The 109709-nt window shown below is 62.1% G+C and carries 113 protein-coding genes, 3 tRNA genes and 4 pseudogenes (1 of these 120 running past the window's edge); 63 read left to right on the top strand and 57 right to left on the bottom strand.

All coding sequences use genetic code 11. From position 1 onward, the window contains the following. Positions 1-246: helix-turn-helix domain-containing protein (locus tag NKJ13_RS21635; RefSeq protein ID WP_352778282.1), on the bottom strand; the 246-nt coding region annotated here is incomplete at its 3' end. A gap of 695 nt (positions 247-941) precedes the next feature. Between NKJ13_RS21635 and NKJ13_RS21640 the strand changes: the two genes are divergently transcribed. The 6 genes from NKJ13_RS21640 to ggt all read left to right on the top strand — a co-directional run bounded on the left by NKJ13_RS21640 (position 942) and on the right by ggt (position 6553). Next, the gene (locus tag NKJ13_RS21640; protein WP_352506216.1) at positions 942-1292 is read left to right on the top strand and encodes a VanZ family protein; all 351 of its coding nucleotides are present in this window, start codon (positions 942-944) and stop codon (positions 1290-1292) included. A 547-nt stretch (positions 1293-1839) separates the two neighbouring features. Further along, complete coding sequence (locus NKJ13_RS21645; protein WP_352506217.1) at positions 1840-2511, top strand: GntR family transcriptional regulator; 672 nt, start codon at positions 1840-1842, stop codon at positions 2509-2511. 83 nt (positions 2512-2594) lie between these two features. Continuing rightward, positions 2595-3440 carry a transporter substrate-binding domain-containing protein gene (locus NKJ13_RS21650; protein ID WP_352506234.1) on the top strand — a complete coding sequence of 282 codons (846 nt, stop codon included), beginning with the start codon at positions 2595-2597 and terminating at the stop codon, positions 3438-3440. A 69-nt stretch (positions 3441-3509) separates the two neighbouring features. Next, complete coding sequence (locus NKJ13_RS21655; protein ID WP_352506218.1) at positions 3510-4223, top strand: ABC transporter permease; 714 nt, start codon at positions 3510-3512, stop codon at positions 4221-4223. Beyond that, complete coding sequence (locus NKJ13_RS21660) at positions 4220-4939, top strand: ABC transporter permease (RefSeq protein ID WP_352506235.1); 720 nt, start codon at positions 4220-4222, stop codon at positions 4937-4939. The genes NKJ13_RS21655 and NKJ13_RS21660 overlap by 4 nt, the downstream gene beginning before the upstream one ends. 21 nt (positions 4940-4960) lie before the next feature. Continuing rightward, positions 4961-6553 (top strand): gamma-glutamyltransferase, encoded by a 1593-nt coding sequence (gene ggt, locus NKJ13_RS21665; protein ID WP_352738469.1) that lies wholly within the window; start codon positions 4961-4963, stop codon positions 6551-6553. Positions 6554-6702: 149 nt separating this feature from the next. Here the strand turns inward: ggt and NKJ13_RS21670 are convergent, their stop codons facing one another. Further along, on the bottom strand, positions 6703-7587 hold the full coding sequence (locus NKJ13_RS21670) for a sigma-70 family RNA polymerase sigma factor (protein WP_352506220.1): 885 nt from the start codon (positions 7585-7587) through the stop codon (positions 6703-6705). Positions 7588-7693: 106 nt separating this feature from the next. Between NKJ13_RS21670 and NKJ13_RS21675 the strand changes: the two genes are divergently transcribed. Further along, on the top strand, positions 7694-8167 hold the full coding sequence (locus tag NKJ13_RS21675) for a hypothetical protein (RefSeq protein ID WP_352686687.1): 474 nt from the start codon (positions 7694-7696) through the stop codon (positions 8165-8167). Between the two features lie 76 nt (positions 8168-8243). Here the strand turns inward: NKJ13_RS21675 and NKJ13_RS21680 are convergent, their stop codons facing one another. Then, a complete protein-coding gene (locus NKJ13_RS21680; protein ID WP_352506221.1) occupies positions 8244-8609 on the bottom strand; it encodes a VOC family protein in 366 nt (121 codons plus the stop codon). 126 nt (positions 8610-8735) lie between these two features. On the opposite strand from NKJ13_RS21680, the pseudogene NKJ13_RS31620 reads away from it, so the two are divergent. The 11 genes and pseudogenes from NKJ13_RS31620 to NKJ13_RS21730 form a co-directional block, all read left to right on the top strand. Then, a pseudogene (locus NKJ13_RS31620) lies at positions 8736-8917 on the top strand (transposase); the annotation flags it as partial. 1296 nt (positions 8918-10213) lie between these two features. Further along, entirely contained in the window at positions 10214-10555 is a 342-nt protein-coding gene (locus tag NKJ13_RS21685) for a hypothetical protein (RefSeq protein ID WP_352778285.1), read from the top strand. A 106-nt stretch (positions 10556-10661) separates the two neighbouring features. Continuing rightward, positions 10662-12452, top strand: a complete 1791-nt coding sequence (locus tag NKJ13_RS21690) for a phage tail tape measure protein (RefSeq protein ID WP_352778287.1) — start codon at positions 10662-10664, stop codon at positions 12450-12452. Continuing rightward, positions 12452-12670, top strand: coding sequence for a hypothetical protein (locus NKJ13_RS21695; RefSeq protein ID WP_352778289.1), 219 nt, complete (start codon positions 12452-12454; stop codon positions 12668-12670). Before NKJ13_RS21690 ends, NKJ13_RS21695 begins: the two co-directional genes overlap by 1 nt. A gap of 166 nt (positions 12671-12836) precedes the next feature. Beyond that, positions 12837-13037: a hypothetical protein gene (locus tag NKJ13_RS21700; RefSeq protein ID WP_352778290.1), complete on the top strand. Its 201-nt coding sequence runs from the start codon at positions 12837-12839 to the stop codon at positions 13035-13037. A gap of 81 nt (positions 13038-13118) precedes the next feature. After that, positions 13119-13532 carry a hypothetical protein gene (locus tag NKJ13_RS21705; RefSeq protein WP_352778293.1) on the top strand — a complete coding sequence of 138 codons (414 nt, stop codon included), beginning with the start codon at positions 13119-13121 and terminating at the stop codon, positions 13530-13532. 74 nt (positions 13533-13606) lie between these two features. Then, a complete protein-coding gene (locus NKJ13_RS21710) occupies positions 13607-14038 on the top strand; it encodes a hypothetical protein (protein WP_352778295.1) in 432 nt (143 codons plus the stop codon). Beyond that, the gene (locus NKJ13_RS21715; RefSeq protein ID WP_352778298.1) at positions 14035-14589 is read left to right on the top strand and encodes a hypothetical protein; all 555 of its coding nucleotides are present in this window, start codon (positions 14035-14037) and stop codon (positions 14587-14589) included. Before NKJ13_RS21710 ends, NKJ13_RS21715 begins: the two co-directional genes overlap by 4 nt. Before the next feature lie 46 nt (positions 14590-14635). After that, a complete protein-coding gene (locus NKJ13_RS21720; RefSeq protein ID WP_352778301.1) occupies positions 14636-16963 on the top strand; it encodes a TolB-like translocation protein in 2328 nt (775 codons plus the stop codon). A gap of 1 nt (position 16964) precedes the next feature. Beyond that, the gene (locus NKJ13_RS21725; protein ID WP_352778303.1) at positions 16965-17147 is read left to right on the top strand and encodes a hypothetical protein; all 183 of its coding nucleotides are present in this window, start codon (positions 16965-16967) and stop codon (positions 17145-17147) included. A 15-nt stretch (positions 17148-17162) separates the two neighbouring features. Further along, positions 17163-17978: a hypothetical protein gene (locus NKJ13_RS21730; protein ID WP_352778306.1), complete on the top strand. Its 816-nt coding sequence runs from the start codon at positions 17163-17165 to the stop codon at positions 17976-17978. Here the strand turns inward: NKJ13_RS21730 and NKJ13_RS21735 are convergent. From NKJ13_RS21735 to NKJ13_RS21745, 3 genes are all read right to left on the bottom strand, one after another. After that, the gene (locus NKJ13_RS21735; RefSeq protein WP_352778308.1) at positions 17945-18637 is read right to left on the bottom strand and encodes an SGNH/GDSL hydrolase family protein; all 693 of its coding nucleotides are present in this window, start codon (positions 18635-18637) and stop codon (positions 17945-17947) included. The two genes, NKJ13_RS21730 and NKJ13_RS21735, sit on opposite strands and share 34 nt — an antisense overlap. Before the next feature lie 114 nt (positions 18638-18751). Next, positions 18752-19264 (bottom strand): hypothetical protein, encoded by a 513-nt coding sequence (locus tag NKJ13_RS21740; protein ID WP_352778311.1) that lies wholly within the window; start codon positions 19262-19264, stop codon positions 18752-18754. Further along, entirely contained in the window at positions 19261-19497 is a 237-nt protein-coding gene (locus tag NKJ13_RS21745; RefSeq protein ID WP_352650590.1) for a helix-turn-helix domain-containing protein, read from the bottom strand. Before NKJ13_RS21745 ends, NKJ13_RS21740 begins: the two co-directional genes overlap by 4 nt. A 94-nt stretch (positions 19498-19591) precedes the next feature. On the opposite strand from NKJ13_RS21745, the gene NKJ13_RS21750 reads away from it, so the two are divergent. Together NKJ13_RS21750 and NKJ13_RS21755 are read left to right on the top strand one after the other, a co-directional pair. Next, positions 19592-20266, top strand: a complete 675-nt coding sequence (locus NKJ13_RS21750; protein ID WP_352778314.1) for a hypothetical protein — start codon at positions 19592-19594, stop codon at positions 20264-20266. Continuing rightward, complete coding sequence (locus tag NKJ13_RS21755) at positions 20266-20604, top strand: hypothetical protein (protein ID WP_352778316.1); 339 nt, start codon at positions 20266-20268, stop codon at positions 20602-20604. The genes NKJ13_RS21750 and NKJ13_RS21755 overlap by 1 nt, the downstream gene beginning before the upstream one ends. Positions 20605-20736: 132 nt before the next feature. Here NKJ13_RS21755 and NKJ13_RS21760 read toward each other — a convergent pair whose 3' ends face one another. Then, positions 20737-21051: an Arc family DNA-binding protein gene (locus NKJ13_RS21760; RefSeq protein WP_352640429.1), complete on the bottom strand. Its 315-nt coding sequence runs from the start codon at positions 21049-21051 to the stop codon at positions 20737-20739. A gap of 126 nt (positions 21052-21177) precedes the next feature. Here NKJ13_RS21760 and NKJ13_RS21765 point away from each other — a divergent pair, with 126 nt between their 5' ends. The 3 genes from NKJ13_RS21765 to NKJ13_RS21775 are packed head-to-tail and all read left to right on the top strand — an operon-like array spanning position 21178 to position 22650. Next, positions 21178-21363, top strand: coding sequence for an Arc family DNA-binding protein (locus tag NKJ13_RS21765; protein WP_352702199.1), 186 nt, complete (start codon positions 21178-21180; stop codon positions 21361-21363). Next, positions 21344-21574: a hypothetical protein gene (locus tag NKJ13_RS21770; protein ID WP_352640430.1), complete on the top strand. Its 231-nt coding sequence runs from the start codon at positions 21344-21346 to the stop codon at positions 21572-21574. Before NKJ13_RS21765 ends, NKJ13_RS21770 begins: the two co-directional genes overlap by 20 nt. Continuing rightward, positions 21574-22650, top strand: a complete 1077-nt coding sequence (locus tag NKJ13_RS21775; RefSeq protein ID WP_352778319.1) for a tyrosine-type recombinase/integrase — start codon at positions 21574-21576, stop codon at positions 22648-22650. Before NKJ13_RS21770 ends, NKJ13_RS21775 begins: the two co-directional genes overlap by 1 nt. 73 nt (positions 22651-22723) lie before the next feature. On the opposite strand, the gene NKJ13_RS21780 is transcribed toward NKJ13_RS21775, so the two are convergent. Beyond that, positions 22724-22799, bottom strand: a tRNA-Phe gene (locus NKJ13_RS21780). A 372-nt stretch (positions 22800-23171) separates the two neighbouring features. Here NKJ13_RS21780 and tnpA point away from each other — a divergent pair. The 4 genes from tnpA (at position 23172) to NKJ13_RS21800 (ending at position 26147) form a co-directional block, all read left to right on the top strand. Then, positions 23172-23525, top strand: a complete 354-nt coding sequence (tnpA, locus tag NKJ13_RS21785) for an IS66-like element accessory protein TnpA (protein ID WP_352506222.1) — start codon at positions 23172-23174, stop codon at positions 23523-23525. Next, the gene (gene tnpB / locus NKJ13_RS21790; protein ID WP_352738471.1) at positions 23522-23842 is read left to right on the top strand and encodes an IS66 family insertion sequence element accessory protein TnpB; all 321 of its coding nucleotides are present in this window, start codon (positions 23522-23524) and stop codon (positions 23840-23842) included. Before tnpA ends, tnpB begins: the two co-directional genes overlap by 4 nt. A 66-nt stretch (positions 23843-23908) precedes the next feature. Beyond that, positions 23909-25569, top strand: a protein-coding gene (gene tnpC / locus NKJ13_RS21795; protein WP_352738473.1) for an IS66 family transposase whose coding sequence is annotated in 2 segments (ribosomal slippage) — positions 23909-25259 and positions 25259-25569 — 1662 coding nt in all. Because the reading frame shifts where the segments join, the coding sequence is not laid out codon by codon here. A gap of 23 nt (positions 25570-25592) precedes the next feature. Then, positions 25593-26147 (top strand): DUF6000 family protein, encoded by a 555-nt coding sequence (locus NKJ13_RS21800; protein ID WP_352688427.1) that lies wholly within the window; start codon positions 25593-25595, stop codon positions 26145-26147. A 227-nt stretch (positions 26148-26374) separates the two neighbouring features. Here NKJ13_RS21800 and yacG read toward each other — a convergent pair whose 3' ends face one another. The 9 genes from yacG to NKJ13_RS21845 form a co-directional block, all read right to left on the bottom strand. Further along, on the bottom strand, positions 26375-26566 hold the full coding sequence (yacG, locus tag NKJ13_RS21805) for a DNA gyrase inhibitor YacG (protein WP_352702195.1): 192 nt from the start codon (positions 26564-26566) through the stop codon (positions 26375-26377). Continuing rightward, a complete protein-coding gene (locus tag NKJ13_RS21810; protein ID WP_352702192.1) occupies positions 26563-27192 on the bottom strand; it encodes a Maf-like protein in 630 nt (209 codons plus the stop codon). Before NKJ13_RS21810 ends, yacG begins: the two co-directional genes overlap by 4 nt. Positions 27193-27217: 25 nt before the next feature. Further along, entirely contained in the window at positions 27218-27436 is a 219-nt protein-coding gene (gene infA, locus NKJ13_RS21815; RefSeq protein ID WP_006200926.1) for a translation initiation factor IF-1, read from the bottom strand. An 89-nt stretch (positions 27437-27525) separates the two neighbouring features. Next, positions 27526-27993 carry an arsenate-mycothiol transferase ArsC gene (locus tag NKJ13_RS21820; protein ID WP_292663983.1) on the bottom strand — a complete coding sequence of 156 codons (468 nt, stop codon included), beginning with the start codon at positions 27991-27993 and terminating at the stop codon, positions 27526-27528. A 1-nt stretch (position 27994) separates the two neighbouring features. Then, positions 27995-28480: a UPF0262 family protein gene (locus NKJ13_RS21825; protein WP_352475885.1), complete on the bottom strand. Its 486-nt coding sequence runs from the start codon at positions 28478-28480 to the stop codon at positions 27995-27997. 2 nt (positions 28481-28482) lie between these two features. Continuing rightward, a complete protein-coding gene (gene hisD, locus NKJ13_RS21830; protein ID WP_352778322.1) occupies positions 28483-29775 on the bottom strand; it encodes a histidinol dehydrogenase in 1293 nt (430 codons plus the stop codon). A gap of 4 nt (positions 29776-29779) precedes the next feature. After that, entirely contained in the window at positions 29780-30211 is a 432-nt protein-coding gene (locus NKJ13_RS21835) for a DUF2948 family protein (RefSeq protein ID WP_254820565.1), read from the bottom strand. 93 nt (positions 30212-30304) lie between these two features. Beyond that, a complete protein-coding gene (murA, locus tag NKJ13_RS21840) occupies positions 30305-31597 on the bottom strand; it encodes a UDP-N-acetylglucosamine 1-carboxyvinyltransferase (protein WP_352740016.1) in 1293 nt (430 codons plus the stop codon). 158 nt (positions 31598-31755) lie between these two features. Then, positions 31756-31956, bottom strand: coding sequence for a hypothetical protein (locus NKJ13_RS21845; RefSeq protein ID WP_352475882.1), 201 nt, complete (start codon positions 31954-31956; stop codon positions 31756-31758). 174 nt (positions 31957-32130) lie between these two features. On the opposite strand from NKJ13_RS21845, the gene NKJ13_RS21850 reads away from it, so the two are divergent. Continuing rightward, positions 32131-32205 (top strand) — tRNA-Thr (locus NKJ13_RS21850). A gap of 144 nt (positions 32206-32349) precedes the next feature. Here NKJ13_RS21850 and NKJ13_RS21855 read toward each other — a convergent pair. The 4 genes from NKJ13_RS21855 to NKJ13_RS21870 form a co-directional block, all read right to left on the bottom strand. Continuing rightward, positions 32350-33705: a tetratricopeptide repeat protein gene (locus tag NKJ13_RS21855; RefSeq protein WP_352740014.1), complete on the bottom strand. Its 1356-nt coding sequence runs from the start codon at positions 33703-33705 to the stop codon at positions 32350-32352. 57 nt (positions 33706-33762) lie between these two features. Next, the gene (locus tag NKJ13_RS21860) at positions 33763-34146 is read right to left on the bottom strand and encodes a hypothetical protein (RefSeq protein WP_352644254.1); all 384 of its coding nucleotides are present in this window, start codon (positions 34144-34146) and stop codon (positions 33763-33765) included. Positions 34147-35042: 896 nt separating this feature from the next. Further along, positions 35043-35660, bottom strand: coding sequence for a cupin domain-containing protein (locus NKJ13_RS21865; RefSeq protein WP_352740012.1), 618 nt, complete (start codon positions 35658-35660; stop codon positions 35043-35045). Positions 35661-35948: 288 nt separating this feature from the next. Beyond that, on the bottom strand, positions 35949-36356 hold the full coding sequence (locus NKJ13_RS21870) for a hypothetical protein (protein WP_352740010.1): 408 nt from the start codon (positions 36354-36356) through the stop codon (positions 35949-35951). A 258-nt stretch (positions 36357-36614) separates the two neighbouring features. On the opposite strand from NKJ13_RS21870, the gene NKJ13_RS21875 reads away from it, so the two are divergent. Continuing rightward, on the top strand, positions 36615-36923 hold the full coding sequence (locus NKJ13_RS21875) for a hypothetical protein (protein ID WP_352740008.1): 309 nt from the start codon (positions 36615-36617) through the stop codon (positions 36921-36923). Positions 36924-37112: 189 nt separating this feature from the next. After that, positions 37113-37658: a group I truncated hemoglobin gene (locus tag NKJ13_RS21880; RefSeq protein WP_352508632.1), complete on the top strand. Its 546-nt coding sequence runs from the start codon at positions 37113-37115 to the stop codon at positions 37656-37658. A 92-nt stretch (positions 37659-37750) separates the two neighbouring features. Here the strand turns inward: NKJ13_RS21880 and NKJ13_RS21885 are convergent, their stop codons facing one another. From NKJ13_RS21885 to NKJ13_RS21905, 5 genes are all read right to left on the bottom strand, one after another. Next, complete coding sequence (locus tag NKJ13_RS21885; RefSeq protein ID WP_352740006.1) at positions 37751-38344, bottom strand: SOS response-associated peptidase; 594 nt, start codon at positions 38342-38344, stop codon at positions 37751-37753. Between the two features lie 83 nt (positions 38345-38427). Then, a complete protein-coding gene (locus tag NKJ13_RS21890) occupies positions 38428-38685 on the bottom strand; it encodes a hypothetical protein (RefSeq protein WP_352508634.1) in 258 nt (85 codons plus the stop codon). Between the two features lie 269 nt (positions 38686-38954). Beyond that, entirely contained in the window at positions 38955-39482 is a 528-nt protein-coding gene (locus NKJ13_RS21895; RefSeq protein WP_352740004.1) for a hypothetical protein, read from the bottom strand. Positions 39483-39992: 510 nt separating this feature from the next. After that, complete coding sequence (locus NKJ13_RS21900) at positions 39993-40193, bottom strand: CsbD family protein (protein ID WP_023677416.1); 201 nt, start codon at positions 40191-40193, stop codon at positions 39993-39995. A gap of 191 nt (positions 40194-40384) precedes the next feature. Then, positions 40385-41668: an ROK family transcriptional regulator gene (locus tag NKJ13_RS21905; protein WP_352740002.1), complete on the bottom strand. Its 1284-nt coding sequence runs from the start codon at positions 41666-41668 to the stop codon at positions 40385-40387. Positions 41669-41864: 196 nt separating this feature from the next. Between NKJ13_RS21905 and NKJ13_RS21910 the strand changes: the two genes are divergently transcribed. From NKJ13_RS21910 to NKJ13_RS21925, 4 genes are all read left to right on the top strand, one after another. Then, positions 41865-44423 (top strand): ATP-binding cassette domain-containing protein, encoded by a 2559-nt coding sequence (locus tag NKJ13_RS21910; protein ID WP_352740000.1) that lies wholly within the window; start codon positions 41865-41867, stop codon positions 44421-44423. Further along, complete coding sequence (locus tag NKJ13_RS21915; RefSeq protein ID WP_352702172.1) at positions 44420-45409, top strand: ABC transporter permease; 990 nt, start codon at positions 44420-44422, stop codon at positions 45407-45409. The genes NKJ13_RS21910 and NKJ13_RS21915 overlap by 4 nt, the downstream gene beginning before the upstream one ends. 46 nt (positions 45410-45455) lie before the next feature. Further along, positions 45456-46457, top strand: a complete 1002-nt coding sequence (locus NKJ13_RS21920) for a rhamnose ABC transporter substrate-binding protein (RefSeq protein WP_352508640.1) — start codon at positions 45456-45458, stop codon at positions 46455-46457. Positions 46458-46543: 86 nt separating this feature from the next. Further along, positions 46544-47305: a glutamine amidotransferase gene (locus NKJ13_RS21925; RefSeq protein ID WP_352739998.1), complete on the top strand. Its 762-nt coding sequence runs from the start codon at positions 46544-46546 to the stop codon at positions 47303-47305. Positions 47306-47374: 69 nt separating this feature from the next. Here NKJ13_RS21925 and NKJ13_RS21930 read toward each other — a convergent pair whose 3' ends face one another. The 7 genes and pseudogenes from NKJ13_RS21930 to NKJ13_RS21960 all read right to left on the bottom strand — a co-directional run bounded on the left by NKJ13_RS21930 (position 47375) and on the right by NKJ13_RS21960 (position 51382). Further along, positions 47375-47878, bottom strand: coding sequence for a DUF2314 domain-containing protein (locus NKJ13_RS21930; protein ID WP_352644236.1), 504 nt, complete (start codon positions 47876-47878; stop codon positions 47375-47377). Positions 47879-47996: 118 nt separating this feature from the next. Beyond that, positions 47997-48137, bottom strand: a pseudogene (locus NKJ13_RS21935) (SDR family oxidoreductase); the annotation flags it as partial. After that, on the bottom strand, positions 48104-48235 hold the full coding sequence (locus tag NKJ13_RS21940) for a hypothetical protein (protein ID WP_352739997.1): 132 nt from the start codon (positions 48233-48235) through the stop codon (positions 48104-48106). The gene NKJ13_RS21940 and the pseudogene NKJ13_RS21935, both read right to left, overlap by 34 nt. Further along, the gene (locus tag NKJ13_RS21945) at positions 48225-49106 is read right to left on the bottom strand and encodes a YihY/virulence factor BrkB family protein (protein WP_352739995.1); all 882 of its coding nucleotides are present in this window, start codon (positions 49104-49106) and stop codon (positions 48225-48227) included. Before NKJ13_RS21945 ends, NKJ13_RS21940 begins: the two co-directional genes overlap by 11 nt. Positions 49107-49309: 203 nt before the next feature. Further along, the gene (locus tag NKJ13_RS21950) at positions 49310-49663 is read right to left on the bottom strand and encodes a TadE/TadG family type IV pilus assembly protein (RefSeq protein ID WP_352475868.1); all 354 of its coding nucleotides are present in this window, start codon (positions 49661-49663) and stop codon (positions 49310-49312) included. A gap of 40 nt (positions 49664-49703) precedes the next feature. Beyond that, a complete protein-coding gene (locus NKJ13_RS21955; protein WP_352702162.1) occupies positions 49704-50123 on the bottom strand; it encodes a TadE/TadG family type IV pilus assembly protein in 420 nt (139 codons plus the stop codon). Positions 50124-50149: 26 nt separating this feature from the next. Then, complete coding sequence (locus tag NKJ13_RS21960; RefSeq protein WP_352739993.1) at positions 50150-51382, bottom strand: pilus assembly protein TadG-related protein; 1233 nt, start codon at positions 51380-51382, stop codon at positions 50150-50152. 382 nt (positions 51383-51764) lie between these two features. Here NKJ13_RS21960 and NKJ13_RS21965 point away from each other — a divergent pair, with 382 nt between their 5' ends. The 3 genes from NKJ13_RS21965 (at position 51765) to NKJ13_RS21975 (ending at position 53815) form a co-directional block, all read left to right on the top strand. Next, positions 51765-53078, top strand: coding sequence for an NAD(P)H-dependent oxidoreductase (locus NKJ13_RS21965; protein WP_352739991.1), 1314 nt, complete (start codon positions 51765-51767; stop codon positions 53076-53078). A 102-nt stretch (positions 53079-53180) separates the two neighbouring features. Further along, a complete protein-coding gene (locus NKJ13_RS21970; RefSeq protein WP_352508648.1) occupies positions 53181-53423 on the top strand; it encodes a type II toxin-antitoxin system VapB family antitoxin in 243 nt (80 codons plus the stop codon). After that, entirely contained in the window at positions 53423-53815 is a 393-nt protein-coding gene (locus NKJ13_RS21975) for a type II toxin-antitoxin system VapC family toxin (protein ID WP_352508649.1), read from the top strand. The genes NKJ13_RS21970 and NKJ13_RS21975 overlap by 1 nt, the downstream gene beginning before the upstream one ends. 14 nt (positions 53816-53829) lie before the next feature. On the opposite strand, the gene proC is transcribed toward NKJ13_RS21975, so the two are convergent. Then, positions 53830-54645 (bottom strand): pyrroline-5-carboxylate reductase, encoded by an 816-nt coding sequence (gene proC / locus NKJ13_RS21980; RefSeq protein WP_352508650.1) that lies wholly within the window; start codon positions 54643-54645, stop codon positions 53830-53832. A gap of 225 nt (positions 54646-54870) precedes the next feature. Between proC and NKJ13_RS21985 the strand changes: the two genes are divergently transcribed. From NKJ13_RS21985 to NKJ13_RS22000, 4 genes are all read left to right on the top strand, one after another. Then, positions 54871-55605: a hypothetical protein gene (locus NKJ13_RS21985; RefSeq protein WP_352688444.1), complete on the top strand. Its 735-nt coding sequence runs from the start codon at positions 54871-54873 to the stop codon at positions 55603-55605. Positions 55606-55806: 201 nt separating this feature from the next. After that, positions 55807-56706 carry a bifunctional methylenetetrahydrofolate dehydrogenase/methenyltetrahydrofolate cyclohydrolase FolD gene (gene folD / locus NKJ13_RS21990; protein WP_352475861.1) on the top strand — a complete coding sequence of 300 codons (900 nt, stop codon included), beginning with the start codon at positions 55807-55809 and terminating at the stop codon, positions 56704-56706. Positions 56707-56722: 16 nt separating this feature from the next. Then, a complete protein-coding gene (locus tag NKJ13_RS21995; RefSeq protein ID WP_352508652.1) occupies positions 56723-57721 on the top strand; it encodes a GlxA family transcriptional regulator in 999 nt (332 codons plus the stop codon). Between the two features lie 112 nt (positions 57722-57833). Continuing rightward, on the top strand, positions 57834-59501 hold the full coding sequence (locus NKJ13_RS22000) for a vWA domain-containing protein (protein WP_352778328.1): 1668 nt from the start codon (positions 57834-57836) through the stop codon (positions 59499-59501). Between the two features lie 45 nt (positions 59502-59546). Here the strand turns inward: NKJ13_RS22000 and edd are convergent, their stop codons facing one another. The 3 genes from edd to zwf all read right to left on the bottom strand — a co-directional run bounded on the left by edd (position 59547) and on the right by zwf (position 63607). Next, positions 59547-61370, bottom strand: coding sequence for a phosphogluconate dehydratase (gene edd, locus NKJ13_RS22005; RefSeq protein ID WP_352508654.1), 1824 nt, complete (start codon positions 61368-61370; stop codon positions 59547-59549). A gap of 72 nt (positions 61371-61442) precedes the next feature. Then, positions 61443-62156, bottom strand: coding sequence for a 6-phosphogluconolactonase (pgl, locus tag NKJ13_RS22010; RefSeq protein ID WP_352508655.1), 714 nt, complete (start codon positions 62154-62156; stop codon positions 61443-61445). After that, positions 62138-63607, bottom strand: a complete 1470-nt coding sequence (gene zwf / locus NKJ13_RS22015) for a glucose-6-phosphate dehydrogenase (protein WP_352508656.1) — start codon at positions 63605-63607, stop codon at positions 62138-62140. Before zwf ends, pgl begins: the two co-directional genes overlap by 19 nt. 272 nt (positions 63608-63879) lie before the next feature. Between zwf and NKJ13_RS22020 the strand changes: the two genes are divergently transcribed. Further along, positions 63880-64626 carry an SDR family oxidoreductase gene (locus NKJ13_RS22020; RefSeq protein WP_352508657.1) on the top strand — a complete coding sequence of 249 codons (747 nt, stop codon included), beginning with the start codon at positions 63880-63882 and terminating at the stop codon, positions 64624-64626. A 63-nt stretch (positions 64627-64689) separates the two neighbouring features. On the opposite strand, the gene NKJ13_RS22025 is transcribed toward NKJ13_RS22020, so the two are convergent. The 3 genes from NKJ13_RS22025 to NKJ13_RS22035 form a co-directional block, all read right to left on the bottom strand. After that, a complete protein-coding gene (locus NKJ13_RS22025; RefSeq protein ID WP_352508658.1) occupies positions 64690-65541 on the bottom strand; it encodes an SH3 domain-containing protein in 852 nt (283 codons plus the stop codon). A 211-nt stretch (positions 65542-65752) separates the two neighbouring features. Further along, complete coding sequence (locus tag NKJ13_RS22030; protein WP_352508659.1) at positions 65753-67039, bottom strand: NAD(P)/FAD-dependent oxidoreductase; 1287 nt, start codon at positions 67037-67039, stop codon at positions 65753-65755. Between the two features lie 140 nt (positions 67040-67179). After that, positions 67180-68613 (bottom strand): glutamine synthetase family protein, encoded by a 1434-nt coding sequence (locus NKJ13_RS22035; RefSeq protein WP_352475854.1) that lies wholly within the window; start codon positions 68611-68613, stop codon positions 67180-67182. A gap of 167 nt (positions 68614-68780) precedes the next feature. Here NKJ13_RS22035 and NKJ13_RS22040 point away from each other — a divergent pair, with 167 nt between their 5' ends. Beyond that, entirely contained in the window at positions 68781-69497 is a 717-nt protein-coding gene (locus tag NKJ13_RS22040) for an HAD family hydrolase (protein WP_352508660.1), read from the top strand. A 32-nt stretch (positions 69498-69529) separates the two neighbouring features. On the opposite strand, the gene NKJ13_RS22045 is transcribed toward NKJ13_RS22040, so the two are convergent. Next, complete coding sequence (locus tag NKJ13_RS22045) at positions 69530-69919, bottom strand: ANTAR domain-containing protein (protein ID WP_352508661.1); 390 nt, start codon at positions 69917-69919, stop codon at positions 69530-69532. Between the two features lie 431 nt (positions 69920-70350). Here NKJ13_RS22045 and NKJ13_RS22050 point away from each other — a divergent pair, with 431 nt between their 5' ends. Continuing rightward, entirely contained in the window at positions 70351-70812 is a 462-nt protein-coding gene (locus NKJ13_RS22050) for a RidA family protein (RefSeq protein ID WP_352739984.1), read from the top strand. Between the two features lie 65 nt (positions 70813-70877). On the opposite strand, the gene NKJ13_RS22055 is transcribed toward NKJ13_RS22050, so the two are convergent. After that, positions 70878-71120 carry an SMc00767 family acetate metabolism repressor gene (locus NKJ13_RS22055; protein ID WP_352778332.1) on the bottom strand — a complete coding sequence of 81 codons (243 nt, stop codon included), beginning with the start codon at positions 71118-71120 and terminating at the stop codon, positions 70878-70880. A gap of 70 nt (positions 71121-71190) precedes the next feature. Continuing rightward, a complete protein-coding gene (gene aceA, locus NKJ13_RS22060) occupies positions 71191-72480 on the bottom strand; it encodes an isocitrate lyase (RefSeq protein ID WP_352739982.1) in 1290 nt (429 codons plus the stop codon). Between the two features lie 238 nt (positions 72481-72718). Between aceA and NKJ13_RS22065 the strand changes: the two genes are divergently transcribed. From NKJ13_RS22065 to NKJ13_RS22095, 7 genes are all read left to right on the top strand, one after another. Continuing rightward, positions 72719-74170, top strand: a complete 1452-nt coding sequence (locus tag NKJ13_RS22065; RefSeq protein WP_352739980.1) for a helix-turn-helix domain-containing protein — start codon at positions 72719-72721, stop codon at positions 74168-74170. A gap of 196 nt (positions 74171-74366) precedes the next feature. Continuing rightward, complete coding sequence (locus NKJ13_RS22070; protein ID WP_352778335.1) at positions 74367-75269, top strand: DUF2167 domain-containing protein; 903 nt, start codon at positions 74367-74369, stop codon at positions 75267-75269. Between the two features lie 182 nt (positions 75270-75451). After that, positions 75452-76405 carry a DMT family transporter gene (locus NKJ13_RS22075; RefSeq protein WP_352739978.1) on the top strand — a complete coding sequence of 318 codons (954 nt, stop codon included), beginning with the start codon at positions 75452-75454 and terminating at the stop codon, positions 76403-76405. A 351-nt stretch (positions 76406-76756) separates the two neighbouring features. Beyond that, positions 76757-77854 (top strand): polyamine ABC transporter substrate-binding protein, encoded by a 1098-nt coding sequence (locus NKJ13_RS22080; RefSeq protein WP_254819291.1) that lies wholly within the window; start codon positions 76757-76759, stop codon positions 77852-77854. Positions 77855-77928: 74 nt separating this feature from the next. Next, the gene (locus NKJ13_RS22085) at positions 77929-79068 is read left to right on the top strand and encodes an ABC transporter ATP-binding protein (RefSeq protein ID WP_352739976.1); all 1140 of its coding nucleotides are present in this window, start codon (positions 77929-77931) and stop codon (positions 79066-79068) included. Between the two features lie 3 nt (positions 79069-79071). Next, on the top strand, positions 79072-80046 hold the full coding sequence (locus NKJ13_RS22090) for an ABC transporter permease subunit (protein WP_502899812.1): 975 nt from the start codon (positions 79072-79074) through the stop codon (positions 80044-80046). Beyond that, positions 80043-80861 carry an ABC transporter permease gene (locus tag NKJ13_RS22095; RefSeq protein WP_254819294.1) on the top strand — a complete coding sequence of 273 codons (819 nt, stop codon included), beginning with the start codon at positions 80043-80045 and terminating at the stop codon, positions 80859-80861. The genes NKJ13_RS22090 and NKJ13_RS22095 overlap by 4 nt, the downstream gene beginning before the upstream one ends. Positions 80862-80879: 18 nt before the next feature. Here the strand turns inward: NKJ13_RS22095 and NKJ13_RS22100 are convergent, their stop codons facing one another. After that, the gene (locus tag NKJ13_RS22100; RefSeq protein ID WP_352508669.1) at positions 80880-82730 is read right to left on the bottom strand and encodes an AsmA family protein; all 1851 of its coding nucleotides are present in this window, start codon (positions 82728-82730) and stop codon (positions 80880-80882) included. A 183-nt stretch (positions 82731-82913) separates the two neighbouring features. On the opposite strand from NKJ13_RS22100, the gene NKJ13_RS22105 reads away from it, so the two are divergent. After that, a complete protein-coding gene (locus NKJ13_RS22105; RefSeq protein WP_352688463.1) occupies positions 82914-84872 on the top strand; it encodes an acetoacetate--CoA ligase in 1959 nt (652 codons plus the stop codon). A gap of 281 nt (positions 84873-85153) precedes the next feature. On the opposite strand, the gene NKJ13_RS22110 is transcribed toward NKJ13_RS22105, so the two are convergent. Then, entirely contained in the window at positions 85154-88900 is a 3747-nt protein-coding gene (locus tag NKJ13_RS22110; RefSeq protein WP_352739974.1) for a PAS domain S-box protein, read from the bottom strand. 252 nt (positions 88901-89152) lie between these two features. On the opposite strand from NKJ13_RS22110, the gene NKJ13_RS22115 reads away from it, so the two are divergent. Next, positions 89153-89611 (top strand): phasin, encoded by a 459-nt coding sequence (locus NKJ13_RS22115; protein WP_254819298.1) that lies wholly within the window; start codon positions 89153-89155, stop codon positions 89609-89611. Positions 89612-89949: 338 nt separating this feature from the next. Continuing rightward, a tRNA-His gene (locus NKJ13_RS22120) sits at positions 89950-90026 on the top strand. 63 nt (positions 90027-90089) lie between these two features. Here the strand turns inward: NKJ13_RS22120 and NKJ13_RS22125 are convergent. Next, positions 90090-90998, bottom strand: a complete 909-nt coding sequence (locus tag NKJ13_RS22125; RefSeq protein WP_352739972.1) for a LysR family transcriptional regulator — start codon at positions 90996-90998, stop codon at positions 90090-90092. A gap of 136 nt (positions 90999-91134) precedes the next feature. Here NKJ13_RS22125 and NKJ13_RS22130 point away from each other — a divergent pair, with 136 nt between their 5' ends. From NKJ13_RS22130 to NKJ13_RS22145, 4 genes are all read left to right on the top strand, one after another. Then, complete coding sequence (locus NKJ13_RS22130) at positions 91135-91887, top strand: SDR family NAD(P)-dependent oxidoreductase (RefSeq protein WP_352778337.1); 753 nt, start codon at positions 91135-91137, stop codon at positions 91885-91887. A 91-nt stretch (positions 91888-91978) separates the two neighbouring features. Further along, on the top strand, positions 91979-92707 hold the full coding sequence (locus NKJ13_RS22135) for an SDR family oxidoreductase (RefSeq protein ID WP_352702126.1): 729 nt from the start codon (positions 91979-91981) through the stop codon (positions 92705-92707). Further along, positions 92707-93048 (top strand): Atu4866 domain-containing protein, encoded by a 342-nt coding sequence (locus tag NKJ13_RS22140; RefSeq protein ID WP_352702124.1) that lies wholly within the window; start codon positions 92707-92709, stop codon positions 93046-93048. Before NKJ13_RS22135 ends, NKJ13_RS22140 begins: the two co-directional genes overlap by 1 nt. A 510-nt stretch (positions 93049-93558) precedes the next feature. Continuing rightward, on the top strand, positions 93559-93813 hold the full coding sequence (locus NKJ13_RS22145; RefSeq protein ID WP_352475839.1) for a hypothetical protein: 255 nt from the start codon (positions 93559-93561) through the stop codon (positions 93811-93813). Positions 93814-93926: 113 nt separating this feature from the next. On the opposite strand, the gene NKJ13_RS22150 is transcribed toward NKJ13_RS22145, so the two are convergent. From NKJ13_RS22150 to NKJ13_RS22165, 4 genes and pseudogenes are all read right to left on the bottom strand, one after another. Next, the gene (locus NKJ13_RS22150; RefSeq protein ID WP_352475838.1) at positions 93927-94409 is read right to left on the bottom strand and encodes an ankyrin repeat domain-containing protein; all 483 of its coding nucleotides are present in this window, start codon (positions 94407-94409) and stop codon (positions 93927-93929) included. A 135-nt stretch (positions 94410-94544) separates the two neighbouring features. After that, positions 94545-95680 (bottom strand): annotated as a pseudogene (locus NKJ13_RS22155) (DmpA family aminopeptidase). A 30-nt stretch (positions 95681-95710) separates the two neighbouring features. After that, positions 95711-97276, bottom strand: a complete 1566-nt coding sequence (gene xseA, locus NKJ13_RS22160) for an exodeoxyribonuclease VII large subunit (RefSeq protein WP_352506904.1) — start codon at positions 97274-97276, stop codon at positions 95711-95713. Positions 97277-97346: 70 nt separating this feature from the next. After that, complete coding sequence (locus NKJ13_RS22165) at positions 97347-98303, bottom strand: LysR substrate-binding domain-containing protein (protein ID WP_352506903.1); 957 nt, start codon at positions 98301-98303, stop codon at positions 97347-97349. Positions 98304-98481: 178 nt separating this feature from the next. On the opposite strand from NKJ13_RS22165, the gene NKJ13_RS22170 reads away from it, so the two are divergent. Beyond that, the gene (locus NKJ13_RS22170; RefSeq protein ID WP_352778340.1) at positions 98482-98772 is read left to right on the top strand and encodes a DUF1127 domain-containing protein; all 291 of its coding nucleotides are present in this window, start codon (positions 98482-98484) and stop codon (positions 98770-98772) included. A gap of 177 nt (positions 98773-98949) precedes the next feature. Here the strand turns inward: NKJ13_RS22170 and NKJ13_RS22175 are convergent, their stop codons facing one another. From NKJ13_RS22175 to NKJ13_RS22190, 4 genes and pseudogenes are all read right to left on the bottom strand, one after another. Then, entirely contained in the window at positions 98950-99927 is a 978-nt protein-coding gene (locus tag NKJ13_RS22175) for a DUF937 domain-containing protein (RefSeq protein ID WP_352506902.1), read from the bottom strand. Between the two features lie 102 nt (positions 99928-100029). Continuing rightward, positions 100030-101403, bottom strand: coding sequence for a glutamate--cysteine ligase (locus NKJ13_RS22180; RefSeq protein WP_352506901.1), 1374 nt, complete (start codon positions 101401-101403; stop codon positions 100030-100032). A gap of 185 nt (positions 101404-101588) precedes the next feature. Next, on the bottom strand, positions 101589-102323 hold the full coding sequence (locus tag NKJ13_RS22185; RefSeq protein ID WP_352688549.1) for a 16S rRNA (uracil(1498)-N(3))-methyltransferase: 735 nt from the start codon (positions 102321-102323) through the stop codon (positions 101589-101591). A gap of 31 nt (positions 102324-102354) precedes the next feature. After that, positions 102355-103016 (bottom strand): annotated as a pseudogene (locus NKJ13_RS22190) (hypothetical protein). 74 nt (positions 103017-103090) lie between these two features. On the opposite strand from NKJ13_RS22190, the gene NKJ13_RS22195 reads away from it, so the two are divergent. Continuing rightward, positions 103091-103789 (top strand): type 1 glutamine amidotransferase, encoded by a 699-nt coding sequence (locus tag NKJ13_RS22195; protein WP_352778343.1) that lies wholly within the window; start codon positions 103091-103093, stop codon positions 103787-103789. 296 nt (positions 103790-104085) lie between these two features. Then, positions 104086-104217 carry a hypothetical protein gene (locus tag NKJ13_RS22200; RefSeq protein ID WP_280952144.1) on the top strand — a complete coding sequence of 44 codons (132 nt, stop codon included), beginning with the start codon at positions 104086-104088 and terminating at the stop codon, positions 104215-104217. Positions 104218-104245: 28 nt separating this feature from the next. Here NKJ13_RS22200 and NKJ13_RS22205 read toward each other — a convergent pair whose 3' ends face one another. From NKJ13_RS22205 to NKJ13_RS22215, 3 genes are read right to left on the bottom strand one after another with little or no spacing between them, the layout of a single operon-like run. Further along, entirely contained in the window at positions 104246-105016 is a 771-nt protein-coding gene (locus NKJ13_RS22205; protein WP_352688551.1) for a metallophosphoesterase family protein, read from the bottom strand. A 38-nt stretch (positions 105017-105054) separates the two neighbouring features. Continuing rightward, positions 105055-106191 (bottom strand): alpha-hydroxy acid oxidase, encoded by a 1137-nt coding sequence (locus NKJ13_RS22210; RefSeq protein WP_352475830.1) that lies wholly within the window; start codon positions 106189-106191, stop codon positions 105055-105057. A gap of 55 nt (positions 106192-106246) precedes the next feature. Then, positions 106247-107050, bottom strand: a complete 804-nt coding sequence (locus tag NKJ13_RS22215) for a FadR/GntR family transcriptional regulator (RefSeq protein ID WP_352688475.1) — start codon at positions 107048-107050, stop codon at positions 106247-106249. 301 nt (positions 107051-107351) lie between these two features. Between NKJ13_RS22215 and NKJ13_RS22220 the strand changes: the two genes are divergently transcribed. Continuing rightward, positions 107352-108686 (top strand): DUF3422 family protein, encoded by a 1335-nt coding sequence (locus tag NKJ13_RS22220; RefSeq protein ID WP_352778345.1) that lies wholly within the window; start codon positions 107352-107354, stop codon positions 108684-108686. Between the two features lie 136 nt (positions 108687-108822). Further along, positions 108823-109709: the 5' portion of an FAD-linked oxidase C-terminal domain-containing protein gene (locus NKJ13_RS22225; RefSeq protein WP_352688479.1), read on the top strand. Its footprint extends 610 nt past the window's final position; only the first 887 of its 1497 coding nucleotides appear in the window; its start codon is at positions 108823-108825; its stop codon lies off the right edge, out of view.

Here is a 109709-nt window from a genome sequence, read left to right on the forward strand (position 1 = left end):
CATGGTGATGTCGTCCTTCTCGGCCACACAACCAATCAGGAACGCACGATGCGGGTCGAGCTTGGAATGGCGGCGGCCTCCGCTCGGCTTGGGCACCAGGCTCTCGGTCTTTCGATAGTTCCTCATCAGGATCACGACGAACGAAACCGACACCCCAAAATGTGCCGCCGCCGCACGCCGCGAATGGCCAGCCTCGACAAACCGCACAACGCGTTCACGCAAATCGAGCGAATAGGGCTTGGGCATGGCAAATCACCTCCTTAAGGAAGTGAATCACAAACCCGACGTTAGCGGAATCCTTCGCGATTCAACCTGAATGTCCGACGCTCTAGACTGGAACATTAGAAGTCTCTAATTGTTATCCTAAGCAGCGGGAACCTCCCGGGTTTCTGCTGCAGATCGGGGTGCAAACCCGGTCGGCCCGCGCCCTCCGCCAGAGGCGCGGGCTTCGTTTGTTTAGCCGATGCGCAACGCCGTTCGGCAGCAGCATATTGGAGACCTGCGGGAGCATTCGTAGCATCAGTCGCTACCGCGGCGCCCTGGCGCCCAGGCAACGGAGCCCGTCGTCCGACAGGGCGGCGGGCTTTTGACCCCTTTGCGCAATCGGTGGAATTCTGGCCGGCGCCGATTCGTGTGGCATGGGTAAGGTGCCCCGACGCAGCGCCGGCCAAGCGGAAAATCAGGTCCGCCGCAGCCAGATAGTAGCCGGGTCAGCGCGGCAGGGAATTGCGTGATCGCGGAAGCTACCGCTGGCCTATTGCACTCGCCACGGGCCCGGCCTGTGCAGCGGCTGACCCGAGGCATTCATTCATTCTGACGATGCACCGGACGCCCCGACGGCGGAAATTGGACGCCGCGCTCGCTCTGGCCGGTGGTGTTCCCCCGCAGATTTCGGACGAAAGGCCATTTTATCCTTGTTGCGCCTGGATTCCTATCAGATCGTGGCAAGGATTGCCTTTCCGGCCGCGTTTGCCGGCGTTCTGCTGTTCGCCCTTTTGCCGGAGCAGCTCCTGCTGGGTCTTGGCCTGGCTTTCACGTTTGATCACGACAAGCTCAATCACGCCGCCGCCTTCGTCGTCCTGGCGGCTCTCGGAAGTCTCGGCTGGCCGGAACGCAAGGCGAAGCTGATCGTACTGCTCGTTCTCACGGGCGCAGCGATCGAGGGGCTTCAGGCCGTGCAACTGATAGGGCGCGACCCGGATCTGTTCGACTGGGTTGCCGACTGCGTGGGAATTGCGTGCGGACTGATGGTTGCAGGCTGGACAAAGCGGCTCGCTGGCGGATTGCCATAGGTGCTGAGAGCCTAACGTCGCCGGCGCACCCGCGCTCCAGGGTTGTGAAAATGGCCGGCGCCACTTGGGGGGCGCGTTGGGGTAAGTTGCCTGATCGGGCGCCGGCCAGGCGGAAAAATCAGATCCGCCGCAAAGTAACGTAGCAGGAATGGCAATGCGCGGCAGTAGCGTGATCGCGGAATATCCGCGCTCGCGCCTCCGGTGCGGTGACCCGTTTTGGGTCAACAATTCTGGCACCTGAATTGCACTGTAAGCAATGCCGGGGAACACTCCGGCGATCGTCCCCGAATATGGGGCCTCGCCGCTTCGCAAATGGAGCGGCGGGCCTTTTTTTGAAAGTTCGGTGGCGTCGAAGGTTTCCGACGCGTGGGCGTCGAAAAGCGGCCGATCAGCGGCTTAGCTGACCACGGTGCGCTTGCCCGATTTCCCCGATCAAGTGCTTATTCTCACAAGAGAAATTCTAACGCGCGCAAGCTTCTGTGCTTGACACAGGTCTCGACAATTGGATAAGTGGATACACAGATACGCTTTTGACCGGACCAAGGACGTGGCAGCAGACGCAATCGAGCCGTTGGGTATCACGACCGCCGAGGAGGAGGCTTATCGCCACATTCAGCGGGCTCTGAGGATGGGGCGTTACCGGGCCGGGGACCGGCTGATCCCGGAAGAGATCGCGACGGAAATCGGCATGAGCCGCATGCCGGTTCGCGAAGCATTCCGCCAACTGGCTGCGGAAGGTCTTGTGGTCATTCGCCCGAACCGTGGCTGCATCGTCGCCGGGCTTACCCTCGATGAGATCTACGAAACCTTTGAAATACGCTCCGTGCTCGAAGGGTTGGCGGTGAGGCTTGCCATGCCGCACATCGATGTCGAAGTGCTTGAAGAACTGGAACGCCAGCTCGACCGGATGGAGCGCGCCAGCCAGACCGGCAGCAGCGACTGGGTCGTGCGCCATCAGGCCTTCCATCTGCAGATTTGCCAATTGAGCAACAGAGCCAAGCTGGTCCGGCAGATTGCCAGCCTGCACGTCGTGATCGAGCCCTACCTGCGCATCTGGTTCGACTATGTCGACAAACCGGCCAGCGCGCGCGCCGAGCACGAGATCCTGATCGAGGTGTTGCGGTCAGGTGATGCCGGCAAGGCAGAGATCGTCATGCGGGATCATATCGTCGAGACAGCGCCGCTTCTGGCTAGCTTTGCAAGTCCCGGCCGCCGCTAGGAATACCATCTAAATCGTTGAAGCCGGAAGATAATCCGGCACGACGGAAGGGAACTGCCATACCGGCAAAAGAGGAGATTGACATGAAAATTAGCCGCATCGCAGCCATTGCGTCGGTCCTGTTCGGCCTGGTCCACGCCGCTGTCGCACAAGAAACGCCAAAGGCAATTACCATTGCCACCGAAGGAGCCTACGCGCCTTGGAACTTCACAACGGCCGACGGCAAACTGGACGGCTTCGAGGTCGATCTCGCCAATGATCTGTGCGGGCGAATGAAGATCGAGTGCAAGATAGTCGCACAGGACTGGGACGGCATGATCCCCGCGCTGACCGTCGGCAAGTTCGACGTGATCATGGCGAGCATGTTCATCACCGAAAAACGTCTGAAGGTCATCGATTTTACCCAGCCATATGCGGTGGATCCCTCAGGTTTCGCGGTCGCCAAGGATAGCGAACTGGGCAAGCTCGGCATTTCCAACGAGCGGTTCAAGCTGGACAATGAAGCCTCTGCGCAAGCGGCAATCGACAGGCTCAAGCCATTGCTGAAGGGAAAGATCATTGGAGTTCAGGCTGCGACGGCAAACCTGGAATTTGTAAGAAAATACTTCTCGGACGTCGCCGAGATTCGCGAATACAAGACCACCGAGCAACACGATCTCGATCTCGCCGCGGGTCGCATCGACGCGCTCTTCGCACAGCAGACAGCGCTGGCTGCCACGCTGAGCAAACCGGAGTTCAGCGACTATACGCTTGCAGGACCAGGATTTGTCGGGGGTCTCTTCGGTCTTGGCTCCGGGGCCGGTATCCGCAAAGAGGACACCAAGCTGAAAGACATGCTCAACGGCGCCATCGACGCCGCGACCGCCGACGGCACGATCAAAACCCTGTCGCTTAAATGGCTCAAGAGCGACGTCACTCCAGTCAAGTAGGCGCTTGCCGGCGAACGGCCATTCCTGACCCGTTTCGGAGCTGAGCCGTTCGTCCTGCCGGGGATATCAATGGTTGACGCATTCCGGCTGCTTGGTTTCCAGAACGGAGGTTGGGGGGCTGCTCTTCTCATGGCGGCCTCGATCACAGTGCTCCTGTCTGTGCTGGGCTTTGCGCTTGGCGCTGTATTTGGCGGGCTGGCAGCGGCCGGGCGTCTCCACAACTCCCAACTGCTAAGGTTCTTGGCCCTTGGCTATTGCACGGTTTTCAGGGGCGTGCCCGACCTTCTGACCATTTATCTGCTTTACTATGGAGGTAGTGTCGCCCTGACCTCGCTTGGTCATAGCCTGGGCGGGTCCGGATTCGTTGGCGTTCCGGCCTTTGCCACTGGAACCTTGGCTATCGCAATCATCTCGGGCGCCTATCAAGCCGAGGTCTATCGAGGGGCTTACGTCGCCATCGACCAGGGACAGCACGATGCCGCTTGCGCGCTTGGTCTCAACCGGCTGCAGCGGCTGCGCCAGATTATTTTTCCCCAGCTCCTGAGATACGCGCTGCCAGGCCTCGGCAATGTGTGGCAATTGGTTCTGAAGGACTCGTCGCTGATATCGGTAATCGGCCTCGTTGAACTGATGCGCCAGGCACAGATCGCCGCAGGTTCGACCCGTGAACCGTTCATCTTCTACATTGCTGCAGCCTTGCTCTATCTGGCTATCGCTTCCGTCACGGGCAATGCCTTTTACCGTCTGGAACGAAAGGCGCCGTGGCGCGTCCGGTCGGCATGATAGATTTCAGGTTTTTCCTCGAAATCCTGCCGAAACTACTCGCCGGCCTGCCGCTTACGATGGAACTGGCCCTGACTTCCATCGTTGCCGGCTTCGTTCTTGCCGTCACATTGGCGCTTGCCCAGCAATCGGAATCGCCCTTCGTCGTCCTACCGATCCGTGGCTTCGTTGCCGTGTTCAGGGGGACGCCCCTGCTGGTGCAGATTTTTCTGACCTATTATGGCCTTGGTCAGTTCCGGCACCAACTGTCGGCAATTGGATTATGGGCCGTTTTCCGCGAACCCTACTGGTGCGCAATCATCGCGCTGACACTCAACACCACCGCCTATGGCAGCGAAATCCTGCGCGGCGCGATTCAATCGGTGCCACACGGCCTTGTCGAAGCGGCCCGGTCTGTCGGCCTGTCCACCTGTTTGACCTATCGGCACGTTATCCTGCCGCTGGCCTTTCGCCAGGCGCTGCCGAGTTACGGCAATGAAATCATCCTGATGATCAAGGGCACGTCTCTGGCTTCCATCGTAACCTTGATGGAGGTGACTGGAATTGCCCAGGGATTGATCTCCCAGACCTACCGCGCCTTTGAAGTCTTCATCTGCGCGGGCGCCATTTATCTCACTTTGAACTTCGCGATCATCCGTGCCTTGGCGGCACTCGAATACTGGATGTCGCGGCATCTGCGGCACCGCCCCTCGACGATGAGCGACGCCGCCTCTTGAGCACGACCAGAAGGGCATAGCATGCGAAATTTTGAGAAACCAACGCGCTCGGTTGTCGTTTCACGCGAGGCCATGGCCGCCACCTCTCATCCGTCGGCGACCCTGACGGCGGTGGAGATCATGGCGGCCGGCGGCAACGCCATGGATGCCGCCATCGCAGCCTGCGCGGTGCAATGTGTCGTCGAGCCAGCCTCGACCGGCATTGGAGGCGACTGCTTCGCTCTTCTGTCGCGAAACGGATCCGGCGAGGTCATCGCCTACAACGGATCGGGCAGGACACCCGCCGCCCTGACAATTGACTGGTTCCTTGAACGTGGCATGGCGGAGGTGGCCCGTAATTCTCCTGGCTCCGTCACCATCCCGGGGGCGATCGATGCCTGGACCAGATTGCACGCTGATCACGGGCATATGCCCTTCGATCAAATCCTGGCCCCCGCTATACGTTTCGCCGAGGAAGGCTACGCCATTTCACCGCGGGTCCATCGTGATTGGGCGTTGGAAGAAGAACTTCTGGCCTCTGATGTTACGGCGAAACGGATTTTCCTGCCAAACGGCCGCGCGCCAGACGTTGGCGAAGTGCATCGCCAGCCTGAGTTGGCTGCAACGCTGCGGCTGATCGCCAAGAAGGGACGAGAGGCCTTCTACACTGGCCCTGTGGCCGAAGACATGGTCGCCTATCTTCGTGGGCTCGGCGGATTGCACACACTCGAAGATTTCGCCGCGGCAACAGGCGAGTACGTGACCCCGATCAGCGCGGCGTTTCGAGGCTGCGATGTGTTCGAATGTCCGCCGAATGGCCAGGGTGTGATCGCCCTGCTGATTCTAAACATCCTCTCGCGCTTCGAAGCCCACGGCGATCCGCAATCCGCGGACCGGCTTCACCTGGAAATTGAAGCAACGCGCCTCGCTTACGCCGCGCGTGACCTGCTCGTCGCCGATCCCGACATGTCCGAGGTCCCGGTGGCCGACATGTTGTCGAATGCCTGGGCCGATCGTCTGGCCGGCATGATTGACCTAAAGCGCGCCCGCGCGGATCTGCCGGCGTTCGATATGCCGCTGCACAGCGACACGGTCTATATTTCGGTTGTCGACAAGGATCGCAATGCGGTCAGTTTCATCAACTCGGTCTTCGACAGCTTTGGCTCGGGCCTGGTCTCGCCACGCTCCGGTGTCGTCCTGCACAATCGCGGGCAAAGCTTTTCGCTTGACCCCAGGCACCCCAATGCGGTGGCACCGAACAAGCGACCTTTGCATACCATCATACCCGGGATGCTTGCGAGAGGCGGCCGGGCAGAAATGCCTTTTGGTGTCATGGGTGGCTACTACCAGGCAATGGGCCATGCGCACCTGCTGACGAAAGTGCTCGACTTCGGGATGGATCTGCAGGAGGCGATCGATCTTCCGCGGATCGCCCCCGTCAGCGGCACGATGAAGGTCCAGGCCGAACACGGGCTTGCTGGCGAAACCCTAGCTGAACTTAGCCGACGCGGTTTCGAAATCATTCCCGCCACGGACCCGATCGGCGGTGCGCAGGCCATTCGCATCGATTGGGCAAACGGGACCCTGCTGGGCGGTTCTGAACCGCGCAAGGACGGCTGCGCCCTCGGTCTGTAGGTTGTGGCCAGAGCGGGATCCGAGATGCCGAAGACGTTTTCATCGACATTTGACCGGCGTCGCTGGCGCCATGGTCCAGATAATTCTCGCACGCCATCGACAACGGCAGGCAGCTGGATGTAGCGACAAATCATAAGTCGCGACTTGGGCTAATCTGGTGAATTGAGCGTGGCAAAATCGATCTGACTCAGGCGAGCGGGATCGCCGATCACTTCAATGGCTCGGATTTTCTCCCCTGCCGCGTCTATCGTCAGTGCATATCGCGCACGTCCGGTCGGCGCCACAACAATCCCTGGCGCCCCGTTCAGAAGCATTGGCGTCGCGAATTGCGTACGTGCCGCGAAGGCAAGAGCCCCCCTCGCAACTGTTGTGGACCCATGTGCTTCCACCGCTCTTCCGTCAGGAGCCGCAGACGAATCAACACGGATAACGACGTCCGGGTCGAGGAGGGCCACGATCGCATCAATGTTGCCGGAACGAACTGCGTTAAGAAACTCATCCACAAGCCGCCGCCGCCCGTTCAATTCAGCAGCGGAAACAGTGGGCTGACCCCGTATGCGACGACGAGCTCGGCTTGCCAGTTGCCGCGCCATGACCGGGGTGCGGCCGACGATAGGGGCAATCTCTTCGAAGGGCACATCAAAGACGTCGTGCAGCACGAAGGCGACACGTTCGGCAGGAGCAAGCTTTTCGAGTACGACACTCAACGCAAGGCCGACCGAATCGGCAATCGCTAATTCCTTGTCGAGGTCCGCGGCGTCTCCCGAATCCGCGCCCCACGCGGAGAGCGCCTGCAGAGTCTCCGCGCGTGATTTGCGCGCCCGCAGCATGTCGAGGCAGACGCGCGCAACGACAGTAGTGAGCCAAGCGGTAAGATTGTCGACGCTCCGGGCATCTGAGCGGCTGAGGCGCAGCCACGCTTCTTGCACTGCATCGTCGGCCTCTGTCGATGAACCGAGCAGGCGGTATGCAACCTTCCGCAGACGCGTGCGGTCAGCTTCGAAGCGCTCTGCCAGCCATTCATCCGGTTCCATCTGTCACATTTTCCCATCGCTGTCCGTCACAGTGATGACGGAGGAGGCTCATCCGATGTGACAACTCCCTTTCAACGGCCTGGGGTGAGACAAAGGAGATATCATCATGGAACCGACCAACCCACTGATTCCGATCTTTGTTGCCTTGCTCGGGACTTGGTTCGGCGCAGCCGTGTTTTATGTGGTGGTCATAGCCCCCGCCGTCGTTCAAGCGGGGCCGTCCGGCGTCGGATTCCTGCAGACGCTCGCGCGACGCTACGGCACCGGCCCCTTCTATGCCGTCTTGGCCTTTCTGACGGTTGCGACCGGCATGTGGATGTACGTGGCCGGTGCCCGCGGCGTGTGGACAACGCTGAGCGTAGGCTTGGCAACACTGGCGCTGTTTCTCGGTGCATCGGCCAATCGGATCGCCGAGAGGAAGTGGGTCCACCTGGTCGGGACCATCCGGGGCTCTGCAACAGGAGACCAAGGCAGCGACGTGGCGACAGCAATCGCCAAAGCCGAAAGGGTCAACGTCGTGACAACGGTCGTGCTTGGGCTCGCGCTCCTCTGCGTGGTTCTGAGTCGAACTATGGCGTAACAACTCGCAAACGCGCGGCAATCCACATTGATCGCGGGAATTCGTATTCCCTCAACCACCGGCTATTTGTTCAAGCTCAGTCCTTCTTGAACTCGAATAGCTCGATGACGTTGCCCGATGGATCTTCGAGCAAGATGGCGCGACCGGCACCGCCGTCGCTGATGTCGCCGCGGAATCTTGCATCAGCCCGGCGCAACCGCTCAATGAGCACATCGAGTCCCTTCGTAACGATCATAAATCGGTTCCACCCGCCCGGCTTCGGATCGCCGCCCGCCTGACCACCGCTCCCCGCACCTGGGGCGCTGAGATACAGCGTCAAGTCGTCACGCAGCAGCGCGGCGAACTTGCCCGGATTGTGCATTTCGATCTTGAAATCGAGATAGTCTCGATAGAATGCGACCGCCTCATCGACGTCCGCAACGATGTATCGGACGGAAGCCATTCAACCTTCTCCTCTGTCTTGGAGCTACAACAGTCAACTTCGGCAAAGGTTTCCCTGTCGGTCGAGCTGAGTGCAGAAGCGGGCCTTCTGGATGCCAGCCGAAAAAGTCGGATGAGGTTTTTGGACAAAAAGATCAACCTCAGCAGGTCTTCGCTGACCAGACCGTCGGCATCAAACAGGGCGAGGACCATATCTGGCTGGTCAGTTTCGTGGACTATGATCTGGGATATATCGACCTGGAACAGAGAACGTTGCAGACCATCGACAACCCGTTCGGCACGAGGTTGTCACCCATGTCTCCGGTATAAACCGTAACCTATGTGTCCAGAATGGACCGGAGGTGGATGGTGCCCAGAGGCGGATTCGAACCACCGACACGCGGATTTTCAGTCAAACGTTGAGCGGCCTATATCAAAGGCTTGCGGCGAAACAATCGTCAAACCCACGATCGAAGATCAATCACTTAGCGCCGATTTGTCAAACCCGGCGACGTTCCCAAATGTACCGGAAAATTGGCAACTCCTAGCCGCCAAAGCGAGCGTCGTCGACGCTGCATGTCGCGTGTTCGGACAGAAGGCAGCCAAACAGCTTTGGCATGAGCTGGGCCTCCCGCTGGTCGCCGGCAGGGCCGCCCCCGGAAGCCCGGATTTAAGGTTGCTGCAGCATGTCGCCGCATTCGTCGACGCGCGCCTGGTGGCCGATAGTCGGGTCGGCATTGCCGCGCGGCAGCTATACAGAGCCTACAGCAATTGGGCCGTCGAGGCATGTGCGCCCCAGCTATCCCTCACACGATTTGGCTTGCTGATGCAGCAGACAGGCATTCGACGTGTGGCGGGCCGCACCGTTACCTATGAGGCGAGGTTCAAATGACCAAAACCCCGCACCCCCGTTTTGGGTTGGCGCGCGGCCGAAGACTAGCGCTTTCGTTGTTTTCATTAGCTTTTTCGCCGCGACACTTGCGGCAGTTTGCGACACTTCGCGACAGTTCATGCAGCGACGAAAGGACAATAAAATCAAATGGTTGCGACAGTATGCGACAGTTTTTCCGGGTCTATACGTAGAGAAAACAGGGTGCGGGATTTATTTTCTCAAATCTATAGCGACTAAAAAGTATCGCGACTATCGAACCTATTGATATATAACAATAAAACTATCGCTAAACTATCGCTAAACTATCGCTAAGTGGTGTAGGGAATGGACAAGCTTAATACTAGACAGATCGGGACGCGGAAGCTTCGACAGCTGCTTTGGCTCCGCTTGCCATTCTTTGAAGAGCAACCGGAGCGAATTCGCCTGTTGCCGTTCGACCTGCAGGCGGAGGCTTGCCGGCTACTGTTAGAGCGAGGCTGGAGCATCGATGAAGTTTCATCTGCCACCGGTTTCAAAACCAAGCAGGTCCGGCGGTTAGTCGGCACCTTCCCAAAACATCAGGCTGCTGCCCGACCGACCCCCACCCCCGGTGTAGGGACCGTATCAGCGTTTCCGCCCCATACGGGCCCGGGGGAGCCCGGGATTTTTCTAGTAAGCGACTTCGCAAGCGGTACACGCAAACACGCGTTCCCACGCGTGCAGCACAGATCATGCAACCTGAAGGAGAATGCGAAATGATGACTGAGAAGACCGTCACCCTGTCCCGCCGCTATGAGGCGCATGGCGCTGTTTTTGAAACAGTGAAGGTGCGCGAGCCGCGGTTCAACGATCTCATGCAGCTGGGCGAGCCCTACGAGCTGCAGCGCGCTGCGGGCAACAACGTCGTCATTGAGAACGTCGAAACGGTCGCCGCCTATGTCCGCCGTTGCGTCGTCGAGCCCGGCTTCGACATGCTCGGCGAGCTCGGCATCAAAGACGCCAGGGCGGTTCGGGTCGCTGTGCTCGATTTTTTTACGTATGGCGAGCCAGCCACCGCCTCGCCTGCCTCGAAGTCGGAACCCGCGCCGACGAGCTGATCTTCCGGTTTGGTATGCGAGCGGGGGATGTCGCCTGCATGCCGATGTCGGAGATCCTCGCCTGGTTCGCACGAGCCGTCGAATACTACAATCGTAGGAGCCAAAAATGAGCAACCGTACTGTCGAAGCCGTGATGCGGCTTTCCGCCAAGCTGGGCCCGATGGGCGCCTTCGATAAGATGGGCGCCAAGCTGAACCAGGTCAATCAGAAGTCGATCGCGTTCAACAGGACGCAAGGCCTGCTCAATCGCACGATGTCGGCCATGCCGATCGGGCGCTTTATTGGACCTGCCGTCGCGGGGTACGCCCTCACGCAATCGATCAAGGAATTTGCCTCTGTCGAGCGCCAGCTCACGCGCATCGGCCTGACGCTTGGCGCGTCGCGCGACGACATGCAGGGCCTGTATCAGGACGTGAACCACTATGCCAAAGCCTACGCCCTGCAGTCTGACCAGGTCATGGAAACGGTTGGCGCCTATGCGGCCGCCGGCGCCAGCCTGACGGACATACGCAACGATCTGGACCTGCTCACCAAGTCGCAACAGGCGCTCGGGGCATCGGGCGAGGATGTCGTGAACAGCTGGAACACGGCGCGCCTGTCGCTCGGTTTGACCACCAAGGACGCCGAGAAGTTCTTCTCGATCATCGCCGCCGGCAGTTCGGCCGGCAAATTCGAAGCGCCCGACATGGCGCGCTTCCTTCCTTCACTGCTGCCGTCGGCGGCCAAGCAGGGGTTTCAGGGGATCGAGGGCGCGCAGCGCATGGTCGGATTCCTCGAGGTGATGGCGAACTATACCGGCACTGTCGGCGAGGCCGCGACGTCGGTCGGCGATTTCCTCGAAAAGCTTTCCAGTCCGGACGTCGAGAAGCGGCTCTCAAAAATCAGCGGAAGCTTTCTGAAGCGCATGTCGGCCGCTCGCGAAAATGGCGAGGACATGCTCAAGGTGACGCATGATATTTTGATGGAGGCCACCGGCGGCAAGGCGGACCGGCTTGGCCAGATTTTCGGCGACAAGGAAGCCCGCCAGGCCGCAACCGTGATCCTCACCAAATATGACGAGATCGTCGCCGCCCAAAAGGAGATCGCGGCGAATGCGCCTGGCGTCCTCGATCGCAACAACGCGCAGCTGCTGAAGAACACGCAAGCCGGTCTTGACCGGATCAAGGAAACGCTTAGCGAGCTGCAGATTCAGGCCGGCGATTTCGCCGCATCGCTCGGCGTCGTCGACGGGCTGAAATACATCGTCGACACACTCGGCTATGCCAACTCGGTCAATGCCGGTCTCGAAAAAAGCGGCGTTCACGGGTTTGCCGCCCGCACGGCCTGGGGCATCACGCACGGCGACGAGGACAAGGACATGATGGCCCGGCGCGGCGGCTATCGCTCCGATGAAGAGCTTCGCGCGGCCGCCGCATATAAGCAATATGGAGATTCGCGGCGCGGCGGCTTGCCGCGTGATCCGAGCTTCAGCGCCGGCACTGACGCCAATGGCGTGCCCATTCCGCTGCCCTATGGCGCGCCGACGCCGCTCGGTCCTGTGGTGCGCAGCAACCTCTACCCAGCCCAGCACGGCCGAGGATCCTCGTACCGGCCGGATAGCGCCTGGTCGCTTCCACCAGGTGGGGGCGGCGGGTCGCAGCCATCTGGCGACTGGTTTGCCCCCGTTGGCGCCGAGATCGAGGATAAGATCGCCAGTGGCGGCCAGCAGGCCGGCCAATCGATCACCGACGGCGCCAAACAGGCCGGAGGGATATTTGCAGCGATGGTCGCCGGCATAGGCAAGCAGCTCGGCACCGAGGCCGGTGCAGCGTTCAACGCGACGGCAAGGGCGCCGACGCCTGCCGTGCGCGCGGATACTGGACGCTCGAGTGCTGGCCGTTTGATGGGGCCGAGGTGATGGCGGTCGATGTCGACTATTTCACGGAACGCGTTCGCCTCATCGCCGAGGAGCAGGCGGACATGATCCGGATGGCGTGCGCCATGGCCGCAATCGACGATCGAGAGGATCGCCTGTTTCGTGGCGCGGTGATCGTCGAGGCAGGTTCACGCATCGCCGACCTCTGGAAGGAGATCGCAGCGCACATAGCGGGCGGGGGCTCGGGGGTCGATGCGTAAGAGAGCGGTCTCATTAGCTGGAGGCGCCGCCTCGGCGCCGTTTCAGTGCTCTTCCCGTGAAACATTGCCGACGTTTCACGCTCGGGTCGCGCCATTGCTGCCGACATTGAGCATCGGCACGGCGCAAGCTGCTGCGGGGCGACTGGGGACCGCGCGAGGCCACACCATGGGCCCGTGGCATCGCGACAAGGGCGAATGGCGCAGCGCTTGCGTCCGGTGCGGGGAAACGCTCGACCTGGCGACTGGCGCGCTCAGCGCCGCAGGCGTGGCTGCCGTGAAGGCGCAGGGCGGCATTGTGGGCGAGATGGACGGCACAGTCGTTTATGCGCTTGGCGCTGCCTTGGAGCCCTGTCTTGTCGATGTTTAGAGGCGATAGTTTGTGGGCGGGGCTTGGAGACCTGTGGGGGGCAGGGGGTAAGCCTCTCCTCAACGTCAAGGCTTGAGCGAAATGGGTGCGCCGCTCGACAAAGATGTCATCGAGACTGCGTGTCGGTTTCGACGTATCGCCGACCAGATCGCGGCCGGCAATTTTCCCGAGACCGAAGACGTGTTGGCCGGCCTCTTGATCCTGCGGCAGCTCGTCGACGACGACGCCGACCGGATTATTCCTGACGCGCGGGCTCTACGAAGAAATATTCTCCGTCGCGTCTGGAACGTGTTTTATCCCGGCAAGGCCATCACAGTGGCCGCTAAGCTCATCGCGGCTGACTGGCATATGGCTGGCGACCTTGCCGCTGAAGATCCTCTTCCTGGGACAAAGGCTGCATATTTCGCGCGCCTTGCTCGAGCCCGGATCAGCCCAAAATCATGGAACACGATCTGGGCCGACCTGGACGCCTCGCAGGACGGTCATCGGGATTAAAAATTTTTAAAACATTGCTGCCGCGACGATCCATCTGGCGCACTTGTTCCAGGCGTTCTCCCTCAGGCACCGTCATGGCTGATGGTGAACAAGAGGCCTCCCCTGTTGCTGACGAACCGGGGAGGCCTCGCCCCAAAAAGGGAGGTATTTTCCGAATGCGCAAATTTTCAGTTGATCAGCAAAGGCTGTCTGCCCGCATCGCTGCCGCCGAAGGGGCGAACGCCGCCTGCTTGTCGGCAGGCGAGGACGAACGGGCTGTGCGCGACAAACTGGCCGCTGTCAGGGCAAAAGCCCAACGTGATTCCGAGAGGTATCGTCTTTCGAACGATGATTTCGCCAAGCATCGGGAAGAAATCGCAAAGCTCGAGGCCGAGATTGTACGTCTCAAAGCCGCGAAAGACCTGTTGAACGACAAATGGGTGCATCTCGGAGCGATCGCCGATCGGTGCCAGGAGTACGCGGAACCGCGCAAATCGATGTTCTTCTTGGCTGGGGCGATCGCATGAAAAACGTCATCAAAAACACTGCGGCATTGCTGGAGCGCACCTTCCGCAGCGCGCGCTCTGATCTTGACACGATCCGCGATCGAATTGCCGATCTTCAGGCTGAGCGTCACCTAGTGGAGATCGCGCCGAACGACCTCGGTACGAGCGAAAGGGAAATTGATCGAGCGATTGAGGCCGCAATTCAAACGCGGCCGCTCTTTATGCCGGTCCTTCTCCGTGGTGAAGGCTATTATCTGCCTGTCGCCGGGGCGTTCAACACGGCGCTTCAGCAGAACGCTTTTGGAGTGTTCGCCGCGCTGGATGCGCCGCGCTTGAAAGCAGCCATGCTTGCGGCGTTGCCGACGGATGGCATCACGGCTGAAACGCGTTCGGCGCGCCTGGCTAAAATGGATGCTGAGATTTTGTCGGCAGAGATTGCCGAAGAAGTCGCCTGCCGGGAAATGGAACGTGCTTTGAGTGCCGACATGCCTCGTCGCATCGACGCAAGCCCGGCCATTCTGTTGGCGCCGGATGGCGAGCTCGGAATGACATCATCCGACAGCGCCGCCTGACCAAAAAGTTCTCGGAAAAACAGGTTCTGGATAGGGGTGACAGGCAATGCCAAGCTATGCGGCCATTCTCGAAATCCCCAATGTCGTCATCGTGCCTGGCCCGGCCGGGCAGTCCTTCCTGCCCGTCGATGATGCCTCGGAGCTGACCGCCGATTTCGGCCGCGACCGCGACCGCGCCATCATCCGCAGCAATGGCGACGAGTGGCTGAAGACGGCAGGCGTCTGGGCCGCGACCGGCGAAAATTTCTGGGGCACGCTGCTGGCGCAGGGTGCCGCACAGGTCGACCAAGCGCGCCAGGCGGCCGAGCAGGCGCAAACCATCGCCGTCGAGTTCGGCGACCTCGAGACCGGCGTGACGCTGGCGCAGGCGGCCGCCGAATCGGCTGCGCAGGATGCCGGCCAGACCGCGGCCGATCGCATCGCCACTGCCGCCGACCGCGCGCAGACCGGTCTCGATCGCGCGGCGACCGGCGCTGATGCCGGCCAAACCGCGGCCGATCGCATCGCCACTGCCGCCGACCGCGCGCAGACCGGTCTCGATCGCGCCGCGACCGCCGCCGATGCCGGCCAGACGGCGGCCGATCGCATTGCCACAGGGCTCGATAGGGCGGCGACTGGCGTCGACGCGGGTCAGACTGCAGACGATCGTCTGGCGACGGGAGCGGATGCGGCAGCCGCCGGACTGTTTGCGACACAGGCTGCGGCCGCAGTTGGTGGAGTGACCTACGATACTACCGCCGCAGGCATCGCCGCGACCGTCAACGGCCAGTTCTTCATCGTGAAGGGCGATGGCGTCAACACATATGCCTTGTCCTACAAGAACGTCGCCGGCGCTGCGACCTTGATCGCCAGCTATCCGAGCAAGGCGGCACTCGACGCGGTTTTCGACATCGTTCGCGAGTGGATCGCATTCGGCGGTTTGCTCGGTATCGCGCTGAAGGACAAAGATGGCAAAATCTACGCTGGGTGGCGCCAGGACGATGCAATCCTGCGCGGCCGCCTCGGACTCATCAGCAGCGACATCACGCTGACCTACGACCCGGTGACCGGTCTGACGGCGGCCGCCGTCACGGGGCTGACCGCAGAGACCGCCGAGTTGGTGATTAAGGGTCGGGCAGCGTCGATCGTCCTGCGCGACGCCAACAACCAGGTTTTCGCCGCGGCAATGAAGGATACTGGCGGCTGGTACGTGCCGAAGCTCGAGGCCGACAGCATCGACGGGCTGCTCGCCGGCGGTCCGGCCGACGGTACCGGCTATTATTTTGCTGTCGAGAGTGTGGCCGGCGTCAATCAGATCGTCCGCTACGACAAGTCATCGGGAGTGCGGGCCCAGGTAACGACCTTGGGCGCCAACGTTGCGCCGCATCTGTCGGCAGATGGCAGCAAGGTGGTCTACAAGTCCAGCCGCACCACGCCGGCCAGCGAGTTCTTTCAACCAGTTGGCGGTGGTGCCGAGGTGCCGCTGAAATCCGATGCGACGCTCGCCCCATGGGGTAACTCGCTTTCGACGATCAATTATTGGGTGGGCAAGGCCGATCGGCCAATCGTCTCACAGGGCGTCGGCGGCCAGAACGATGATCATGTGGCTGCCCGCATGGATGCCATTCCGCTGACTTGCGTCGTTGCCGGCAATCAGATCCCGGCAGCCGGCAGCGTCGTCGTTTCGGCATTTGCGCCCAATATCTGGTTTCATTGGAACTTCACCCTGGGGGCGTTCCGGGCGACGATCATCGGCGCTGGCGGCGAGGTCATTCCGGGGACGCTGACCTATAGCTCTGGCGCGCTGGCGTTCGTGCGTGACACGGCCGGTGTCGCTGTGAACGTGCCAAATCCCGCGACAGTGCATATCACATCAGGCAAGGTAGAGGGATCAACCGACGCCAGCAGTGCGCCGTCTCTGTTCTCGCTGCTGAATTCGACAGCGATCCTCTATCCCAATTACAACTCGATCACGCAAGCACTCGCGGCTGGCTACACCCTCGCCGATATCTTTAACCGCGAGGTGGCCGATTTTGCCCGCATCCAGCCATTGCTGAAGCGCTTCATTATCCTCGGCGACTATATGGGGCAGGCGCGGCTTACGGCAGCGATGGCGCCAGGCATAGGAACCTCCGCTTCCGACGCGGTGGCAAAACAGTTGCTTGATGCGACAATCGCCCTGAATGCAATGCGTAAGGCGCAGTGGCCGCAAAATTTCTGCGATCTTCATGCGTCGCTGGTCGCAGGAGGGCACAGCTCGCAATTCACCGTGCTGGGGACAACCTACGACATCGTCGACAACACGACGCTGGTCGACGGCACGCACCCCACATCGGCCGGTTCAACAACGGTGTGGACCATCATCAAAGCATTCCTCACGTCGCTAGGGTTCTGACATGCGCGCGAAAATCTGGTTTCCGGAACGGCAAGTGATCGAGGATCACGATGTCCACCACGCCGCCGCTTTCGACCCGAACGAGGTGGAAACTGTCGAGATTGAAGGGGTTGTCTACGTCCTGACCCCAATCGTCGAAGATCCCAATGCTGACTTCACAGCGAGCCGCAAGGGCGTCGCATGATCGCGAGGAACTGAAATGGCACGCACGCTTTCCATCGTCTCGCCGGCCGCTATGGCGGCAGGGCTGAACAACCCAATCGCAAAGGCGGATGGCCTGCTCAACGTGGGTTCGCTCTGGCTTGTCGACGCTCTGCGCCTCGGCAGCTGGGACCCGGCGAGTGATATTGTCGCCAATGATGCTGCCGTCAGGAACCTGGTCGCCGGAGCGCCGAATGCGTTGCTTAAAGTGCCGGTCGCCGGCGATATCGTCTTTGATGCCGCCGCAAAAGGCTTCAAGCTCAAGGCCTCGGTCGGGCTCGGCCGTGTCCAGCTCGGCACTGGAACGCAATATTTTCAGACCAACCTGGCGCACGATTTCCTGATCACGACCATCGTCACATACCCCACAGTCGATCCGACTGGGCATGTCGGCTTCCTGATCACCAAGCACACCAGCGCCTCCTACTCCGGCGTCGGCCCTTGGATGGCGCATCGCTATGCGGCCAACTACCTGTTTGGCAGGATGGATGCCTTCGTAAGTGGCAGCCCCGCCGGGGTCGCGGCTGTCGGCGCGCCGACCGGGCTAGAGCAGGTGGCAATCGCCAAGGTCGGAACCAACCTGGTCTATTTCAAGAACGGCGCCCAGGTGAACAGTGTTGCGCTGGGTACTCCCGATCTTGCCGCCAACAGCACACCGCTCAATTGGGGGAACGGCGGCTCGGCCAATCAATACGCCTGTCCCGGACTGGTGATGCACCGGACCTATGGCGAAGATCTGACCATCTCCGGACGGACTGCCGCCGACGTGATCGCACAGGATTACGCCGAAAACTTCGCCCGCTTCGCAGCCTGATCGGCCGCCGCCCGGATTGCCTCGCTCACTAGCGGATCCCAATAAGAATACCCGACAGGCGAGATGTGCACGCCGTCGGTGAAACCCTCGTCATAGGCGAGGCCGGATTTGGACACAGCTGCTTCAAATTGCGCGGCAATGTCGAAGACGTGCGCATTGGTTGCACTCTGTATTTCCCTATTTTGCAAGGCGATCAGGGCTCGATTGAAGCGAGGAACCAAGGCGCCCGCTGAAGCAATTTCGGTGATAGTCAGCAACACCAATGGCTTTTCGCCCAAGGAACGGGCCAGCGCGTCCAGTGCCGATCGGAAGTAACGCTGCCGGCCTTCGAGGTCCTCGCCTTCGGCAGTCTGAGCGTCGTTGACGCCGACGGCGACGACCGCACCAGCCACCTTGTTCCACAAAAAAGCTCCTTTGATTCGGCTGATCGTGGCCAGTAGGTCGGCGATGCGTGATCCCCCATAGGCTCCCCTCGCAACACGAGGATCACCGACACCTGCACGAGATGCGTCGATCAAGCTATCGCCCAGCAGCAATATCTTTGGCGACGCAGCTTTTCTTAGCGTATCAAGAAGGTCGGCTTCTCGATCAGCCCGCGAAGTCCCCACAATTTTGCGCAGAATCATTCGAGATCTTGAGACGACGTGCTCAAGCGTCATGGTACAGCCTCCCCAAACCCATCTTCTACTTAGCCGGTTTCGCTGACGCCGGCTAGATCACGTGAGTTGAAGAAAAATACGTTCGCCTGCGGTGACCGGTTGGCGCACTGGTTGTTATTTTGCCTTTGCCGCGCCCGGCCTCTGCCTGGGGTTTTTCACCGCTTTTCTAAGCCGGTGTTCCATTCTCATGTATGGGGAAAAAATGTCCGATCCCTCATAGTAGAACTGGGTGAACTCCATCGAAAGACGCGATTTCAACTCTAGCTGCTTTCTCCGCTCCTCGCCTTCGGTCCCTTCAATCATCGCGCATGCCGCGCCCAGCCTGACGAACCGCTCCCACATCTTATCGAGATAGTCGCGAACGTCTTGGCCGAATAGGAACTCAGCAGAATTCATGGCTTCAAGGAGATCGATTTCGGCCTCGCGGCTCGTCCTCCCATGGGTATTGACGAATGATATTGCCTTCCTCGTCTGCTCGTAGACAGCGAGGCGCTTTTCAAAAAGGTCGAGCACCAATCGGCTGTGAGCGGTGCGCCATTGCCGATACGCAATGAAACCTACTGCTAGAGCGATCACTGGAGTTAGCAGCGCCTGAAGAATTTGGGCCCATTGCGGCAAATTAGTCATCGCGCTTTCCTCAGTCGCACGCCTGGCCCTTCGCCGTTCTCGTCGACGAAGATCACGCCGGCCGCCTCGAGGGCTGCTCTGACATCCTCCAACGTGCGATCGTAGGGGGTGCGTTTCCCACGCTCGAAATCCGCAAGGGTTTTAGTTGCGACCTTCGCAGCATCCGCGAGCTGCGCTTGCGACCAGTCTACTAGACCTCTCGCCGCGCGGCATTGCGCCGGGGTAAGTGACATGTTTTGGGAAACCTTACATAAAATAGGTTGACTTTAAACCGGTAACATTACATGAAATGGGTTATCGCACAATGCGAACCTAGGAGCAAATGCAATGCCGAACGCACTCGTTGCGGCAGCCGCCGAAGGCTTGCCGTCAATCAACCGCCGCCAGGTCCTTCATAGCCTGGCAGCATCGTCAGCCGTCGCCGCTGCGTTGGTAGCGGCTATTCCGGCCGCGCCTGCCGCCGAGCATCCCGACGCCGATCTGTTCTGGCTCGATCAGGAAATGGCCGAAGCTGAGGCCCAAATGAATCGGGCTAACAACGCCTGCTGTCGAGTGAGCAGGAAGGCCGATAAGCTCTATCCCCCGGAGCCTGCGGCATGGAAGGAACGGCGCATGCCGGACGATCTTCATGAGATGACGGGCGGCATGCTTGTGCGCGACCTTGCGTTTCCGGAAAAACAGCCGGCGCCTTTGCGCGATTTTCACAGGGCGCGTGAAGAGCAGCGGGCCGCGCACAGGGCTTTGCAGGATGCCTTCGTCGACAAAGTGGCTCAGATCAATCACCAGGCCGGCGTTGATGCCGCAGAAGCTGCCTACAGCACGCGATCCGCCGAGTTTTACCAGGTCGGCGAACGCATCTTGGCAACCCAGGCCCACACGTTGGACGGGATCCTGGTCAAGCTCCGAGCGGCCGACAGGATGGGTTGCAACTCGGCTGACAAAAACGATGCATTGATGTCGATTGCCACCGATATCAGGCACCTCGCAGGTGAGGCGGTGTGATGGGCAAAACCGACGCAAAGCTCTTGCGGCTCGAGGCAAAGTTCAACGCCGCGGACGATCGACGGAAGGAGGCCACCGCCAGGACGGCGGAACTGGAGGAGGAGCTTGATCGTCTCATGTCACTTGTTCGCAAGGCGGAAGAGAAAGAAGCCAAAAAGGCGGCAGCGACGGCCCGCGCGTTCGATCGCGTCATGGAGGCTCGAGCAAGGAGTTTGGCGGGTCTGCTTGTCAAGGTGAGGGTTAGAAAGCGGTGGAACACCGATGACGAGGAAAGCGAGATAACGATCCTCAAAAGCCTCGTCGCGGACATAGAGGCGATGACGACGACTGCCTTATGATCGCTCAGCGTGAGCACACGTCGCGCGATAAGTCTTGATTGTTCCCGGGCGGCCCTTTCGGTCGCCCGTTTCGCGATAGTTGTGCGGTTGAGCCGTTGGACACAAGAAGGGGAGCGGGGAAATCCCCTCGTCTTATTCTTTTTTCTCAGACCTGTTCTTGCGCAGCTCGTCGAACTTTATCTTGATGACTGAGAGCATCGACAGCATGTCGCGCCGGATCAGATCATCGGCATCTTTTTTGTACATGTTGATCAGGAAATCGACCTGTTCGAAAATCTCTTCGAGCGAAGGCGCCACAGGAAACTCGCGGTCCAAAACCTCTATGATCTCGGCATTCATTGATCGCCCGTTTCGGTGAGCCTCGATCGCAATGCGCTCCCGCATGCCGTCTGGCATGCGCAACACGAATTTGTCGACGAGATCGGAAGGGGAGATTTTCGCTGCCATTTGCCAAGCCTATTTGGTCTAGTGGCGGTCCGCTAGTAAAAAAACATTGCCCGATCGTTGACAATGATAGCGCTCCGCCATGATAGTTGCGGCTCGGAATGATTTGCCCAAAGGAGGCCCCCAGCCGTGGCACAGCAGAAGCAGCCCTCGGATTTGCTGGAGAAGTTCGTTGTTCGCATGCCCGACGGAATGCGAAACCGCATCGCGGAAGTTGCGCGCGACAACATGCGGACAATGAACGGTCAGATCAATTTCATGCTGCAGAAGGCGCTCGACGCTCGAGGCGATGAACATGACAATCGCAACACTTAATCTGCGCGTTGCACCGCGCCGTATGCTTTCAGAGCGCGAGGCGGCGGCATATTGCGGTATTCCCGCCAAGCGCATTGCGGCTGCCGTGCCGCCCATCGTGATGCCGGGCGGTGCCAAGCTCTACGATATGCACGACTGCGATGCATGGCTCGACGGACTGAAAGGCGGCGACGTCGCCGCCGATGACGACATTCTCGGCAAGCTCGACTGATGGCCATTGTGCGCGCCAAGGGCTTCGCCATCTGGCAGGACCGGAAGCCGCCCTACAAGTGGCGCTGTCGGCACCGCAAGACCGGAACCATGATCGACCTTGCAAAGTTTCCCCTCGGCGGCCTGACCTTCCTTGCCGAGTGTGGGCGCATCGTGGCGCTCAACGACAAGGCGGATGATCCGAAGCCCGGCACACTCGGCCAGCTCATCGCCCGCTATCGCGCCAGTGTGTTTTTCACCGACCTAGCCGCGCGCACGCGCGCCGATTACCAGCGCTGCTTTGATTATCTACAGCCGATAGCCGGCACGATGCTGGAGCGCTTCACGCCGCCGCTGGTCGTCAAGATCCGCGATAAGGCGGCAGCAAAGCACGGCCGGCGATTTGGCAACTACGTCAAGACCGTTCTCGCCCTGACATTCGCGTGGGGCGTGGAGCGCGGCTATTTGAAAATCAACCCGGCGATGAAGATTAAGGGCATCCGTCGGCCGCGCGGATTGGCTGATGCGAATCGGCCATGGTCTGATAGCGAGCGCGATGCCGTCGCCGCCGCGCTGCCGGCGCATATGCGCGTGCCGATCGCTCTGATGATGTATTGCGGCCTCGATCCGCAGGACGCGCTTAAAATCCCGCCTACGGCCGTTTCCGAGGGCATGATCGACGCGAGGCGAGGCAAGACAGGCGTTCCGATGTGGTTTCCCCTGCCGGCGCCCGTTGTGGCCGAGCTGGCGTTGGCGCCGAAGCATGCCGCCATCACGCTCTGCGCCAACAGCTACGGCAAGCCCTGGACTCCATCAGGCTTTCGCGCGTCCTGGCGCCCGATTCGGCAGCAGCTCGAGCGCTCGGGCGCCGTGCAGCTGGGGCTGACGCTGAAAGGCCTCCGCCACACCGTAGCGACCATCCTTGCCGAAATGGGATACGACGAGCGGACGATTGCCGACATGCTCGGGCAGAAGACAATCGAGATGGCGAGGCACTATTCCAAGCGCGCCAACAAGAGCCAGAAAATGAGCGCTGTTGTCACCAATTTTGACGCCGAAGTGAACAGGCGGCGAACAAAAACTGTCAAACCCGCCTAAAGAAAACGTCAAACCGATGGACATCGACACCATGAGTGGAGCCGAAAACGACAATGGAAACAAAGCGGTAGGATGGTGCCCAGAGGCGGATTCGAACCACCGACACGCGGATTTTCAGTCCGCTGCTCTACCAACTGAGCTATCTGGGCCTGCTCCGGCGGGCGGCAATCTGCACACCGGGTTCATGAAAGCGCCGTCGGCACCCCTTGAAAGCGCGTGGGTTATAGCACGGGAATTCGGCCTGTCCAGCGCTTAGAGCATGATCCCGAAAAGTGGAATCCGGTTTTCGGAAAAAAGATTATGCTCAGACAAAAAGCATGATCCCGAAAAGTGGAATCCGGTTTTCGGAAAAAGATTATGCTCAGACAAAAAGCATGATCCCGAAAGTGGAATCCGGTTTTCGGAAAAGATCATGCTCAGACAAAAGTACGCCTCCGGCGAAGGCCGCCTTGCGCGAGCACGGCACGGTAGCGAGGCTGCGCTCTTAAGATCGTCCTTACGACCGTAGCTAGCAGCACAGCATGAGCCATGTGACATTATTGACCGGGCCGGAGCGGCGGCGTCGTTGGAGTGAAGAGGATCAGTGCCGGATACTGGCCGCGGCATTCGCGCCCGGAGCCACGGTGGCGGCGGTGGCGCGTCAGTGCGATGTCGCGACCAGCCTGATCTATAAGTGGCGCCGCACGGTGAGAGCCCGCGAGACGGGCTTTGCCGAAGTTGTCGTGGTTCCCGATAAGCTTGTCGCCGCTTCGGTGCCGGCGGCGCCGCCAGCGGTGATCGAGCTGGAGATCGCCGGCAAGGTGCGGCTGCGGATTCCGCTGACCACGCCGCCGACACTGGCGGCGGCGATGGTGAAGGCGCTGGGCGTTTCATGATCCCGGTTCCGAGCCAGGTGCGGATCTGGTTGGCGGTCGGCCGGACCGATATGCGTCGCGGGATGCAAGGGCTCGCTCTGCAGGTTCAGGAGACGTTGGGCCGGGATCCGCATGCCGGCGATCTTTATGTCTTCCTTATCTGGCATGATGGGCTCGGCATGTCGCTATATGCAAAACGGCTCGAGAAGGGCCGGTTTCTATGGCCGTCGCCGGCGGACGGCACGGTTTCCATATCGCCTTCTCAGTTGGCGTACATGCTCGACGGGATCGATTGGCGCAACCCGCGCCACACGTTCCGCCCCCAGCGCGCGGGCTGAGTTTTTCTTTGAGTTTGCGCCATTTTCCGCGAGTCAGCGGACGCGTTTTATGATTCATTCCAGGGCATGGTTGCCACTGCCCAGGATGCTGTTCCGGACGATATCGGCGCGCTGAGAGCGGCGTTGGCCAGAGCCGAAGACGAGGCCGCGCGCGCTGCGCTGGTGGAGGCCGAACTGGCGGTCGCCAGGGCCAAGGCATCGGGTGATGCGGCGCTGATCGCACATCAGGATCTGACGATCCGGAAGCTGCAGCGGGCGCTGCATGGTCAGAGTTCTGAACGCTCAGCCCGTCTGCACGACCAGATGGAGCTCACCTTCGAGGAACTCGAGAGCACGGCGACGGAAGACGAGATCGCCGCCGAACAGGCCGCGGCCCGGACCACCGAGGTGGCGCCTTATGTGCGCAAACGACCAGCGCGCCAGCCATTTCCCGAGCATCTGCCACGCGAACGCGTGGTCGAGCCGGCGCCGAGCGCTTGCCACTGCTGTGGCGGTCATCGGCTGCGCAAGCTTGGTGAGGATATCACCGAGACGCTGGAGGTGGTGCCGCGGCAATGGAAGGTGATCCAGCACGTGCGGGAGAAGTTCACCTGCCGCGACTGCGAGACGATCAGCCAGGCTCCGGCGCCCTTCCACGCCACCCCGCGCGGCTGGGCCGGTCCTGGCCTGCTGGCGATGATCCTGTTCGAGAAGTTCGGCCAGCATCATCCGCTCAACCGCCAGGCTGAACGCTATGCCCGCGAAGGCGTGCCGCTCAGCCTGTCGACGCTCGCCGACCAGGTCGGCGCCGGCGCCGCGGCGCTGATGCCGCTGTTCAAGCGGCTCGAAGCCCATGTGCTGGCCGCTTCACGTCTGCACGGCGACGACACGACGGTTCCGGTCCTGGCCAAGGGCAAGACCGATACCGGCCGATTATGGACCTATGTGCGCGATGACCGACCGTTCGGCGGCGCCGATCCGCCGGCGGTGGTGTTCTACTATTCCCGTGATCGTCGAGGCGAACATCCCGCGGCGCATCTCGCCGGCTGGAGCGGCATTCTGCAGGCCGATGCCTATGGCGGTTATGGCGATCTCTATGCGACGGGCCGTCAGCCGGCGCCTGTTCTGGAAGCCAGCTGCTGGGCCCACAGCCGGCGCAAAGTGTTCGAGCTGGCCGATATCGAAGCGGCGGCGCGCAAGAAGGCGCGCGGCGAGAAGCCCAACCTAGTCTATCCGCTAGCGGTTGAAGCCGTGAAGCGCATCGATGCCCTGTTCGATGTCGAACGCGAGATCAACGGCCTGTCGCCAGGCCAATGCCACGCCGTGCGCCAGGAGCGGAGCCTGCCGCTGGTCACCGAGCTCGAGAGCTGGATGATCGAGACGCGCGACAAGCTCTCGCGCGGGCACGACCTGATCAAGGCGTTCAACTACATACTGCGCGCTGGTCATCCTTCACCCGGTTCCTCGACGATGGGCGGATCTGCCTATCCAACAATGCAGCCGAGCGAGCCCTGCGCGGCATCGCTCTCGGCAGAAAGTCCTGGCTGTTCTGCGGTTCCGATCGCGGCGGACAGCGCGCTGCCGTTCTCTACAGCATGATCGTCAGCGCCAAGATGAACGATATCGACCCGCAGGCCTGGCTCGCCGACGTCCTCGCCCGGATTAACGATTACCCGGAATTGAAGCTTGACGAACTGCTGCCCTGGAACTGGCGGCCGTTCGTAAATCAGACCAAGCTTGTAGCATGACCCCTACGGCGCCTTCCGATCACGTGGCACTGCGCAACACGTTTGTGCGCCCCTTTTACCTTAGTCTCCTGCATGCAAATTTCAGACGCCCCGATCGGGCTGATGGCAGCGGCATCAGACAAGCGATCGTAAATGCCGCGAACACCATTTCGGACGAACAAATCGAAAGACTTTTGATCGAGCGCGAGTGGCGGGGTCGCCTCTGTGCTGCTTGGTTTATAGGTCTCAGCAAACGTACTCGCTTCGTCAACTTGATCGGCAAGCTGCTCCTCGCAAGCGAGATGGTTTACTCCGGGCAAGGATACTGCGTAGCGTTGGGCTTAGTCGGAGGCGAGCATTGTGCCGGCCTTTTAAGATCATACCTCAATGCCTACCTACCTCTAAATGGTCGAGTTTATAACCAGAATTGGGCGATAGGAGCACTCGCTCACATCGAAGCTGTCCCCGCTCCAGAATTCCTCGATCAGGCTCTTTGGCGGCATGGTGATTACTTCATGGATCCTCAAAATGGGATCGAAGAATTTAGCAGGATAATCTCTTACCTTTACCAGAACCACATGATCCATGACGCGAGCTGACGACGCCCGAGCCGCTATCTTCACTCGGTGCGCTTAATACCTGCGGTCTTCACCGGATGCGTACAGGCAAAACGCCAGAACCTGTTCCGTCCGACAGTGCCCGGATGGAACAAGTTCTGGACATTGATTTCAGTCGGAAGCGACAGGCAGTCCGCAAGGCCGATCATCGGTCACGATCGCGGCTGCGAAACCGTCCCAAGCCTGTGGAAAACCGCAGGTGGACGGTGCTATTTCTGGTCGTCGTTCTCATCCTCGTCGTCGCGGCCCGGGATGACGTAGACCCCCTTCAGCCAGCGGTTGAGGTCGATGTCCTTGCAGCGCGTCGAGCAGAACGGATAGGTTTCGCGCGCCGATGGTTTGCCGCATTCCGGGCAGGGCCGCTTGGGACGCAGCGGCGTGACCTTGTCGTCCGAGCTCATATCCGTGCACCCGACAGCCAGTTGGCGTGCACCTTGAAGCCTTCGCCGCTGAGCAGCGCCACCGTCTCGTAGAGAGGCAGGCCGACGACGTTCGTGTAGGAGCCGACAAGCTTGACGACGAAGGCGCCGGCAAGCCCCTGGACGCCATAGCCGCCGGCCTTGCCGCGCCATTCTCCGGATGCGATGTAGGCCTCGATCTCCTCGCGCGGCAGCCGCTTGAAACGCACCCTGGTCTCGACCAGCCGCAAGCGCTGCTTGCCGCCCGGCGTGATCAGGCAGATGCCGGAATAGACGCGGTGCGAACGGCCGGACAAAAGCCCGAGGCAGTTGGCGGCGTCGTCGAACGTCTCGGCCTTGGGCAGGATGCGCCGCCCGACGGCGACCACGGTGTCGGCGGCCAGCACGAATGTCGGCACGTAGTCGGTCTCGGTCTTCAGCGAGGCCAGCGCCTTCTCGGCCTTCTGCGTCGCCAACCGCTTGGCCAGCGAGCGCGGATGCTCGGCACGCAGCGGCGTCTCGTCGACATCAGCCGGCAACACACGGTCCGGCTCGATGCCGGCCTGCTGCAGCAGCTCTATCCGGCGTGGCGAACCCGAGGCAAGCACGAGCTTCTGCAAAATGCCCATCGCGATCCCGGCCGGGTCCTTGAACTTACTTGAAGCGGTAGGTGATGCGGCCCTTGGTCAGGTCGTAGGGCGTCATCTCGACCAGGACCTTGTCGCCGGTCAGAACGCGGATGCGGTTCTTGCGCATGCGGCCGGCCGTATGGGCGATGATTTCATGTTCGTTTTCGAGCTTGACCCTGAACATGGCGTTGGGCAGCAGTTCTGTCACGACACCCGGAAACTCGAGGACTTCTTCCTTCGGCATTCGATACCTTTGCTTGGATGGATACTTCCAGCGCCCCGGCCGGAAAGTTGCGCGGAACCTATATGATAAACGTCCGCTTGTGAACATGCTTAATCCGCAGCGTTTTCAGCCCCGTTGCCGAGAAAACGGCGGCCGATCCGCGCCTTCAGCCGCTCGCGCACGTCGCGATAGGCAGCCATGATCTGCTCGCGCGTGCCGCTGACGCCGGTCGGGTCGGGCATCGGCCAATATTCGACTTCGACGGCCAGCGAACGGGTGAGCTCGAGCGCGGTGTGGTGGGCTTCCGGCGCCAGCGTCACGATCAGGTCGAAATAATCGTCCTCAAGGTCGTCCATCGTTCTCGGGTGCCGTTCGCCCAGTGAAAGGCCCTCTTCGGCCAGCACGGCATCGACGAACGGATCGCGTTCCCCGCCGCGCACCCCGGCCGAGGCAACGAAGGTGGTGGGCGGGAGCACCTTGCGTGCCAGCAATTCGGCCATCGGCGAGCGCACTGCGTTCATGCCGCAGACAAACAGGATCGAGCGGGGCAGGATCGGGCGGGGCAGCGGGGCGGCCAGTTCAGCCTCGCCAGTGCAGCACGCAAACCAGCGTGAACAGCCGGCGCGCCGTGTCGAAGTCAATCTCGATCTTGCCGGCAAGCCGGTCCATCAGCGTTTGCGAGCCTTCATTGTGCAGGCCGCGCCGGCCCATGTCGATCGCCTCGATATGGCTGGGCGTCGCGGTTCGGATGGCATCATAATAGCTTTCGCAGATCATGTAGTAATCCTTGACGATGCGCCTGAGCGGCGTCAGCGACAGGATGTGGGTGACCACGGCTGCGCCGTCCTCGCGCGTCACGGCGAAAACCAGCCGGGATTGGGCCAGCGACAGTTTTAGTCGGTACGGCCCGGCGCCATCGTCATTGACCGGTTGAAAACGGTTCTCCTCGATCAGGTCGAAGATCGCCACCGCCCGCTCATGCTCGACATCGGGCGTCGAGCGGCCGATCGTCTCGTCGAGCTCGACATCGATCAGCCTGGCGCGGGTTTGGTCGTAGTCGGACATGTCTACATGTTCAGCCGGATGCCGACGGAGCGTCCATGCGCATCGAGGCCTTCCGCCTTGGCGAGCGTAATCGCCGCCGGCGCCAGCGCCCGCAACTGCTCCGGCCCGAGCTTCAGGACCGAAGTGCGCTTGACGAAATCGAGCACCGAAAGTCCGGACGAGAAGCGCGCCGAGCGCGCTGTCGGCAGCACGTGGTTGGAGCCGGCGACATAGTCGCCGATGGCCTCCGGCGTATGGCGGCCGAGAAACACCGCACCGGCATTGCGCATTCGCGCCAGGAAAGCTTCGGGGTCGTCGATGGCAAGCTCGACATGTTCGGCGGCGATGCGGTCGACCAGCGGCAGTGCCGCCTCGATCGTCGGCACCAGGATCACGGCGCCGAAATCGCGCCAGCTCGCCGCCGCCGTTTCTCCGCGCGGCAGGTTCTGCAACTGCCGCTCCACCGCCTGTTCGACCGCCTCGCCAAAGGCAGAATCGTCGGTGATCAGGATCGACTGCGACGATACGTCGTGCTCGGCCTGGGCGAGCAGGTCGGCAGCGATCCAGTCCGGATCGTTGCTGCCGTCCGCCACAACCAGCACTTCCGAAGGCCCGGCGATCATGTCGATGCCGACCGTTCCGAACACCTGGCGCTTGGCCGCCGCGACATAGGCATTGCCGGGGCCGACGATCTTGGCGACAGGCTTTATCGTTTCGGTGCCAAAGGCAAGGGCGGCGATCGCCTGGGCGCCACCGACGCGGTAGATTTCGGAGACGCCGGCAAGGTCGGCCGCCACCAGCACCAGCGGCGGCACGTCGCCGCCGGAGGCCGGCACCACCATGGCGATGCGCTCGACGCCGGCGACCTTGGCCGGCACCGCGTTCATCAGCACCGAGCTCGGATAGCTCGCCGTGCCGCCCGGCACATAGAGCCCCACGGCCTCGATCGCCGTCCAGCGCGAGCCGAGCTCGACGCCGGCGGCATCGGTGTAGCGGTCGTCCTGCGGCAGCTGGCGCTGGTGATGGGCGCGGATGCGCTCGCGGGCGAATTTCAGCGCCTCGACCGTTTGCGGATCGGCTGCATCGTAAGCCTGGGCAATGTCGTCCCTGGAGACGGCGATGCCGAGCTCGGCCAGGTCGCCGCCGCCGAATTTCTGCGTGTACTCGACCAGCGCGGCGTCGCCCTCGGCGCGCACCTTGGCGATGATCTCGCGCACCACGGCGTCGACATCGGCCGAGACCTCCCGCTTGGTCAGCAGGAACGCGGCAAAGCGCTGCTCGAAATCGGCGTCGGACTGGCGAAGCGTGATGGCCATCGGCTCAAACCCTGTGGGCCGGGCGCGACGTCGCTTCCCAGGCGCCGCCGACATCGGCAAGCCGCGCCTCGATGCATTCGACATCGAGCATGATCGCGCCGCCGCCCGAAAAGATCAGCTCGACGATGCCGGCCGGCTTGTCGAGCGCGAGAAAGCTGATCGCCAGCAGCGACAGCACTTCGTCGGGTTTGTCGCGGGCAATGCCGCTGGTCTTGGCGCCGAGCACCCGGTCGAAATGGAGCACAGCCTGCCGCCGCTCGTTGTGCTGGCGAAAGAAGCCGGATTTGGCCTCCCAGACGAAGCGATTCATGGTCAGCACGAAGCGCTTTACCGAAGGCAGGTATTCGAGATCGCTGACCTTCATGACGGCATCCTGGACATGCGCCGAGATGATGCTCAGATCCTGATCGTCGAGCGCGACAAGCTTGAGGGCCATGCGGATTTCACACCTGAAGGTTGGACTATTCAGCCTTCTGTTAGGCGGTCTTTCCGGTCCGTGCAACCGCGCCACAAGCCCTGCGGAAAGGCTCTAGCCCGAAATGCGCTCGATCTCCGCGCCGCAGCCGGACAGCTTTTCCTCCAGCCGCTCGAAGCCGCGGTCGAGATGGTAGACGCGGTTGACCGTGGTTTCGCCTTCGGCGGCGAGGCCGGCGATGACCAGCGACACCGAGGCGCGAAGATCGGTCGCCATGACCGGCGCGCCCTTCAGCTTCGCCACCCCGTCAACGATCGCGGTCTGGCCGGACAGCGTGATGTGGGCGCCGAGCCGGGCGAGTTCCTGGACGTGCATGAAGCGGTTTTCGAAGATCGTCTCGGTGATGCGCGACTTGCCCTTGGCCATCGTCATCAGGCCCATGAACTGCGCCTGCAGATCGGTCGGGAAAGCCGGGAAGGGCGCCGTCGTCACGTCAACCGGTGAAATGCCGGCGCCGTTGCGCCTGACGCGGATGCCGGAATTGGTCTGCGTGATCTCGGCGCCGGTCTGCGAAATGATGTCCAGCACCGTCTGCAACAGGTCGGGCCGCGCGCCTTCCAGCACGACGTCGCCGCCGGTCATCGCCACCGCCATCGCATAGGTGCCGGTCTCGATACGGTCGGGGATCACCCTGACGCGGGCGCCCGACAGCGCCTCGACGCCGTCGATGGTGATGGTCGCCGTGCCGGCGCCGGAGATCTTCGCGCCCATGGCGTTGAGGCATTCGGCGAGGTTGACGATCTCCGGCTCGCGTGCGGCGTTTTCGAGCACCGTCTCGCCCTTGGCCAGCGAGGCCGCCATCATCAGCACATGGGTGGCGCCGACCGAGACTTTCGGGAACACATAACGGTTGCCGACAAGCCGGCCGTTCCTGGTTTTGGCGATCACGTAGCCGGTGTCGACGTCGATATCGGCGCCCAGCGCCTGCAGGCCTTCGAGGAAGAGGTCGACTGGGCGCGTGCCGATCGCGCAGCCGCCGGGCAGCGACACTTTGGCTTCGCCCATGCGGGCCAGCAGCGGCCCGATCACCCAGAACGACGCGCGCATCTTCGACACCAGCTCGTAAGGCGCCGTCGTGTCGACAATGTTGCGGGCGGAGAAAGTGATAGTGCGCGAATAGCCTTCCTGCTGCTTTTCGCGGCGGCCATTGACCGAGTAGTCGACGCCGTGATTGCCGAGGATGCGGATGAGCTGTTCGACATCGGCCAGATGCGGCACGTTTTCCAGCGTCAGCGTGTCGTCGGTCAAAAGCGCGGCGATCATCAGCGGCAGCGCGGCGTTTTTCGCGCCCGAGATCGGGATGCTTCCGGCAAGCTTGTTGCCGCCGACAATTCTGATGCGATCCATGAAGAGCGTCCCCTCGGCTAAAAGGCCGGTTTAAATCGGTTGAGTCTGTTGCCGCCCATCTAGACCATTGGCCGGCTTGGTTCAAGAAACAGGCTATTCCCCACTTTGGCCCACGCTGATTTGGCTAAAATACCGGCGACCAACATAGCCGATTCGCGTTAATCTTTTTTCATCGCGGCCTGCAGCCCGTCCGGCCGCTGGTCGGCGTCGCCGGTCCTTCGTGAGCGCAATTGCGCCTTGCGCTTCTGCAGATTGGCGCGCAACTGCTCGGCCAGGCGGTCCTTGCGGCCAGTTCCTGCCTTTTTCGCGGAACCATCCTTCTTCGGTGGCTTGTTCGGAGAAACTGCCTTGTCGTTCATCGTTCCGTCCCCGGCCCGGCGACCCGCCGGTACGGATCAAGGGATAGCCAACATTGTGGCACGGCCATGTCCGCAACGATCGCCTGGTGCGGCCTTTCAACCCGGCCCCGTTTGTGCCCCTTGTCTTGGCCTTGCGCTTGCCGGTTCGATATGGCAGAAGCCCCGCCATCGGCGGCTGCGGTAGCTCAGTGGTAGAGCACTCCCTTGGTAAGGGAGAGGTCGAGAGTTCAATCCTCTCTCGCAGCACCAGATCACCTACCCAGCACACGTCAGGCCAACGGCGAAGGTGGGTCTTTGTCAGCAGGGAGGCGCCGTTCCTGGGCGACACGCGGCTGACCCGACCGACTTTGTTGCCACCGACAGAGCCCCGGAACATAATACCCGCAGCGCACCCTATGGAGTTACGCCCAGGGCGCGCAGTGCCTTGCTTGCCGCGACATATTCGATGAAATCGCGGGGGCAGTCGCGGACGGCTAGCCGGTAAAGTCGCAAGGCCTTGTCGGGATGGCCCTTGAGTTGGTGGAACTCCGCGGCATAAAAATCGGCCTCACACACATTTCCCCGGTTCCTGCTCGGGACCGGGTCGTCTGCTTCGGCGAGTGCCGATTCGGGCGTCTGCTCCCCAAGGAACATGCGAACGAGCGGGGCAGGCCATTTGGTCATGTCCAACTTACTGGTAGCCTCACGCAAATTGCTAACGCCGCTATTGCGCTGCTCCGCCAGATCCGCCCAAATCGCATAATAGGCATTGTCGGGTGCTAGTGCTGCCGCCGTGGCAAGATCGGCTTGCGCTTTCGCCGGATCTCGGCCGTAGAAATAGTAAATTCCCCTGCTTCCATACGGGTTGACATAGGTCGGATCGAGTGTGATCGCCTGGCTATAATCGGCGACGGCGCGCTCTGCATCACCCTTTGCGCCCCATGAAATGGCCCGGTTATTGTAAGCGCAGGGGTGTTGGGGATTGAGGCTGATCGTCTCGTCGAAATCGGCGATGGCGCGGTCGAATTCGCCCATCCTGTTGAAAACGAAGCCGCGGTTGTTGTAGGCCTCCAGATATTTCGGATCGAGCTCGATGGCGTGGCTGTAGTCGGCGATGGCGCGAGTGTCGTGGCCCTTGTGAGCCCAAGCGAGACCGCGGTTATAGATGGCCATGGCTTTTTCCGGATCGAGCTCGATCGCCCGGTCGAAGTCGCTGATGGCGCTGTCGTTCTCGCCCTTATCGAGCCAAAGAAGTCCGCGCTCGTTGTAGGCATCGGTGTCGTTCGGATCGAGGGCGATGGCGTTGTCGTAGTCCACCATGGCCAGGTCATTGTCGCCGCTGTCAGCCCAGGCGATCGCCCGGTTGTGGTAAGCGTTGGCGCGACTCTTCGGGCTTCGCGCCCCGTCCTCGATGATCCGCGTGCAGGCGGCGATCCGCTGTGAGCCTGCAGCGGCGCCTCCGCAATCGTCAGTATCCTCAGCCAAGGTAGGGGCAGCGAGCGCAAGCAGCACAACAAGACCGACCAGCACCCGCTGTGCCGCTTGAATTGACCGTTCGATTGGCCGCCCATCAAACATCATGCCAGCAGATTTCGGATCACAATTGCGGGTTGTTGGTCTCCTGCCAATCTGATCAAACAAATCCTGGTTCTGCGCAAGGCATCGCCGCAAAGAAAATGGGTTGATAAATATTGGATTGAGCTGATCGCGAGATGTGGGCTTGCTCGCGCTCGAGTCCGCGCTCCAAAGGAGGCTAGGTCGTAAACTCATAAATGCGGAATGACCAAGATGGGTGAAATGGGAGCTGTCCTTAAAGGTTGCGGAGGTTCAGCCGGGGATAGGGGTGCGGAAGCCGTGAGTGTCGCAAAGCTTTTTGGCCCTGCCATCGACTTTGGAGTCACTATCAATTTCTTCGACTTCGACAGCCCCATCCGTCTTATGCGCAAAGAAGAGAATGGAGGTCGACATGCTGCCACCATCCGTAAGCCCACAAAGGTAGACAACCCCACTTTCTCCCATGCGAGCCATCGCGATCCACACTGTTGGTTCCGTCGAGATGGCAAGGTGCTTCCGGATTGCAAGCTTCAAGGGAGCTACATCGCTAAGCGTGGTGTCGTGGGGAAAGGTTTTCTCGGTGGCGTCTTGAGCTAATGCCGAACTAGTCCACGCTCCGACGACAATCCATGCAAGAAGAATCAAACCTCGTGTCATCCGAACTTCACCAGTGCAGGTTGCCTTTTGTGATTAGGATGTTTGCGAAGGGAAGGTATACAAGTCGGAAAGCGTCCGCAATGCGTCGGTGAGACCACATGGCACGCGATGCTCCCAGTGAAACTCTGGCAAGAAATAGATCGCTTAGGGCACTTAGCTAGGCCTCGATACCCTGCTTACTGTCGTCTACGTGCGGAGTCAGTTCTGGTGGGGTATCAAAATGAAAGACCGTAACTCGGCGATCCTGCATCGGCTCAGTTCCATCGCAAAGAAACAGGCACTGAGCACCACGAAACGGCGCCGGACCACAGGTGGACTGCTCATCGGGTTCGTGGCTGTGTTTCCTCTCGCAGCACCATCGAATTCAGCATGCACCTGTTAGCGTCAACTGGTCGCTAGTATCCTGGGCAGACTCCCGCATCATTCGAACCACACTGAAGCGATCGATGACAATCGCACCCTGGTGCGCTTCTCGTGTTTGGGCCGTACTTCACCAGACGACCGTGAATGCCGAGGAGGAGTTGTCTTTGCCATTGGCTTAGGTGACCGCGACCCAGCGCAATCTCGATGCGGGGTCTGAGGCCAGGGACCCTGGCGAGGCTGAGGCGACCAAGGCCAAGGCCGTTGTGGAGGCCAAGCAGCTCACGGCCTCCATTGGGCCGCTGAAGGGGCCGGTTGGAACCCCAGTCAGATCGCGGCAACGCTCGCTGGCCTGGGAGTGGCGACGCCCCCGAGCGGGAAGTGGACGGCTATGGGTCAGGCGAACCCAATCCGATGGCGTTGGGGCCAAAACCCAACACCCTGAAGGACCCGAGTTCGACCCCAGGGCAGACATTCTCAGCTTGTTGACCGATTGTCTGCAACAGAGCGGAAGTACCACCCTGGGAAATGTCGCCTCAGTCGAGGCTGGCCGGCGACGAAAACGGCTGATTGGCGTCGACCACGAAGATCGCCAGCTCATCGAGATTGGTTGTGCCGGCGCTGAACACCTCCATCGGCGTGTTGGCCCCGTGTCCGATCATGGCCGTACCAGCTTCAGCATAGGTCACTCCGTGGGGCGTTCTCTGGCCGAGCTTGCCGGTCAGCACATAGAAGGCCTCCGGTCCCGGATGCGTATGGATCTTCGTCTTGACGCCGGGCGCTCCACCGGCGCGGTTGACGCGCAGCAAGTACTCGCTTGCCCTGATCGGAGGGACCGGTCCGATCTCGACGACCTTGGTTCCGCCGGTCGTAGGGCCATCCTTCGGTCCAAGCGTGAACAGCCAGACCTTGCCTGCGACCTCCGCCGCAAGCGAGGTCGGGCCCGCAGCGCTTTGGGCCTGCGCCAGCGTTGGGAAATTTTCCAGCCGCCAGTACAACGGTCCGGAGGGCAGTTCCTTCACCTTTTTCTCAACCACCGGCTCGACGGCGAATTTGCTGTCTGCGGGCATTGCGGCTGACGTTATCAGCCCGAAAGCACACACCGAGAATATAAGCAGGCCAATACGGCGGGCGCTGAGGGAATGCGGCTTCATGGTTGGTCCTCCCTTTCATGGTCGCCCCCTCGACCCAATATTAGCTATAGCATATGTACCGCCTTACAGCACTGACCAAGTTTCGGGTCACCCTAGAGCGCCTGCCGCCAAAGAAGACTGTTCATGATGCCAAACCGTCTAGGGAGAGTTTTCAAATAGTTTTCAAATATTGGAACTCGGTCGTCGCGGTGGCACTGGCTGCGATGGCGATTGTCAGGGGCGGAAGGCGTGGCTCCTCCGCGTCGTCAAATGGGTAGCCGACGGCCCCTTTAGGGTTCGAAGCAGTCTTTACCCCAGCCTACTGTGTCTGACGTGAGCCCAACGGTCCAGCCGTCCGAAATCGGCCCGCGCATGGCGGCCAGCGCCGTTCGGGCGGGCGTCCGAAAATGCCTGAATGCCAAGCATCTCGCCATGATAGAAAATGCCAAGGTCGAGCCACAGCTCGCGCTCGCACGCGCCATGATGCGCGTGGGGAAGCGTTCTGGTCTGCCCCCGCTGCAGGCGGCTTGACAAAGCCTGCAGCCGGGAACAATCGCTCAATGACTCGCGTTTCTTGCGAAGACCCGCTTCTTTTGCACGGGCAGCGGCCTCGAAGGCTCGCAAATGTCGCGCCGGCGTTTCAATCGCACCCGCCTCAGCCCTCACGATTTGGCTATTTGTGAACGCGTGTTCGATCAGGTTTGCGCAGATGAGCACATTGACCCTCCAAGCATGGCTGCCGAAGCCTTAGCGGTGATGATTGTCGCAATCTTCCGAAACGTGACTACCAATGAGCGCGAACTGCTGGAGGAAGTTAGGTCTCTTCGTGGCTCAAAAGGCACAGAGAAGGCGCACTAGCTTCGCAACGTTCTGGGGAGAATTGGCCTAGTCCCGCTTTGGCACAGCCATTTGGTATCTGAATTGCTCATTGAGAATCGCCAGAGTGTAGCCACCGAGCTTGCGAAGGGGATGGAAATGGGCTTAGCCGAAGACTTATCAGATGTCGCGCTCACATTCGAATGTCCGGATTGCTTGCATCCGGCGGTAAGAAAGGGCTCTGCACTAAGAACAATCGCGCACTTCAAATGCGACGGGTGCAACGCAAAGGTGCGGATCACCTATCCGCAGAAGCTAGCGATCTTCGAAAAGCACAGGCTATTGGCCGCAGGCGACCGCCGCCAGCAAGGCCAGGAACACTACGGTGCCCGCAACAACATCGATCGGGCCGCCGATGCGGCCGAAATGGCTTCGCGACCGCTGCCGCGCGCGGCGACGCGTGCTTAAGCCTTCCTCATCCGCGCGACCTTTACGCATGTTGACCACAGCAATGCCGTCCATCGGAATAATTCGGACGAAGGGTGCGTTAGTTCATTAGATGATGCTAAAAATACGGCGACGTGTCCGAATGTCACTTCATGAAGCCCGCCAGACAGGCTGCGGCTTGCTCTGGCCTAACCTCGAAGGGAACCAGGGATGAAAATTTCGACCTCTTTGACAAGACGAAGTGTTGTCGCCGGGCTGGCGCTGGCCGCCGCATCGACGTCGGTATTGCCTGCCGACAACGCACTCGCCCAGGCTAAGAAAACCACATCGGGGAAGACTCTATATGAGCGCCTGGGTGGTGTGTTCGCCATCGCGGCGGTGATCGATCATTTCAGCGACGCCGTCGTGATGAACCCGATTGTCGGCAAGAAGTCCAAGAACCCACAATTGCGCAAATGGCACACCAAGAACCTTGAAAGGTTGCCCGGCCTCAAGTTCATGCGGACGCTGTGGGTCTGCGACGTTTCTGGCGGGCCCTTCAAGTTCGTCGCCACCAAGCCCGGCACGACGCCGCTCGGCCTCGAGGAGGCACATCGCGACCTGCGGATTTCCCCCGCGGAATTCGATGAGGTCGCAGCGGAACTCGGGCGGACCTTGGATCATTTCAAAATTCCGAAGCCTGAGAAAACCGAAGTCCTGGAAGCTTTCGCCGCTCACAAGGACGAGGTCACCGCCGGCTACGTCAAGCCGGGCTGAAGCGCTTATATCGCGCGGGCATTCGTTCTGAGCATGGGGCGCGGCGCCGTGGCTATGCGGCGCAGCCGCACCGCGCAATTTTCCGATGGTTCCTACTCCGAACCCGCCCGAGCTGTCTCCACTCTGAGCGACCCTTCCGGCAACGGGCGCAGGAGTTCAGCCTCGGACCTCGTCAAGTGGATCCAGGCCGCCCAGTCCGATGGCCGCAGCACAACCACTTGCCGGTTGTGATATGGCGCCACGTCCGGCCCCGGCTCGCTCGTCAGCATCGTGAACGTCGGCGGCTTGTTGCCGATACCCTCGCGCCACAACCCGGCAATCGCCATGAACGAATGGCCATTCAGCGTGAACCTGTGCTTGGTTTTTGGATATTTCGTTCCCGTGAATTCGAAGAATGCCGACGCCGGAACGAGACAGCGCTTGCTGTTGCCGAACTGCCGGCCCTCCGAGCGAAAGTTGAATACAGGTCCGCCTTTTGGCCCGGCCGGGGGAAAGCCGAACGTCATCGACGCCAGTTCGATTGCGTCGCCGGCGGCGCGCATTACAGGCGCGGGGTCGTTGATGTGGATGTCATCCGCCTGCGGCAGATCCAGTTCGGTTTGATGGCTGGGGATTTTGAGCGCCAGCGATTCCATCATCCTGCAGTATTCGGCCCAGGCGATGTGCTGCTCGTAGTCGTTGCACATGGAAAGGCTCCGGACGCTCGACCGAGATCAGTTCAATCCATAGCGTCTGGTTGGCGCTGATTGCCGGCGGATTTGATATAAGCCTATTTGGGCCGGCGTGCGGCAGCGATGGTCTGCAACAGATTGATGCTGTTCACGTCGGGTTGACTGGATGCGGCGACCGCAAGTGCGGCGGCCTCGGCTATTTTCGCGACGTCGTCGCTGCTGATCGTTCCGCGCTTTTCCAGCAGGTTTACAAGCTCGACAACGAGAAGAAAGGCGTTCACACCATATCGTTCGGCTTTGAGCTCGAACTCGCCTCGGGCCAATTTCTCCCTGTCTCCTTCAGCCCGTTTGTCCACGTCGGCGTCCTCTCCTATGGCTACAAGCTATTAACGCTTAGCACGAATGGTTTAATCCTTCGAACTGGCCACAACCTTCGCCAATTGCCGGGCATAGTGTCGCCGGTGGCAAGGGCATGGGTTCGGTTCAGCCAAGGATGAGACCAGCCAACAGAACGGTAAGAATAAAGGACAACTCGACGGTAAGTAGCCCGCATGCTTCCAAAGTGTTGGTTTGCCAAGCTTTCGTCGGGCGCCTCCGGTTTGAATTCCTGTTTCGCGAACCAACTTCATCGGGCACCAGATCGGACGCGGCGCCGGCTTGAATTTGGCAAAGCGCTCCTCTTCATCGGCCCGGAAGGCATCTCCGCGAAACTCCGGAGCACCGTATGCGCGGCGCCGGCCTGCCTTTCATCGACCCGGGCCATCACCAGTATGACACCCTCAGCGATCCTCGGCTTGCGCGGCTTCTGGGCGAAATTGGCGAAAGTTCCGAGAAGCACGCCGGCAAAGCCGCCCCACGCCGCACCGACCAGAGCCATGCCGGTCATCCCCGCAGGATCGACGTCTTGAGCTCCAAAAGCGCTGAAACCGGCCAACAGACCAGCCGTGGCGCCAAGTGCGGCACCGGCGACGGCGCTCCGCCAGACAGCGCTCATCTCATCGTCGTAATATCCAGCAACGCTGATCGGTTCATCGTTGTCGTTGTAAGATCCGACGACGCTGATCTGGCGGCGGCGAATCCCGGCAGCCTGAAGCGCGGCAACGGCACGTGCTGCCTGGGCATGGGAATTGAACAGTCTGCTGATTGTTTGCATTTACGCCCAGGCCCGACGCTCGTTAGCAGCGTCGGGCCTCTCCTCCCTGGCTTTGAACTCTTCCGCCCGGACGCATCTTCGTCGCGCCAAAGCTCACCACAACGTGAGCCAGCCGGCTACGTTCCTCAGCCGAGGCTTCGGTCCAACCCCAGAGTGTCTTGCTTGGGACCTAAGTCTGACCAGCTTGGGCGTGCTGAGGCCATGCCGCGCGGGGACGGTCGCCGGCTCGAAGAGAGGGTTCAGATGCTATCGCAGACCCAAAAAACTCAAAATGGCTATTATGATCACGATCGCGCCGACCAGCCAGATAATGTTGTTCATGATTGCACTCCTTCGCCTCCGGGCGGGGCGCACGCCGGGGCGAAGCCCGCCACGCAAGTAGAACATTAGATACGGCTAAAGGTTCCTCGCGGGGCCTCGCTGTCGAAAGAGCCCACCGCACCAGTCGGCACGGCGGGCGAGGCAGAGTTTCACCCCGGTGGGGGCAGAAGACGGCGTTGCGTCCAAGGCTCAGCTGATGCTTCTGGACCAGTCATCAACCTGGCGCTCCGCCTCTTCCTTGGCGATGCCATATCGCTCCTGGATACGCCCCAAGAGCTGGTCCCGGTTGCCCTCGATCCGATCAAGATCATCGTCGGTTAAGTCACCCCACTGCTCTTTCGCCTTGCCTTTGAACTGCGTCCATTTTCCCTTGATTTGATCCCAGTTCATATGTTCCTCCTTGCTTCCTGGGCCCGCACTGAAGCGGAGCGCGGACCGATCGGCATTTCAATGTCGGTGACGAATGAAGATTAGCGGCCGCTAAAAGTTCCGGTGCCGGCGCAAAAAGCCCGCCGTGCCCGTGCCGGACTGCGAGGTGATGTTGATGATGCCTGGAGCTTGATGCTCCTTGCAGCGCCACCCTATCCCGTTGAAGTCGCTGAGCTTCTTCCTGGTTGGCTTTGGCTGGCAAGTCTCGACAGGCTGCCCAGCAGCATCGTTCTGTCCTTGCCGATCATCAGCACGCCGCTGTCGGGCGCCAACAGTGCCGAGAACGGCAGCATCGCCGCGCCGATCGGCGAAGCCTCGGGGCCGAATTGTCCCGATACGATTTCCGGCGCCACGATGCCGATGGCGCTGATCCTGTTGAACTGGGTCTGCACCTTTGCCAGCAGCTCGAGATGGATCGGCCGCGGCAGGATGCTGTCGAGAACGATCGCCTCGATGTCGATGACCGAGGTGATGGCGATGATCGCCTCGATCAGCGCATTGGCGCAATCGTCGATCCATTCGGACAGCGGCTCGCGCGCCCCCGGCGGCAAGGGGTCGAGTTCGCGCACGCGATTGATTTCGATGCCGCGCGATTTGAGATGATTGACCAGCACATAGATCGAAGCGCGATGCAGCAGGCTCTGGTAGCGCGCCGGCTTGGCCGCCACCGAATCGAGGCTTGAAGGCGAGACCGGCAAAGGACCGAGCGCGGCGCTGTTGCCGTGCGGCCCGGTGTGGACCTTGCCGCCTTGCACCAGTCCGCCGCCGACAAAGGTGTCGATCGAGATATGCATGAAGTCGCGGAACCGTGCGCCGGTCCCCTGGATGAGCTCTGCGAGTGCAGCCGATGACGCGTCGTTTTCCACGAAGACCGGGGTCTTCGGCTTTGTGGCGAAGAAAGTCGTCAGATCGATTGCTTCCCAGCGGCTGCCAAGGTCGTCGGGAAAGCCGAGCTCCTCGCTCCAGCCGCCGAGGAAATAGGGCGAGGCGATGCCGACGCCGACGATGCTGGCATCGCCAAGCCCCTCGATCAACTTGTCGAAATTGGCCAGCGACATGTTGCCGGCCTTAAGCACCATGTTGGGATCCGGAAAGCGATATTCGTGCGACTCGCGCGAGCGGACCTCGCCGGCGAAGTCGACGAGCACGGCTTCCAGCGCGCGCCGGCCGATCTTGATCCCGACGCTGTAGATGCGCTCCGGTGCAAGTCGGTAGAGAGTGGACGGCGATCCGCGTTGTCCGAACCTTTTTCCCACTTGCTTTACAAATCCTGACGATTCCAGCCCGTCGACAATAGTGGCGACCGCGGCCGGCGTCAGATTTGCGGCGCGCGCCAGATCTGACTTGGATGCCTCCTTCAGGCGGCGGATGGCATCAAGCACGAAGCGCTCGTTATAATGCCGTACCTTGACCGAATTGCTGCCTTTTCCGGACAAAACCGGCGCCTCCCCATTCATTCCCGCAGAGTCACTCCAGTCGTCGGCAGCTTTAGGGCTGCCGCGGGAGAGAGCACTCCAATCGGACCCGTGCGCGACGCGACAGTGCCTTTCGAGGCCATGGAAGTCAATTTTCCAGTTGCGACATTCAGTCATTTAATATAGCAAATTGAAAAAACAGGACCAGGGAGGAAAGGTGCTGCACTTGGGCGCATTAGGCGAAGCCGACGCCATGGTGAAGAGCGACACGGCTGTCCCCGTTGCCCTGGTTCATGCCACAAAAGCCTTCGGCGGCACGATTGCCCTCAAGGACGCGTCCTTCGAATTGCGCTCAGGCGAGGTGCTGGCTCTGCTTGGCGAAAACGGCGCCGGCAAGAGCACCTGCGTAAAGCTGCTGGCCGGCGTGTATCTCCCGACCGGCGGCCATGTCGAAGTCGATGGCAAGCCTGTGGTCTTCCATTCACCGCACGACGCCCAGGCTGCCGGCATCTCGGTCATGCACCAGCACCCCGGTCTTTTCCCTGATCTTTCGGTGGCGGAGAACATCTATCTCGGCCATATGCCGCGCGACCGCTTCGGCGGCATCGACAACGCCGCCATGCTTACGGGCGCCCGCAGGGTGCTGTCGACAGTCGGCCTCGACGTGCCGGCCGAAACCCGGCTCGGAACGTTGCGCACCTCCGAACAGCAGCTGGTCGAGATCGCCCGTGCCCTGTCGCTCGACGCACGGGTGCTGATCATGGACGAGCCGACGGCCGCCCTGTCGCAACGCGAAGTCGAGCGGCTGTTCACTGTCGTCGCCGACCTGCGGCGGCACGGCGTGGCGATGATGTTCGTCGGCCACCGCATGGACGAGATCTTCCGCATCGCCGACCGCATCGCGGTGCTGCGCGACGGACGTCTCATTGGCGTCAAGCCGAAGGCCGAGCTTGGCCGCGCCGCCGCCATCGGCATGATGGTCGGCCGCGAGGTGACCGACCTCTATCCGCAACGAAGCCACGCCACCGGCGCACTGGTGCTGGAGGCGAGGGGGCTTTCGCACGCCGGTGGCTTTTCCAATATCGACCTCAAGCTCCATGCCGGCGAGGTGCTCGGGTTCGGCGGCCTGGTCGGCAGCGGTCGGACCGAGATCGCGCGCGTGCTGTTCGGCATCGACCAGCCCGATGCCGGCGAAATCCTGATCGACGGCGAAGCTGTGCGCCTCGCCTCGGCACGCGACGCCATGGATGCGCGCATCGCCTATGTCTCGGAAGACCGCATGGGCCAGAGCCTGGTGATGGATTTTTCCATCCTCGACAATGCGGTGCTGCCCGTCCTCGACAAGGCAGCCCGCTCCGGCTTCTACGGCACGAACCGCGCGATCGATCTGGTTTCGGGTTGGCTGAAACGCATGAAGCTTCGTTTTTCCGGCTACGCGCAGCCGGTGAAGGAACTGTCCGGCGGCAACCAGCAGAAGGTCGTGTTGGCCAAATGGCTGCGCACCGAACCGCGCGTCCTCATCCTCGACGAGCCGACGCAAGGCATCGATGTCGGCACCAAGGCGGAAGTGCATGCGATGATCGCCGACCTTGCCGCGCAGGGCATGGCCATCATCCTGATCTCCTCCGAAATGCCCGAACTCATCGGCATGTGCGACCGCATTATCGTCCTGCGCGAAGGCCATCGGACGGCCGAATTTGCCAGGGGCGAAGCCACCCAGGAAAAGGTGCTGGAAGCAGCGACGAAAGCCGGCGAAAGCGCCGATGCGGCGGCACAGGCCGCTGGCGAGGAGAAGAGAAAAGGGGCGCTCGACATACTGAAGCGGCGGGAGTTCGGGCTGCTCGCCGCGATGCTGGCGGTCGCGATCCCGGTCACCATCATCAACCCGCGCATGGTGAGCGCGGCAAACCTGACCGCCGTGTCGATGGATGCCGCGCTGCTCGTGGTTGCAGCACTCGCGCAGATGCTGGTGCTGATTACCCGCAACATCGACCTTTCGATCGCCGCGGTGATTGGCCTGTCGGCCTACATGGCGGCCAGCATGGTCCAGGCCTATCCAGGGCTCGACATCGGCATCGGGCTGATGACCGCATGCGCCGTCGGTGGCGTCGCCGGCCTGATCAACGGCCTCGTCGTCACCAGGGGAAAGATCCCGGCGATCGTCGTCACGCTGGCCTCGATGTCTATCTTCCGCGGCTTCAACTCGATCTGGGCAGCCGGCGACCAGATCAGCGCCGACGAAGTCACGCAAGCCTGGCTCGACATGACCGGCCTGAAGATCGCCGGCGTGCCGCTGATCGTCGTCATCGCAATCGTCATCCTGTGCCTGGGCTACGTGCTGCTCTATCGCACCGCCTTCGGGCGCGAATTGTTCGCCGCCGGCTCCAATCCCGACGGCGCGCGTCTGATCGGCATCCCTGTCGACCGGCGCATTCTGCTGGCCTTTGGCATGGCCGGCCTGCTCGGCGGCCTGTGCGGCGCGCTGTGGGCATCGCGCTATGCGACCATCGACGCCCGCGTTGCGCTCGGCTTCGAACTCACGGTGATCGCGTCAGCGGTGGTCGGCGGCGTCGCCATCCGTGGTGGTTCGGGCACGCTGCTCGGCATCATCCTCGGAGCCCTCACGCTGCTGGTCATCAAAAACGGGCTGACGCTGGTGCGCGTCGATCCGCTGTGGCTGCAGGGCGTCTACGGCCTGGTGATCCTGGTCGCCATCGGCATCGACACCTTCATCGTACGGCGCGCCGAGCAGGCAAGACAGGCGAGGGCGCGGTGAAAAAGTTCCTCCGTTCGATCGACTTCTGGGATCTGCTGCTGGCGACCTCTTGCCTGGCCATCTTCCTCTACGCGGCGATCTTCGTGCCGAATTTCGTCTCCGGCTTCAATCTCTCGCAACTGGCCGCGAGCGCCTCGGAAAAGGCATTGCTGATCCTGCCGATGACGCTGCTCATCATCACCCGCGAAATCGACCTGTCGATCGCCTCGGTGCTGGCGCTGACGTCCGTGATCTTTGGGCTGCTCCTCCAGGCCGGCGTGCCGACGCTCGCCGCAATCCCGCTGACGCTTGTCTTCGGCGGCCTGCTCGGCGCCTTCAACGGCTATCTGGTTTCAGGGCTGGGCCTGCAGTCGTTGGTGGTGACGCTCGGCACCATGGCGCTCTATCGCGGCATTGGCTACATCCTGCTCGGAACCGGCTCGGTCAACATGCTGCCGCCCGCAATCGTGGATTTCGGCATCAACAACCTGCCGGGCACCCAGATACCGTGGACCATCGTGCCCTTCCTGGTGCTGGCGCCGGTGTTTGCGGTCGTGCTGCAGAAGACGCCGACCGGCAAGCGCATCTACGCGCTCGGCGGCAGTCCCGAAGTGGCGCGCTATTCCGGCATAAACACGCGCCGGATGGTCCTGAAGTTGTTCGTTGTCTCGGGCGTCGTCGCCGCCATAGCCGGCATCGTCTATACCGCGCGCCTCTCCAACGCCCGCGCCAACAATGCGCTCGGCATGGAGCTCGACGTCATCACCATTGTTCTGCTCGGCGGCGTCAGCGTCTTTGGCGGCAAGGGCCGCCTGACCGGCGTCATGCTGGCGCTGGTCCTGATCGCCATCATCCGCAACGTGCTGGCGCTCAACCAGATCGGTGGCGACGCGCAGGGCATGATCATCGGCCTGCTTCTGATCGGCTCGCTGCTGGTCGGCAATTACTGGCGCTCCACACAGGAGCTGCTCAGCAGATCCCGCGCAATGCGCGAGACAAAGGGGTGATCTCGGGCCCCTTCCTTCAAGCCCGAATTTTGACGGAGGAGTCACAATGAAAGCGTTTAGATTAGCCCTGCTCGCGTCCGCGGTTCTGCTCGCGCCAACCTCGCTGGCGTTCAGCCAGGAATGCGCCAAGGAACCGGTAACGGTCGGTTTCCTGCCCAAGCTCGACACAGACCCCTACTTCAAGGTGGCCTTTGGCGGCGCACAGGAGGCAGCCAAGGAAATTGGCGGCACCGCCACCCAGGTCGCCCCATCGCAGGCGACTGCCGAGGCGCAGATCGAATTCATCAACAGCCTCGTGTCGCAGAAGGTCGGGGTCATCGCAATTGCCGGCAACGACGCCAATGCCGTCGCGCCGGCGCTGAAGCGCGCCGTTCAGCAGGGCGTCAGGGTGATTTCGTATGATTCCGACGTGGCCGCCGATGCCCGCGCGGTGTTTGTCAATCAGGTGAAGGGCGACAGCCTCGCCGAGATGATGCTGGAAAGTGCATTCGCCCTCAGCGGCGGTGAAGGCGAATTCGCGATCCTGTCGTCGACGCCGACGGCGACCAACCAGAATGCCTGGATCGACTTCATGAAGGCGAAGATGGCGGCCGAGCCGAAGTTCTCCAAGATGAAGCTGGTGCAGGTGGCCTATGGTGAAGAAAGCGAACAGATCAACCAGCAGCAGGCATTGGCGCTGGTCCAGGCGTTTCCCGATCTCAAGGTGATCATCGTCCCGGCAGGCATTGGCCTTCCGGCGGCCGCGCGTGCACTCGAGGAAGCGGGCATGATCGGCAAGGTCAAGCTGACCGGCCTCGCGCCGGCCACTCTGATCTCGAAATACATCAAGGACGGGGCGGCTCAGGATATCTGGTGGAACGTCACCGATCTTGGCTATCTTACCTATCAGACAGCCCAGGCGCTTGCGCAGTGCAAGATCACCGGCAAGGAGGGTGAGAAGTTCACGGCAGGCAGGCTCGGCGAATACACGATTGGCGCCGGCGGCGAACTGATCCTTGGTCCGGCCAAGATCGTGACCCCCGAAAATCTGGCCGAGTTCAAGTTCTGATTCTATGGAGCTCAAGCTCCAGAGGGGCGCCGGTCGATCCGGCGCCCTTCCTAAAACATCTCGAATGAAAACAGTGCGGGGCGGCAATGAAGATCTTGCTTGCAGGCGAAACCTTTGCAGCGACGACGTCGGTTGCCATCGGCAGCGACGTGCTTACAAGTGCGGCCTCGACCAATGGCGCTATGGCCTTCAATGCCGCGCTGGCCACTGAAGGCATCGCCGTCACGCAGATCGGCGGCGAGCGTTGCAGCGCGGAGTTCCCTTATGACCTCGATGGGCTCGCCCAATATCAGGCGGTGGTGATCTCCGATGTCGGCGCCCTGACATTGCTGGTCACGCCGGATGCCCGCGCCGGGCGTGTCGGCGTCAACCGCCTCGATGTGCTCAAGGCCTATGTCGAAGCTGGCGGCGGGCTGATGCTGGCCGGCGGTTACATGGGCTTTCAGGGCATGTTCGGGACGGCGCGTTTCCACGACACCCCGGTCGAGGACGTTCTGCCCGTCCGCTGCCTACCCTACTGCGACGGCATGGAGGTGCCGCAAGGTCTGCAGGCCTCCATCCTGCAGTCGTCACATCCGATTTTTTCCGGGGTGGAGGGGCCTTTGCCGCCGATTCTCGGCATGAACAAGCTGGAATTCAGGCGCGACAGTTCGTCCCGGCTTCTGGCGACCTGCCACCATCGCGGCACCGACTGGCCGCTCCTTGCCGTCGGCAGCCATGGCCGCGGCCGCGCGATTGCCTGGGCAACCGACATCGGCCCGCATTGGCTCTCGCAGGATTTCCTCGCATGGCCGTTCTACGGAAAACTGATGGCGAACATGGTCCGTTGGCTCGCCGGCAATGAATGAGAAAGCTGGTTTGACCAGTGCGGTGCCCAATCCTCCAACGAAAGACCAGGCCATTAAGCATGCGTTGAATCAGGACGGCAGTGGCTCATAAACCGAAACCCCGATGTATCGATCGTATGAGCCGCGATCTTTCTCAGGAAGCTTGTCTCGGGTTACGCGCAATGTGAATCCCCCATGCAAGTGCCCCGCGTCGAGAACCATCCAATCGAAAATATCGTCGCCTTCAAATGCAAGTCGCTGTCCGACTTGATGCCATTTCTGAAGCTCGGGTGGCACCCCGAAAAACGTACCCGAAAATAGCCGCTCCTCAGCATGATAATGCACTGCGGCAAGCCAAAGGAAAACAAAGTTGTCCTCCCCAAGACGTTCGGACTCGTCGGGATCGCGAAACCGAAGCTTCGCGGAACAGAAGGCATCTGCATTTCTCTCGATGTGTTCGACAAATGTCGGCACACTCGCAAGTGCGCGATCGTAAGCTGCAAGGAAGGCGGGGTCTGTCTGCGAGATAGTCGTGAAGAGTGGCTCATTCCGCGGTTCGTCGAATTCACTGTTCGATTGAGATTTTTCGCCCATAAAAGACCTCTTGGACTAACCTTGAACCGCTCAACGACCTGCGAAGTCCGCGCGCTTCTTCCGGTGTGGGGAGGCGGCACTCGCGAGGCGGTGTCGCACTACCAGCCAAAGAGCCCTATCACGCTAGCGACCAACCGCCATCCACCAATATATTCGCGCCAGTGATCAGTGACGCCGCCGGCAAGGCGAAGAACACCACGGTGCCGGCGACGTCGATCGGGTCGCCTATGCGGCCGAGCGGGATGTGGCCGAGCACATGCAGGCGAGTGCGCAGGCGCGGCCGATGCCGCGCGAGGCGCCGGTAACCAGCACCACCTTGCCGGCCAGGTCGAATTTCGGCGTGAGTTCATTTGTCATGCGATTCCACCTTGTTCTTCAAATCGGTCCGGCTGCCGTGTCGGACCGAATAGGCTCGCGTGAATTCGGCGCCCAGCAGAAATATCTCCGCCGAATAATAGACCCATAACAGCACGACGAGCAGCGCGCCGGCCGCGCCGTATGACGATAAGATGGCGCTGGTTCCGATATACCAGCCAATCAGCGACTTGCCGATGGTGAACAGAAACCCGGTGACCACGGCGCCGAGGCCGACATCGCGCCATTGCAGGCTGCGGTCGGGCAGCACCTTGTAGATCGCGGCAAACAGCAGCGTGATCAGGGCAAACGAGACGATCCCGTTGATGGCGCTCAGGATGATGGTGCCGAACGGCAGATAGGCGTTGATGACCTCTCCGAGCGCCGAAATCACGGCGCTTACGACCAGCGACACCAGGAGCAGGAAACCAAGCGCGGCGACCAGGCCCAGGCTTGCAATGCGTGCCCGAACCAGCCGCGAGATCGTTGCCCCGCTCGGTTTGACTTTCCAGATTTCGTTCAGCGCCAGCTGCATTTCGCCGAACACGCCGGATGCGGCGACGAACAGCGTGACCAGCCCCAGAATGCTGGCAAGGGTTCCCGCTTCCTTCTGCGAGGCGTTCTCGATCGTCGCCTGCAGCAGCTCGGCACTTTGCGGCCCCATCAGGCCGGCGATCTGTGCCGAAAGGGCGAGTTGCGCCGCCTCGTGCCCGAAGGCCATGCCGGCGATAGCGACAACGATGAGCAGGATCGGCGCAAGCGAAGTCGTAGCATAAAACGCTATCGCCGCCCCATGGCTCAGCGCATTGTCGTTGACGAAGCCGAGGATGCTCTGCCTGAGGAGTACCCAGCCCTCCGTCGCCAAGTTCCACATGTGGGCCTCGCATACTTGTCATTAAACAAGTAGCGGCGAGATAGAAGTGGGCGAGGGGTAGTGGACGACCTGGCCCCCGGCTCTGAAAAAAACCTCGCCGAGGCGCAGGTGTTGCTGGCCGAATTGCGGTAGCCCGCGAGAAACCGACGCAGCCACTTTCGTTGAGCCGCTCGCCCCTTATTGCGTAAGGAAATTGGACGCGCTCATGATCCAACCAATGGAACTGCGACAGTCGTCCCATAATTTATCGGATACCGATCGAAGTACGGGAACTCGATAACGAAAGCATACCTGGCCGTGAGATGTGCCATTCGAAAGCCGCCGCTGGGGGCGTCGATTGCTATTGTTACGTCTACGTCTTTCAATCCCAAAGTCAGCAATTTTGCCGTGGCTATGGCTTCTATCTCGGCCTGCGTCAGCGAGTTCTTCATCTGCAGCGCACGCGCGGACGTTTCCAGCGTATACCGAACGCTGGACATGGCATTCAAGGCCCAGCCGAATGCGAAGACGCCGATCAAGACCATTATCAGAACAGGGGCGATCAGCGCGAACTCCAACGCAGCTCCGCCTGATGCTCCCCGTATGAAGGCCCTCGCTTTAGCGAACACGGATCACCTGTTGGTGAGTGAGCTCGCGCGAGAGCGAAAACGCGCCGAAACTGAAGGGCGGTGACCAGGTGGCTGTCGCTTGGATTTCGACGAAAACCGCGGGAGCTTTCAAACTGTCGCACAGGACAGATGGATCGACCACGGTGGTCCCGCACATATATTTCCGGCTCAGCGTCACCTGCGCGTCGCCGGGATGGTTTTCCCAGCCTGAAAGAGCGACAGCTTGGATAGTCGCATCCTCGGCTGCTCCCTGCATCACGAGATTCGCCGCCGTTTTGACGCCTGCACGCATCGACAACGCGTTCGACACAAAAGACCAGCCGTCAATGATGCCAAGGAGTACCAGGCAAAGGATCGGCACAATCAGCGCAAACTCTACCGCGGCAGCACCCGAATCGCTGCGGAACATCCGGACTGCTGACCCTGTCACGAAGATTACTCGACAAGCTTAATGGATTGCGTCGCCGGAATGTCTCGCATTCCAAGGCTCGTGCAGTCCTGATTGACGTTCGCGTTGCCGGACCACTGCACGGTACTGGCGACGACCTGAGTGCAACCGCCTTTGCCCGAGAAATTGCCGAGATAATTAACGTCTTGCGTTGGAAAATACAAAGCGCCGGTCAAAAGCGAATCTGCCGTGCCATTAACCGTGTTCGATCCAGTCAGGTTGGCTTTGTCGCCGTAAAACAGCACCCCCGAATAGGTGCCCGACGTTGGTGCGCTGAGCTTGATGGTGGCCGTGCCGTTCATGCTGACGCCGGAGCTGCCGGCCAGATAAATGATGACTCCGTCGCCGGAAATATTCGCGTTCGAGTTCGCTTTGAAATCACCGCCTTGAATGACGTATATCCCGGGCGAAAGCGTTACATTGCCGCTCAAGCTGAGCCCCCTGCAGTATGTTCCTGGTTGCAACACCGACTGATTGCTGTTTCGACAGGGGTTCGTGGCCGGTGGCGCCGGCAAGTCGACAAAAGGATCGGCAGCGGGCAACGCCTGGGTTATCGGCCTGGCGCACACGGTCGTCACGGGGTTGCTCAACGAAACACCGCCTGCCGATACCAGGCAATCGACCTGAAGGCTTGCCGATCCCTGAAGCTTGATGGCGTCCGCGGCTATCGAATTCGACATCACGACGCAGCCGTTCAGTTTGAGATTCGAACTGCCGGAAAAGAGCGCCGCTTTCGGAGCGGAATGATTGAGAGCTAGAGCGCAGGCCTTTGAGGCGTCGGTGATAAGAGCCACCGCTCTTGCCTGTGCGCCGACCGCATTTTGCGTGAATATCGATGTAAAAAACCGATCGAGGGTCTGATGAACGATGACCTCGACAGCCTTTTGGGCCACATTCGGGCCGGAGGACGGGGGCGTGAAGATTTCGATTGTGCCTGTCGACGGGTCCCAGCCATTCGTTGTCGCAGACAATGTCGCGGCGGAGACTATCGTTGGTTTGTCGGATCCTGAAACCTTTTCCAAAGCGCCAGCATAGGCTGCCGCATCCGCCACCGCTTGTAGCTTCAGGCCGCTGTAATACCAGTACGAAGTCTCAACGCCGAGACCCGCGCCGCCGACGACGATCGGCAACGACAGGGCAAAAATAGTGGCAACGTTGCCACTCTTGCCGGTTCGTCGCATGCAGAAAAAACGCCTGAAGATACGGGCACGCCAGTCCATTCCTCATTTAAGCCGGGATGCATAAAGGAATAACTAAGAATTTCCGTCCATTTCTTGGCTGTGATCCATTCAAACGGCGCTTAGCGGTTCTGCTGCACCCGTTCGCCGGTTGTGCCCTGAGAGGCATTTTCTAATATCTGAGAACGCGGACGTTGGGCCCACAGGACCGTCGGTAACACTTTGGCCGGGTGCATTGTCTTCACAGAAAGCAATCCGAATTTTGGGGCCAAGCGCAAGAAAACACCGCCGGCGGCCGGTTTCGTTGGCAAACCGTTACCGTTCCCTGCTATTCCCGCATCCTGATGCATGTTGCCCAAGTGTGCCGCGGTTTTGGGACAGCGACATGCACAAAACAAAGACGTAAAGCAGTGGACGCTCTCGTATGACCAATGTCGCCTTGACCGGGCTTGCCCGCGATCTTGCCAAGCGCGCCGCACAAGGCCGCCCGGTGCGCATCGGCGTCATCGGTTCCGGCGAGATGGGAACCGACCTGGTGACGCAAGGCATGCTGATGCCGGGCATTTCGGTTTGCGCGATCTCGACGCGCCGCCCGCATACGGCGCGTGATGCCATCCGCATCGCCTATGGCGACGAGGCGATGGCACGGGAGGCCAATACGCCGTCGAAGCTCAGCCAGGCGATCGAAAGCGGCAAGATCGCCATCACCTCGAACGAAATGCTGGTCACCAATCCGCTTATCGATGTCGTCATCGATGCTACCGGCAAGCCCGGCGTCGCCGCCGATTTCGACCTGATGGCGATGCAGCACGGCAAGCATCTGGTGATGATGAATGTCGAGGCCGACGTCACTATCGGCTGTTATCTGAAGCAGCAGGCCGACCGGCTCGGCGTCGTCTATTCGGTCGGCGCCGGCGACGAGCCGTCGAGCTGCATGGAGCTGATCGAGTTCGCCTCGGCGCTCGGCTACACCATCGTCTCCGCCGGCAAGGGCAAGAACAACCCGCTCAACCACGACGCCGTTCCCGACGACTATCGCGAGGAAGCGCTACGCCGCAACATGAATCCGCGCATGCTGGTCGAGTTCGTCGACGGCTCGAAAACCATGGTTGAGATGTGCGCCATTGCCAACGCCACCGGGCTGGTGCCCGACGTTCCCGGCATGCACGGCCCCAAGGCCGATCGCGACGAGCTGGTCAAGGTGCTGATCCCGCGCGAGCAGGGCGGCATCCTGTCGAAGAACGGCGTCGTCGACTACACCGTCGGCAAGGGCGTGGCGCCCGGCGTCTTCGTAATCGTCGAGGCGACGCATCCGCGCATCATCGAGCGCATGGACGATCTGCATATCGGCCACGGCCCCTATTACAGCTTCTTCAGGCCCTACCATCTGACCTCGCTGGAAGTGCCGCTGACGGCCGCTCGCATCGCGCTTTATGGCAAGCCCGACATGGTGCCGCTGCCACGGCCGGTGGCCGAGGTCTGCGCCGTGGCCAAGCGCGATCTGGCGACGGGCGAGACGTTCGATGCGATCGGCGAGACCTGCTACCGCTCCTGGACCATGACCGTCGAAGAAGCCCGCGCCCATCGCGCCGTGCCCGTCGGCCTGCTCGAAGGCGGCAAGGTGCTGAAACAGGTGCGGAAAGGCGAATTGCTCACCGCCGACAATGCCGCGCCCGACCCGACGACCAGGCTGTTCGCCTTGCGCCGGCTGCAGGACGGGATGCTGTATGGAGCGTAAGGCTCTCGACCGGTGAGCCGTCGCAATGGCCTCCGGCCGAGCACTGGCTTTGTCATGACGAATTCGCTATATTGTAGTGACGATGAAGGCGGAGGCGATTACATGAATCTTCAGATCAGGGATCCGCGCGCACGCGAACTGGCGCGAGAGCTTGCTGCCAAACGCAAGATTTCTATGACGGAAGCGGTCATCGAAGCGCTTGAATCCGAGTTGAAGCGGGAGAGCGGACGCATTCCCTTGGCCGAGCGGCTTGCTGCCATTGCCAACGACTTCAAGGCCAAGGCAGGCCAAGATGGTCGGGCTATGACGAAGGATGAGATCGATGAGATGTGGAGCCATTCCTGATGTTCGTCGACACCTCCGTGGTTGTCGCGATTCTTTCAGGCGAAGAGGATGCCCGCGAGTGGAGCAACCGAATCGAGGCAGCGCCCGCAAGAATAACTTCGGCGTTGGTGGTGCTTGAAGCGGCGATGCGGCTTTCGACCATGCTTGCCGTGCCGCCGGTTGTCGCCGGAGATGCGATAGAGGCGTTTCTTCGCGAGGCTGAAATCGAAATTGTGCCTATCGACGCCAGCGATGCCAAGCTCGCAATCCATACATTTTCAGATTACGGAAAGGGGCGCGGACATCCCGCCCAGCTCAACTTAGCCGACTGCCTTTCTTATGCTTGCGCAAAAAGTCATGGCTCCGCACTGCTCTACAAGGGCAACGACTTTTCGCATACCGATCTCGCGTAATCCGAAATCAGCTGTTACTTCCCCAGTTCGATCGACCGCAGCCGCGCCGCTTCCACCGCCTCAGTGAGCAGGCGCGTCAGACGGTCCTCGCCCATCAGCACGGCAAGGGCGGCAGCCGTGGTGCCGTTGGGGCTGGTCACCTGCTGTCTAAGCACGCCGGGCTCCTCGCCGCTTTCGGCGGCAAGCGAGGCGGCGCCGTAGACCGTTTGCATGGCCAGGAGCTTTGCGACCTTGCCAGGCAGGCCAGCCTTCTCGGCGGCCACGGTCAGCGCTTCGATGAAGTGGAAGATATAGGCCGGCCCCGACCCGGAGACCGCCGTCACCGCGTCCATCAGGCCCTCGTCGTCGATATCGGCCACTTGCCCGCTCGCCGAGAGCAGGTCGGCGACGAAACGTTTAGTCTCGTCGGAAACCAGCCTGTTGGAAAACACCACCATCATGCCCTTGCCGATCGCCGCCGGCGTATTGGGCATGCAGCGCAGGATCGGCGCGCGATCGCCGAGAATGCCTTCGAACGTAGCGACCGGCGTCCCGGCGGCGATGCTGAGGAAAGTGGTTCGGCCATCGTTGAAGCGGATGTAGCCAGCCGTCACGTTACGGATCACCTGCGGCTTGACCGCAATGACGACGAGGGCCGGCACGGCGTCCGCCGGGATGGCGCCGGCGTCCGCGGCAGCAGAGCAGCCCAGTGCTTCGGCACGCTTGCGCAACTCGGCATTGGGCTCGACCACGAACACCGCAGCCGGAGCGAGCTTGCCGGCTTTCAGCCAGCCCGAGAGCATGGCGGAGCCCATATTGCCGCAACCGGCGAGAACAAGCCTGATCGTCATCGAAAGCCTCCATAGAGATGGCTTCCCCATAGACGTTCGCGGCAGGGCGGGGAAGCCCTTTTGGGACCGTGATCAGGCGGAAACCCGGACCTTGCGGTTGGGATGCGCATGTAGTCGCGCAGGGGCGCGGCGACCACATTAACCTTTTATTTCCTATGCCTGTTTAGCATCGCTTAACCAGTGGCGGTCGCTACGTCCCAGCCCGAGGGGGAAGCTCCAGAAACCATGGCTTATAGGAATAATCGTGAACACTGGAGGAACGAGCAGTCCCTGCTGTCGTTCGTCGAGGCAGCGCGCGACGAAGACGAAGCAGCGCTGGTTTCCCTGGAGGACCGTACAGCCCGGTCATGGCGCGAGGATGCCGCCACACGCCATCGTCTGGCCCGCTCGCGCCGCGAAGCGCGTGCCAGCCCGATCCTGTTGGCAGCCGCAGGCATAGGCCAGCCCCATCCTGATGCGTCAAAGGCCGGCCCCATACTGATGGAAGAGGCTACAGCTGCCGATGCATTTTTCGACCCCGTAGGCTCCCTTGACGGCCCCGATTCCGGTTCCGCCGATCGCGCCGCATACCCGGCAGCGCCGCCTCTCGCTCTGCTCGAGGTCGCGCGCACCAAACGGCCGGGTCCAATCGGTGCCGTGTTGTCGGCGCTGGGCCGGCTCATGCCCGGCAGAGCGCAGGAGGAGATGACGTCGGGTGAAACTTCCACCGCGACAAACTCAAGCGCAGCCATGTCGCCTGCCTTCTACCCGCAGCCGCTCTATGCCGGTCGGGCACCGTATCCGCAGCAACCCACGCCGCCGCATTCGGCACATACTCAGGCCTGGTCGAGGGACGCAATTCAGGCCTCGGAAGCCGCCGATCAGCAAAGCCAGATCGAGGAAATCCGCGCCAGCCTGCGCGAATTCCGCGAGGCGGTTCGCGAGCTCACCGAAAACCGCACGCATCGCCGCTATTTCTGAGCGTCGAATAAAACATGCCGGTTTCGAGTTAACGGCATGGGACGGCGCATTGACGGGATTGCCCGGCTCGATTTTCGTGAAAATGCCGCGCTGCATGTCCGCCCGCCCGCGCATGGTTCTGGGCAACGACCTGCATAAAAACATATCTGGAGCACGCCGCATGGATGCGGCAGGCTTAGCAATAGGCGTCGAGGGTGGTTCATGGCCGAGTTGATTGACGGAAAAAGCGTCGCCGAAGACGTGGTGCGGCGGGTCAAGACACTGACCGCCGAACTAGCGGAAAAAGGTGGGCAGCAGCCCGGTCTCGCGGTGGTCATCGTCGGCGAGGATCCGGCGAGCCAGGTCTATGTCGCATCCAAATCCCGTACCGCCAAGGAATGCGGCTTCCATTCGGTTCAGCACACACTGCCGGCCGAAACCTCCGAGCCGGACCTTTTGAAGATCATCGGCCAGCTCAATGCCGATCCGGCCATCAACGGCATCCTGGTGCAGCTTCCGCTTCCCGGCCATATCGACGCCGGCAAGATCATCCAGACCATCGCGCCGGAGAAGGATGTCGACGGCTTCCACTTCATCAATGTCGGCAAGCTCGGCACCGGCGAGCTTGAGACCGCCTTCGTGCCTTGCACGCCGGCCGGCTCGATGCTGCTGATCGAACGGGTGCGTGGCAAGGACCTGTCCGGCCTCAATGCGGTCGTCGTCGGGCGTTCGAACATCGTCGGCAAACCGATGGCCAATCTTCTGCTTGCCGCCAACTGCACCGTCACTATCGCACACAGCCGCACCAGGGACCTGCCGGCGCTTGCCCGCACCGCCGATATTCTAGTTGCAGCCGTCGGCCGGCCCGAAATGGTCCGCGGCGACTGGGTCAAGCCTGGCGCAACCGTCATCGACGTCGGCATCAACCGCATCGCCGCACCTGAGAAGGGTGAAGGCAAGACCCGCCTCGTCGGCGATGTCGCCTTTGCCGAAGCAGCGACGGCGGCCGGCGCCATCACGCCGGTGCCTGGCGGCGTCGGACCGATGACCATTGCCATGCTGATGGCCAACACGCTAGCTTCCGCCTATCTCGCGGCCGGGTTGAAACGGCCTTCCTTCTGACCAGAAAGCAGCGTCCTTGCCGAACCTCACTGTTCCCTTAGAACGGCCGGTCACCAATGATCCCGTTCAGGGCGGCCGGCAGTTCGGGTTTCTGCTGGTCGACAAGTTCTCTATGTTCTCGCTGGCCGCGGCAATCGACACGTTCCGGTCGGCGAACCGGCTGCTCGGCCGCGATTTCTATGGCTGGACGACGGTGTCGGCCGACGGCGATGCCGTCATGGCGTCCAACGGCCTGCCGCTCAAGATCGACTACGCCGTCGCCGATCTGCCGCCGGTCGATATCCTGTTCGTCTCGGTCGGGCTGACGACGGAATTTCCGGGCAAGAGCAAGGTGCTGGCAGCGCTGCGCAGTTGGGGCCGGCGCGGCAATGCGCTCGGCGCGCTTTCGGTCGGCTCCTATTTGCTTGCCGAAGCAGGCCAGCTCGATGGCTATCGCTGCACCATCCATTGGGAAAACCGCGCCGGCTTCCTCGAACGCTTTCCGGACATCAACTGCACCGGCAACGTCTTCGAGATCGACCGCAAGCGCTACACCTGCGCCGGCGGCACCACATCGATCGACCTGATGCTGGAGATCGTGCGCGGTGATTTCGGCTCGAGCCTCGCCAATGGCGTCGCCAACCAGTTCCAGCATGAGCGCATCCGCTCGGCCGGGGACCGCCAGCGCGTCGGCCCGGAACGCGACCTCACCGGCAAGTCGGAGAAGCTGCGCCGCATCGTCGAGCTGATGGCCGACCATCTCGACGAGCCGCTGTCGGCGGTGCAGCTCGCCAAGTCGGCGGGCCTGTCGGTGCGCCAGGTCGAGCGCCTGTTCCTGCGCCATCTCAGTGTGACGCCCGGGCGCTATTATATGCGGCTCAGGCTCGAGCGGGCGCGCGAATTGCTGCGCCAGACCAACATGCCGATCCTCGACGTGGCAATCGCCACCGGCTTCACCTCGCATTCCTATTTTGCCCAGAGCTACCGGCTGCAATTCGGCCGGCCGCCTTCCGATGAACGCCGCACGGCCTATTGAGGGTTTGGCAGAGAGGCGACGCAGCTTCGTACTCCGTCCGGGCTTGTGTCGCGACCCGGCGTCAAATAGCTTTCCGGCGCCGAGCGGCGGCGACTGACGGGGGAGATTTTTGATGGCGGGATTTGTGCAGAGCGTCGCTGCGGCGGCCTTGTTGCTGTGGACGACGGGGTTCGGCTTCGCCGCCGATCGCGTCATCGTCGTTCTCGATGCCTCCGGCTCGATGTGGGCGCAGATCGACGGCAAGCCCAAGCTCGAAATCGCCCGTCAATCGCTGCGGAACGTGCTGCAATCGGTCCCGGCCGAGGAGGAAATAGGCTTCATGGCCTATGGCCATCGCGAGAAGGCCAGTTGCGACGACATCGAACTCATCGTGCCACCGCAGGCAGGCTCGGCAAGTGCGATCTCAGCCGCGGCCGACAGCTTGAAATTTCAGGGCAAGACGCCGCTGACCGCTGCGGTCAAGCAAGCGGCGGAAGCATTGAAATACACCGAGGACAAGGCGACGGTCGTTCTCATCACCGATGGCATCGAGACATGTAGCGGCGATCCCTGTGCGCTCGGCAAGGAACTGGAGGCTGCTGGCGTCGACTTCACCGTCAATGTCGTCGGCTTCGGCCTGACGGCGGCCGAGGGCAAGCAGGTCGGTTGCCTCGCCGACAATACCGGCGGCAAATATATCGAAGCGTCGGATGAAAAGGCATTGCAGGACGCCCTCGTCGAGACCGTTGCGCCTCCGCCACGCGCCCCTGAACCGACTCCCGCCCCGCAGCCTGCTCCCCAGCCGGCGCCCGCCCAGCCGGCGGAGTCCAATTTCGTGCCCACCGTCGTGCTTGCCGAGGGTGGCGATCCCGTCACCGACGGCAATGCCTGGGAGATCTACAAGGCGAATTCCGACGGCACGCGCGGCGATCCCGTCACCACCGAATATGGCACCTACAAGGGCAATCTGGAGCCGGGCGACTATATCGTCGTCGCGCGTGCCGGCGAGGCCAGGGCCGAACAGAAGATCAAGATAGAGCCTGGCCAGGTCGCCAAACCGCACTTCAACCTGAATGCCGGCACGCTGGTCATCCACCCGCGGCCAAGCGAAGGAGCGGACGTTGATGACGGCGCGGCTGTCGTAATCGGCTATCCCGGCGTCGACACCCCGCCGACCTACTACGGTGACACGAAAGTCGTGCTGCCGGCCGGTGACCAGAAGGTGACGGTCACGATCGGCCAGGGCATGGTTATCGAGACGATCCCGCTTGCCGCCGGCAGGGTCATCGACAAGGACATCATCGTCGGCGTCGGGCGTATCGTCGCCAACGCCTATTATGCTGCCGGCGGCGACAAGGCCGAGGGTTCTGGCGTCGGCTTCAAGGTGCTCCAGGCGAAAAAGAACATCGACGGAACCAGGCAGGAGGTGACCTATGCCTACGGTCCGGACAGCAAGTTCGATCTGCCGCCCGACGATTATGTAATGGTCGCGACGGTCGACCTTGCGGTGGCCGAGCAGCCGTTCAGCGTCAAGGTTGGCGACCATCAGGATCTGAAGATCGCGATGAACGCCGGCATGCTGACGATAACCGCGCCAGGGGCCTCGAAGATCGAGATATTCGAGGCCAGGAAGGCCATCGACGGAACCCGCAAGTCGGTCGGCTACGCCTACGACCAAAAGTATCAAGCCACCCTGTCGGCCGGCGACTACGCGGTGGTTTCGGAGAAATCGGACAACAGCTCGAGGGAAGGCACGGTAACGGTCAGGGCCGGCGCGCGAGCCGAGCTGACCGTTCAGTAGATATAAGGGAGAGCGGCCACCAGCCGCTCTTCCATGGTCGAAAAGTCACGCCGTACCGAAGGCGCTGGCGCCATGGTCGGCGCGTCCCACCAACTGCCGGAACCCGGCGAAAAGCTCGCGGCCGAAGCCGAATTCATTGCCTATGAGGTCGCTGTCCGCGGGGCGGCGCAGTGCGAAATCGCCGGCTGGCACCAGTACCTCCAGCGTCCCGGCCTCGGCGTCGAGCCTGATGATATCGCCGTCATGGATCCTGGCGATAGGCCCGTCCTCCGCCGCTTCCGGCGTCACGTGGATCGCCGCTGGCACCTTGCCTGAAGCGCCCGACATGCGGCCGTCGGTGACCAACGCCACATGCTGGCCGCGGTCCTGCAGGATGCCGAGCACGGTGGTCAGCCTGTGCAATTCTGGCATGCCGTTGGCCTTCGGTCCCTGGAACCGAATGACGGCGATGAAGTCGCCGGTCAGCGACCCCGCCTTGAACGCCTCGTTCAGGCCTTGCTGGCTGTCGAACACCTTGGCCGGCGCCTCGATGACGCGCCGCTCCGGCTTGACCGCCGATGTCTTGATGACGGCGTGGCCGAGATTGCCCGAAAGCACTTTTAGACCGCCGCTCGGCTGGAACGCCTTCTTGAACGGCGCCAGCACCTTCTCGTCCCCGCTCTCGCGCGGCGAAGCCTCGCGCACGACGCCGCCGTCCGCACCGAGCTTGGCCTCGACCGCGTAGGGGCGCAGCCCTTCGCCCCACACCGTCTGGACATTCTCGTGCAGGATGCCTGCGTCGAGCAGTTCGCGGATCAGGAAGCCGAGCCCGCCGGCGGCGTGGAAGTGGTTCACATCGGCAAGGCCGTTCGGATAGACCCGCGCCAGCAGCGGCACGGCTTCCGAGATGTCGGAAATATCCTGCCAGGTAATGGCGATGCCGGCCGCCGCCGCCATGGCGATCAGGTGGATGGTGTGGTTGGTCGAACCGCCGGTGGCGTGGAGGCCGACGATGCCGTTGACGATCGAGCGCTCATCGATCATCCGCCCGACCGGCGTGTAGGCGTTGCCGAGCGCGGTGATCGCCAGCGCCCGCTTGGTCGCTTCCCTGGTCAGCGCGTCGCGCAGCGGCGTGCCGGGATTGACGAAGGAAGCGCCAGGCGTGTGCAGGCCCATGATCTCCATCAGCATCTGGTTGGAATTGGCGGTACCGTAGAAAGTGCAGGTTCCCGGCCCGTGATAGGATTTTGATTCCGCTTCGAGCAGTTCGGCCCGCCCCGCCTTGCCCTCGGCATAGAGCTGGCGGATCTTGGCTTTTTCGTCGTTCGGAATGCCGGTCGTCATCGGCCCGGCCGGGATGAAGACCGCCGGCAGATGGCCGAAGGTCAGCGCCGCGATCACCAGCCCCGGCACGATCTTGTCGCAGACGCCGAGATAGACGGCGGCATCGAACATGTTGTGCGACAGGCCGATTGCCGCGGCCATGGCGATCACGTCGCGCGAGAACAGCGACAGCTCCATTCCGGGTTGGCCCTGGGTGACGCCGTCACACATCGCCGGCACGCCGCCGGCCACCTGGGCGATGCCGCCGGCCTCGCGCGCCGCGTCCTTGATCAGCGCCGGGAATGTCTCGAAAGGCTGATGCGCCGACAGCATGTCGTTATAGGAGGTGATGATGCCGAGGTTCGGCACCCGGTCGCCGCCAAGCGCCACCTTTTCGGAAGGGCTGCAGACGGCAAAGCCGTGGGCCAGGTTGCCGCAGGACAGCACGGCCCGGTTGGCGGTGCGGTTCGAGGCTTCGGCGATGCGGCCGAGATAGGCCTCGCGACCGGGCTTGGAGCGCTCACGGATGCGCTGGGTGATGGCTTCGATGTCACGTCTTGCGGTCATGGCGGTCGGTCCTTTCAGGCGAGGTCCCGCAACACCTTCCGGCTGTTGCCGGGACCTGCAGCCAAGTTGAGATCAGGGTGCCCAGAAAACCTCTACGGGCTTTAGAGTGGCTTCGAGCACGGCGCGAATGGGCTTTCGTGCTCCAGTTCCAAGCGCGGCCTCGAATGCGGCGCGTTTTTCCGCGCCCTCGATATGCAGCGCGATGAAGGCGGCATTGATGATCCGCGCCAATGACAGCGTCAGCCGTGGCTCGCCGGCGCTTGCCGCGTGAACCGGAAGCACGATCCTTTGCGACGACGGATCGAGCAATCTTGCCAGGTTGTCGGCATCCGGAAAGAACGAGGCGGTGTGGCCATCAGTTCCCATGCCGAGCACAACGACGTCGAGTGGCCAGGGCAGCACTTGCAGCGCGTCACTATCGGAGACCGCTGCGCCCTCGATACTTGCCGCTGCGCGGTAGAGCGGCACGAAATTCGCGGCCGCGGCCGCGTTCTGCAGCAGGTTGGCGGCAACCAGGCCGGCATTGGAGCGCGGCGATGAGGGCGGCACGAAGCGCTCGTCGACCAATGTTATCGTCACCTTTTCCCAAGCGATCGGAACGGTCGAAAGCGCCTGGAAGAATTTCTCCGGCGTCGTGCCGCCCGAGACCGCGAGCAGTCCCGTGCCGCGCTCGGCGATCGCCTTTGACAGACGGCCGGCGACGTGGCCGGCAAGCGCTGTCGCCAGCTCCTTGCGTCCGGCAAATTCGTGCCAGTTGTAGGCGCCGCCTAATTGCTCTCGTGCCATGTCCGCCCGTCGCGTTCGATCAGCGCAATCGAGGCCGAGGGGCCCCATGTGCCGGCGGTGTAGCCTTGCGCCTCTTGCCTGCCGCTTTCCCAGGCGTCCTGGATCGGGTCGATCCATTTCCACGCCGCCTCGACCTCGTCGCGGCGCATGAACAGCGTCTGGTTGCCACGGATGACGTCCATGATCAGCCGCTCATAGGCATCGGGGGCGCGGCCGTCGAAGGATTGCGCAAAACTCATGTCGAGCGGAATCTGGCGCAGCCGCATGCCGCCCGGCCCCGGATCCTTGATCATGATGAACTGCTTGACGCCTTCGTCGGGCTGCAGCCTGATGACCAGCTGGTTGGCGGAGATCGGCCCGGCGCTCTCGCCGAAGATCGAGTGCGGGATCGGCTTGAATTCGATGACGATCTCCGAAACGCGGGTCGCAAGCCGCTTGCCGGTTCGGAGGTAGAACGGCACGCCCGCCCAGCGCCAGTTGCCGATCTCGGCCTTGAGCGCAACGAAAGTCTCGGTGTGGCTGTTCTTGCCGAGTTCCTCGACATAGCCTTTCACCGGCCCGCCGGCCGAGGCGCCGGCACGATATTGCCCGCGCACCGTGTGCTTCGGCGCTTCGTTGCCGTTGATGCGCTTCAGCGCCCGCAGCACCTTCAGCTTTTCGTCACGGACAGCATCGGCGTCCATCGACGACGGCGCCTCCATCGCGACCAGGCAGAGCAGCTGCAGCATGTGGTTCTGCACCATGTCGCGCAATGCGCCGGCCTTGTCGTAATAGGTGACGCGGTCTTCCAGGCCGACCGTCTCGGCCACGGTGATCTGCACATGATCGACATTGGCGGAATTCCAAAGCGGCTCGTAGAGCGCGTTGGCAAAGCGCAGCGCCATCAAATTCTGAACCGTCTCCTTGCCGAGATAATGGTCGATGCGGAAAATCTGGCTTTCATGGAAGTCGTCGCCGACCAGGTCGTTGAGCGCGCGCGCCGAAGCGAGATCGCGGCCGATCGGCTTTTCCAGCACGATGCGCGAATTCGGCGTGATCAGCCCGTGCTCCTTCAGCTTGTGCGAGATGTCGCCGAACAGCGCCGGCGCCACCGCCAGATAGAAAGCGCGGATGTGTTCGCTGTCGCCGATCGCCTTCTTCAGCCTGTCGAAGCCCGCACCTGTGGTTGCATCTGCCGGGACATAGGAGAGCCGCGCGAGGAACGTCTTCAGTTCCGTGGCGTCGATATCCTCCGGCTTCACATGATCGGCAATCGCCTGCCTGGCGAACGACTGGAATTCCTCGTCGGTCATCTTCGAACGTGATGTGCCGATGATGCGCGTCGGCTCGGAAAACTGGTGGTCGCGCTGCCGGTGATACAGCGACGGCAGAAGCTTACGTTCCGACAGGTCGCCGGTGCCGCCGAAAATGATGAAGTCGAAGGGGTCGACGGGAATGATCTGGCTGGTCATGGTCTGTCCGCTGTGACGCCGGTCGCGATAACGCGGCTGATATAATCTAATCGATTTAAACTTGCCAGTGCCATTGCGTCACATCCGCGTGTGCTCTTGACACGGGCGCTAGCCGGAGGCTTGTCGGCAAGCGATGCTTCCGGAGCCTTCGCAGGTGCAGCATAGTGCCGGATGGCAGCGAAAGCCAAAGGAGAAATCGTCGATGAACGCACATCTTTCGATGGCCTGGCCAAAGGCGTCGTCGATCGCCTTCAACGATGAGTGAGAAAAGCATGCGCCTGCAAAACAAAGTCGCCATCATCACCGGCGCTGCCTCGGGCTTTGGCGAGGGCATTGCCAGGCGCTTTGCCGAGGAGGGCGCGCGGGTGGTCGTCGCCGATCTGAACGCCAAGGGCGCGGAGCGCGTTGCCGGGGAGATCGGCGAAAAGGCGATCTGGACCCAGACCGACGTCTCGCTGCGGTCCGAATTCGACGACATGGTCCATGCCGCAATGAGCGCCTTCGGCCGCATCGACATCATGGTCAACAATGCCGGTTACACGCATCGCAACGGTGACCTGCTGGAAGTCGACGAAGCGACCTTCGACCTGATCACAGCTGTCAACATGAAGGCGATCTACCACGCAGCGCTTGCCGTGGTGCCGGTCATGGAACGGCAAGGCGGTGGCGTCATCCTGACGACGGCCTCCACGGCCGGTATCAGGCCGCGGCCTGGCCTCACCTGGTACAACGCATCGAAGGGCTGGGCGATCACCGCGACCAAATCGATGGCGGTGGAACTCGCGCCGAAGAACATCCGCGTCAACTGCCTCTGCCCAGTTGCCGGCGAGACCGGCATGCTCGCGAAATTCATGGGCGCCGACACACCCGAGATCCGCGAGAAGTTCCGCGCATCGATCCCGCTCGGCCGGCTTTCGACGCCGCTCGACATTGCCAATGCCGCGCTTTGGCTTGCTTCGGACGAAGCGGCTTTCATCACTGGCGTGGCGCTGGAAGTCGACGGCGGACGTTGTATTTGAACGGCCGGGTCCTCAGGCGCAGGACTGGCTGATGGCGAGCCACCCGCGATCGCTGTGCCGGCCTTACGCCCCGGTTTTGACGTAGCTCTTGTACACCCAGCCGCGCTTGCCGTTGTAGACGATCTGGCACCATTGCTTGCAGCTCACCACCTGCACCGAGGTCTTGGCAGGCACGGTGAGAATGGCGGCAGCATTCTTCTTCGGGCCGATCCGCATGGTGACGGATCTCAGGATGCGTCCGGTACCCGCAGTATTGGTTTTTTCGGATTTTGCCTTGGTACCGTCGGCGTCCTCACTCGCGGACTGCGCCGCCGGCAGTTGCGGCTTGGGTGTGGGGATGGCGGCGGTCTGAGCACCGTCAGGCCCTGTGCTTTTCGTCGAGCTGCCGGGAGCCGCCACTTTGGCAAACAGTGCCGCAGCGTCGGGCTTCGCTGCCGGGTCAGCAAACGCCACCGCGGCGGACGATTTATCGGCCGCCTGCTCGGTCTGGCTTGCCAGTTGGTCGGATGCTGCCGTGGCGGCGGCCGATGCCGTCTTTGGCCCCGTCCAGCGCGGATCGTTGGGAGCCAGCGCCGGTATCTCGGCTTCCGCCGCGGCAACCGCCGGGGAAACCGCATCTGCCTTGCCCGTCGTCCGCGGCGCCGCAGCGACCTTGGCAGGCATGATCTTCGTCGTCTTGACCGGGATGGTCGGAACGATCTGCTCAGGGCTTGCGGCCGCTTGTCGCTCATTTGCCGGCAATGCCAGCCACAGTGCCACCGCGGCAACGCCGAGCAGTGCGGCCGTGCCAAGCGCGGCGATTACCAGATGCGCGTTCGACCGGACCCCATGCCAGAACGTCGGCCGCATATCGTAACCGAATTGCATCGCAAGGCGCCGTCGTTCCGGCGCGCCGAAACTGAAGGGCTCTTTCACTCTTGCCACCTCCATTTGCGGGCCGATGTTCTTACGACCCCTTGCCGGAGAGCCGGCATTTCGGTCGGCATCGGTCCCAAACCAAAAGCGGGCAAGCCCGCAAAATTCCCCGTTCAGCTGCCCACGAGCATCATCTTTCGCCCGCGATTGTGGCATCACTGCGCCCTTGGCGGGAATTCTGCGCCCAGGTTAAGGATTCTGCAACGTCTGGTTAAATCCTGTCCCGCAACGCGTACCAGTTGAGCGCAAGAAAGAGCAGTGGCGCGCGCAAACGCCGGCCGCCGGGGAAGGGAGGAATTTTCAGGTCCTCGATCAGCTTCAGCCGGTCGCGGTTGCCGGCGACCGTCTCGGCATAAAGCTTGCCGAAAAAGTTCGACAGCATGACGCCATGGCCGGAATAACCGCCGATCGAGATCACATTGGGCATCACTTCGCGCACGAACGGCTTTCTCGGCACGGTGATGCCGACATAGCCGCCCCAGCCATGGGTGATCTCGACGTCCTTCAATGAGGGATAGATCTCGGCGATCTGCCGGCGGATGTGGATGTGGATGTCCTTGGGATCGTTGACCGCGTAGATCTCGCGCCCCCCAAACAGCAGCCGCCCATCCTTCGATTTGCGGAAATAGCGCACGACGAAGCGCGAATCGTCGACGGCCTCGCCACCCGGCAACACTTTGGAATCGGCTCCCAGCGGCACCGTTGCACCGATGAAGGAGCCGATCGGCATGATATGCGCGGCACTCACCGGTTCGAGCGTGCCGCCATAGGCGTTGACCCCGATCAGGCATTTAGCGGCGGTGATCGTGCCCTTCGGCGTCACAACCCTGACCTTGCCGCCGCCGGAGGTGATGCCGGTCGACGGCGTCTGCTCGAAAAGCTTTGCGCCGGCCTGTGTCGCGACTTTCGCGGTGCCGATCACCAGCTTCAGCGGATGGATGTGGCCGGTGCCGGTATCGCGGGTGCCGCCGAAATAATGCGTCGAGCCGAGCCGCTCGGCAGTCTCCGCGGCATCCATGAATGAGATGTGCGGATAACCGAACCGGTTTGCCATGATCTCGGCATGAGCCTTGTAGTCGTCGACATAGCGCTTCTTGTGCGCCACCGACATTTGGCCGGGCATATAGTCGATCTCGATCTGGTTCACCGCGGCGAAGTCGAGCAGATGCGCCTTGGCCTCTTCGGCCAGGTCGAACAGCGCCTTGGCGCGGGAAAAGCCGTATTCCGCTTCCAGCTCCTCTGCCCAGGCCCGCTGTCCGGTGCCGAGCTGGCCACCATTGCGGCCGGATGCGCCATCACCGAAACGATGCGTTTCGATAAGCACGACATCTGAGCCTGTCTTGGCGAGGTGAGCCGCCGCCGACAGGCCGGTAAAGCCGCCGCCGACGATCACCACATCGCATGTCCGGTCGCCGTCGAGCGCCGGATATTCGGGCCTTGGCCCGGCGGTGTCTTCGTACCAGGAGCGGCCGGGGGAGATTGGGGATTGGTAGGGCATGATGCAGCCAAGGCTCGGAGATTTTTGCAGAGGCGGAGAGAAATAGTGAGTAGTGAGTAGTAGTTGGTGAATAGGAACGGACAGTAACGGTCTTGGTGCGATCCAGCCCCGTTCACTACTCACTAATGACTACTCACTACTCACACATTCAGCAGCAAATACTCCCTCTCCCACGGGCTGATCACTTCCATGAAGGTCTCGAATTCCGCTCGCTTGATCGCCGCATAGGTCGCTGCGAAGGATTTGCCGAGCAGGGCGCAGAGTTCCTCGTCGGCCTCGAACAGGTCGACGGCTTCGAGCAGGCTGCGCGGCAGGTCGATCTGGTCCTCGTTGGCGGTCGTCAGAACCGGCGGCTCGGCCTGGATCTTGTTGGTCATGCCGATCAGCCCGCAGGCGAGCGATGCCGCCAGCGCTAGATAGGGGTTGGCGTCAGAGGAGGGGATGCGGTTTTCGACGCGCCGCGCCGCCGGGTCGGAGCGGGGCACGCGGAAGGCCGTGGTGCGGTTGTCGTAGCCCCATTTGTTGTTGACCGGCGCCGAGGCCGACTGCGTCAGCCGCCGGTAGGAATTGACGTAGGGCGCAAACATCACCAGCGCGTTCGGCACATGTTTCTGCATGCCGCCGATGAAGTGGAAGAAGGCGTCGGTCTCCGAGCCGTCCTCCGCCGAAAAGACGTTCTTGCCGGTCTTCTTGTCGATGATCGACTGATGGATATGCATGGCGGAACCGGGCTGGCCCTGGATCGGCTTGGCCATGAAGGTGGCGTAGATTTCGTGCTTCAGCGCCGCCTCGCGGATTGTGCGCTTGAACATGAACACCTGGTCGGCGAGCTCGATCGGATCGCCGTGACGCAGATTGATTTCGAGCTGGCCGGCGCCCTCCTCGTGGATCAGCGTGTCGATCTCCAGCCCTTGGCTTTCGGAGAAATGATAGATGTCGTCGATCAGTTCGTCGAATTCGTTGACCCCGGCGATCGAATAGCCAGCGCCGCCGCCGATCGGCCGCCCGGAGCGCCCGACAGGCGGGGTGAGCGGGTAGTCCGGATCGGGGTTCTTGCGCACCAGGTAGAACTCGATCTCAGGCGCCACGACCGGTCTCAGCCCGCGTCTGTCGTAAGCGGCGAGCACGCGCTTCAGCACGTTGCGCGGCGTGAACTCGACCGAGCGGCCGTCCTGGTGGACGAGGTCGCAGATAACCGCCGCCGTCGGGTCCTCCTCCCACGGCACCACGGTCAGCGTCGAGAGGTCAGGCATCAGCTTGAGGTCGCCATCGTCTTCCGGATAGTGGAAGCCATTGCCGTCCTCCGGATAGCCGCCGGAAATCGTCGTCATGAACACCGCCGAAGGCAGTGCCAGCGAGGTATTGGAGGTGAATTTCTTCGATGGCATCATCTTGCCGCGCGCAACCCCGGCCTGGTCGGGCGTGATGCATTCGATGTCTTCGATGCCGCGCCATTCCAGCCAGGCGCTGACTTCCTTCCAGTTCTTGACGCCACGTTGGTTTTTCACGAAGGCAGGCGTGCGGGCACGTCCTCCGCGGCTCGACGGACGGACTTCCTTTTTTGCAGGCGGCATCAATCACCAGATTTGTTGCAGATTGTGGAGTATAGCCGTTGCCGACGACGGAAGGGAAGGGGAGCCGGCGGGCGTGCGCCTCGATAATCGGGGAAACACAACGACTTCCGGATGAAAGCTTCCTGGTCTAGGGTCGGCCTCCCGCAACGCTGCAATTAATGGGCCACATGCAACACAGCCGCAAACTGACGACGATCGGCTTCGACGCCGATGACACGCTGTGGCAGAATGAACAGTTCTTCCGCATGACCGAGAAGCGCTTTGCCGCACTGCTCGCCGATCACGCCGAGGAGGACCGGATTTCAGCAAGGTTGTTAGAGGCCGAGAAGCGCAACCTCGCGGTCTACGGCTTCGGCATCAAGGGATTTACGCTGTCGATGATCGAGACGGCTATCGAGGTCACCGAGGGCCAGGTGCCGGCCTCAACGATCGCCGAAATTCTCGCCGCGGGCCGCGAGATGCTCAGCCATCCGATCGAGCCGCTTCCGTATGCGCGCGAGACCGTGGAAAAGCTGGCCGGCGCCTACCGCCTGGTGTTGATCACCAAGGGCGACCTGTTCGACCAGGAACGCAAGCTGGCGCAATCCGGACTGGGAGCGCTGTTCCATGCGGTCGAAATCGTCAGCGACAAGAGCGCTGCCACCTATAGCCGCATCTTCAGCCGCCACGGCGATGGCCCGGAAAAGGGCATGATGGTCGGCAACTCGCTCAAATCGGACGTCGTGCCGGCCATCGAAGCCGGCAGTTGGGGCATCCACGTGCCGCATGAACTGACCTGGGTGCTGGAGCATGTCGAGCCGCCGGTCTCAGCACCGCGCTTTCGCCAGATAGCCAATCTCGGTGAACTGCCAGGCCTGATCGAGCGTATCGGCGAGATTGATTGATCAGGTCTGCGGTCGGCGCGTCGCCGTAGAGGTCAGTTGCGGCCGACCCCGACCAGCCGGTCAATCACCGGCTGCAGCCGTTCGGTGGTGATCGGCTTGACGACCACCACATCGACGACGCTCGACAGGCCCAGGCTCTCCGGAGTGCCGGTCTTGACTGAAAGCAGGATCACTGACGGAAGCGATCTGCCTGACGCCCTTCGCAGTGCATCGATACCCGACAGCAAGGCGTCGCAGTCCCCGTTCTCCGCTCCGCCGTCGAGAACGACAGTCCCGGGTATCAGCGCGTACAAGGCCTTTGCCGCGGTTTCGGGAGTTTCCGAGATCGGTTTGAGGCCGGACCGCTCCACGATTTTTGAAACCACGACGCGGTTGATCGGTGATTTTCCGACCACCAGCACCCGCGAGAAATCCGGCAGCATCCGCGTCTCCATGTCTCGGCTAACGAAAGGCGGCTGTTTTGCAGTCTCGATATCGCGATTCGCTGGGCACATGGCGGGGCAGGCCGTTGTTCAACATTTCAATGCAGGGTTGAAACTCGAGCGGTAATTGGCGTGAGATCACTGCTTATGTCAAGCTCAAATGGCATATCAGGAGAATATCGCAAGAAACATTAAAATTAAAATTAAGTGCTTTCTTTGCCGCCGCCCGGAGGAGAAGTTGCCACCACGACGGGGCAGACTCCAGTGAACTTTAGCTTTGCAGCGCGAACGCACCAACTCGCAGCCGTAGCCGGGTTGACGAAAGGTTGGGATGAAGGCGAGGCAGGTCTGTCGCGAGCTTGTCGTATCGTCTCGGCGGACTACCCTTCCTCGTTGGCTAAGCACGTCTCTTTGATCGACGGGAGATGACAATGGAACTCGTGACTCACAAGAAATTCAAAAATGGCCGGTTGATGCCGTGGGGAAAGGGTACGGTCGTTACCGGCGCAAAGGGGTTTGTCTACCTTTCCGGAAACACCGCGACCGTCGAGGACTACGATCCGATCGGCAAAAGCGGCGGCGGCGCCGTCGGCGGTGCGGCCGCGCAGTGGCGCGAAATTCTCACCAACATCAAATCAGACCTGGAAGAGCTTGGTACTGCGCTCGACCATCTCATCAGACTGACCTTCTTTGTTAAGGGGCCATTTCCCGATGGCGGCGTTCTGAGCTCTCCCAATTTTCGCCTGCACGTCCTGGACGAATTCTTTGCCGAGCACTGCCCGAAGCACTGCAGCTACAACAACCCGCCGCCCTCGGAAGTTATCGGCGTTGCAGCACTTGCGCAGCCTGATCTTGTCATTGAAATCGTTGCACTAGCGGCTCTGCCGGACTAGGCAGAGCCGCGGCGTGCGGGGTGCGATAACATGCGCTCAAAAAAGGCGCGGTGCGGTAGAATTCATCAGTCGTGGCTCCGTTGCGTGACGATGACCGGGATCAGCAGGTCGCCCCAGTTGCCGTCGCCGCCATGGTGCCGTGCCGAGCGCACCAGTTCGACCGAGACGCCGGCCTCGACCGCCTTCATTACCGACTGATTGAGCCTGTGCAGATCGTTCGCTAGCATTCGGATGGTCGCCTGCTGGTCGACATTCATGCTGGTGGCCTGCTCTTCGGCCCGTTCCTTGACGCGGCTTACCGATGCCATTGGTCTTCTCCCTGTTTTGCCGTGCCTGTTGTGTTGCCATGCCAGTTTGGGCGTTCCCTCTGTTTGTCCGCTATTCCGCCGCCGGCCTGAATTGGGCGTGCTCGGTCGATCCATGCATGGCCGTGGTCGAAGACTGGCCACCGGTGATCGCCATCGAGACGGCGTCGAAATAGCCGGTGCCGACCTCGCGCTGGTGCTTGGTGGCGGTGTAGCCATTGGCTTCCGCGGCGAATTCCGCCTCCTGCAGTTCCGAATAGGCTGCCATCTGCCGCTCCTTGTAGCCGCGGGCGAGCTCGAACATGCCGAAATTGAGCTGGTGGAAACCGGCCAGCGTAATGAACTGGAACTTGTAACCCATGGCGCCGAGTTCCTTCTGGAACTTCGCAATCGTCGCGTCATCGAGATTCTTCTTCCAGTTGAAAGACGGCGAGCAATTATAGGCAAGCAGCTTGCCTGGATGATGCTTGCGCACGCCCTCGGCAAACGTCCTGGCCTGCCCCAGATCGGGCCTGGAGGTCTCGCACCAGATCAGGTCCGCATAGGGCGCATAGGCGACGGCACGGGCGATGCAGGGCTCGATGCCGTTGCTGACATGGTAGAAGCCCTCCGCCGTACGGCCGGCGCCATAATCGACGAAGGGCCGGTCGCGTTCGTCGATGTCGGAGGTCAGGAGCTTTGCCGCTTCCGCGTCGGTGCGCGCCACGACCAGTGTCGGCGTGCCCATGACGTCGGCGGCAAGGCGCGCCGCGTTGAGATTGCGGATGTGTGCGGCGGTTGGGATCAGCACCTTGCCGCCGAGATGGCCGCATTTCTTCTCCGAAGCCAGCTGGTCCTCGTAATGGACGCCGGCCGCACCCGCCTCGATGAATGCCTTCATGATCTCGAAGGCGTTGAGCGGCCCGCCGAAGCCGGCTTCCGCATCGGCGACGATCGGCGCGAACCAGGTGTCGACCGACAGCCCCTTACCTTCGCAAGTCTCGATCTGGTCGGCGCGCTGCAGGGTGCGGTTGATGCGCTTGACCAGTTCGGGCGCCGCATTGGCGGGATAGAGCGACTGGTCCGGGTACATGGCGGAAGCGGTGTTGGCATCTGCGGCGACCTGCCATCCCGACAGATAGATCGCCTTCAGCCCGGCCCGCACCTGCTGCATCGCCTGGTTGCCCGACATGGCACCCAGCGCGTTGACGAAATCCTCTTCATGGATGAGCTGCCACAGCCGGTTTGCCCCCATTTCGGCGAGGCTCTGCCGGATCTGCACCGAGCCGCGCAGCCGCTTCACCTCCTCCGGCGAATAGGGCCGCTCGATGCCATCAAAGCGGCCTTGCGGCGCCGACGGGACAAGGTTGTAAAAGTCGGTCATTGGTCACTCCAGGCGGGTTTGATGCCGGTTTTCGGATGGCGTCGCAGAGGGAAAAATGTGTGCGCCATGTGTGACATCATTTACACGCCGGCACGACGCAAGCGAGGTAAACCTCCAGATTAGCCAGAAAATAAGGGAAAACCTGTGTTGTGTTTGACTAATGGGAGCTGTAAATCTGTCATGATTGTAAAAGCCGCCGTGCCATCGGCGGATGTAAATTTCTGTCAAGGGCAGTCGATTGGCCGACCATAAAATCTTCGCCGGGCCGCGCATTCGTCGCATCCGCAACGCCAAGGGGCTAACCCAGACGGCGATGGCCGAAGGGCTCGGCATCTCGCCGTCCTATCTCAATCTCATCGAGCGCAACCAGCGGCCGCTGACGGTGCAACTGATCCTGAGGCTGGCATCCGTCTACAAGGTCGACCCGCACGAACTGCAAGGCGAGGCGCGGGGATCGGTCGCCGATTTGAAGGAAGTGTTTTCAGATCCGTTGCTGGCCGGCGAACTGCCGGGCGACCAGGAACTCGTCGAGCTTGCCGAGGCGGCGCCCAACGCTTCCGCCGCTGTGATAAAACTGTTTCGCGCCTATCGCGAGCAGGCTAAGCGATTATCGGATCTCAACGAGCTGCTCGCGCGCGAGGGCAAGGCCACCGCACTCTCCGGTGCCCGGCTGCCGATCGACGAGGTGCATGAGATTTTCGAACACCGGCCGAATCATTTTGCCGCGCTCGAAGAGGAAGCCGAGGCATTCACGTCGGTGCTCGATCCCGGCGACGATCTTTTCAGTGCGTTGAAGGCTTGGCTGCGGCGTGAATTCGGCATCGTCGTCAAGGTACTGCCGGTCGCCACCATGCCCAACTGGCGCCGTCGCTATGACCGTCACTCGCAACGCCTGTTCCTGTCCGAGCGCCTGTCGCCATTCGATCAACTGCGCGAGCTGGCTATGGAGGCCTGCCTGATCCGCATGAGCGTCGCTGTCGCCGCCGAGATCCAGGCGCTGAAGCTGACCACGGACGAAGCCCGCCGGCTGGCGCGTTTCGAGCTCGGCCGCTATGCCGCGCACGCTCTGATGATGCCCTATCAGCCTTTTCACGCCGCTGCTGTCCGCACCCGCTACGACATAGACATGTTGCGGTCGCGCTTCGGCGTTTCCTTCGAGCAGGCGGCGAACCGGCTGGCCACGCTGCAGCGGCCGGGTGCGTCAGGTGTGCCGTTCTTCATGCTCGAGGTCGACAGTGCCGGCAATCGGTTCCGCAAGGCGGGCAGCCACGGCTTTCCGCAAAGCCGCTTCGGCGGCGGCTGTCCGAGGCTGCCGGTCCATGCCGCCTTCGCCCAGCCCGGCCAGATCCTGGTCGAGGCGGTGGAAATGCCCGACGGCGCAGCGTTTCTCTGCATTGCCCGCACGCTCGAGGGGCCGCAGGGCTCGTTTGCCGAGCGGCCGCGCCGCACCGCGCTGCTGCTCGGCTGCGACATCGGTTTTAGCGACGAGGTCGTCTATGGAGCGGCGTTGCCGAGGCCAGCCGCCATCGGCAAGACCGGACAGAGCGCCACGGCGACGGCGACGCCGGTCGGCCCTGCCTGCCGGCTGTGCGAGCGCATCGGCTGCCTCGCCCGCGCCGAGCCACCCGTTACACGCCCGCTCGGCCTCGATGAGATGGTGACGGGGCTGTCGGCATTCGATTTTCAGTGATTCGGCTCCAGCAATATTGCGGCTGAATCTTCGACCGAAGAACCTCATCTGTTCCTGCAGCGGCAACCAGTAAGCTGGTTGGCAGCTGCCGGCCAAAATATTGGTTCGGCCAAAATATTGATTCAGCCGAATATTGATTCAGCATTGACAGTACGGTATCAAAAAAAAGAACTGCGCAACGGTCGGGGGATCAATGATGGGCAGGACTGTTTTTTGGCTTGGCTTGGCGCTCGCGTTTTCGGTGGCCGATCCCGCATTGGCTGAAAAGTCCTCGGATTTCTTCAAGTCCTATCAACAGTATAATGATGCCGGCAAGGCGTTCCTGGACAAGATCGATCCGAAGACCGGCGCGATAAATCTTGCCGAAGGCATCCATCTCGATCTCAAGGACAAGTTCTATTTTCTGGACAAGAAGGACACGCTCTCCGTCCTCACCGAAGCCTGGGGCAATCCGCCCGACTCTGGTTCCGATGCCCTCGGCATGATCTTTCCAGTCTCCCATGATCCCATTGCCGATAACAATTGGGGGATAGAGCTGCGCTGGGAAAAGATTGGTTACGTCGACGACAGTGACGCCGCGTCCATCGATTACAATGAACTGCTGCGCAACATGCAGTCAGACACTCTGTCCGGCAACGATCAGAGGGTAAAGGACGGCTACGCGCCCATTACGCTGATCGGCTGGGCGTCGCCGCCGGTTTATGACGCGGCCCACAAACGCCTGCACTGGGCCAAGGAGCTGCAATTTGGGAACGATGCCGCCCATACGCTCAACTACGACGTCCGTTTCCTTGGCAGGGAGGGCGTCTTCGTGATGAGCTATATCGCGACGGTGGAACAATTGCCGGAGATAAGGCAAAGCCTGGATGAAGTGCTTGGCCTCGCGGACTTCAACACCGGCAAGACATACGCCGATTTCGTGCCGGGCGTCGATACGGTTGCGGCGATTGGCGTCGGTGGCCTGATTGCCGGAAAGCTGGCGGCGAAAGCAGGTTTTCTGGTCGTGGCGCTGATCGCGCTGAAAAAGTTTGGCCTGCTCCTGCTGGTTCCGCTGGCCGGTCTCTGGCGCTTTATCCGCGGCAACAGGGGCACGTCCTAAAGCGATCGTCGACAGGTCGCCTCGGATCATCGCCGGGCGAGGGCGAGGCGCCCTCATCAGTGCGCCAAACGGAACATTGAACTGGATCACGCCCGGCCTTCTGCTTTGCGTTACGCGAATGAGGCACGTCTCTGTCGTCCATTGCCCGTCGTGCTGCTCCGAATTCGCCGACAGTCGCACCCATGACCGATACCGCATCATCTCCGGTTGCCGCCTCGCCGATCGTGTCGCCGCAAGGGGAACGCGTCGGTTTCCTGCTGGTATTCCTGTCGGCGCTGATGTGGAGTTTTGGCGGCACAATTGCGCGCTTCATCGACAACACTGACAGCTGGACGGTGGTGTTCTGGCGCTCAGTCTGGGCCGCTGCCTTCCTGCTCTGCTTCATGGTCTGGCGCGACGGCTGGCGTGGCACGCTGAAGCTGTTTCGTGGCATGGGCCTGGCCGGCCTTGCGGTGGCGTTCTGCTTCGCCACGGCGTCGACCTCTTTCGTCGTCGCGCTTGCCTATACCACCGTCGCCAACATCCTGTTGATGCAGGCCGGCGTGCCGCTTCTGGCGGCGCTGTTTGCCTGGGCGCTGTTTCGTGAACGGGTGGCGGTGGCGACCTGGTTGGCGATTGCCGCCGTCATTGCCGGTGTCGCCATCATGGTGTCGGAATCGCTCGATGGCGCGGTATCGCCGATCGGTGACGGGCTGGCGCTGCTCATCGCCGTCATGTTCTCGGTCGCCACCGTCATCACGCGCCGCTTTGCCCATGTGCGCATGACCCCGGCGACTTGCCTCGGCACGATGCTGGCGGCCGCCTTTGCGGCATCGCAAGCGTCGGCCCTCGGCGTCTCGAGCCACGACATGGGCTTTCTCTTTGCCTTTGGCGTGATCAATCTGGGACTCGGCCTCGCCTTCTTCGCCACCGGCGCCCGGCTTGTTCCGGCCGCCGTCGCGGCGCTGCTCGGCACGTTCGAACCGATCCTTGGCCCGATCTGGGTCTGGCTCATCCATTCCGAGATGCCGTCGGCGCGCACCATCCTCGGCGGTGCGGTCGTCGTCACCGCGCTGCTCGTCCATATCGGGCTCGAATTCAAGCGTCAGACGCGGCCCGCGCGAGCGGGCGTCACCGGTGTGCCGTCGCCTAATTGATGCAGCGCACGCGTCAAAGCGAGATGAACCATTGACAATGTCGCGGCCGCGCGGGCAGGCTGCGATCAGGCAACAACAAGACAGGCGTATCTTGCCAAGTCTCCATGCCGGCCGCATCGAGGCCGGACAACATCGTCGTCTCCCTGCCCGCGCCGTAGCGAAAGCTTCCGACGGCGCCGGAACACCAGCAACGCCACGCCAAGTCTTCGCTGTCGCCTCGTCGCCGAACCATAATGGCGCCGGCAATTCGCGCTTGTCGCCTGCCTGCAAGCCCAATACCCTGAAGCAAATGCCCAGCCGCGCGAACGCCGCGACGAGCTGGCGACGGAACACTCATCAAAGGAGAATAGCATGACCCGCAAAGCGCTCTGGCTTTCGGCGACTTCGGCGTTTCTGGCAGTTTTCACCCTAGGCGCGCATGCCGAGGATCGCGTCGTCAACGTGTTCAACTGGTCGGACTATATCGACAGTTCGATCATCGACGACTTCACCAAGGAAACCGGCATCAAGGTCGTCTACGACACTTTCGATTCCAACGAGATCCTGGAAACGAAGCTGCTCGCCGGCGGCAGCGGCTACGATGTCGTCGTGCCGAGCGGCAATTTCCTTGCACGCCAGATCCAGGCGGGTGTGTTCCAGAAGCTCGACAAGTCGAAACTGCCGAACATTTCCAATATGTGGGACACGGTCATGGAACGGACCGCCAAATATGATCCCGGCAACGAATATTCGATCAACTACATGTGGGGTACTGTCGGCATCGGCTACAACATCAAGAAGGTGCAGGCAGCGCTCGGCACCGACAAGATCGACAGCTGGGACGTGTTCTTCAATCCCGAAAGCCTGGCCAAATTGAAGGACTGCGGCGTCTATGTGCTGGATTCGCCGGCCGACATCATACCGGCGGCATTGAAATATCTGGGCCTCGACCCGAACAGCACATCGCCCGATGAGATCGCCAAGGCCGAAGAAACATTGCTGAAGGTCCGGCCCTATATCCGCAAGTTCCACTCGTCCGAATACATCAACGCTCTTGCCAATGGCGACATCTGCCTGGCGGTTGGCTGGTCGGGTGACGTCTTCCAGGCCCGCAACCGCGCCGACGAAGCCAAGCAGGGCGTCGAGATCGGCTACTCCGTGCCGAAGGAAGGTGCGCAGATGTGGTTCGACCAGATGGCGATCCCGGCCGACGCGCAGCATGTCGCCGAAGCGCATGAGTTCCTGAACTACATGATGAAGCCCGAAGTGATCGCCAAATCGTCGAACTATGTGCTCTACGCCAACGGCAACAAGGCTTCGCAGCAGTTCATCGACAAGGCGATCCTGGAAGATCCGGCGATCTATCCAGACGCCGCCACCTTGCAGAAGCTCTACACCGTCTCGCCTTACGATCCCAAGACCCAGCGCATCATCACCCGCACCTGGACCAAGATCGTCACTGGCCAATAACAATCTGACCAGGCCCCGGCCGCCGGCTGCCGGGCCCGCTTTCTCATGGGGCAAGCAGCAGGACGGAGTGGGACATGAAATCGCTTGGCAGCATCCGCAGGGATTTCGCGCCATGGAACGATCCGAACGCCAAGCCATACATCCAGTTCGACAACGTCACCAAGAAATTCGGTGAGTTCACGGCGGTCAACAACCTGTCGCTGACCATCTTCGAACGCGAATTCTTTGCCTTGCTTGGAGCCTCAGGCTGCGGGAAATCGACGCTGCTCAGGATGCTTGCCGGCTTCGAGGAGCCGACCGCCGGCCGCATCCTGCTCGATGGCCAGGATCTGCGCGGCATTCCGCCCTATCGGCGGCCGGTCAACATGATGTTCCAGTCCTACGCCTTGTTTCCGCATATGACGGTCGAGAACAACATCGCGTTCGGCCTCAAGCAGGAAGGCATGGTCAAGGCCGATATCGAAAAGCGCGTCGCCGAGATGCTGAAGCTGGTCAAGCTCGAGCAGTTCGCGAAGCGCAAGCCGCACCAATTGTCGGGCGGCCAGCGCCAGCGCGTCGCGCTCGCGCGCTCGGTGGCAAAGCGCCCGAAAGTCTTGCTGCTCGACGAGCCGCTTGGCGCGCTGGACAAGAAGCTGCGCGAGGAAACCCAGTTTGAGCTGATGGACCTGCAGCAGAATCTCGGCCTCACCTTCGTCGTCGTCACCCATGACCAGGAAGAGGCGATGACGATGGCCGACCGCATCGCCATCATCGACAAGGGCGAGGTGATGCAGGTGGCGACACCGGCCGAGGTCTACGAAGCGCCGGGCTCGCGCTTCGTCGCCGGCTTCGTCGGCAACGTGAATATGTTCTACGGGAGGATCGCGGCTGGCGAGGCCGGCAGCGCAAGCATCGATGCCGGCAACGGCATCACCATCCGAACCGAAAACGCCGGCAGTGCCGCCGCCGGGACATCCGTTACCTTCGCCATCAGGCCGGAGAAGATCAAGGTGTCCTCGACGAAACCCGCCGGTGCCGTCAATGCCATCGAGGGCGAGGTCTACGATATCGCCTATCTCGGTGACATGACCGTCTATCACGTCAGGCTGGACGATGGTCAGGTGGTGCGGGCAAGCACTATGAACGCGGCACGCCTCACCGAGGATCCGCTGAGCTGGAACGACCGCGCCTGGATTTCCTTCCGCCCTGACGCCGGCGTCGTGCTGACACGGTAGGGATTGATCATGTCCGCTGTCACTGCCGCAACAAGCTCTCCGGCAAATGCTGCCGGTAAATCCGCCCCGGCCAGGCTGAGCGCGGCTTTCGTCGGCCGTCTCGTCATTATCGTCCCCTATCTCTGGCTGCTGTTCTTCTTTCTTGTCCCCTTCATCATCGTCTTCAAGATTTCGCTGTCGCAGACGGCGATCGCCATGCCGCCCTATACTCCGGTGCTCGATTTCCGCGGCGGCATTTCGGGGTTCATCTCGGGGGTTGGCGCGCTCAATTTCGACAACTACACGTGGCTGACGCAGGATGCGCTCTACTTCAACGCCTATGTGACGAGCGTCGTCGTCGCCGCCATCTCGACGGTCCTGACATTGCTTGTCGGCTATCCCATTGCCTATGGCATGGCGCGCGCTCCGGCGACGATCCGCCCGACCTTGCTGATGCTGGTGATCCTGCCGTTCTGGACCTCGTTCCTGATCCGTGTCTATGCCTGGATCGGCATCCTCAAGCCCGAAGGCCTGCTCAACCAGCTGCTGCTCGCCAGCGGCATCATCAGCCAGCCGCTGATCATCCTCAACACCTATACGGCTATCTTCATCGGTATCGTCTACTCCTATCTGCCGTTCATGGTGCTGCCGCTCTATTCGTCGTTGGAGAAGATGGACCATACGCTGATCGAGGCGGCGAAGGATCTCGGGTGCCCGCCGACCAGCGCCTTCTGGAAGATCACCTTTCCGCTGTCGCTGCCCGGCGTCATCGCCGGCTGCCTCCTGGTGTTCATTCCCGCCGTCGGTGAGTTCGTCATTCCCGACCTGCTCGGCGGCTCGCAGACGCTGATGATCGGCAGGACGCTGTGGAACGAGTTCTTCGCCAACCGTGACTGGCCGGTGTCGTCCGCCGTTGCTGTCATCCTGCTGCTGCTGCTGATCGTGCCGATCATGATTTTCCAGCGGGCCCAGGCGCGTGCTCAGGAGCAGGACCAATGAACGCCACCTGGAGCCGCTTCAACGTCATTTCGATCGTGCTCGGCTTTGCCTTTCTCTACCTGCCGATCGTCCTGCTCGTCGTGTTCTCTTTCAACGAGTCGAAGCTGGTCACCGTCTGGGGCGGCTTCTCGACGAAATGGTACGTCTCGCTGTTCCACAACCGGGGTCTGATGGACGCCACCTGGGTGACGGCCCGGGTCGGCGTCATCTCGGCAACCGTGGCGACCGTGCTCGGCACGCTGGCGGCGCTCACCTTGACACGCTACACGCGCTTTCGCGGCCGGCTTCTGTTTTCGGGCATGGTGTTTGCGCCGCTGGTCATGCCCGAAGTCATCACCGGCCTGTCGCTGCTGCTGCTCTTCGTCGCCGTCGGCCTCGACCGCGGCTTTCTGACGGTGACGCTTGCCCACACCACGCTGACCATGTGCTTCGTCGCGGTGGTGGTGCAGTCGCGCCTGATCACCTTCGATCGGTCACTGGAAGAAGCCGCGATGGACCTCGGTGCACCGCCGGTAAGGACCTTCTTCCAGATCACGCTGCCGGTCATCATGCCGGCGATCGTCTCCGGCTGGATGCTGGCCTTCACGCTCTCGCTCGACGACCTGGTTATTGCCAGCTTCACCTCGGGTCCCGGCGCCACGACACTGCCGATGAAGATCTACAGCCAAGTTCGCCTCGGCGTGACGCCGGAAATCAACGCCGCCTGCACCATCCTGATCGCCGTTGTCGCCGTCGGTGTGATCATCGCTTCGCTTGTCAACAAGAGCCGCGAAGTGCAGCGCCAGCGCGACGAGCAGGCCGCGCAGCGCGGTTGAAGCTGCTGCTGCTGCTGCTTACTCTCCCGAAACGCCGCGGCTTATCGGCGAGATGAACGGCGTGCTCCACGTGCCGCCGACGAAGAACGACGACTGATTGGGTCCCTGGGCGTTCGTCTGCGTGGCAGCCTGGCTCGGCCGGACGATGCCGCCGGACAGTGCCAGCCCGCGTCCGGCATAGGATGCAATGCCGGAAAGCCAGATCTTGTATTGCGCGGAATTCACCTCGGCCTTGTCGATGCGTGCCACGCCGTTCGAAATGCTCGCCTTGAGCTCTGCCCCGTCGATCGGCAGCGTTCCGTCCGAGACGTCGTCCAGCGCGAAGAATCCGCCCTGTTCGGTGTGCTTGAGGAACGCCGGCAGGTTAAGCCGGCTCAGCGCACCCGCGCCGAACGTCGCGGACAGCGAGCCATTGGCGTTTTCGAAAATCGAGTCCCAGGTTCTGCCAGGCCCCTTGAGGATGACCGAAACGGTTCCAGTGCCGATCGGCACCAGCCGTGTCATCCCGGCCGCGGTGCCGAAAGCGCCGCCGTCGATATCGGAAGCAAGCAGCCGGATCTCGACTTCGGTGCCGGCGGGCTTGCGGTCGAAACGGACGCTGCTCTGGACGTTGCCGCCAAAGGCGGATGCATCCGAGATGTCGAAGACGGCAAGGCCGTTCTTGACCTGGGCGGTGGCGGCGACCTCGGCAAGCTGGATGGCGCCGGCCGTGGCATGCGCCGCCGACAGCCTGAGATCGAGATTGATCCGGTCGGCGAAGCTCGTATCGATTTCGCCCGGATCGGTGCCGCCGGCCGATGGCACCGGGGCAAAGGCGGAAAGAAATGATCTGAGGTCGAGCGTATCGAAGGCAAGTGTGCCGGAGATCACCGGCAATGCCTCGCCGTAGGTGAAGTCCAGCGCGCCCATTCCGGGGTTGTTGTCGAGGGTCAGGGCGGTGTTTTCGAATTTGACGCGCCCGGCCGTCGCCGTGATCTTGCTTGAAACCGAGATCGAGCCGATTGCCGCACCGGGCGCGATGCCGGCCTGCGACCATTCGAGCACGCGTCGGAGCGAAGGTGCGGCGAATTTTGCCTGGCCGTCGAAATAGCCGTTTTCCGACATGCTGGCGCGGCCGTCGAATGAAAAACTGGCCGGCGCCGCCTTGAAGGAAAACGTGACCGGTGCTGTGCCGCCACCAAACAACACAAGCGGGTTCGGCGATGCGGCGTCGATGGCAACACTTTCGCCGCGCCATATCCCGGTCGCCGACAGCGTCGCATTGCTGTTCATCGCGGCCCAGTTCGCCTGGCCGCTCAGGCTGCTCAATATCTCCTGGTCCTTGTCGCCGATGGCAGCCACCACGCGGCCGTCCCTGAACTCGACTGTGCCGAACGGATCTGTTGGCAGCTTGCCGAGATCCGGCTTGGCGGGATTTGTGTTGATCACCGCGCGGGCAGCATCGATCGAACGCGTAATGCGCCCGCCGCTGGGAATCGCAGGCAGGAAAAACCCGCTCGCGGTACGCTGAACCCGGATCGTCGGTCGTACCAGCCGCGCCGTCGAAAACACCACGTCGCCACGCAGCGCCGCCATCGCCGAGAGGTCGACCTCGACCCGTTCGGCTTCGACCACGGGCGGCGCATCCGTCTCTGTCCATTGCGACAGCGTCACGTCGCTCAGGATCGCCCGGAAATTCGGCCAGACCTCGATGCGCGGCGCGCCGTCGATGGTGACCCGGAAACCGCTCCAGGCGCTCATTTCCCATGCGATGCGGTCGCGTACGATGCGGGTCGAGGCGATCAACGGCAAGGCTGCGACGACCAGCGCGATGACGATGACGGCTGCGCCGATCGCCCATATTCCGCGTCGGATCAAAGGTGATGGCATATCGCCCTGTATGCTTCCATTCCGACAAAATCGCCCGACGGGTGTAACCGACGGCTGACGCATTTCAAGTCTTTATGGCCCGGCGATGGCATTTGCGCACACCCTGACCGGCGCGGTCCAACAAAATCTTGCTCTGCTGCATCGCGATATTGCATAAGCGATGCAGCCTGCGGAGGAACAATGATGGCTGACGACGCACCGCTCTGGATCCCGACGCAAGAGCAGATCGACGCGGCGCCGATGACCGCCTTCATGAACGCCGCGGCGAGCATGGCCGGCGAGTCTTTCTCCTCCTATGCCGACCTGCATCGCTGGTCGATCGATGACCGCGAGACCTTCTGGAGCTTGGTCTGGGACTTTTGTGGCATCGTCGGCGACAAGGGCGAACGCGTGCTGATCGATGGCGACAAGATGCCCGGCGCGACCTTCTTCCCTGATGCGAAGCTGAACTTCGCCGAGAATCTCCTCAAGAAAACCGGGCTTGGCGACGCAATCGTCTTTCGCGGCGAGGACAAGGTCGAGCGGCGGCTGTCCTGGAACGAGCTGCATGCGCTGACCTCGCGCCTGCAGCAGCTTTTCCTGTCGCTCAAGGTGAAGAAGGGCGACCGCATCGCCGCGATGATGCCCAACATGCCGGAGACCGTTGCTGCGATGCTGGCGGCCGCCTCGATCGGCGCGGTCTGGTCGTCCTGCTCCCCGGATTTCGGCGAGCAGGGGGTTCTCGACCGGTTCGGCCAGATCGAGCCTGTCGTGTTCATCGCGCCGGACGGCTACTGGTACAATGGCAAGGCGATCGAAGTCGCCGACAAGATCGCGGCCGTGGCGGGCAAGCTCGCCACCGTCCGCAAGGTCCTCATTGTCGACTATCTCGGCACCTCGCTCGACGTCGCGGCGACCATCGGCAAGGCGGCTGCGCTTGAAGAGGCGCTGTCACCCTTTGCCGCCAGGCCTGTCAGCTACGAGAGGCTGCCGTTTTCGCATCCGCTGTACATCCTGTTTTCGTCCGGCACGACCGGCATCCCCAAATGCATTGTCCATTCGGCCGGCGGAACGCTGATCCAGCACGTCAAGGAAGAACGGCTGCATGCCGGCCTGCTCGACGGCGACCGCTTCTTCTACTTCACCACCTGCGGGTGGATGATGTGGAACTGGCTGGTGTCGGGCCTGGCGTCGGGCGCCACCTTGCTGCTCTACGACGGCTCACCCTTGTACCCGGACGGCAATACGCTGTTCGACTTCGCCGATGCCGAGAAGATGACGTATTTCGGCACCTCGGCCAAATTCATAGATTCCGTGCGCAAGGCCGGCCTCAAGCCGATCCGCACGCATGATCTTTCCAGCGTGCGCGCCATCTCCTCGACCGGCTCGCCGCTATCGCCGGAAGATTTCCGCTTCGTCTACGAAGGCATCAAGAAGGACGTGCATCTGGCTTCGATTTCCGGCGGCACCGATATCGTCTCCTGCTTCGTGCTCGGCGTGCCGATCGAACCGGTATGGACCGGCGAGATCCAGGGGCCTGGGCTCGGTCTTGCCGTCGATGTCTGGGACGATGACGGCCGGCCGCTCCGCCAGGAGAAGGGCGAGCTCGTCTGCACCAAGGCGTTTCCCGCGATGCCGCTCGGCTTCTGGAACGACCCTGACGGCAGGAAATACCGAGCCGCCTATTTCGAACGGTTCGACAATGTCTGGTGCCACGGCGATTTCGCCGAATGGACCGCCCATGGCGGCCTGATCATCCATGGCCGTTCCGACGCCACGCTCAATCCGGGCGGTGTCAGGATCGGCACGGCGGAGATCTACAATCAGGTCGAGCAAATGCCGGAAATCCTCGAAGCACTATGCATCGGCCAGGATTTCGACAATGACGTTCGCGTGGTGCTGTTCGTGCGGCTGGCGGCAGGCGTCGAGCTCGATGCCGAGCTGGAAAAACGCATCCGCGCGAAAATCCGCATCGGGGCGAGCCCGCGCCACGTGCCGGCCAAGATCGTCGCCGTCAGCGATATTCCGCGCACCAAATCGGGCAAGATCACCGAGCTCGCGGTACGCGACATGGTGCATGGCCGCGCCATCAAGAACAAGGAAGCGCTCGCCAATCCCGAAGCGCTCGAGCTGTTCCGCAACCTGCCGCAGCTTGCCGACTGACCCGGGATCCAAGGCGGGAGCCGTTTTGAGGTCTCAGGTATCGTTAACAAATTATCTCTTCGGAATTTACCTAGATTTCATGAGTGGTACACATTGGTAAATTTTCCGGCGTGCCGGTAAGGATTTGTTAAGGCCCGGCATCGATAGTCGTGCGTAACTTGAGGGAGAAATCCCGTTCCTCTTAGCCCCGAGAGGATCTGATTCGCTCAAGCCCCGTTGTGACAGCAATCCTATCATTCAAGGCGTCCTGTTGGACGCCTTTTTTCTTTGCGCAACCATAGCTAACCGGCGAGCACACGGGTCGAGGGAAAGGCGACTTCGACCAGGGTTCCCTCGCCGGGCGTCGAGTTGATGGTGAACCGGGCCCGGTTCGCTTCGACCATCGCCTTGGTCAGCGGCAACCCAAGACCGGTGCCGTCGCCGCGGCCGCGCTTCAGCGCATTGATCTGCTTGAACGGCTTCAGCGCCTGCTCGATCTCGGACGGGCTCATGCCGATGCCGGTATCGCGCACGCGCATGACGACATCGCCGGAGAGCTCGTAGGCCGTCGACACGATCACCTGGCCGCCGGCCTGCGTGTAGCGGACGGCGTTCGACAGGATGTTGAGCGCGATCTGCCGAACGCTGCGCAGATCGGCCACCACTTCCGGCAGCCGGGAGGCGAAGCTGGAGCGGATGATGACGCGTTCCCGGTTGGCTTGCGGCTGCATCATCGCCACGGTTTCGGCCAGCGTGTCGTTAAGCGACACCGCCTCGTAGGCCATCTCCTGCTGGCCTGCCTCGATTTTCGAAATGTCGAGCAGGTCGTTGACCAGATCGAGCACGTGGTTGCCCGAACGGTTGATGTCGCGCAGATAGTCGCGATAGCGGTCATTGGCCACCGGCCCGAATTTCTCGTCCACCATCAGCTCGGAAAAGCCGATGATAGCGTTGAGCGGCGTGCGGATCTCGTGGCTGATGCGGGCCAGAAAATCGGTCTTCTGCGACGAGGCGCGCTCGGCGACCGCGCGCGCCTGGGTCAAGTCCTCTTCGGCCCGCTTCCACTGGGTGATATCGCGCACCACCGCGCAGAAGCCGCTGTCGTTGGGCAGCCTGCCGATGGTCATGAACAGCGGAATGAAACGCCCCTGCGCCTCGCGCCCGATCACCTCGCGGCCATCGTTCATCACGCTTGCAACGCCGGGCTCCGACAACCCCTCGAGATAGTCACGCGCCGCGCGCTGGCTTTCGATCGCAAACAGCGAGACGAACGGCTTGCCGGTCACCTCGTCGCTGTCGAAGCCGAATAGCGCTTCCGCCGGACGGCTAATTGAACGGATCGTTCCGTTACGGCCGATCAGCACGACGCCGTCGGTGGCGGTGTCGATGATGGTGCGCATTTCGGCAATGCGCGCCTTGAGCTCGGAAACATCCGGCTGCGTTTGGTCGTCGGCAGCGCCATGCGGAATGGCTGCTGCTTCGTCGTCGCCGGAACGGCGTACGACCAGCATCAGCGCCTTGCCGTTCCCCCACGGGACGGAACGCAAAATTGCGTCGATCGGAAACTCCTGACCGTCGCGCGTCTTCAGCCGCAATGCGCGGTCGCCGCCCTCCGAACTGCCGTCGTCGGCATAAGGGTCGGCAAACAGCGCGCCGAGCCCGCCGGCCTCGTCCAGGGCGTTGAGCGTCGCATAGCCTGTCAAGCCGAGGAATTCGTCGTTCGCGTAGTGCAGTTGATCGCCGGAATGGATAAGCACCGGCACCGGCAGCTTGCCGAGGATCGAGGTATCCGGCCCCTTGTTGTCCGCTCCGGCAAACGCCGACGGCACGAAGCCGCCGAGTTTGAGCGGTGGTGCCTGCGGCCGCTCGACGGGCGGCACCTGGCCGGCAGCGTCGGCTGCGCTGTCCTCGGACCAATCCTCGCTGTCCTCGGCGTCACGGAAATCTTCGGCCGTCATGCTATCGTCGTCGCCATCCCGCGGCGCTTCGGCGACGATCGTTCGACCGTCCGTGCTGGGCTCGTCGCCTTCCTGCGCTTCATCGCTGGGTTCGCGGTTGGCATAGTCGAGCAGCGATCCGGAAACAGGGCGAGTGACGGGTTCGCCGGCTTGCGCCTCTGCTACAGCCTCATATGGCTGCTCGCCGTCGAGCCGGGCGAGGTCCTTCTGGTCCTCGGCATCGGCCTCGGGCGGTTCGGCGGCAGCCGCCCCGCTTTCCGGACCTGGTTCCGGCATCTCACCCTTGTCCGTCGGGCCGGCTTCTTTCAGCTTTGGCTCGTCGGCATTGCCGGCAGCCTCGACTTTCTCAGCCGGCTTCTGCTTTCCGGCGCTGGGCTGTTCTTCGGCCGGGGTGCTGTCCTTCTTGAGACGCTCGCCAATCTCGCGAAACGCGCTGCGTTCCAGCGTCGACAGGCCCTTGTCGTTGGCCGGCTGCCGGTGCTCGGCCAGCCGGATCACCTTGTCGGCAAAGCGCCGCTCGGGCTTTGGCACGATGGTCAACGCCGGCACTTCGCCCCTGAACGGATCGGCGGGTTTCGGTGTCGCCGGGGCAGGTTCGACGGCTTCCGGCCCGACGCTCGCGGCGGGCTTTTCCTCGGCGACAAGGGCCATGCCGACGGCATCCGGATCGACCACCGCATCGCCGCTCCTGGCGACACCGAAACCGCGAAAACCTTCGAAAACCCGGCTGCGGCTGTAAACCGGGAGCGCCGCCAGATCGACGGGTATCTTCAGATCGGTGCCGGCGACCGGCCACAGCACGGAGCGCCCGGACCAGGTGTCGCGCCGTTCGAGCAGGCCGGCAATCTCGCCAGAAGCATCAAGGCCATAGGCGGCCGAAACATCCTCGAAGCGGCGGCCGATCACGTCGGCGGCAGGCCTGCCGACAAGCTCGGCAAATTCCGGCGACAGGGCGCTGAACCGGCCCTCCGCGTCGGTACGCCAGACGAAACGCATGGGCGCGGCGGTGCGATCGATCGCCGAAGCGCGGCGTTCGGCCGGGGAGGCGGCTTTGGTGGCTTTTGCGGCGCTTTCCGGCGAAGTATCCGCGCCGGCCTGCGAAGCGTCCGGGCTGTTCTCGGCTTTGCCGGACGCAGCTGCCCCGGGCGGGACCTGCGCGTCGTCGCCGGCATTGAAGTACCAATGATCATGCTGCGTCGGCGTTTCGCCAACCGTGTGTTGATTGTCAGCCGCGTCGACAGCTTCGTGCTCCGCCGATGCTGAGGTGCCTTCCATCGCTGCAAGGTTGATCTCCGCCGCGCCCATCCTGGCGATTGGCGGCTCGTTGTCTTGGCCCGTCGGCTGGGGAAGATCGCCACCGCTCGGTGCCGCTGCTGCTTCGCTGCCGGTTTCCCCCCCGGCGCGCTCGCCATCAGGGGCCCCGCCGTCGAGCCGGTCCTCGTCGATCACCACCAGCAGATGCCGCTCGTCCGTCAGCCGGGCAAGGCCCGCCGGATAGGAGCTGGATCCACCCGGGACCAGGCGCTTGACGATGCGGTCGCTCTCGTTCGCCACGTCGGCGACAAGCGCGGCCAGCGTCTCAGGCCGGATGCCGAGTGCCGAAAAGCCGTCCGATGCGGCGTCGATATTGCCCTTGGCGTCGACAAAGGCGATGTAGTGGCCGTCTTCCGTAAAACCACCGATGGCGCGATCGGCGATCTCGGCCGCACTGCGCGAGCCGGTCTGCGCCGCCGGCAGCGCCAGCATGATTGCTTCCTCTCCATCGGGCATGGTCACTGCGCTGGCCAGGAAGCCGACCGCGCGGCTGGTCAGGCCGGTCGCCAGCCGAACCGTGATGGCACGGTCGCGGCCGATCTGCGGAAAACCGCTGGTTGCCATGATCTGGCGCCTGGCGATCAGCGGCAAACCTGCCGAGGCGCCGATGATCGCGCCGATGTCGGGATAGCCGAATACCGCTGCGCCGGGGCCGTTGGCCCAGATCACCTGCTCGAGATCTGCCGACAGAATAGCGATCGCGTCGCCTGCGGCGAAGCGCAGGCGGACCGCGTCGAGCACGGCGACATCGAGGAAGGAGTAGTTTTCAGCCGGCATGCGTTTGGCGACCCTCACAGAGCGGGCAATTTGCGGTTAACGCTTTGTTAATAAAAGTCGACGGCGCGAAGGTCCACAAGTCATAGCGTGCAACCAATGGAATCTCTAGGCGCGTGGTTAACGCCACGAACAAATAATATATGGTGCGATGCAACAAACATGTTGCAATGCACAAAAATTGCCTTTATATTGCCATGATACATGAACGAGACGGCTTTTCGTCAAAGCCGCTGCCGCTGAAAAGGATGGAAAATGTCCAGGACCAAGACCGCTGAAACGATCGAAAACGTTGAATTCCCGAGCTTCGACGCTTCCAAGGCCACTGACCAGATCCGCGCTTTCGCCGAAAAGGGCGTCGAGCAGTCGAAAGAGGCCTATGCCAAGCTGAAGACCGGGGCCGAGGAGACCCAGAAGGCTCTGGAGTCGACCTACGAGACCGCCAAGTCCGTTTCCAGCGACCTGTCGCTCAAGACCATCGCCGCCCTGCGCGCCAATGCCGAAGCCGGCTTCTCGCATTTCGAAGCGCTGATCGGCGCCAAGTCGCTGTCGGAAGTCGTCGAGTTGCAGACCGCTTTCCTGCGCAAGCGCGTCGAAATGACCGTCGAGCAGGCCAAGGACTTCCAGGCGGTTGCTGCCAAGGCGGCCGAGGACGTATCCAAGCCGATCAAGACCGCCTTCGAGAAGGCCGTGAAAGAAATCAAGATCGCCTAATATTTGCACATAGTCTAACGATGCATCAAAAGGTCGCATTTCGTCAGACAAATAGATGTGCGATATAGTGGTTTAAGTGAATACCCGGCGAGTGGAACCTCCTCCCTCTGCTCACCGGGGTAACCAGCCAGCACCTCCTCCCGCTGGCTCGTAACAGGAAAAGGCCGGCACCTCCTCCCGCCGGCCTTTTCTTTGTCCGGCGGAAAATGACGCGATGCCGGAGCGAGCTTTTGCCTTGCCAAAAGCCTTGAATTAAACTCCGATAGCCCGTATGGACGCATCGCCGAACGACAGAGCGGGTCCCGAACGTTTCATCTCGATCCCGCTCTGGCAAACGTGCCGTTGTAGCTCAGATGGTTAGAGCGCCGGATTGTGGATCCGGAGGTCGCTGGTTCGATCCCAGCCAACGGTACCATCACCTTTCAGCTACACTTCTGACCGGCAAAATACTGCCAAAGCGGTCTTATGACCGGTCGCCTCACCGACGGGCCCGCGCCTGACGCGCGCCGCGCAGGTGGTCCACGAGGGCTCTCAGCTTCGGCGCGACATTCCGTCGGCTGGGGAAATAGAGATAGAAACCAGCAAACGGCGGGAAATAGCCGTCGAGGATTGGTACAAGCTCGCCGCGGTCGATCCAGGGGCGGAATGTATCCGCCATGCCGAACGTGATCCCGGCGCCTGCAACGGCCAGCCGGATCATCAGCCACATGTCGTTGGTCGTGATCTCGGGCGCAACCGCCACGTCGAATTCGCGCCCGTCCTCGCCAAACTCCCACCGATAGGGCGAAACTCCCGGCGCCGGCCGCCAGCCGATACAGCGATGAGCCACAAGCTCGCGCGGATGGGCGGGTGCTCCGAACTTTTCGAGATAGCGCGGGGCGCAGACGGCCATCTGCCGCTGATCGCCCGATACCGGCACGGCGATCATGTCCTGCTCAATCACTTCGCCGAGCCTGACTCCGGCATCATAGCCTTCGGCAACGATGTCGAATTCCTCGTCTGTCACCACGATGTCCAGATGCACCTCGGGAAACGTTTCTGCAAAGGACGCCAGCAACGGTCCTGACAGAAAGGTCTCTGCGATAGACGAAACCGCGATCCGCAGGCGGCCGCGCTGGCGGTCCAGAAACTCCGTGGTGGCTTCGACTGCCGCGTTCACGTCGGCGATCGCCGGTGCGACGCTCGCCAACAGGCGCTCGCCCGCTTCGGTCAGGTTGACGCTGCGTGTCGTGCGCTGCAGCAATGCGATGCCCAGACGCTGTTCAAGCCTGAGGATGCTCTGGCTGACCGCTGAGCGCGTCACGCCCAACCGGTCCGCCGCAGCGCGAAAATTGCGTTCCTCGGCCACCGTGACGAAGACGGCAATTGCATTGAGATCGATGTCCATTGGTTAGCAAGACTTATCTTAGAGGTTAACAATGGGCGGCTTATCGCGACAATGCCCTGGCTCTATCTCTGTCGCAACGGCAAGAAGGCTTGATCCTCCCGATCCAAGCCGAAGCCGACCGATAAGGAGATATCCGATGACATCACTCCCTTCCTCCTGGGACCTGGATGGAAAAGTCGCCCTCGTGACCGGCGCGGCACGCGGCATCGGTCGCTGCACGGCGGAGCTGCTGCGTGCGCGCGGTGCCCGGATCGTGGCAAGCGATCTCAGCGACACCGTACGCGAATTGGAAGCCGAGGACGTGGCAACCCTGGTCGGCGACGTCGCCGACGAGGATCTGGCCCGACGCTCGGTCGAGCTCGCGGCGAAGCGCTTCGGACGCCTTGACATCGTCGTGAACAATGCCGGTCGCACGCTCAACAAACGTCTGACGGAGACCTCGGTCGACGACTACGACCGCATTCTGCAGATCAACGCGCGCGGCAGCTTCGTCACCGCCCGTGCCGCTGTGGAACTGATGGCCGCCGGTGGTGGCGGCGCGATCGTCAATGTCTCATCGATCTCGGCCGTCGCGGCCTTCGAGACGCAGGCGGCCTATGCCTCCTCCAAGGCGGCTGTCGCACAGCTGACCAAGGTAATCGCGATCGAATATGGGCGAATGGGCATTCGCTGCAACGCCGTTGCCCCTGGCGTGATCGAAACCGACATCATGGAAGGTGTGGTGGACAATGGCCGGGAGATGCTGCGCAGCTTCGGCAACGCGCATCCAATCGGCCGGATCGGCCAGCCGCAAGAAGTTGCCGAGGCCATCGCCTTTCTTGCCTCGCCGGCATCCAGCTTCATCACCGGGGCGTTGCTTCTGGTCGATGGCGGCTACACCGCCCAGTGATCCCCTATAAAGCCGGCGCGCCGCGGGAGCTCATCCGCACGCCATCCCTTCACATCGTGAAATAATCACAAAACCAAAAGGATCGTCTACGATGACCATGAACAAAGTTGTTCTGATCACCGGTGCCTCCAGCGGCATCGGTGCTGGCATCGCCCGCGAACTTGGCGCGGCAGGTGCAAAGCTGATGCTCGGCGCGCGGCGCACCGACCGCCTTGAAGCGCTTGCGGCAGAAATCGAGGCGGCTGGTGGGACGGTTCGCGTGCGAGCGCTCGACGTCACCAAGAGGGCGGACGTCGCGGCATTCGCCGATGCCGCGCGGGCCGAATGGGGCCAGGTCGATGTCATCGTCAACAATGCCGGCGTCATGCCGCTGTCGGCCATGGCAGCCATGAAGGTCGACGAGTGGGAGCTGATGGTGGACGTCAACGTCAAGGGTGTTCTGTACGGCATCGCGGCGGTGCTCCCTGAGATGACGGCACGTGGCTCCGGGCATATCATCAATATCGGTTCCATTGGCGCACTGGCCGTCTCGCCGATGGCTGCCGTCTATTGCGCAACGAAATACGCTGTCCGCGCGATTTCCGATGGGCTCCGCCAGGAGAGTGACGATATCCGGGTAACCTGCATTCATCCCGGCGTGGTGGAAAGCGAGCTGGCGAACACGATCTCCGACGAAGCCGCTGCCGCCGCCATGAAAACCTGGCGTGCTATTGCCCTGCAACCCGATGCCATCGCCAGGGCAGTGCGCTACGCAATCGAACAGCCCGACGATGTCGACGTCAACGAGATCGTCGTTCGTCCGGCGAAGGCGGCGCATTGATGCCATCCACTTTGACCGCGGTGCTTACGGGTATTGCCCTTGCTGTAGCTCCAACCGGCCTGACCCTTCCTTCAACTCCAATTGCAGAGGAACCAATGACGCACCACAATCATCCTTACGTCGGACTTTGGGTCACCGAGGATCGCCATATCAGGCACGAACTCCTGCCGAACGGCCGTTATGACGAAGCGCGCGGTGACCGCGAGAGCGCCTATCAGGGACGCTACGAAGTGCAGGGCAACCACATAGAATACTGGGACGATACGGGCTTCACCGCGGATGGTGAGTTCGTCGAAGGCGTCCTCAATCATGCCGGCATGATCCTTTACCGCCAGCGATAGAGAGCCACCCTGAGACAAGCACTTCAGGGTTCCACAAGACGCTATTGCATGCCTTGCATGAGGCGCTCGGCAGCTTGCACTGCAAGGCCGGTCACACCACATCTCTCCCAGCAAGCGCGGCGGAAAGAAGCAGGACCGCGAGCGGAGTCGACATTGCAAATGGTTGTCACTATATAGCGGCGGCTTTGACGGCTCGCCTTTTACGTCGTGCCAGCGAGAGCGCGGTAAATGTGCTAGCTATTGTGACATCTATTGTGATCTAAAACGGCTTGAAAACCGAAAAAAAGCAAATAGAATCAATAGCGCGGGTCGAACGAGTTTCCTCGAGAGAATCAGTCCTCAAAAACCAGAACGTGCTCCTTGAACCCTCCATTCCCTTCGGCTCTGTGGACCTCGGACAAGTTCGGCTTGCCGGGCGAAGCAGACTCGGCTCGAATGGCAGCACGCATCTTTTCGAAGATGCCGACATTTATGATTACCAATCGGCATAGCCGCTAGGGAAACAGCAGTATGAGTGAACACGCGATCGAGTTCTTGCGCGGGTGGATTGGCGAAAAAGTCCACTGCCAGCCCTCGCCAGCCAGAATCGAGAAGCAGGCCGAGACCCTCGCCAGGGAATGCGCGGCCAAGGCTGCCGAAGCCGGCATACCCCTGGAGGATATTCAGGAAGAGGTCGGCGACATTCAGGAGCTCATTGCTTCGAGGCTCGAAGAGGCGGCCGAGGCCGAGCAGGACGAAAAGAATTCGAACAAGCCCGCCGAGTAATATGCTTAGGAACAGTATGCGACAGTGGCTTGTCGAGATCGAAGTTCCTGGCGCCAGCTATTTGAAGCACAGCATACACCATTAATTGCTTGCTGGGTGAAGCTAGCGGGTTTTCAGCCCAGGAACGCGTTAATGTCGTAATTTCCAATGGTCTTTGCGAGGTCTTGCGGCGAACAGCCAAGCTTGTTTTTCAGTGTCTTATCTGAGCCAGCTGAGAGAAGAAGCTTGATCAACTCGCCACGGCCCCGTGATTCAAACACGGCACGCCACAGGGGCGTGTTTCCATGAATGTCTTGGGAAGAAACATCTGCGCCGCCCTTGACTAGAAGTTCCGCCACCTCGAGCCGATATTCGCGAGCAGCAAAGTGCAGCGGTGTTTCCAGATTCTTGTCCTGCACATTCACCTTCGCTCCACGCTCGATCAGTGCAGCGACGATTGCGGTCTCGCCATCTTTTGACGCATAAAACAACGGCGTCCGGCCTTCGCGATCTAACGCATCGACATCTTTCCCCTCTGAGATGGCCTGGATGACTTCAGCCGAGCTATGTCTCATCACCGCCTTGTGCACGGGTGCGGGACCATCTGGGTTGCTCATACTATGGCTCCGATTGGGCGATGAGTCTTCCAATTGATATTTTTTGGGGTCGTTTATTCGTCGTTGAGCTGCTTTGGGTTAATCCTTCGCGGCTTCCAGGCCATTCCTGCCGAAGACGGCGAAGACCGCGAAAGCTTAACCAAGATCTGCAGTGTGATGCGCCCCGAATCTACCTTCGAGCCACCCTTTCGGCAATGCCGGCACGAAATTGCCGTCGCGCCCGCTCATGTCTTCGTTGGCGATCAAAGCATTGAGGATTGCTTCCTCCACGCTCTGAATGACGGCGTCGAAGAACGGGTTGATGTCGGCATCCGGTATGTAACCGGCGCTGGCCAATTTGCCGGCCGCGCCGCGCGCCGCATCGGCATTGGCCGTGCTGAACGCAAGAAAAATATCGCCGGACGAATTGTATCCATAGCCGCCGGTCAGCGCGACCCCGAGGGGCACGCGTTTCGCCAGCCGTTTCAACTGGTGCGGCATGAATGGCGCATCGGTGGCGACGATCGCGATGATCGAGCTCTTTTCCGCTCGCGGCGTGTTGTCCCGGATCGCCGGTTCGGCGAGTTCCGCTCCGGCCCTGATGCCACCTATGACGAGGTTTCGCCTTGCACCGAAATTCGACTGGACGAAGCAGCCGATCGTGAAACGCTCTCCGTTCCAGTCGACGCTGCGCGAGGATGTGCCGGACCCTGCTTTGAAGCCGAAGGTGATCATGCCTGTGCCGCCGCCGACGCTGCCCTCTTCATCGGCCCGCTTTCAGCCGTGTCGAGCGCGGAAAACACGTGCTCGAAGCTCAGATGATGGCCGTTGATATCGTTGAGAAAGCCATCATAAGTCTCGCCCGCCACCGGCAGCGCCCAGGCGCTGTCGAGCGCGTGCGGCAGCACCGTCTGCATCCAGCGCAACGTTGCGTCGCGGCTGACGCCGCAGGAATGCGTGTTGGTGATGGTGATGGGAAGATTGAACGCTCCGAGCTCCTCTATCAGATGCGAGCCGGTCAGTTCGCCATTGCCATTGGCGCTGAACACACCGGCGAACGCCGGGACGGCCAACTCGTCTCTGGGCCTTGGCAGGATCGCGGTCACGCCGGTGCGTACCGGACCCTTGCCGACAACGAGCGGCCCGTCCCCTGAGATCAGCGTCGTATAGCCGACCGTCACGCCGGGCACATCGGTGATGGCATTGAAGCGGCCTGGGGTGCCTTCGAATGGGATATCGACGGCGCGTGCACGCAGTTTGCCCGAGGGCGTCGTAAGATGCGGATCGGTCATTTCTTCCTCAGAAAAGCGCCTTGGTCTTCCTCAGAAAAGCGAGCCTTGGCCGCCCGGCGCCTTGAGCTTGGCTGCCGACTTGGCAATCGCCTTCGGCCGCGCCGTGCCACTGATGGCGACGGCATCGGCGGTGCCGTCGGCGAACTCCAGCGAAAGCGCCATTCCCGACACGACCTCCGCCGAACGCTTGACCACCGCGCCGTCCGCATCCTTGACCAGTGCGAAGCCTCGCGCCAGCACGGCCTTGTGCGACAGCGTCGCCAGCAATCGATCGGCCTGCGTCAGTTTTCCACGCAGACGGTCCAGCCGCCGCGAAATCGCCTGGTCCTGCCGCCATGCCAGTGCCAGCAGGGCATCGCCTCGCAGTTTCTGCCGTCTGGCGATCGGCGCCGATGACAGTCTGGCGGCCGTGCGCGAAAACCGTGCCCGACGCTCGCGCACGATGGCGAAGAACGCCGCTTGCGCTCGGGCGAGGTCGCGGCGGGTCAGTGTGCGGGCTTCGTTCATGCGCCGCGACAAGGTCGCCGGTGTCAGACGCTGGCCCAGAAGCCTGGCCCGCTTGCGCTCGACGCTGACCGACAGCGCCCGGCCGAGCCGGCTCGTCGCCTCGTCGAAGCGCCGCCGGGGCAGCGCCAGCAACTGGTCGGGCGAGGGCAGCGCCCGGGCGGCTGCGCGCGCCGCCTGCCGCTTGCGTTCGAAATTGCGCGACAGTGCGGTCTTCAACCGCGCGCCAAGGCCGGCAAGCGTCGCTTCGAGATCGACTTTGACCGGCACGGCGATCTCGGCGGCGCCTGTCGGCGTCGGCGCCCGCACATCCGCTGCCAGATCGATCAGCGTCCAGTCGGTCTCGTGGCCGACCGCGGAAATCACGGGAATACCCGAAGCGGCGACGGCCCGGGCGAGCGCTTCGTCGTTGAAGCCCCACAGATCCTCCAGGCTGCCGCCGCCGCGCGCCACGATCAACAGATCGGGCCGCGCGGTGGCGCCGTCCCAAGGCAGTGCATTGAAGCCGTTGACGGCAGCGGTCACTTCCGCGCCCGCCGTCTCGCCCTGCACCCGCACCGGCCAGACGAGCACGTGCAGCGGGAACCGGTCCTTGATGCGGTGGATAATATCGCGGATCACCGAACCTGTTGGCGAGGTGACGACGCCTATGACGCGCGGCATGAACGGCAGACGCCGCTTGCGGGCCGCGTCGAACAGCCCTTCGGCCTGCAGCCGGCGCTTGCGCTCGTCCAGCAGCGCCATCAGCGCACCGGCACCGGCCGGCTCGAGATTGTCGATGACGATCTGGTAGTTGGATTTTCCGGGATAGGTGGTGAGCCTGCCGGTGGCGATCACCTCCATGCCTTCCTCGGGACGGAATTTCAGCCGGCTCATCGTGGTCTTCCACACCACGGCATCGAGCCGCGCGCGATCGTCCTTCAGGCAGAAATAGGCATGGCCGGAGGAATGCGGTCCGCGATAGCCGGAAATCTCGCCGCGCACCCGTACATTGCCGAAGACGTCCTCGACCGTGCGCTTCAGCGCGCCGGAAATCTCGCTCACCGTATACTCGGTGGCGTTGGTGCGTGATTCGGGTGCTGCGTCGCTCATCGGCCGATTGGGGAACGGTTGTTGGCCGCCGTCAAGGCGGCCGTGTTCGATGTCGGCCCCAATCGCGCGATCACCAGCCCGGCAGGATCTGGCTCGGCTTCGTCCGTTTCATCTTGGCGAAGGCGAGGGCGGCGAAATCGAACGTGCCGGTCTCCTGGCCGAGTGGCACGGAAATATTGTCGAGGCTCTCCGAAATGTGGCGCGCAAGCGCATCGACGATCTCCGGCCGCGAGGTCTGGCCGCGCATAATGCCGATGCGGCAATCGGGCAGGGCGCCGAAACCGTCGGCCTCGCCCAGCACCCGCATGCCGGGCCGCAGCGCGCATTCCGGCAGCACCGAGATCGCCAGGCCGGAAAGCACCGCCGCGGCGATGACGGTGGCAGAGAAGCTGGTGAACAGGATGCGGTAGTCGCGGTTCTGCTGGTCGAGCACGTCGGCGGCCGCCCGCCGCCAGATGCAGTTCGGCCGGCCGAAGGCCATCGGCAGGATCGGCTGCTCATGCGTCGCGTGGTTGGCCGAGGTAACCCACAGCAGCGGTTCGCGCCGCACCACTTCCGACTGGCCGCGCGCGTCATTGTGCGTCACCAGCGCCAGGTCGAGATTGCCGCGCTTGATGTGTTCGACCAGTCCCGGCGTCGGTTCGCAGATAACGGTCAGTTCGACATGCGGGTTGGAGCGGGCAAACCGCGCCATGATCTCTGGCAGGAAGCGATCGGCATAGTCATCCGGCGTGCCGATGCGGATGGTGCCTTCGAGCCGGCGGTCGTCGAAGGCGGCCAGTGTTTCCTTGTTGAGATAGAGCAGCCGCCTTGCGTAGGAGAGCAGTCTATCGCCTTCCTCGGTCAGCCTGTTGGTGCGGCCGTCTTTTTCGAACAGCGGTTTGCCGATCCGTTCCTCCAGCCGCCGCATCTGCATCGACACCGCAGACTGGGTCCGATGCACCGCTTCCGCCGCGCGGGTAAAGCTGCCGGTGTCCACAATCGAGATGAAGGTCTGCAACTGATCGAGATCGAGCGGCGCTTTCATTGGCCTAATCCATCATTGATGCTGATGCTAAAGATTAGAAACATTCGTTGGATTAATCAATCGGGCCATGGCAAATTCCGATTGTCCACATGAACGCATGTGAATCGAAGCCGGAACGGCCGCTGTTGCCAGCGCCCGATCGACCGGTTTCGCCCGTTCGAATGTGAAGGAGACCGACATGGCTACGTTTGATTTCGCTACCGAGACCTCGCGCATCACCTCGCGTCCGGCCGTTGCGACGCGCGTGGCCAATGCCGCTGCCAATGTTTACCGCGCCTGGAAAAACCGCCGCGCCTTTTATCGCCTCGGCGAGATGTCGGATGCCGAGCTCGCCGACATCGGCCTGACCCGCGCCGACCTGCACGTTGCTGTCGGTGTACCCTTTGGCCGAGATCCGACAGAAAGGCTTCGCGTCATCGCCATCGAGCGCGCCGAAACGATCAAGGATCTTGCCCGCAAGGTGGTGTGATCGCACGAATTCGCGATTTTGGTCGCATTGAACCTTTTGAGGCACGACGCCACCAAGTTACGCAGGCTCCCCACTCCCTGCCGGATCCCCCCGGCCAGCCTGCGCGCTGCCCGGTCCTCCCAGGACCGGGCTTTCTTTTTTGGGCGGCACTGATGATTGGGGTTGCCGGTTTCTGGTCTAGCGCCGGCCCATGCCCTGCTTGAACTGGTCGAAGATCGACTCCATCCCTTTCTGGTAGTCGTCGCGCTGCTGGGCGCCTGTCTCGAACATCTTGCCGAACAGGTCGTCGAACGGATTTCTCGGCCTGCCGCTCGGATTGGTCTGCGGCTGCGGCGTCTGCTGCGGCGCCTGATGCGGCTGAGACTGTTGTGCGCCACCGCCGAACATGTCCTGCAGTACTTTGCCGAGCGGATTGTCACCATAAGGGTTCTGTGTCTGCTGGGGTTGGTTCTGCGGCTGCTGTGGCTGTGGTGCACCGCCGCCGAACATATCCTGCAGCACCTTGCCGAGCGGATTGTCACCATAAGGGTTCTGTGTCTGCTGCGGCTGGCTTTGCGGCTGCTGCCCGCCGCCGAACATGTCCTGCAGCATCTTGCCGAGCGGGTTATCCGTGTGGCCTGCAGGCTGAGGGGCCGGTGCCTGGCTGCCGCCGCCCGCCTGCCGCATCATCTGCTCGATGAGTTCGCCGAGCGGATTGCCGCCACTGCCTGCCGCATGCATCTGTCCGCCTAGCTGGTTGGTGGTCTGCTTGAACAGCCCGCCCATCATCATCGAGGCGATTGCCGGCAGCATCTGCTGCAGCACCTGCTGGCTGACGCCACTCGCCTGCGCGGCCTGGTTGGCAACGGCCCGCGACAGGTCCTTCGAGCCGAACAGATGGCCGAGAATGCCGTTGCCTTCATCGAGGCCCTGCGGCGAGAAGGCCCGGCTTGCATCCTCGAAATATTTAGCGTGCTGGCCGCTGGCCATCGCCGTCATGAAGGAGCCGAGCCCGTAAGGGTCCGCCGTGTTGCGCTTGAGCCCCTGCGAAAAGGCCGGCAGCAGCGCCGCGACCGCCGCCTGCGTCTGCTGCTGCGACAGCCCGAACTGCTGGGCCAGCGCCTGCATGCCGTTGCCGTTCTGGGCCTGTGCCAGAATATCGAACAAGGAAGGCATTGTTTTCTCCTCCGGGAAAATCCTCGTTGGAGAAGCCTAGTTCGTTTCCATCACTGATTGAAGCGAATTTGCCGGACCGTGGCTCATGCGGATTGCGAAGCGTTAATACGCGTATTCCATGAACACCGGCTCGATCGAGCCGCCCCAGCGTGTGTGGTAGGCGGAGAGCATCTCCTCGGCGCTGGTCGTGCCGCGCGCGACGACCTCGTCCAGCGTGTTGAGGAACGAGGTCTCGTCGTAGCCGTCGCGGTTCTTGCGGCCACGGTTCTTCAGTCCCATGCGCGAGATGACGAGCACGTCGCGGGCGATCTCGCGCAACGTCGTGTTGCGGAAGGGCGCCGAAATGCCCTGTTGCGGCACCGCGTTGCGCATCGCCAGCACTTCGTCATAGCTCCAGCTCGAGGTCAGCGCCTCGGCCGCGTCGAGCGCTGCCGCGTCGTAGAGCAGCCCGACCCAGAAGGCCGGCAGCGCGCAGATGCGCCGCCACGGCCCGCCATCGGCGCCGCGCATTTCGAGAAAGCGCTTCAGCCGCACGTCCGGGAACAGCGTCGACAGATGGTTCGCCCAGTCGCCCATCGTCGGCAGCCCGTCCGGCAGTTCGTCACGGGCAGCGCCCGCCATGAACTGGCGGAAGGTGATGTGCGTCATGTCGTGGTACTGACCGTCGCGGATGATGAAATACATCGGCACGTCGAGCGCCCATTCGACATAATCGGCAAAGCCGAAATCGGGCGAGAAGCAGAATTCGAGCAGGCCGGAGCGCTGATTGTCGGTGTCGCGCCAGATCTCGCCGCGCCAGCTCTGCAAGCCGTTCGGCCGGCTTTCGGTGAAGGGCGAGTTGGCAAACAGCGCCGTCGACAGTGGCTGCAATTTCAGCGACACCTGCATCTTGCGGCGCATGTCGGCTTCGCTTTCGAAGTCGAGGTTCACCTGGATCGTGCAGGTCCGGTACATCATGTCGAGGCCCTTGGTACCGACCTTGGGCATGTAGCGGGTCATGATCTCGTAGCGCGATTTCGGCATTTTCGGCGTCTCGGCCAGCGACCATTTCGGGCTGCCGCCAAGGCCGAGAAAACGAATGCCCATCGGTTCGGCGATCTCGCGCACCTGCGCCAGATGGGCATTGCCTTCGCGGCAGGTCTGGTGGATCGTCTCCAGCGGCGCGCCGGACAGCTCGAACTGGCCGCCTGGCTCCAGCGAGATCGCGCCCTGACCGGTCGGCTCGACCAGTCCGATGATGCGGCCGGCATCCATGATCGGGTCCCAGCCGAGTTTGTCCTGCATGCCTTCGAGGATGGCGCGGATGCCGCGCTCGCCGCCATAGGGCACCGGGGCATTGCCGTCGACATAGAACGGGAATTTCTCGTGCTCGGTGCCGATGCGCCATTTGTCGCGCGGCTTGTTGCCTTCGGCCAGGTGCTCGACGAGTTCGTCGGCGCCTTCGATCGGCCGGAAATCGGTGGTATCGCGCGCCATAATAGCCCTCCGCACATGACCCCGAAAACCGGCTTCGATTTTCGGAAGGGATCAGGTGCCCAATCAAATGCTACAGCGTCCTTTGCGCGTCCGAAAGGACACGCGGCCACTGCCGGCGCTAGATGGACGAAATGTCAGTAGCCGATCAAGCGAAAAATCCTGAGCCAGAGGGTAACGGGAATTGATCACCAATCGCCGATTGTCGCCTGGATCAGCGCCAGTGCCGCCACCGCCGCCGTATCCGCTCGCAGGATGCGCGGCCCGAGCGGAATGGCGGTAACGAAGGGCAGCGCTCTCAGCATCCTGCGCTCCTCGTCGGAAAAGCCGCCCTCAGGCCCGACCAGCAGACCGAGCTTTCCCTCCCGCACCGCCTGCAATGCCGGCAGGGGATTGTTGGTCGATGCATCCTCGTCGCAGAAGATCAGCCGCCGCTCGCGGTCCCAGCCCGCCAGCAGGCGCTCGAATTTTTCCGCTTCGCGCAGCTCCGGCACCGCCAATATGCCGCATTGCTCGGCCGCCTCGACGACATTGGCGCGCAGGCGCTCGATGCCGGGTTTTGCCACTTGCGTATGCTGGGTGATGACCGGCTGCAGGATGCCGGCGCCCATCTCCACCGCCTTTTGCACGAGGTAGTCGAGCCGCCCTTGCTTCAGCGGCGCGAAGCAATAGACGAGATCGGGCAGCGGCGGCTGCGGCCGCTGCAACTCCATCACCTTCAGGCGCAAGGCCTTCTTCGATTTCGCGGCGATTGCCGCCGACCATTCGCCGTCGCTGCCGTTGAAGACCAGAACCTCGGCGCCTTCGCCGAGCCGCAGCACATGCGAGAGATAATGGCTCTGCTGCTGGCCGACGTCGAACTCGATATCCGGTCCAAGCTCGTCCGGCACGAATAGCCGCTGCATCTTGTAATTGGCGCGCATCGCCGAGGAATGGGCGAGGCCGTCGCCGGCGTCAAGCCTCCGCGCTGGCGTGCCAGACAGGTCTGTAGCCACGCTTCAGCACGGAAACAGTTGTCGCCGGCGTGAGCATGCCGATTGGACCGTGGGTAAAATCGCCGAATCCCACCGGATCGCCATAGCCGCCGAAACTCCAGGGCAGCGCTGCGCCGTCAAAAAGGGCGTACGCCCTTTTTCCTGACGAGATCATCGTGCCGTCCGGCAAGTCCGCAAGCGCCTCCGGTTTCAGTCGCGGCGCCCGCCCGCCCGATGCCAGGCGCTCCTTGTGCAGGCGCTTGTCGAGCTGCGGCGCGCGTGGCTCGGCAATGCCGAGGCGTCGCCGAAGCGTTGGACAAAATCCCTGGCCCGCTCGCGCCGGCAGAAGAAGCAGGGCCGGTGCCCGGCGGCAAGTGCCGTCACCTCGTCGAGGAAAAACAGCTCGGTCCAGCCGGCCTTGCCGCCCAATTGGTCGTCGCTTTGCCGGTTGCGCCCCATCGGCTGGCGCCGCACGTCGCCGTATTCGCAGACACAGATGATCCAGGCTTGCAGCGCCCAGCGCTTCTTCAACAGCGTTCTCGTCTCGGGTTCGTGAATGATGCCGCGATTGCCCATGAACAGGCCGCGCTCCGGCACGGCATGGATGGCGCCGAACGGGTCGACCCGGTTTTGCAGTGGCATAGGCGTTCCCTGTTGGCTGCAATGCTGACGCCATGATATCGCTCACTGCATCAATTTCATGTCAGCAGGTTTCGATGCGGGTCTTGGTCGTCCAGAACTTCGACAATGAGGGCCTTGGCCAGATCGGCGCGGCGCTTGTCGAGGCGGGCGCCGATATCGACCTGCGCCGGCCGTATCGCGGCGACGCGCTGCCGCAAGATAGCGGCTGGCATGACGCCATGGTGGTGCTCGGCGGCGCCCAGAATGCGCTCGACGACGAGCTCTGCCCGTATTTCCCGGGCCTGCTCGATCTGACGCGCAACTTTGCCGACAGGGATCGCGCGGTGCTCGGCATCTGCCTTGGCAGCCAGTTGGTCGCGCGCGCCTTTGGCGGCGAGAACCAGATAGGCGGTGCCTCGGAGTTCGGCTGGCACGAGGTCGCGCTCACCGCGGCGGCGCAGGCCGATCCGGTGCTCGCCGCCTTGCCCGAAAAATTCCCGATCTTCCAATGGCACGACGACACCTTTGTCTTGCCCGAGACTGCCGTGCGGCTGGCCGGCAATGCCGTCGCCGAGAACCAGGCGTTCCGCATCGGCCGCGCCATCTACGGCTTCCAGTTCCATTTCGAGGCCGACAGTCCGATGGTGCGCGACTGGAGCACATCCTTCGCACCGCTGATCGCCGAGCGGCATCCTGAATGGGCGGGCCGGCTCGACGATGAAACGGCCCGCAACGGACCTGTAGCCTATGCCGCCGGCCTGGCCATCGCCCGCGCCTGGGTGGCGACCATCTGACGGCTCATACAGCCAACGTATTTGGCGACGTTGCATATTTGGCACGCGGCGGCAAATCCGCCGGGGATAACGCGTTTCATCCTTGGCCTGTGTCAGTCCGCCAGCCTAAAAGGCGCCCGCTCTGCATCTTGCGTGCAACCGCGATGAACCTTTCCTGTGACCCGCGCGACACACCGCCGATACAGAACATGCCTAGAAGCGCGAAACCGTCAGACATTTGCGACGTATTTCGCGTTTCAACGCATTGGTAACCCGCTCGTGCATAGATGCAGAAAGCTCAACAAGAGATGACGTCCGTGAAAGCAGCCTTTTTGTCCTTTGCCATGTTGTCGGCCATCGTCTTGTGCGGCCTCGGCATTTATTCCGCCGACGCGGCCAACAACCACAATGCCGTCGACGGCTACGGCGTCACCGCCGCGCTTCGCTAGACCCTCTGCACATAACCTCACGCCTTACCTACGCCCGCTCACCCGTCACCGTCAGGATCCGTTTCTCCGCGCCGTCCACGACGAGCGCGGTGAGGTTTCCCGAGTGCCAGGCGAGGGTGTCGACATTGACGCGGTTGCCGGTGATCTCGGGCTTGGCCACCGGCGTATGGCCGTGCACCACGATCTTGGGATGAAGGCCGGTGTGGTCGTGGAAGACCTCGCGGATCCAGATCAGGTCCTGCGGGCTCTGGCTTTCCAGCGCAATGCCGGGCCGGATGCCGGCATGACAGAAGAAGAAGTCGCCGAATGTCACTGAAAAGGCCAGCGAGCGCAGGAACTCGACATGGTTCTGCGGCACCGCCTCGACCAGCGCGGCGTGCCCTTGCCGCAATGCCGCATCGGCGCGGCCAAACCAGGCGCTGCTGCCACCGAGCGACACTCCATAGGATAGCGCCGTCTGGATGCCGCCATAGCGCATGAACAGGCCGTCCGGGTCGGGGACATCGAGAAAATCGAGGAAGCCGAGATCATGATTTCCGGCCAGCATCAGGTGACGTGGATCGCGTTTTTGCGCGTCGATCAGGAAATCGATGACGCCTTTGGAGCCCGGACCCCGGTCGACATAGTCGCCGAGATGGATCACGCGCCAATCGGCAGTGGGCTTCCTCTCCAGCTCGCCCTCGATCCGGCGGTGCATGGCGGTCAGCAGGTCAAGCCGACCGTGCACATCCCCGATCGCATAGAGGCGCATACCTTCCGGTCCGCGCGCTTCGAAAAAATTGATGCCGGGCTCCGTCAATGCCTGCGTCGCCTCCGTGGTCATGCCGTCACGGGACTTTAGCGCCGGAGCTGATCCTTGCCCATGTCGGTGACCAGACGCTTTCCGCACAGTGCCAGCGTTATGTCCATCTCCTTGCGGATGATTTCCAGCGCCTTGGTAACCCCTTCCTTGCCGAGTGCGCCGAGGCCGTACAGGAAAGGCCGGCCGATATAGGTGCCTTTAGCGCCGAGGCACAGTGCTTTGAGCACGTCCTGGCCGGAACGGATGCCGCCGTCCATATGCACCTCGATCGTGTCGCCGACGGCGTCGGCGATCTCTTCTAGCGCCATGATCGACGACGAGGCGCCGTCGAGCTGGCGGCCGCCATGGTTGGAAACGATGATCGCGTCGGCGCCCGTCCTGGCCGCCATTAGCGCATCTTCCTTGTCGAGTATGCCTTTCAGGATCAGCTTGCCGCCCCAGCGCTCCTTGATCCAGGCGACGTCCTTCCACGACAGATGCGGATCGAACTGCTCCTTCGTCCAGGACGACAGCGAGGCGAGGTCGCCGACGCCCTTGGCGTGGCCGACGATGTTGCGGAAGCTCCGGCGCTTGGTCCCGGCCATGCCGACGCACCAGCGCGGCCTTGTCGCCATCTGCCAGAGGTGCTTCGGCGTCATCCGCGGCGGCGCCGAAAGCCCGTTGCGGATATCCTTGTGGCGCTGACCAAGGATCTGCAGGTCGAGCGTCAACACCAGTGCCGAACATTTCGCCGCTTTTGCGCGGTCGATCAAATCGAAGACGAAGTCCTTGTCGCGCAGCACATAGAGCTGGAACCAGAACGGCTTCCTGGTCACCGACGCGACATCCTCGATCGAGCAGATGCTCATTGTCGACAGCGTGAACGGCACGCCGAATTCTTCCGCCGCCTGCGCCGCCAGCATCTCGCCGTCCGGATGCTGCATGCCGGTCATGCCGGTCGGCGCCAGCGCCACCGGCATCGTCACCTTCTCGCCGATCATGGTCGATTCCAGCGAGCGGTTGTCCATGTCGACAAGCACGCGCTGGCGGAACTTGATCTTCTGGAAATCCTCTTCGTTGGCGCGGTAGGTGCTTTCGGTCCAGGCGCCGGAATCGGCGTAGTCGAAGAACATCTTCGGCACGCGGCGGCGCGCCAGGTCCTTGAGGTCGGCGATGGTGAGAATGCTGCTCATGGATCTTTTTCCGCTGGTTCTTCGCTGGTTCGTCGTTGGATTTTCTGGGCGGGGCCTACGACGGTTTTCTCGCCGCCTCACCGTCACCGGGCTCGGAGCGTTGCCTGAGCCTCAGCCGCGACACGCGCTGCCAGTCGCCGCTGCGCTCGGCCTCGGCCATCGATCGTTCGACGTAGGAGATGTGGTCCATCGCCGCCTGCCGCGCCGCAGCCGGATCGCCGGCCTTGACCGCTGCATAGATTGCCCGGTGCTGCGAAAGCAGCGCCTCGCGCGCGCCCGGCACGTTGAACACCAGCCGCCGGTTCTGGAACACGCCTTCCGACAGCAGCCGATAGCAGGAGCGCAGCGTGTGCAGCAGGATGATATTGTGCGCGCATTCGCAGATCGCGTGATGGAACTCGATGTCGATTTCCGCCTCGTCGTCGAAATTGGCGGTCCGGTGCGCCTCGTCCATGCGCGCCATGATGCGGTCGAGCAGCGCCAGATCGTCCGATGTGGCACGCCGCGCCGCATATTCCGCAACCACCGCCTCGATCTCACGGCGGTACTCCAGATAGTCGGTCACCGCCTTGCGATGCATCGAGATCAGGTCGGTCACCGGCTTGGTGAACAGCTGGCCGATGACATCGGCGACATGGGTGCCGCCGCCTGGCCGTGTCGTCAACAGCCCGCGCCCTTCCAAGCCTTTCAAGGCATCGCGCAGGATCGGCCGCGACACCTCGAACTGGCGCGCCAGCTCGCGCTCGCCCGGCAGCCGGTCGCCGGTGCGCAGCACGCCTTCGAGGATCAGGCTCTCGATCTGCTGCACCACCTCGTCGGCGGTGCGCGAATGCTCGATCCGGGAGAAAATGTCGCTCAAACGGGGTGCCTGGGGGTTGAACCGATGTCGCGCAAGATAAAGCCAGCGTCGCCAACTGGTCAAATTATTTATCCAATTCGCCGGGGCCGGGCCCGTTCACTGCCGCGGCTTCATATCAGCGTAAGCTAAACTGGCCGTTTGCGTCCTCTGGTGATTGCCTCTAGAGCAATTCCAGGAAAAGTGTGAAACGGTTTTCCGTCCGGAATTGCGCAGAATCAAAGAGATAGAGCGGTTCGGCGTTTCCGTGAACAAGAGAGACATCATCGCCAAAAAGGGCTCAGAGAAGCCCGGGGGACCAGCCGTGCCAGACGCCGACCCGTCCAACCTCGAATTCCAGCTGCGCGCCAAAGCCGTGGGCGGCAGCGTCATGGGCTTTCCGGCGCATGAAGGTCGGCCGGGCGCCCTCGGCGAGGTCCACGCCCGGCCGCATCCGCTGGTCGAAAAGCCGCGCGTGCTGGTGCAGCTTTCCTTCATGACCGAAGCTGGATCCGGCGTCGATCAGGCCGTGCTTTCCGAATTGTCGCGACGCCTCGGCATCGCCGCGCCCGACCCCAACGCCCGCCACCACGCGATGAAATGGGGCAAGGGCTCGCTGCGCTGGGAACGGCACACGGAGTTCTCGACCTACCTCTGGGAAGGACCGCTCGCCGAAAACGGCAGAGGGCAAGAAGACACACCCTTCGGCAACGGGTTTTCACCGCCGGGCACGGTGATTTCCGGCATCAGGCTGGAAATCCGCAAATGGACGCCGGCGAACGAAAAACTGATCGCCGGTTTCGACCCGACCAGCCTGTGCTATTCGCTGGTCGAGCGCGGCAACGCCGCCATCGTCACCGATTTCCGCCAGGATGGCGACGGCTTGACCCGTATGCTGGTGCTCGACCGCGGCCTGACCCCGGCGCGCACCGGGGCACTGTCACAGCGGCTGATCGACATCGAGACCTACCGCACGCTGGCCATGCTTGGGTTGCCGCTGGCGCTGACGCTGTCCGGTCGTGCCCGCCGCATCGAAGACAGGCTGGCTCAGACCACGCTGGAAATGAAGGTCGCCGAGACCCGCGACAGCCAGACGCTACTTGCCGACTTGACCGAACTGGCTGCCGAGCTGGAGGCGGATGCCGCCTCCAGCCTCTACCGCTTCGGTGCCAGCCGCGCCTATGACGGCATCGTGCGCGAACGGCTGGAGGCGCTCGACGAAGAGGCCGTGCCCGGCTATGACACCTGGGGCCGTTTTCTGCAGCGCCGCGTGGCGCCGGCGATGCGTACCTGCCGTTCGGTCGAGGAGCGTCAGGCCAACCTGTCGACGAAGCTCACCCGTGCCACCACGCTGCTGCGCACCTGGGTCGACGTCGAGGTCGAGAAGCAGAACCGCGATCTCTTGGCATCGATGAACAATCGTGCCCGCCTGCAATTGCGGCTGCAGCAGACGGTGGAGGGCCTCTCGGTCGCCGCCGTCTCCTACTATGTCGTCGGCCTTATCGGCTACGTCGCCAAGGGCGCCTCGATCTTCGGCCATGCCTTTGCGCCGGAAATGGTCACCGCCGCCTCGGTGCCGCTCGCCGTCGTGCTCGTCTGGTGGGGCGTGCGCCGCGTCCGCCGCATGCACTCCGAACCAGGCAAGCAGCCCGGCGAGTAGTGAAGGGCAGAGCGGCAGATTGCCGCTGCGGAAGGCTGTCCCGGCCATAGGCCTCCCATCCCGGCCAAAGCGGCATTTGCAACCGACTGCCGTCGCTGGTAAAAGATTTTTACCAGTCGGTCGAAGGAGGCTGTCGATGTCCGGTCTTGCGATGCCGAAACCAGACGACGCCACGCTGCGCCGGCGCGATGAGATCGTCGCCGATATGCGCATCATCGTGCCGGGCGAGGGCGTCGTCGACGCAGCCAATGCGATGCGCGCCTTCGAGAGCGACGGGCTCACCGCCTACTGGCAATTGCCGCTGGTCGTGGTGCTGCCGCAAACCGTGGCGCAGGTCTCGCGCGTGCTGAAATATTGCAGTGACCGCAATATCCGCGTCGTCCCACGCGGCTCCGGCACCTCGCTCTCCGGCGGGGCGCTGCCGCTGGAAGACGCGGTGCTGCTGGTGATGAGCCGCTTCAACCGCATCCTCGAGATCGATTTCCAGAACCGCATCGTCGTCGCTCAGCCCGGCGTCACCAATCTCGGCATCACCACCGCCGTCGAGCAGGAGGGCTTCTATTACGCCCCCGATCCATCCTCCCAGATCGCCTGCTCGATCGGCGGTAATGTCGCGGAGAATTCCGGCGGCGTGCACTGCCTAAAATACGGTCTCACCGCCAATAATGTGCTTGGTATCGAGATGGTGCTGATGAATGGCGAGGTGGTGCGCCTCGGCGGCAGCCATCTCGACGCGGAAGGCTACGACCTGCTCGGCGTGATGACCGGCTCCGAAGGACTGCTCGGCGTCGTCACCGAGGTCACCGTACGCATCCTGAAGAAGCCGGAGACGGCGCGTGCCCTGCTGATCGGCTTCCCGACCAGCGAGCAGGCCGGCCAATGCGTCGCCGACATCATCGGCGCCGGCATCATCCCGGGCGGCATGGAGATGATGGACCGTCCGGCCATCCACGCCGCGGAGGATTTCGTCCATGCCGGCTATCCCCGAGATGTCGAGGCGCTGCTGATCGTCGAACTGGACGG

Source organism: Mesorhizobium sp. M0174 (assembly GCF_040322275.1).
Taxonomy (GTDB): domain Bacteria; phylum Pseudomonadota; class Alphaproteobacteria; order Rhizobiales; family Rhizobiaceae; genus Mesorhizobium.

Excerpts from the sequence above, each read along its gene's own strand:
- NKJ13_RS21650 (WP_352506234.1), top strand. The coding sequence starts at position 2,595 with ATGAAAATTAGCCGCATCGCAGCCATTGCGTCGGTCCTGTTCGGCCTG.
- NKJ13_RS21655 (WP_352506218.1), top strand. The coding sequence starts at position 3,510 with ATGGTTGACGCATTCCGGCTGCTTGGTTTCCAGAACGGAGGTTGGGGG.
- NKJ13_RS21660 (WP_352506235.1), top strand. The coding sequence starts at position 4,220 with ATGATAGATTTCAGGTTTTTCCTCGAAATCCTGCCGAAACTACTCGCC.
- ggt (WP_352738469.1), top strand. The coding sequence starts at position 4,961 with ATGCGAAATTTTGAGAAACCAACGCGCTCGGTTGTCGTTTCACGCGAG.
- NKJ13_RS21670 (WP_352506220.1), bottom strand. The coding sequence starts at position 7,587 with ATGGAACCGGATGAATGGCTGGCAGAGCGCTTCGAAGCTGACCGCACG.
- NKJ13_RS21675 (WP_352686687.1), top strand. The coding sequence starts at position 7,694 with ATGGAACCGACCAACCCACTGATTCCGATCTTTGTTGCCTTGCTCGGG.
- NKJ13_RS21680 (WP_352506221.1), bottom strand. The coding sequence starts at position 8,609 with ATGGCTTCCGTCCGATACATCGTTGCGGACGTCGATGAGGCGGTCGCA.
- NKJ13_RS21685 (WP_352778285.1), top strand. The coding sequence starts at position 10,214 with ATGATGACTGAGAAGACCGTCACCCTGTCCCGCCGCTATGAGGCGCAT.
- NKJ13_RS21690 (WP_352778287.1), top strand. The coding sequence starts at position 10,662 with ATGAGCAACCGTACTGTCGAAGCCGTGATGCGGCTTTCCGCCAAGCTG.
- NKJ13_RS21695 (WP_352778289.1), top strand. The coding sequence starts at position 12,452 with ATGGCGGTCGATGTCGACTATTTCACGGAACGCGTTCGCCTCATCGCC.
- NKJ13_RS21700 (WP_352778290.1), top strand. The coding sequence starts at position 12,837 with ATGGGCCCGTGGCATCGCGACAAGGGCGAATGGCGCAGCGCTTGCGTC.
- NKJ13_RS21705 (WP_352778293.1), top strand. The coding sequence starts at position 13,119 with ATGGGTGCGCCGCTCGACAAAGATGTCATCGAGACTGCGTGTCGGTTT.
- NKJ13_RS21710 (WP_352778295.1), top strand. The coding sequence starts at position 13,607 with ATGGCTGATGGTGAACAAGAGGCCTCCCCTGTTGCTGACGAACCGGGG.
- NKJ13_RS21715 (WP_352778298.1), top strand. The coding sequence starts at position 14,035 with ATGAAAAACGTCATCAAAAACACTGCGGCATTGCTGGAGCGCACCTTC.
- NKJ13_RS21720 (WP_352778301.1), top strand. The coding sequence starts at position 14,636 with ATGCCAAGCTATGCGGCCATTCTCGAAATCCCCAATGTCGTCATCGTG.
- NKJ13_RS21725 (WP_352778303.1), top strand. The coding sequence starts at position 16,965 with ATGCGCGCGAAAATCTGGTTTCCGGAACGGCAAGTGATCGAGGATCAC.
- NKJ13_RS21730 (WP_352778306.1), top strand. The coding sequence starts at position 17,163 with ATGGCACGCACGCTTTCCATCGTCTCGCCGGCCGCTATGGCGGCAGGG.
- NKJ13_RS21735 (WP_352778308.1), bottom strand. The coding sequence starts at position 18,637 with ATGACGCTTGAGCACGTCGTCTCAAGATCTCGAATGATTCTGCGCAAA.
- NKJ13_RS21740 (WP_352778311.1), bottom strand. The coding sequence starts at position 19,264 with ATGACTAATTTGCCGCAATGGGCCCAAATTCTTCAGGCGCTGCTAACT.
- NKJ13_RS21745 (WP_352650590.1), bottom strand. The coding sequence starts at position 19,497 with ATGTCACTTACCCCGGCGCAATGCCGCGCGGCGAGAGGTCTAGTAGAC.
- NKJ13_RS21750 (WP_352778314.1), top strand. The coding sequence starts at position 19,592 with ATGCCGAACGCACTCGTTGCGGCAGCCGCCGAAGGCTTGCCGTCAATC.
- NKJ13_RS21755 (WP_352778316.1), top strand. The coding sequence starts at position 20,266 with ATGGGCAAAACCGACGCAAAGCTCTTGCGGCTCGAGGCAAAGTTCAAC.
- NKJ13_RS21760 (WP_352640429.1), bottom strand. The coding sequence starts at position 21,051 with ATGGCAGCGAAAATCTCCCCTTCCGATCTCGTCGACAAATTCGTGTTG.
- NKJ13_RS21770 (WP_352640430.1), top strand. The coding sequence starts at position 21,344 with ATGACAATCGCAACACTTAATCTGCGCGTTGCACCGCGCCGTATGCTT.
- NKJ13_RS21775 (WP_352778319.1), top strand. The coding sequence starts at position 21,574 with ATGGCCATTGTGCGCGCCAAGGGCTTCGCCATCTGGCAGGACCGGAAG.
- tnpA (WP_352506222.1), top strand. The coding sequence starts at position 23,172 with ATGAGCCATGTGACATTATTGACCGGGCCGGAGCGGCGGCGTCGTTGG.
- tnpB (WP_352738471.1), top strand. The coding sequence starts at position 23,522 with ATGATCCCGGTTCCGAGCCAGGTGCGGATCTGGTTGGCGGTCGGCCGG.
- yacG (WP_352702195.1), bottom strand. The coding sequence starts at position 26,566 with ATGAGCTCGGACGACAAGGTCACGCCGCTGCGTCCCAAGCGGCCCTGC.
- NKJ13_RS21810 (WP_352702192.1), bottom strand. The coding sequence starts at position 27,192 with ATGGGCATTTTGCAGAAGCTCGTGCTTGCCTCGGGTTCGCCACGCCGG.
- infA (WP_006200926.1), bottom strand. The coding sequence starts at position 27,436 with ATGCCGAAGGAAGAAGTCCTCGAGTTTCCGGGTGTCGTGACAGAACTG.
- NKJ13_RS21825 (WP_352475885.1), bottom strand. The coding sequence starts at position 28,480 with ATGTCCGACTACGACCAAACCCGCGCCAGGCTGATCGATGTCGAGCTC.
- hisD (WP_352778322.1), bottom strand. The coding sequence starts at position 29,775 with ATGGCCATCACGCTTCGCCAGTCCGACGCCGATTTCGAGCAGCGCTTT.
- NKJ13_RS21835 (WP_254820565.1), bottom strand. The coding sequence starts at position 30,211 with ATGGCCCTCAAGCTTGTCGCGCTCGACGATCAGGATCTGAGCATCATC.
- murA (WP_352740016.1), bottom strand. The coding sequence starts at position 31,597 with ATGGATCGCATCAGAATTGTCGGCGGCAACAAGCTTGCCGGAAGCATC.
- NKJ13_RS21845 (WP_352475882.1), bottom strand. The coding sequence starts at position 31,956 with ATGAACGACAAGGCAGTTTCTCCGAACAAGCCACCGAAGAAGGATGGT.
- NKJ13_RS21855 (WP_352740014.1), bottom strand. The coding sequence starts at position 33,705 with ATGAGTTTACGACCTAGCCTCCTTTGGAGCGCGGACTCGAGCGCGAGC.
- NKJ13_RS21860 (WP_352644254.1), bottom strand. The coding sequence starts at position 34,146 with ATGACACGAGGTTTGATTCTTCTTGCATGGATTGTCGTCGGAGCGTGG.
- NKJ13_RS21865 (WP_352740012.1), bottom strand. The coding sequence starts at position 35,660 with ATGAAGCCGCATTCCCTCAGCGCCCGCCGTATTGGCCTGCTTATATTC.
- NKJ13_RS21875 (WP_352740008.1), top strand. The coding sequence starts at position 36,615 with ATGGGCTTAGCCGAAGACTTATCAGATGTCGCGCTCACATTCGAATGT.
- NKJ13_RS21880 (WP_352508632.1), top strand. The coding sequence starts at position 37,113 with ATGAAAATTTCGACCTCTTTGACAAGACGAAGTGTTGTCGCCGGGCTG.
- NKJ13_RS21885 (WP_352740006.1), bottom strand. The coding sequence starts at position 38,344 with ATGTGCAACGACTACGAGCAGCACATCGCCTGGGCCGAATACTGCAGG.
- NKJ13_RS21895 (WP_352740004.1), bottom strand. The coding sequence starts at position 39,482 with ATGCAAACAATCAGCAGACTGTTCAATTCCCATGCCCAGGCAGCACGT.
- NKJ13_RS21900 (WP_023677416.1), bottom strand. The coding sequence starts at position 40,193 with ATGAACTGGGATCAAATCAAGGGAAAATGGACGCAGTTCAAAGGCAAG.
- NKJ13_RS21920 (WP_352508640.1), top strand. The coding sequence starts at position 45,456 with ATGAAAGCGTTTAGATTAGCCCTGCTCGCGTCCGCGGTTCTGCTCGCG.
- NKJ13_RS21925 (WP_352739998.1), top strand. The coding sequence starts at position 46,544 with ATGAAGATCTTGCTTGCAGGCGAAACCTTTGCAGCGACGACGTCGGTT.
- NKJ13_RS21930 (WP_352644236.1), bottom strand. The coding sequence starts at position 47,878 with ATGGGCGAAAAATCTCAATCGAACAGTGAATTCGACGAACCGCGGAAT.
- NKJ13_RS21940 (WP_352739997.1), bottom strand. The coding sequence starts at position 48,235 with ATGACAAATGAACTCACGCCGAAATTCGACCTGGCCGGCAAGGTGGTG.
- NKJ13_RS21945 (WP_352739995.1), bottom strand. The coding sequence starts at position 49,106 with ATGTGGAACTTGGCGACGGAGGGCTGGGTACTCCTCAGGCAGAGCATC.
- NKJ13_RS21955 (WP_352702162.1), bottom strand. The coding sequence starts at position 50,123 with ATGTTCCGCAGCGATTCGGGTGCTGCCGCGGTAGAGTTTGCGCTGATT.
- NKJ13_RS21960 (WP_352739993.1), bottom strand. The coding sequence starts at position 51,382 with ATGGACTGGCGTGCCCGTATCTTCAGGCGTTTTTTCTGCATGCGACGA.
- NKJ13_RS21965 (WP_352739991.1), top strand. The coding sequence starts at position 51,765 with ATGACCAATGTCGCCTTGACCGGGCTTGCCCGCGATCTTGCCAAGCGC.
- NKJ13_RS21970 (WP_352508648.1), top strand. The coding sequence starts at position 53,181 with ATGAATCTTCAGATCAGGGATCCGCGCGCACGCGAACTGGCGCGAGAG.
- NKJ13_RS21975 (WP_352508649.1), top strand. The coding sequence starts at position 53,423 with ATGTTCGTCGACACCTCCGTGGTTGTCGCGATTCTTTCAGGCGAAGAG.
- proC (WP_352508650.1), bottom strand. The coding sequence starts at position 54,645 with ATGACGATCAGGCTTGTTCTCGCCGGTTGCGGCAATATGGGCTCCGCC.
- NKJ13_RS21985 (WP_352688444.1), top strand. The coding sequence starts at position 54,871 with ATGGCTTATAGGAATAATCGTGAACACTGGAGGAACGAGCAGTCCCTG.
- folD (WP_352475861.1), top strand. The coding sequence starts at position 55,807 with ATGGCCGAGTTGATTGACGGAAAAAGCGTCGCCGAAGACGTGGTGCGG.
- NKJ13_RS22000 (WP_352778328.1), top strand. The coding sequence starts at position 57,834 with ATGGCGGGATTTGTGCAGAGCGTCGCTGCGGCGGCCTTGTTGCTGTGG.
- edd (WP_352508654.1), bottom strand. The coding sequence starts at position 61,370 with ATGACCGCAAGACGTGACATCGAAGCCATCACCCAGCGCATCCGTGAG.
- pgl (WP_352508655.1), bottom strand. The coding sequence starts at position 62,156 with ATGGCACGAGAGCAATTAGGCGGCGCCTACAACTGGCACGAATTTGCC.
- zwf (WP_352508656.1), bottom strand. The coding sequence starts at position 63,607 with ATGACCAGCCAGATCATTCCCGTCGACCCCTTCGACTTCATCATTTTC.
- NKJ13_RS22020 (WP_352508657.1), top strand. The coding sequence starts at position 63,880 with ATGCGCCTGCAAAACAAAGTCGCCATCATCACCGGCGCTGCCTCGGGC.
- NKJ13_RS22030 (WP_352508659.1), bottom strand. The coding sequence starts at position 67,039 with ATGCCCTACCAATCCCCAATCTCCCCCGGCCGCTCCTGGTACGAAGAC.
- NKJ13_RS22035 (WP_352475854.1), bottom strand. The coding sequence starts at position 68,613 with ATGCCGCCTGCAAAAAAGGAAGTCCGTCCGTCGAGCCGCGGAGGACGT.
- NKJ13_RS22040 (WP_352508660.1), top strand. The coding sequence starts at position 68,781 with ATGCAACACAGCCGCAAACTGACGACGATCGGCTTCGACGCCGATGAC.
- NKJ13_RS22045 (WP_352508661.1), bottom strand. The coding sequence starts at position 69,919 with ATGCTGCCGGATTTCTCGCGGGTGCTGGTGGTCGGAAAATCACCGATC.
- NKJ13_RS22050 (WP_352739984.1), top strand. The coding sequence starts at position 70,351 with ATGGAACTCGTGACTCACAAGAAATTCAAAAATGGCCGGTTGATGCCG.
- NKJ13_RS22055 (WP_352778332.1), bottom strand. The coding sequence starts at position 71,120 with ATGGCATCGGTAAGCCGCGTCAAGGAACGGGCCGAAGAGCAGGCCACC.
- aceA (WP_352739982.1), bottom strand. The coding sequence starts at position 72,480 with ATGACCGACTTTTACAACCTTGTCCCGTCGGCGCCGCAAGGCCGCTTT.
- NKJ13_RS22070 (WP_352778335.1), top strand. The coding sequence starts at position 74,367 with ATGGGCAGGACTGTTTTTTGGCTTGGCTTGGCGCTCGCGTTTTCGGTG.
- NKJ13_RS22075 (WP_352739978.1), top strand. The coding sequence starts at position 75,452 with ATGACCGATACCGCATCATCTCCGGTTGCCGCCTCGCCGATCGTGTCG.
- NKJ13_RS22080 (WP_254819291.1), top strand. The coding sequence starts at position 76,757 with ATGACCCGCAAAGCGCTCTGGCTTTCGGCGACTTCGGCGTTTCTGGCA.
- NKJ13_RS22085 (WP_352739976.1), top strand. The coding sequence starts at position 77,929 with ATGAAATCGCTTGGCAGCATCCGCAGGGATTTCGCGCCATGGAACGAT.
- NKJ13_RS22095 (WP_254819294.1), top strand. The coding sequence starts at position 80,043 with ATGAACGCCACCTGGAGCCGCTTCAACGTCATTTCGATCGTGCTCGGC.
- NKJ13_RS22100 (WP_352508669.1), bottom strand. The coding sequence starts at position 82,730 with ATGCCATCACCTTTGATCCGACGCGGAATATGGGCGATCGGCGCAGCC.
- NKJ13_RS22105 (WP_352688463.1), top strand. The coding sequence starts at position 82,914 with ATGGCTGACGACGCACCGCTCTGGATCCCGACGCAAGAGCAGATCGAC.
- NKJ13_RS22110 (WP_352739974.1), bottom strand. The coding sequence starts at position 88,900 with ATGCCGGCTGAAAACTACTCCTTCCTCGATGTCGCCGTGCTCGACGCG.
- NKJ13_RS22115 (WP_254819298.1), top strand. The coding sequence starts at position 89,153 with ATGTCCAGGACCAAGACCGCTGAAACGATCGAAAACGTTGAATTCCCG.
- NKJ13_RS22125 (WP_352739972.1), bottom strand. The coding sequence starts at position 90,998 with ATGGACATCGATCTCAATGCAATTGCCGTCTTCGTCACGGTGGCCGAG.
- NKJ13_RS22130 (WP_352778337.1), top strand. The coding sequence starts at position 91,135 with ATGACATCACTCCCTTCCTCCTGGGACCTGGATGGAAAAGTCGCCCTC.
- NKJ13_RS22135 (WP_352702126.1), top strand. The coding sequence starts at position 91,979 with ATGACCATGAACAAAGTTGTTCTGATCACCGGTGCCTCCAGCGGCATC.
- NKJ13_RS22140 (WP_352702124.1), top strand. The coding sequence starts at position 92,707 with ATGCCATCCACTTTGACCGCGGTGCTTACGGGTATTGCCCTTGCTGTA.
- NKJ13_RS22145 (WP_352475839.1), top strand. The coding sequence starts at position 93,559 with ATGAGTGAACACGCGATCGAGTTCTTGCGCGGGTGGATTGGCGAAAAA.
- NKJ13_RS22150 (WP_352475838.1), bottom strand. The coding sequence starts at position 94,409 with ATGAGCAACCCAGATGGTCCCGCACCCGTGCACAAGGCGGTGATGAGA.
- xseA (WP_352506904.1), bottom strand. The coding sequence starts at position 97,276 with ATGAGCGACGCAGCACCCGAATCACGCACCAACGCCACCGAGTATACG.
- NKJ13_RS22165 (WP_352506903.1), bottom strand. The coding sequence starts at position 98,303 with ATGAAAGCGCCGCTCGATCTCGATCAGTTGCAGACCTTCATCTCGATT.
- NKJ13_RS22170 (WP_352778340.1), top strand. The coding sequence starts at position 98,482 with ATGGCTACGTTTGATTTCGCTACCGAGACCTCGCGCATCACCTCGCGT.
- NKJ13_RS22175 (WP_352506902.1), bottom strand. The coding sequence starts at position 99,927 with ATGCCTTCCTTGTTCGATATTCTGGCACAGGCCCAGAACGGCAACGGC.
- NKJ13_RS22180 (WP_352506901.1), bottom strand. The coding sequence starts at position 101,403 with ATGGCGCGCGATACCACCGATTTCCGGCCGATCGAAGGCGCCGACGAA.
- NKJ13_RS22185 (WP_352688549.1), bottom strand. The coding sequence starts at position 102,323 with ATGCGCGCCAATTACAAGATGCAGCGGCTATTCGTGCCGGACGAGCTT.
- NKJ13_RS22195 (WP_352778343.1), top strand. The coding sequence starts at position 103,091 with ATGCGGGTCTTGGTCGTCCAGAACTTCGACAATGAGGGCCTTGGCCAG.
- NKJ13_RS22210 (WP_352475830.1), bottom strand. The coding sequence starts at position 106,191 with ATGAGCAGCATTCTCACCATCGCCGACCTCAAGGACCTGGCGCGCCGC.